Below are 115,343 nucleotides of genomic sequence, written 5' to 3'. Positions count from 1 at the left end.
TTTCTAAGAAAGAGATAGAGGTGTTAAAAATGAAAATTTCAACAAAAGGACGTTATGGTCTGACAATTATGATTGAGCTTGCACGAAAGCACGGGGAAGGTCCCACATCACTAAAAGCGATTGCGCGGGAAAAAGAGCTATCTGAGCATTATTTGGAGCAATTGGCATCACCACTTAGAAACGCTGGATTAATCAAAAGTATCCGCGGAGCATATGGTGGATATATTTTGGCGAAGGAACCTAGTGAAATAAAGGCTGGTGACATAATTCGTGTACTGGAAGGACCAATATCTCCAGTAGAAGGAATAGAAGATGAAGAGCCAGCAAAACAGGCTCTGTGGATTCGAATCCGAGATGCAGTCAAAGACGTATTGGACACTACAACATTAGAAGATTTAAAACATCATCAGGATGATCATCAACAGGATGCATATATGTTTTATATCTAATGAAAACAGATAGTTTAAGATAGAAAGGGTTTGTGCAATATGGAAGGTATTTACATGGATCATGCTGCTACAACACCGATGGACAAACAAGTTGCAAGCGCGATGAATCCTGTATTTGAAGATGTTTTTGGTAATCCATCAAGTGTCCACTCGTTTGGCAGGAAAGCAAGAAAGTATCTTGATGAAGCAAGACGGACAATGGCCAAAAGCATTCATGCAAATGAAAAAGAAATCATTATAACCAGCGGAGGAACAGAAGCAGATAACCTGGCTTTGATTGGCAGTGCAATGGCTAATAAAGATAAAGGAAGTCATATCATAACAACTGTTCAGGAACATCATGCAACACTTCATACCGCAGAGCACCTTGAAAAACAAGGGTTTCATGTAACTTATTTACCGGTCTGTGAAAATGGATTAGTATCAGTAGATGACTTAAAAAATGCTCTAACTGATGAAACAATTTTGGTTTCTATTATGTATGTGAATAATGAAACTGGTATGATTCAGCCTATTCAGGAAATCGGTAATGTTTTAAAAGATTATCAGGAGGTTTTTTTTCATACGGATGCAGTACAGGCTTATGGGTTATTGGATATTGATGTAAAAGAATACGGCATTGATATGCTGACAGTTTCATCCCATAAAATAAACGGACCAAAAGGTATTGGCTTTTTATATGCCGCAAATGATGTGAAAATAGACGCCCTTCAGTTTGGGGGCGAACAAGAACGAAAACGCCGGCCCGGAACAGAGAATGTTGCTGGTGCAGTAGGTTTTCAAAAAGCAGTAGAATTGGCGCTCAAAAATAAAACGGAAAGAAATATATCCTATCAGGGTTTTAAGGATCAATTTATTTCACATTTATCGAACAACGGGATCAACTTTACGATAAATGGTGACGAGAAAAAAGCTATTGCATCGATTGTAAATATCAGTTTCCCAGGTACGAATGTGGAGTCGCTCCTTACTAATTTTGATTTAGATGGTATTGCTGCTTCAAGCGGGAGTGCATGTACCGCAGGATCAGTAGAGCCATCGCATGTCCTGGCAGCAATGTATGGCGAGAATGATGAACGAACAACCAATTCAATACGCTTTAGTTTTGGTATATTTAATACAACCGAGAATATAGAGGAAGCTGCAAATAGAGTAGTGAAAATCGTTAAACGGTTAACAGCATAAAGGGTGGTGAAAGTAATGAATAGCAATAAAGATATAAGGGTAGTTGTTGGAATGAGTGGAGGAGTTGATTCTTCCGTAGCCGCATTACTGCTGAAGGAACAAGGTTATGATGTTGTTGGTATCTTTATGAAAAATTGGGATGATACTGATGAAAATGGTGTTTGTACTGCAACAGACGATTATGATGATGTGGTAAGGGTTTGTAATCAACTGGATATTCCTTACTTTGCCGTGAATTTTGAAAAACAATATTGGGATAAAGTATTCACTTACTTTTTAGACGAATATAAAGCAGGAAGAACTCCAAATCCTGACGTAATGTGTAATAAAGAGATAAAGTTTAAAGCATTCCTTGAACATGCTACATCCTTGGGTGCAGACTATCTGGCAACAGGTCATTATGCACAAGTTAGAAAAACAGATGGTGAATACGAGATGTTGCGTGGTGTCGATGATAATAAGGACCAGACATACTTTCTAAATCAATTGACTGAGGATGTACTGGCAAAAGTTATGTTTCCTTTAGGGCATATGAATAAAAAAGAGGTACGTGAGATTGCTTTGGAGCATAATCTTGTTACAGCAACCAAGAAAGACAGTACTGGTATTTGCTTCATTGGCGAACGAAACTTCAAAGAGTTCTTAAGTGAGTATTTACCTGCACAACCTGGTCTGATGAAGACGTTAACAGGTATTGAAAAGGGAAAGCATGATGGTCTTATGTATTATACAATAGGTCAGCGCCAAGGCTTAGGTATAGGTGGTTCAGGTGATCCGTGGTTTGTCGTTGGGAAAAACCTGGAAGAAAATGTTTTATATGTAGAACAAGGCTTTGATAATGAGAAATTATATTCGGACGGATTAATAGCGTCTGATGTAAACTGGATTAAAGTCCCTGGTGAAGGATCAGTTACATGTACAGCCAAGTTCCGGTATCGTCAAAAGGATAGTGCGGTTACTGTTCATAAACTGGAAGATAACAAGGTACATGTTGAATTCCATGAAAAACAACGTGCCATTACCCCTGGACAAGCAGTTGTATTTTATGATGGAGAAGTATGCCTAGGTGGAGGCACAATTGATGAAATTATTAAAGATGAAACTTACCTGGATTACGTAGGATAATGTAGAGGGATCATCTAAGTGGTCCCCTCTATTTTATTTAATCCAAATGAAAGCTTTCGTCATTATAGATAGACCAAGTTTCTAATTATTGGAGGATTTACAAAAGATGGATAGAAATCAGGAAGCAATAAATCTAATGAAGGAACAGAAATACGAAGAAGCTGCAGAAATCTTTAATAAGGTAATCGAGGAAAACCCGGAAGACCCCCTTGGCTATATTAATTTTGGAAATTTACTCCTTCATGTCAATGACCTTGAACGTGCACAGCGCTTCTTTGAGAAGGCAATTGAATTGGATGAGCACGCAGCTACTGCATATTATGGACTGGGTAATGTTTATTATGAAGAGTCTGTTTATCCAAAAGCACAGGAAAATTTTCAAAAGGCTATAGATATCGGTCTGGTCGAAGCAGATGTTTACTTTATGCTAGGTATGACCTTTTATCATGAGGAGCATTTTAAGCTTGCATTACCATATTTATTACGGGCAACCGAGCTCGATCCGGATGATGCGGAAGTTCTATTCCAGTACGGACTGACGTTGGCGCAGAGTGACCATATTAAAGACGCAAGAACGGTTTTTGAAAATGTTTTGAAACTAAAAGAACAACATAGTGACGCACATTATAATTTGGGTGTAATTGCGATATATGATGAAAATCTATCAGATGCATTGGGCCATTTTGAGAAAGCCCTGGAAATACAGCCTGAACACACACTGGCCGCAAATGGAAAAAGTCAGATTGAAGAGTTGCTGAATAACACGGATATGTAAGATTGTGAGGTTGTTTAAATGATACTGGATGAGCAATCTAATACAGATCAAGGCTATATAAAAGGTGAACTTTTATATATGATTTTTCAAAATAAGAGCGAACATTTCTCGATTGCAAAAATAAAAGTTCATGATACAAATGAGAATACCAAAGACAAAGAAATTGTTGTGAAAGGTTATTTCTCCGACCTGCAGGATGCAACGGTTTATTGTTTTTATGGTGATTTTGAAAAACATGTTAAGTTTGGTATGCAATATCAGGTTAAATCGTTTGAGACATATATTCCAGATACAAAAGACGGATTGATTGCTTATTTATCCAGTGATTTATTTTATGGTATAGGTGAAAAAACAGCTACAAAGGTAGTTGAAGTGCTAGGTGAGAATGCAATATCCAAGATTTTAAATAATGATGAAGTATTAAATGACATCCCTGGGTTAAAAAAAGAAAAAGCTGAATTACTAAGTAAAACGTTACAGGAAAATCAGGGTTTTGAACACATCGTTGTATATTTATCCAAATATGGTATTGGATTAAAAATGGCTCAAAAGATATACCAGGAATATAAAGATGAGGCAATTGATGTGTTGCAAAATGATCCTTATCAATACGTATTTGATATTGAAGGCTTTGGTTTTCGTACAGCGGATCAGATCGCCCAGCAAAATGGTTTATCACTGACCCACCCAAACAGAATCGGGGCTGGGTGTATTTATGTTTTACAAAAAAATATTCAAGATGGGCATGTTTATTTACCGATCGATTATTGTGTTAACCAGGTGCTGGACCTGCTTTTAAATCCTGAACAGTCGTTAACAGTGGATATGGTTTCTAACCGTCTGGAAGATTTAAATAAGGAAAAGGCAGTCATTATGAAGGATGGAAACGTTTATCTGCCTTCACTTTATTATGCAGAAGATGGGTTTGCTTCTAATATCAATCGTCTGATGAAAAAACCGATTGAACAGGACACAACGATGGCTGAACTTATGAAAATTATTGGCGATATTGAGGAAGCAGAGGTATTAAGTTACGGAAAAGAGCAATTTAACGCGATAAATCATGCTTTAAAGTCAAAATTAATGATCGTTACGGGTGGACCTGGAACAGGGAAAACTACTGTAATCAAAGGGATTTTGAAATCATATGCAGCAATACACAACGTCTCGACTGATCCTGGTGAGTATGATTCAGAGACAGATTTTCCGTTTATTTTAACAGCACCCACTGGTAGAGCTTCCAAGCGCTTAACAGAATCTACTGGTCTACCGGCAGTGACGATTCATCGGTTGCTGGGCTGGGACGGAAGAGATGGTTTTGAAAAAAATGAAAATGAGCAGTTGTCTGGAAAGTTTTTAATCATAGATGAATTTTCCATGGTTGATATTTGGCTGGCAAATAGTCTGTTTAAGGCAATTCCGGATGATATGCAAGTATTGCTTGTTGGTGATGAAGACCAGCTTCCATCGGTTGGACCCGGGCAAGTATTAGCTGATTTGTTAGGCAGCGATTTAATTCCTGTCGTAAGTCTTAATGAAGTTTATAGGCAAAAAGAAGGTTCAAAAATAATTCAACTGGCACATTTGATTAAACATGATACGTGTACAGCGGACTCTTTATTTAATGATAAGGACTTCAGTTTTATCCCTTGCTTGGAGCATCAAATGATTGATGTAATTACAAAGGTGTTTCACAAAGCGAAAGATAAAGGTGTTGAGTTAAGAGATATTCAAGTTTTGGCACCAATGTATCGATCACAAGCTGGAATAACAATCATTAATCAGCACTTACAAACTTTAGTAAATCCTAAATCATCAACAAAGCGTGAAGTTAAATCGAATGATATTGTGTATCGAACAGGGGATAAAGTACTACAGCTTGTCAATAAGCCGGAAGACGGTGTATTTAACGGTGATATTGGAGAAGTAGTAGCTATATTCGAAGAAGATGAAAATGTAGACCATGTAGAACAGTTAGTAATTGATTTTGAAGGCAAAGAAGTAGTTTATGAGCGGAAAGATTATGTGAATATCATGCATGCTTATTGTATTTCAATTCATAAATCGCAAGGGAGCGAATTTCCAATTGTGGTTATGCCTGTCGTTTCTTCATATAATAGGATGCTGCGTAAAAATCTGCTGTACACAGCCATAACCAGGAGTAAAAAGTCATTAATTATTTGCGGACAGCAGAATGCATTTTTACGTGGCGTAAGTACACTGGATACAAATAGGCGTTATACCACATTGCCAGAACAATTGAATGATAGGTTGCAGGATATTCCAACAACAGATATGTATGAAGGTGAGGACGAAAAGGAAATATCACCTTATGATTTCATGTAATTCATTAGTATATTTTTTAATATTCGGGCAAGCATAAGAATAAAGACTAAAGGAGCTTTGATTATGTTCGTGTGCCCGAATTGTAATGGTAAAGATATAGGGAAAATAGGATCTCAGCAATATTACTGCTGGACTTGTTTTATCGAGCTATCAGTGTTTGGAAATGAATTAACAATCCATCAGGTAGAAGCGGATGGATCTTTAAGTTCACTCGATGACCTGTTTTCTGAAGATGAGCGGAAAATCCAATGGTAACCCTTAGTAGTATATGAAAACTATATTTCTGCTAGGGAGTGTAACATATGTTTAAAGATAAAAAACCGTTAGATTTGCTGTATTGGGCCATTACCGGAATTGCTTTCTTTCTGTTTATATTTCTATTCGTAAAACTTTCCCCGATTTTTGGAGAATTCTTTTCATTTCTTTGGTATTTGCTTTCTCCTTTTCTAATTGCTCTTCTTATTGCTTATCTCGTTTATCCCATCATCAAAAAGATGCATCATTATAATATTCCTAAGAGTATTGCGATATTAATAATCTATCTCTTATTTTTTGGTGGTACCGCTTATTTAATTTACAGGGTTTATCCCGCTGTTATTCACCAGCTCAGTGATTTAAATAAGCAGCTGCCTCACTTTATTGAAATGTACCGTAATTTTGTGTACAGTTTATACGAGTACACTGCCTTTTTGCCGGAAACAGTGCATGATAAGATGGATGAGCTAATTTACGATATAGAATCCTTTATTGAAAATCTACTGACAAACCTTGTAAGAGGATTTACAAAAGTACTTGATTTGATCGTGTTCCTTACTGTAATCCCTGTGTTGGTTTTTTATTTTCTGAAGGATTTTGTCAAAATAACAAACTATTTTAAAAAATGGATTCCATCGAAGTATCAAGTACGAATAAGTGAGTTGGCTCATGCAGTAGATAAAAGCTTGGGAAATTATATTCGTGGGCAATTACTTGTTTGTCTATTTGTATTTTTAACAACATTTCTGGCTTTTTATATCTTAAATGTTAAATATGCCTTGTTATTAGCACTAATTATCGGACTAACAAATATCATACCATATTTCGGACCGATTATCGGTGCAATTCCTGCTGTTGCAATAACAGCTGCGACTTCCGGTAAAATGGTATTAATGGTATTACTCAGTATCTTCATCATCCAGTTAATTGAAGGTAACTTATTATCTCCATATATCGTAGGAAAAAGTATAAACATTCATCCAGTTGCCATTATCTTTGCTTTACTCCTGGGTGGTCAACTAAGTGGTGTGCTTGGAATGATTTTAGCAGTACCGGTACTAACTATATTGAATGTAATCACAACACATCTATTTGCAGCCAGACGATATAATTGACATTTCTGCTTTTGTTTTCTATAATATCGCATAACTAGTAAATTAATATCTAAATACGTTGAAAGTTCTAAGTACATGATACTCTAATTTAAGAGAGGGGTTTCCTTTGGGCTGTAAGAAATCCTAATGAAGAGACATGGAAAGCTAAACTGGAGTACGGTTAATACCCGTCGGTCTCATACCGTTATAATGTCAAAGTGATGGATAATAATGTTGTCCATAATTAGGGTGGTACCGCGAATATCTCGTCCCTGCATGAATGCAGAGAGGGGATTTTTTTATTGTTATAGAATAATTTTAAATAATGGAGGCGGAATTATGAAGCAGTTAACTTCAGCACAGGTACGACAAATGTTTTTAGATTTTTTCAAAGAAAAAGGACACCGTGTTGAACCAAGTGAATCTTTGGTACCTAAAGAGGATCCAACACTGTTATGGATTAACAGTGGTGTCGCAACATTAAAAAAATATTTTGATGGACGGGTTATTCCGGATAATCCGCGACTGGTTAATGCACAAAAATCAATTCGGACAAATGATATTGAAAATGTTGGGTTTACTGCAAGACATCATACGTTTTTTGAAATGCTTGGCAATTTCTCAATAGGTGATTATTTTAAAAAAGAAGCGATTGAATGGGGATGGGAGTTTTTAACCAGTGACAAGTGGATTGGTTTTGACCCTGAACGATTAGCTGTAACTGTCCATCCTGAAGATGACGAAGCATACGATATTTGGCAACACGATGTAAAGATTCCAAAAGAACGCATCATTCGTCTTGAAGAGAATTTTTGGGATATTGGTGAGGGGCCGAGCGGTCCAAATACTGAAATATTCTACGACCGTGGTGAACAATATGGAAACGATCCAAATGATCCTGAACTTTATCCTGGCGGTGAAAATGAGCGTTATCTGGAAATATGGAATTTAGTCTTTTCCCAATTTAATCATAATCCGGACGATACTTATTCGCCATTACCTAAGAAAAACATTGATACTGGTATGGGACTTGAACGGATGGTGTCGGTTATTCAGGACGTTCCAACTAATTTTGAGACAGATCTGTTTATGCCAATCATTAAGAAAACTGAAGAATTGTCCGGGAGAGACTATGGTAAAGATACTGCAGATGATACAGCATTTAAAGTTATTGCGGATCATGTCAGAACAGTAACATTTGCAATAGGAGATAATGCACTACCATCAAACGAAGGCAGAGGATATGTGTTAAGAAGGTTGTTGCGACGCGCGGTGCGCTTTGCTAAGCAACTTGGTATAGATAAGCCATTTATGTATCAATTGGTCCCTGTTGTTGGAGAAATTATGAAAGACTTTTACCCTGAGGTCGTCAAACAACAAAAGAATATTGAAAGCATTGTTGAAATTGAAGAACAACGCTTCCATGAAACGTTAAATGATGGCTTGGATATTCTGACATCAATTATGGCAAAAGAAAAAAGTAAAGGAAGCGATGTTTTTCCAGGCAATGAAGTGTTCAAACTATATGATACGTACGGTTTTCCTAAGGAACTAACAGAAGAATATGTAGCAGAACAGGGATTTACTATTGATGAAGAAGGTTTCCAAGAAGAGATGGAAAAGCAGCGTGAACGAGCTAGAAATGCACGTCAAAAGGTAGACTCTATGCAAGTACAAGATGGTATATTAAGTGAAATAGAAGCAGATAGTACGTTTATTGGCTATAATCAATTAGAAACAGATACAACAATTACAGCAATTGTAAGTGGAAGTAATGTAGCTGATAAAGCCGAAGCTGGAGAGGAAGTAATGCTGTTCTTGCAAGAAACTCCTTTCTATGCTGAGAGTGGAGGCCAGATTGCAGATAATGGCTGGATTTATACGGATACTGCTTTAGCATATGTTGAAGATGTTCAAAAAGCTCCAAAAGGTCAACACATTCACCGGGTACGTGTGAAAGATGGGGAGCTGTATACTAATAGCAGTGTAAAAGCAATCGTTGATAAAGGATTCCGGACAGCTATTATTAAGAATCATACCGCAACACATTTGTTACACCAAGCTTTAAAAGATGTGCTAGGAAACCATGTCAATCAGGCTGGTTCTATGGTGACACCAGACCGGTTGCGATTTGATTTTTCACATTTCGGTTCTGTGAAGCAAGAAGAGTTACAGCAGATTGAACAAATTGTTAATGAAAAAATATGGGCTTCATTACCGCTAGGAATTGATAACAAGAAAATAGATGATGCTAAAAAAATGGGAGCTATGGCTTTATTTGGTGAAAAATATGGGAACATTGTTCGTGTTGTCCAAATAGGTGATTATAGTATTGAATTATGCGGTGGCTGCCATGTTAAAAATACAGCTGAAATTGGTTTATTTAAACTTGTATCCGAAACAGGTATCGGTGCTGGGACACGGAGAATTGAAGCGATTTCGAGTAAACAGGCGTATGAGTATGTAAATAAGAAGCTTGACGTGTTACAATCAACAGCACAGCTCCTAAAAACAACTGAAGAAAAGACTCCAGAGAGAGTGGAAGGATTGTTTCAGGAAATTAAGTCACTGCAAAAAGCAAATGAATCACTGAGTGCCAAACTTTCAAATGCTGAAGCATCATCTATAATGGAACAAGTAAAAACGATAAACGGTGTTAACGTACTTGCACAACAGGTGAATGTTAAGGACATGAATCAGCTTCGGAATATGGTTGATGACTTAAAACAAAAATTAGATTCAGGAGTCATACTGTTGGCAGCAGAGAATAACCAGAAAGTACAGCTTGCAGCCGGTGTATCAAAAGATTTAATTGAAGAAGGGTTACATGCTGGCAATTTAATTAAAGAAGCTGCTGAACTATGTGGCGGCGGTGGTGGCGGTCGTCCGGATATGGCTCAGGCCGGCGGTAAAGATCCCAATAAGATTAATGATGCATTAAAGCTTGCAACTAAATATGTAGAAGATAAAAAGAGTTAAAAATAGCTTGTATTCTATCTGACAAAAAAAGATATAATAATGACAATAAACATGTTAGAATATGAATAAGGCAAAACATGGAATGAGGTGTCACTATGAGCTCTATTGATAAAACAATGAAATTTAATTTTTCGGAGGAACCTTTTGATCAGGACATAAAGGAAATTCTATTTACTGTCCATGGTGCACTTAAGGAAAAAGGTTATAATCCGATCAATCAAATTGTGGGTTATTTATTATCTGGTGACCCTGCATATATACCGAGGTATAATGATGCAAGGAACTTAATACGTAAAGTTGAGCGTGACGAGGTAATTGAAGAATTGGTAAAATTTTATCTAGAAGAACAAAAGGATAGATAAATGAAAATAATAGGATTAGACGTTGGCTCCAAAACAATCGGTATCGCGGTGAGCGACGCATTTGGTTGGACCGCACAAGGTCTGACCACAATAAAGTGGGATGAACAGGAAATACATTCTGCCGATGAACAGCTTGAAAAAATTTTAAAAGAGCATGAAATTGAAAAAGCTGTGATAGGATTGCCCAAAAATATGAATAATACGATTGGTGAACGCGGAAAGGCATCCGAAAGATACGCAAAACATATTGAAGAATCATACAACATCCCAACAATTTTATGGGATGAAAGACTTACAACTATTGCAGCAGAACGAGTCCTGTTGCAAGCTGATGTTAGCAGAAAGAAGAGAAAGAAAGTAATAGACAAGATGGCAGCCGTAATGATTTTACAGGGTTATCTTGATCAACAGAATTAAAGGAGTGTAGTAATGGCGCTTGAGGAGAAGGAACGTATTATTATACCAGATGAAAATGGTGAAGAACATCTATTTGAAGTATTATTTACCTTTGACATAGATGAAACAGAACAATCGTATATCGCAGTTGTACCAGTTGAGCAAAATGATGATGAAGAAGTTGAAGTTTATGCATTTCGTTATGAAGAAAAGGAAAAAGACGATAATGACCTTTCGTTGTTTCCAATTGAATCAGAACAGGAATGGCAAATTGTTGAGGAAATGCTGAATACTCTAGCTAATGAAGAAGAGGACGAACAATAGTTAAAGGAACAAATAATAGATTATTTAGCTGATGTCAAATAATGATATCAGCTTTTCTTTTATCATAGCTAAATTTTATTTTTTTTAGTATAATGTACCGGGTGAGGGGGATAAACAAATGTTTAAAAAGAATAAGTCTGGTAAGTATAAGGACAACCTAATAAAGCGCAGCGAGGATGCGAGAACCGTGAGAAAAATAGTTGCCATTATAATTTTCTCATTAGTCCTTATACTTGTAATAGGTGGGATATCAGGGTACACATATGTCAAATCCGCCTTACAGCCAGTTAATCCCGATAGTGAAAAAGAAGTAAAAGTTGAAATCCCAATGGGTTCTTCAACATCCAGTATTGCAAGTATTCTTGAAGATAATGGGATTATTAAAGACAGCCGTGTTTTTAGGTTCTACATAAAATTTAAGAATGAATCTAATTTCCAGGCGGGAGAATACACACTTACACCTTCGATGACAATCGATGAAATAATTACCGCCTTAAAAAATGGTAAAGTTTTGGAAGAGCCAGTATATACAATTACAATCCCTGAGGGAAAAACCATTGATGAAATAGCTGGAATATACGCTGGAAAACTTCCCTTCAGTAAAGATGATTTTCTGAATGCGGTAAATGACTCCGAGTATATTGAAATTCTAATAAATACATACCCTGATATATTAACGAATGATATATTGAATCCCGATATTAGAACACCATTAGAAGGGTATTTATTTGCAGCGACATATAATTTTTATCAAAAAGAACCAAGCATACAATCAGTAGTTGAAAAAATGCTCGATAAAACTGAAGAAGTTGTTACACCTTATTTAGATGAAATATCTGCACAGGATTTAACTGTACATGAAGCTTTAACGATGGCATCCTTAGTTGAAAAAGAGTCAAGCTCTGTGGATCAGCGAAAGAAGATTGCAAGTGTGTTTTATAATCGCCTTGATGAAGGTATGCCCCTGCAAACAGATCCAACTGTATTATATGCACTTGGCAAGCATAAAGAAAAAGTATTATCAAAAGACTTAAAAGTTAATTCGCCATATAATACGTATCAAATTAACGCTTTACCGGTAGGCCCTATATCGAATTTCGCTAAGACTTCCTTAGAGGCAACTCTTAATCCAGCGGAAACAAAATATAAGTACTTTTTGCATGACGGTGAAGGCAACGTATATTTTTCCAAAACACATGATCAACATCTGGAATATAAAGCGCAGTATATAAAATAAAGTGGGGAGGAAGTGTGGATGAAGAAATTCACATTTCCTATTTTTGGACAGTTAAGTTTAAATTTTTTTACTTCATAAGTACAACAAAGGCTAGCACCCCACAGTATAAGAGGTCTGAGAAAGTAAAATAAGCTTTCATAAGAATCCCTTTAACGATAATAAAAGAGGTTGTTGTAATGGATGAAAAGTTAAGAAACTATTTATCACGATCTTTACCTTCTGCAGACAACTGGGTAGCCGAACTTGAGCATATTGCAAAAAACGAAAGTGTGCCAATTATGGATCCAATAGCTATTAATTTTGTGATGCAATTAATACGCTTAAATAAGCCCAGTAGAATATTGGAGATAGGTACTGCTATTGGATATTCAGCGCTAAGAATGTTAGAGGCAAATCCGAATGCTACAATTGTGACAATTGAGCGGGATGAACAAAGGTATAATCAAGCAATTCAAAACGTACGGAAATTAGGTTTTCAGGATAATATACAAATCATTTTCGGAGATGCTATAGAGATACTAAACGAATTAAAGGTAGATAACCCATTTGATTTGGTATTTATTGATGCATCAAAAGGAAAGTATAAGCGCTTTTTTGAGCTTTCCAGTCCACTTTTATCTGAGAATGGTTTTGTCCTTTCTGATAATGTATTATTCAAAGGTTATGTAGCTGATCCAGAGAAACAACATCCTAGATTTCAAAAATTAGCCAAAAAGATAAGAGAGTACAACGAATGGCTGATTGAGCATCCCGATTATGTAACAACCATTGTTCCAATCGGAGATGGAATAGCTATAAGTAATAAAAAGTAGAAGAAGGGGGAACCTATTTTTATGCCTGAAAAACCAGTTGTTATAGGGGTTGCTGGAGGAAGCGGGAGCGGTAAAACGACTGTAACCCGTTCAATCTGTCAACGTTTCCAAGATAAAACTATTCTTGTAATAGAACAAGATTATTATTATAAAGACCAGACTCATTTACCTTTTGAAGAAAGGTTAAATACAAATTACGATCATCCTTTAGCTTTTGATAATGATTTATTGATAGAACATCTGCATGACCTTATGAATGGTAAAACAATTGAGAAGCCAGTTTACGATTACAAGGTTCATACACGCTCAAACGAAGTGATTCCAGTTGAGCCTAAAGAAGTTATCATTCTGGAGGGAATTCTAATTCTCGAAGATCCTCGATTGGTCGATTTAATGGATATAAAGGTGTTTGTAGATACAGACTCAGATGTAAGAATTATTCGCAGGCTGTTAAGAGATATTAAGGAGCGCGGAAGAACGTTGGATTCTGTTATTGATCAATATACAAATAATGTCCGACCGATGCATCTGCAATTTGTGGAACCGACTAAAAGATATGCAGATATCATAATTCCAGAAGGCGGTCAAAATCATGTGGCTATTGATATTATGGCCACTAAAATAGAAAAAATATTATCTAAAAATCAACAAAACAAATACTGAAAAAGTATTGAAAATTTAATTTAAATCTGCCATAGTAGTGTTTAGTATAACTTTTTTCAGAATATTAAAGGCACATATGCAGTATTATTATAATGTTTAGGATTTCATTTTGATTGTAAGATAAAAGGAGTGTATTTATAATGGCAATAGAGAAAAGCTTTTATATGACCCAAGAGGGGAAAGAGAAATTAGAAAATGAACTGCATTACTTGAAAACAGAAAGAAGACAAGAGGTTGTTGAACGGATAAAAGAAGCCCGCGGTTTTGGTGATTTATCTGAGAACTCTGAATATGACGCAGCTAAAGATGAACAAGCATTTGTTGAATCACGTATTAGTCATGTAGAAACAATGATTCGTAATGCAGTGATAATTGAAAATGATAATGATAACCCAGATATAGTATCGTTAGGAAAGACTGTAACGTTCAAGGAGTTTCCTGATGGAGAAGAAGAATCCTACACCATTGTAGGCAGCGCTGAAGCTGATCCATTCGAGGGAAAGATTTCGAATGACTCCCCAATGGCCAAAAGTTTACTTGGTCATGAAATTGGCACAGAAGTATCAGTGTCCACACCTGGTGGAGATATCCAGGTGCAAATCGTAAAAATTGACTAATAGCTTAAAAAAGCGGATGATTATTCATTCCGCTTTTTTTACTGTATAAAAAATTATAAAATTTAAGTGATGTGGATACTGCACATCAGAATCAGTGACGTTCAGCTCCGACGTACAGGACGTACTAGTGCCAGTGATGCCACAGGACGTGGCGTTCTAACCGGCCAGCTCCTAGCGCCTAGTGGACTGCCCTCCCCGTGCCTACGATAAGAAATAAAGGATGTTCGACTAAAAACACCACATCCTGTGGCAACGTCGACCTACCCGCAGCACTGAGCACAGTCCATACGGCGCTGAACAGGCCCCTTGAGCTTTTGTACTAGTCCCACGAAGTCTGTCTTAATCCTGTTTCAATGAGTCTCAATCTATCTCGAGTACTTTAAGTTTTATTGCCTGTAAAAATGCAGTATTCTTTTAACAACAAGCTTTCATACTAAATAGTCTAAAATATCTATTCTAATTATGACATATATCTTCACTAGCAAAATATGATATTATAGTAGAGTATAGTATGGGAGGGTATAGGCAATGTCTGATTTTAACGATTATTCACGTGTGGATAAATTTGAAAAGAGAAGAAAAAATACTAAATCATTATCAGTATTTCTAGTATTAGGGAGTTTACTTCTTATTGTTTTAATTGGAGTAATTATTTTTGGTGGGGATGATGAAGGTAATAAGACTGCTGAAAACCAATCAAATAATGCCCCGGAGGAGTCAGAACAAGCTGGAGAAAATCCGGAAGAGTCAACATCTAATGAGGAAGAGCAATCGGCTACAGAAGAAAATGGATCTGAAAATAACAGCGATTCGTCAGATAGTACAAATGAGACTGATACAGAAGAGAAAAATAATAATAGTGAAGTAGAAACTGAACAAGCTGAGCCTTCGGATGGTAACGTGACAGAGGCATATACCGGTAACTGGAAACCTGTAGGTACAGAGCAGACTGGCCAGCATACAATCAATTTCAAAGATGGATCACAAGATAGAAAAGAGATGAGAAAAGCTGCTGCAGTAGCTACTGGACTGGATGAAGAATCGCTTATAATGTGGTGGGTTTCACGAGATGGTAATCAAAAAGTTCTTGCAACAGTATCTAATAGTGAAAATACAGAAGTCTACAGGGCTTATCTTACATGGGTAGAAGATCAAGGCTGGAAACCAACTAAAGTTGAAAAACTGAAAGAAAATGATCAGGAATATCGATTTGAGTAGGTTTATTTCATAATGGAGGCACTACTATGACAATTGGAATAATTGGGGCAATGGATGAAGAAATCGCTCTGCTAATGGAAAAGATGATAATCAAAAAAAAAGCTACTATCGCTAATTGTTTATTTGTACAAGGTGAGTTACTTGGACAGGATGTAGTCTTGCTTAAATCAGGTATTGGTAAAGTAAACGCTGCAATGGCAACAACTATCATGCACGAAAGATATGCACCATCGAAGGTAATTAATACTGGATCCGCTGGTGGTTTTTCAAAGGATCTAGAGGTGGGGGACATTGTTATTTCCACACAGGTTGTCCATCATGATGTAGATGTAACTGCTTTTGACTATGCTTATGGTCAGGTTCCTGATATGCCAGCAATGTATGCTGCGGATACAGAATTAATTGCAGAAACTACGCAAGCTATAAAAGAATTGGATATAAACTTTAACGAGGGGATTATTGCAACAGGCGATTCTTTTATGGAAGACCCTGAACGAGTAGCGTTTATACACAAAAAATTTCCCACAATGATTGCAGCGGAAATGGAAGCGGCAGCAGTTGCACAAGTTTGCTACCAATATGATACACCCTTTGTCATAATCCGAGCGTTATCTGATATTGCGGGGAAAAAGTCGTCTGTTTCATTTGATGCGTTCCTCGAAGATGCAGCTGAGAATGCTGCCAACCTAATTATGAATATGATTAAAACGATATAATGTATCCAACATTTACCTTCCTATAGTTATAGTTTCATATGTTATGATTCATATAGGAGGGAGGTACTATGAAGTTAAATATCGAACAATTAGAGTTAAAATTAAAGGACTATCGACGCTTTACAGCAACATTGTTAATATTGGCTTCATATCTGTATATGGGCGCAATTATTAATACGTATATTCGTCAGTCCCCAGACGGTAGTTCACTAACACTACTTTCGTTTGCAACAACAGTCGTGGCGGGATGGCTAATCTATCAATCTCATAGGATGAAAATTAAAATACAGGAAAATGAGCGCGTATGATCATTTGATCAACGCGCTTTATTTGTTACTTAAGCTCTTTTTTCTTTCCGGTAATATTCATGAAAGACTTTCATTAAGGCTCTTTTCTCAATACGGGATACATAACTTCTGGAAATATTGAGTTTTTCTGCAATTTCCCGTTGGGTCATTTCCTTTTGCTTTCCTAACCCGTAACGATAAATGATGACTTCTCTTTCCCTTCTGTCAAGGATAGACAGGTAATGCTTTAATTTATCAATTTCCATGTTTAACTGAATATATTCAATAATGTTCTCATTTTCGGCTTCTAAAATATCAATCAGACTAATTTCATTTCCTTCTTTATCCTGGCCGATCGGATCGTGGAGGGAGACATCTTTTTTAACCTTCTTTAATGCACGTAAATGCATAAGTATTTCATTTTCTATACACCGGGCAGCATATGTGGCTAGTTTCGTCCCTTTGTCTGTCGAGTAACTCTCAATCCCTTTAATTAACCCAATCGTACCAATCGAAATTAAGTCCTCCATATCCTCACCGGTATTTTCAAACTTCTTGACTATATGTGCAACCAGCCGTAAGTTGTGTTCAATTAATTTATTCCGTGCGGTTTCATCACCATTTTGCATTGCTTGAATATACTTTGCTTCATCTTCTGGTGGTAAAGGTTGTGGGAACGCGTGGTTTTTTACGTAGGAGACAAAAAAGATCGCTTCTTTAATCAGTAATGCAAGAACACTTAATATTCCAGACAAACACAAGCACCTCCTTTAATTACTGGCTGGGCTATTGCCTATATAACATCTTTATGAGGGAAAAGGTGGTTTTGTGTCTGTCCAGAAAAAGTTGAGCCTGGTTTATTTAATTGAATAAGTTGCATGTGCTATGCCTTTTGATTTCCACTGCAGGAGAACACTTTCACCCTCCGAGTACAGTCACCATCTATCATGAAAATAAATTTGTAATTTAATTTAGAGAGGTATTTGTATACAAAAGTATAAACACTTTCTTTCTGCATATGTGCAGCTAATGCCTGGCGAAAGCTGCGTTTTCTAATATTGGGTATGCTTTTGAATAGCCTCTTCATATTCGTCTGTTCTATTTTTGGTAACGGGTTTTACTCCGTTCCGATGGGCTGCCCTTGAAATCATATGACCTGACACAGGGGCGGTTAACAGTGTAAATACAATAGCTAATAGTAACTTTCCGCTAACGATATTATCTGATACGTATAAAAAAAGAAATGCGCCAATTAATATGCCTGCAATACCTAGTGTTGAAGCTTTGGTAGCTGCATGTAATCTTGTATAAACATCCGGAAAACGAACAATTCCAATGGAACTTGATAGAATAAAGAATGTTCCTGACAGTAAAAAGAAGGCGATTAGTAAATTTAAAACGATGTCAATCCAAGTTTCTATCAATTATAACACCCTTTTCCAAGTATTTTGCAATTGCTATTGTCCCAATGAATAACAGGATTCCAATTAGCAGAATAACATCATTCAACATGGTTGTTGAGATATTAATTGCAACCAATGCTGCCATGCCCATTAGATTGATACCTATAGCATCAAGTGCTACAGCTCGGTCGGCGTTTGTTGGTCCATCAATGATTCGATATAATAGCAACAGTAGTGATATGGAAATAGCGACTACACATATTATTGTAACAATCTCAAGAATTGTTACAGTTAATGATAGTAATTCTGTCATTGTGTCACCTCAGAAATAGCTTTTTCAAATGTGTTTTTAATAGAGTGAATTTCATCTTCAATATCATCAATATGCATGGCATGGATATAAATGTGGGTGTTGTCACTGGATATTGCCACGGAAAGCGTACCAGGTGTTAAAGAAATTAGGTTTGCAAGTAAAGTGATCTCCCAGTTACTTTTTAATTCAGTAGGCATTGCAAAGATTCCTGGTTCAAATTCAAGCTTAGGTTTATAAACAAGTTTCACGATATCGAAGTTTGATGATATCAACTCTTTTATAAATAAAAACATTAAATAGATAATTTTATATACACGTCTCAAATAAAAAGCATCTGGAATAAATCGGTTAAATACAAGTAATAAAAGTATTCCGAGCATATACCCGGCAATAAAACTTGCAGCAGTGTAGGTTTCACTTAAAAACATCCACATTATCGCGATTATTAAATTAATAACAATCTGAAAGGCCATCTTACATCACTCCTTTAACACAGAATCAATATAAACTTCTGGATTTAATAAATATGCAGAAATAGATTCAATAGTAGGATAAACAAACTCAGCCCCTATTCCCAGCATAACAGATAAAGTTAATAGACATACGATTGGCGCGATTAATCCTTTTGTGGATTTACGAACAATCGATTCATCTTTTTCACCCCAGAATCCTTTAACAAATATTTTCATAATGGAATAAAGAATTAGTAGGCTTGACAGCAATCCAATAATAACGATCGCTATTTCAGCATTTGATAAGGCTCCTTTTAGCAATAGCAACTTACCTACAAATCCACTGAAAGGAGGAATACCGGCTAGAACGAATCCAGCAACAAATAATAGCCAGCCTAAAAATGGATAATAGTGAATCAGTCCACTGAATTTACGTAAATCAGATGTGCCTGCAACATAAGTTATCGTTCCTACTAGTAAGAATAGGGTAGTTTTAATCAGCATATCGTGAACTAAATAATAGATGGATCCACTCATGGAATCTTCATTAAAGACACCAAGACCCATTAGAATAAAGCCAATTGCAGGTATAATGTTGTATGCGATAATCAATTTTATATTATTGGTTGATAATGCCCCGATAATACCAAAAATCATTGACAATCCGGCAATCCATATAAACATTTCATGTGTTAAGTTAATTTTATATACAAAAATTAATGAGAATACACGAATTATCGAATAAATGCCGACTTTAGTAAGTAATGCCCCAAATAGCGCGGATATAACGGGGTTTGGTACAATATATGATTTAGGCATCCAGTAATATAAAGGAAATAGTGCTGCCTTTGTTGCAAATACAAAGAATAAAAGTATGCCAACTGTTGTTAGGATGCCTTGCTGTTCAACATCCTGCACGCGTTGGGCAATCTGTGCCATATTTACGGTTCCAACGACAGAATACAAGAACGCAATAGCAGTTACAAACAGGATGGAAGAAAAAAGGTTAATTAATACATATTTAATTGATTCCCGGAGCTGTACTTTTTCGCCTCCCAAGACAATGAGTGCATAAGAAGCCATTAGTAAGACTTCAAAGAATACAAACAAGTTAAATAAATCGCCAGTAAGAAAAGCGCCAGAAACCCCCGTAATTAAGAAGAAAAAGAACGAATAAAAATAATATTGTTCTTTTCGATCAGATAATGAATAGGGGGCATAAAAAGCACATGCTACTGCAAGAATGTTTGTTGTTAAAACAAGTAGTATTGCCAGTGAATCTGCAACAAGAACAATTCCATATGGAGCAGCCCATCCTCCGGTTTCCAATATGATAGCCTCATTATTAAATACTGACCATGCTATATAGCAAACTGCAGCTAAGCTTATAATAGAAAAAACTTTTGCTAGAGATCTGACTAGAATTAATTTTTTAGGAAAAAAAGCAAGTATTATACCTGCAATCAACGGAATAATGATCGGTAAAACTGCTAAGTTACTCATGTTCGTTACCCCTTAACTGTTCCATATTATCTGTATTATTTTCGTTTGCAGTACGATAAGCAAGCACTAGCAGTAAGCTAGTTATGCCAAAACTGATAACAATAGAAGTTAGTATCAGCGCCTGTGGTAATGGGTCAGTGTATTCCTTAACACCTTCTATTAGAATTGGTGGGGCACCTGTTTTTAATTTCCCCATTGTTAATATAAATAAGTGTGCACCATGTGAAAGTAGTACCGTGCCAATAATAATCCGCAATAATTGCTTTTGTAATAGATTATAAACACCCGTGGCAAATAGTGTACCTGCTAGGATTGAGATAATAATTTCCATTATTTCTCCTCCTTATTGTTTCTTAGATTAATCATGCTATAGATGGCGAGTGCAGCAATACCCAAAACAGCAATTTCAAATAATGTATCCAAGCCACGCATATCTACCAAAATAACGTTTACCACATTATCACCACCACCAAGTGAATGGGAGGTTTCAATAAAATAATCTGAAATTTTATTGAAACCGTTGGTGCTATGGGATGCAATTCCAATCAATGTTAACAATGTACCAAAGCCAACCGAAATTAATATATTTATTGTTTTGATACTTAAAGATTCATTATTTTTTTCAAGTTTAGGCAAGTGATAGAAACAAAGCAAAAATAATGCTACAGAAACGGTTTCTATTACTAACTGTGTTAACGCCAAATCCGGGGCACGGTAAATAACAAACAGGATTGCTACACCATAGCCAACAACTCCCACAGTTAAAATAGCTGCTACATTATGTTTGGTAAAGATTGTACCAATTGCAGCAGCAATCATAAGCAGAACAACAGCTATTTCAATAATTGTAACCTTGGCCAAATTATTAAATTGTATCGTGAAGCCATCGGTCACAAACATAAATGTGAACGTTACTACTAATGTTGTAGCAAGAATTGCAGCGATGTAGAACCTTATGGATCCCGTCATATAAGAACGTGTAATACGATTTGAATACACATCCAATATGCTGATTAACCAATCATAAGCTTTATTCAAACTCAATTTTCCTGGGAGTATATTGTAAATTCCATTCCATTTTTTTCGTGTTGAAACAAGAATTGCACCAATCCCTACTACAACGAGTGACATTTGGAATGCAGGTGTTTCAATGCCGTGCCAGAATTTCAGCTTTTTAGCAACTTCACTTCCATATACCGCTTCTGCGGCATGAGCGATAAATGTTCCATTAACTAAATTAGGAAATAGTCCAATTAAGATAACACCTAAGACAAGCACAATTGGAGATAGCAGCATACCAAACGGTGCTTCATGTGGTTTTTTGGGTAATTGGCTTAGTTTCTTTTTTCCTCCAAAGACACCAAAGAAGAAATACAGCGAGTAGACAAAAGTGAAAATACTGCCTAATACTGCCAGATAAGGGACCACCTGTACCAGAAAACTTGCTATATCACTTACTCCCTCTGTTAAATGAATAGCGGAATCAAAAAACAGTTCTTTACTGTAAAATCCATTTAGAAATGGCAACGGAACACCTGCCATAGAAAACGTGCCGAATAACGCTAGCGTGGCTGTCATTGGCATGAAGGTTAATAGGCCACCAAGTTTTCGTATGTCACGTGTGCCTGTTTCATGGTCTACAATACCTGCGACCATAAATAAACTTCCTTTGAATGTAGCATGATTTAAAATGTGAAATACTGCAGCAAAAATAGCAATTTTTGTCCCAAATCCAAGCATTGCCATAATCATACCCAACTGACTGATAGTTGAGAACGCAAGAATTGCCTTTAAATCTGTTTGGCGGACGGCCATATATGACCCCCAGCATAACGTAACAATTCCGGCTATACTTACGACAATAAAGAACCACTCATAGCCAGAAAAAATAGGAGAAAATCGAGCAACCAGGAAGAGGCCAGCCTTAACCATTGTCGCAGAATGGAGGTAGGCACTTACTGGTGTAGGTGCTTCCATTGCATCCGGTAGCCAGATATGGAAAGGGAACTGTGCTGATTTGGTAAATGCCCCTAAAAGTATAAATCCTAAAATAAGCGGTAAGTATTCACTAGCTAAAATAATATCAGTTTGTGCAATCATTGCTTGTATGCTGGTCGTTCCTGTAATAACAGATAACAGTATAAAGCCGCCAAACATACTTAATCCACCGAAAATAGTAATTAACATTGATTTCATTGCACCATATCTGGACCGTTCGTTGAAATGCCAATATCCAATTAGTAAAAACGATGAAATTGATGTTAACTCCCAAAATGTGTAAAGAACAAAGATATTATCCGATAAGACTACACCGAGCATTGCTGCCATGAACATCAGTAAATAAACGTAGAAATGACCTAATCGCTCTGAATTATCAAGGTAATAAATTGAATAAAGAACAACAAGTGCACCAATTCCACTAATCAGTAATGCAAAGAGGAGGCTGAGACCATCCAAGTAAAAATTGAAATTAATATCCAGTGATGGAATCCATCTATATGTTTGAAAAATTGGTGAGAATCCGTTCCCTATAAAACCGATAAAGTATAGAAAAATCGTAAAGGGAATAATGAATACAAAAATACCAGTATGTATCTTATCTTTAAACTTACTTATAAATGGAATAAAACAAGCAAGCAAAAGTGGGATTAAAACTATGTAAATCATGTTATTAGTAGTCCTCCTTAATGATCGTAGGTAGGTATGTATGAATGAAACGAGGAATCCATTTAGTTAACTGCGTGAACAATTATCCTTTTATTATTATACCAAAATAGCTTATCATAATATGGTTACAGATAAAATAAAAAACCCCTATCAATTAAATGATAGGGGTGAGTACTACTGCTATTATTTATTGGTAAACTGACTGGTTCAACTTGAACATTTGATTTTGTGTGTTAAAGATCGTTTCCTAATTTCTTTTTCAATCAGATATACAAAGTCCGGGCTCAAATTTAATTCATTTGCTTTTTGATAGGATTCTAATAGTAGTTCATCTGACAAATGTTCCATAAATCCAGCCCTCCTTAACTTTTTAAAGCAGGTAAGAAAGTATAAAACTTTTCTTACTGCATAAGTGCATCTAAGGCTTGGTGATAAGCCAAGTTTTCTAATATCTAGGTCATTCTGTTGTTATTTAATAATTTACCATGAATTTATAGGTAGGACAAGGCAATAGTTATCTACAACCGCTTGTAGATAACTTGTGTATAAAAGGTAAAAATACGTCGAAAATGCTGTTTTTTCACTGTGGATTTTGTGAACAGAGTTATCCACAACTCGAATTTTGAAAGAAATTGTCGAACGGTTTTTTGCATAAATAGCATGATTAATAATAAAAATGACACTTTTGGGCTTGATTATTTCTTTATTAATGTAGAAAGTTATTATAGGATTAAGTTATAATAATTATTTGCACCTGTATTGATGGAAATAATATCTTAAACACGAAATACTACTTAGAAAACAATGCTTGCAGTATATATGAAGAGGTGTAACTATTGTTAAAAAAATTTTTGCCTAATGAACACGTAAAAACCATATTTGATATACACCCAGCCTTGCTACGGAAGAAAGGTATTAAAGGAATTATTACTGATTTAGATAATACACTTGTGGCTTGGGATGTTAAGGATGCCACTCCGGAAGTTATCCGATGGTTTGAACAGATGAAAGAACAAGACATTAAAGTAACCATTATTTCGAACAATAAACAGGAGCGCGTTAAACTATTTTCGGAGCCGCTTGATACACCATTTGTATTTAGTGCCAGAAAGCCATTAAGCCAGGCTTTTAAGAGTGCGGCGAAAGAAATGAAGCTGAATAAGGAAGAAATAGTAGTTATTGGTGATCAGCTTTTAACGGATGTGCTTGGTGGCAACTTTGCAGGATTTCACACGATACTCGTTGTCCCAATTGTTCAAACTGATGGAAAAATCACCCGTATTAATCGGAAAATTGAAAGGCGATTATTAAGCTACATGAATAAAAAAGGTAAGATAAGCTGGGAGGAATGAGAGTGGAGAAAATTTACTGCCAAGGATGCGGAGCTCTAATACAATCAACCAACCCTGACGAGGTCGGATATACACCAAAGTCGACACTTGATAGGGAAACTGTTTTATGTAAACGTTGTTTTCGCTTGAAGCATTATAACGAAATACAGGATGTTTCCATGACAGATGATGACTTCTTGACAATGGTAAGCCAGATTCAGGATACTGATGGGCTTGTTGTTCACGTAATAGATATATTTGATGTTAATGGAAGTATGATAAAAAGTCTTCCCCGTATTATAGGCAACAAATCTGTTCTATTGGTTGGCAATAAGATTGATTTGTTACCAAAATCGACAAATAAGCGCAAATTAACACAATGGCTCCAAGCCACTGCTAATGAAGCTGGGATTAAAGTGGAAGGAATATACCTTATATCATCAGTAAGAGGGTATGGTTTAGCAGAGTTGACTGAAGCTATTGAAAAGTATCGAAACAAAAAAGATGTTTATATAGTTGGTACAACAAACGTGGGGAAATCCACTTTTATAAACCGGCTGATACAGGAATCAAATGGTGTAAATGATGTGATAACTACTTCCTATTTTCCTGGTACAACTTTAGGGTTTATAGAGATACCTTTGGATAGCGATACTTCAATAATTGATACACCTGGTATCGTAAATAAACAGCAAATAGCACATTATATATCAGAGAATGATCTCAAGCTAATAACACCAAACAAAGAAATCAAGCCTAGGGTATATCAATTGAATGATCAGCAAACGCTCTATTTTGGCGGTTTAGCACGTTTGGACTTCGTTAAAGGAGATAGGCAGTCGTTTGTCTGTTATTTTTCCAATGACCTAACGATTCACAGGACAAAATTAGAAAAGGCTGACCAGCTTTTAAGTGAACACAGAGGAGGACTTTTATCACCTCCAGATGAAAAATCTCTAGAAATTCTACCTAGGTTGACTGAGAGTACGTACCGAATAACAGATAAACAAACAGACATTGTTTTTCCGGGACTGGGATGGGTAACAATTCCAACAGGTAATGTTACGGTTGCTGCCCACAGTCCTAAAGATGTTAATGTATCAATAAGAAGGTCATTTTTGTAGGAGGACTAGTATGCAAATGAAGCTTGGGCTTGTTGGTTTTCCCATAAAACATTCCCTGTCACCCTGGATCCATAATCAATTTCTGCAGAAAGCTGGAATAGAAGGTACCTATTCCATTATGGAAATTAATCCTGATAATTCGTTTGAGCTTGGACTGAAACGAATAAAAGAGAGTCAGGTTGATGGTTATAATGTCACCGTTCCATATAAAAAGCAAATAATAAATTATCTGGATGATTTGGATAAAAATGCTGAACTAATCGGTGCAGTTAACACAGTAGTTTGTAAAAATGGCAAATGGGTAGGCTATAACACTGATGGAATAGGGTATGTTATCGCCCTAAGAAATAAATTTCCTGAAATCTTTCGCGATAAGACAAATAGAATTCTTATTATCGGTGCGGGTGGTGCTGCTTACGGAATTTATTACGGGTTGAAATCAGAAGGGTTTACAAGGATTGACATAGCAAACCGTACACGTTCAAGTGCGAAAGCAATCGCAATTATTGGAGATAATGATGTTGAGACATCACTTTTGACATTGGGTGAAGCGCAAGAGTTCATTAATAGCTATAATTTAATTATTCAAACGACTTCAGTTGGCATGAAACCAAATACTGAAGAAACGATAATACCAGTCGAATTACTTAAGCGAAATAGTATTGTCAGTGATATTATTTATCAGCCGTTGAACACCAGATTTTTAAGGGATGCAAGAGAGGCAGGTGCATCTATACATTATGGTCATACGATGTTGTTGTATCAAGCACAATATGCATTCCAACTTTGGACGAATAAAAAAATACCTATTGATGAGATGGACCAGCAACTAAAAACTATTTTGGAAGGAAGATAAAGTATGCTAACAGGAAAACAGAAACGTTTTTTGCGTTCAAAAGCAAACCAGTTAAAGCCTATATTTCAAGTGGGTAAAACAGGTGTCAATGACAATATGATCGAGCAGATTAGTGAAGCACTGGAAAAGAGAGAACTAATTAAGGTTAGTATCCTGCAGAACTGTTTGGAAGACAAAAATACAGTTGCTGAACAATTATCAGCTGGCACAGGAGCAGAAATAGCACAGATTATCGGAAATAATATTGTACTTTATAAAGAGTCTTTAGAAAATAAAAACATTCAATTACCTTAAAGGAGTACGGAATGAAATCTATCGGTATATTGGGCGGTACATTCGATCCGCCGCATCTTGGTCATTTGATTATAGCTGAAGAAGTACGTATGGCACTAAAGCTTGATGAAGTTTGGTTTATTCCTTCACAAGAGCCGCCACACAAAGAAAAGGCATATATTGGGGCGCCACATCGGGTTGAAATGGTAAATAGAGCAATCGATAGTAACCCCAGTTTTAAATTAAACACGATTGAAGTTAGTCGTTCTGGTAAGTCTTTTACGTTTGATACAATGAAATTATTGACGAATGAAAATCCTGATGTCAAGTTTTATTTTATTATTGGTGCGGACATGGTTGAATATTTACCAAAATGGAACCATATAAATGATCTGGTTGATATGGTTAAATTTGTTGGTGTTAAACGGCAGGGATATAAATTAAACAGCAAATTTCCAATTATAGAAGTGGATATTCCGCTGATAGAAATATCTTCAACTAATATAAAAGAACGATTAAATAATAATATGACGATTAAATATATGGTCCCTGAGGCTGTTGAAAACTATATAAAGGGGAAGCAGTTGTATGAAAAAAGATGAAGCGATAAGTCTCGTAAAACCTCAACTGAAAACGGAGAGATTTGAACACACGTTACGTGTTACTGAAACTGCGGTGAAATTGGCGAAATTGTACAACGAACCTGCCGATAAAGTGGAGCTGGCCGCAATTTTTCATGATTATGCGAAGTATTTCTCATTAGAATATATGAAGCAGATAATTAAGGAAGGACAGTTACCACAGGATTTACTCGAACACCATCATGAATTATGGCATGGACCGGTAGCTTCGATAATAGTAGAGCGCGAATTTGGTATTTCCGATACTGGTATACATAGTGCGATTCACTACCATACAACAGGTAAAGCGGATATGAGTAAGTTGGATATGATTATCTTTACAGCTGATTATATTGAGCCAGGACGATCGTTCAAAGGCGTAGAAGAGGTAAGGGATACTGCTGAAGAAGATCTGCATCGAGCCACATGGATGGCGCTACGGAATACAATTCAATTCCTGGTCAGTAAACATGCTACTGTTTATCCGGACACCTTTTATGCATATAATGATTTAACAAGACGTTTAAACGGAGGTAATTAACTTAATGGAAAACAAAGAAATTATTCAACAAATTGCAAATGCATGTGATGATAAACGAGCTGAAGATATTGTTGCATTAGATATGCGTGATGTATCGTTAATGACGGACTACTTTCTAATTTGTCATGGGAGTAATGAACGTCAGGTTCAGGCTATTGCAAGATCAATCAAAGATACTATGGAAGAAAAGGATATTCTAATTCAGCGCCTGGAAGGTTATGAACAGGCTCGTTGGATTTTAGTCGATTTAGGTAATATAGTATGTCATGTTTTCCATAAAGAAGAACGGTCCTATTATAATCTTGAACGATTATGGGGCGATGCATCAAAAGTTGAAATAAGTGTTGGAAATAATGGATAGTTCTAAGTCGTACCATCAAATGGCAACCATATATGACCGGTTAATGAATGATGCCCCGTATGACCAGTGGCAATCTTTTACAAATAATATTATAAGTCAATTAGAGAAGTCCGTTAAGACAATAGTTGATTTAGGATGTGGCACTGGCCAGATAACCACGAGATTGGCTCGCGAAGGTTATCATATGACTGGAGTTGACTACTCTAGCGATATGCTAAGTTATGCTGAACAACGTGCAAGTATGGAGAGACTTCCTGTACAGTGGATTAATCAGGATTTAACTAATTTAAGCGGAATTATAAATCAGGATGCTGCAGTAAGCTATTGTGATGTTATGAATTATATAACGGAAGAGGATGACCTTCGAACTGTTTTTCAAAATATAGCAGATTTATTGAAAGTAGGCGGACTGTTTATTTTTGATGTTCACTCTTTGTCTCATGTTGAGCAGAACCTGGTAAATCAGACGTTTGGAGAAGTTAATGATGATGTTTCTTATATTTGGTTTTGCTCGGAAGGGGAAATTCAAGGAGAAATGTATCACGACTTAACATTCTTTGTGTCTGATCAGGAGAAATATTCACGATTTGATGAAGTACACCATCAACGCACATATTCAATTGATTTTTATGCATGGTTATTAAACGATGCAGGGTTTGAAATAAAGCATTTATCAGGTGACTTTTCGTTAAAAAATGAAAATTTTAATGAAGATTCAGAACGAATTTTTATAGTTGCTGAAAAACGATCGGAAAAATAAAATTTTCCGATCGTTAATTTTTAAAGAGGATTTTTGAAAACAATGTCGAATAGATAATTATAGCTTCTCCAAAGCCTTTAAAATCCCCCCTCAAAGGATGTGACTTCAAATTGCTTGAACTCCTCAGAAAAAACATATTTCTGATTGTCATTGTTATAGCCATTAGTATTTTTTTATTTTTTGATAATGATGAAATTGAAGACAAAGCCTCCCAATCAAATTCTGCATCTACCTCTTCTACTACCGATATTCCGAAAGAAAAAATTCCAGTTCAGCCTTCTACTGTTATTATTGATGTCAAAGGCGAAATTTTAAAGCCGGGTGTTTATGAAATAGATTCACAATCTCGTGTTAATGACGTAATTCAATTGGCGGGCGGCTTTACCGAAAGTGCGGATCAGACAATGGTCAATCTTGCTCAAAAAGTTCAAGATGAAATGATCATCGTTATTCCTAAAATAGGGGAGACTTTAGCGGTTAACGAACAGAATGGGAGCGGAAACAGTAAGGTAAAGATAAATTACGCTACTCAAGCAGAAATTGAGGGTTTAAATGGAATAGGGCCATCGAAGGCACAAGCCATTATACAGTATCGCGAAGAAAATGGATTTTTTAAATCGACGGACGACCTGCTGATGGTTCCCGGCATAGGTGAGAAAACACTTGAGAATTTCAAAGATGATGTACAAATTCCTTAGGATTATTGACCTAAGTAATCGAGTAATTGTAAACTGAAAAAATAATATACATAAGGTGGTTTTTATGATGGATAGGATTACGTGGGATCAATATTACATGGCGCAAAGTCATTTATTGGCACTTAGAAGTACATGTACAAGGCTTATGGTCGGTGCAACAATTGTTAGAGAAAAGCGAATCATAGCAGGAGGGTACAATGGAAGTGTCTCTGGAAGTGTTCATTGTATTGATGAAGGCTGTTATGTTATAGATGGCCATTGTGTGCGTACAGTACATGCTGAAGCGAATGCGTTATTACAGTGTGCTAAATTTGGGGTTCCAACAGAAGGTGCTGAGATGTACGTGACACATTTTCCGTGCTTGCAGTGCTGCAAACAGATTATTCAAAGTGGGATTAAAACTGTATATTATGCGGAAGATTATAAAAATCATTCGTATGCTGTAGAGCTATTTGAAGATGCTGGGGTGCAAACTAAAAAAGTTAAACTGACTTATTTAGCTGTGGATACGCAATATCGGGAAAAAGAAGCATATATAAATAATCTGCTCCAGGAACTTAAATTACAAACAAACAACAAAGAAAAATATGATACGTTAAAAATAGAAGCTCAGAATTTATTTGATCTATAAGGAGCTGACATGAAGGGATATTGGTATGTTCCGGCAATAGGAGTTGTCAGCAGTGCGTTATCCATTATCTACCATAGCAACTGGTTTATAGTGATATATTTTATATGGTTGCTTGTTTTATACTATAATCACCGGCTGGGGAAGTTAATTACTTTAACTTCTATAGCCCTCTCCATCTTTTTCTACTTTTACATCCCCAATTTAGATACAATCCTTCTTAAAGAAGCAACCAGTTCATCACAGGAAACGGACTTATTGGGGCATATAGCCAGCCCCATTAATGAGTCGTCTTCCAAACTTGATTTCGTATTAAAAGAGTATACTTCCAACAAGAAAATCCTTATTGTTTACTATAAAAATAAGCAGGAGATAAAACATAATTTAAAGTTTGGAGCCACTTGTAATATTAAAGGTACTCCGGAATTGCCTAGTCGAAGCAGAAATCCTGGACAATTTGATTATCAGTATTTCTTATTGTCAGAAGGGATTACACATGAAGTAGTCGTCAATTCTCTGGAGAATCTTGATTGCAGTGGTTCATCAACGTTGAATAAAGTTCATGTTATCCGAACAAACTTAATAAATTATACTGCAGATAAGCTTAGTCCTCAGACATCAAAGTGGTTAAATGCCCTCGTATTAGGGGATGATTCTCAACTTCCTAAAGAGACTGTTGAACTATTTCAGCGCTGGAATTTGTCGCATTTGTTAGCTATTTCCGGGCTTCATGTTGGGTTGATAGTTGGATTACTATATTTCCTGCTTATTAAGCTTAATATCCTGACTAGGGAAAAAGCACAGTGGGTGATAATCTTCTTTTTACCATTGTACGCTTTAATCGCTGGAGGAGAGCCGTCGGTTTGGCGGGCAAGTTCAATGGTATTACTATTTCTGTTAATAAATAAAGTGAAGTATAAATTCAGCGTAACTGATGTACTCAGTATTGTGTTTATTCTGCTGATTTTAATGGATAAATACATTATCTACAGCATTGGATTTCAATTATCTTTTAGTGTCACTATGGGACTGCTTTTGTCAAAAAGGTGGTTAGCACAAACAAATATATCTGTCTTTTCAATTCTTAAAATCAGTTTTCTCTCTCAGATGGTAATATTGCCACTTCAGTTACAATATTTTTCCACTTTTCAGCCACTTTCCATTTTATTGAATGTCATCGTTGTCCCTTATTTCTCACTCTTTGTAATTCCGCTTATGTTCCTGATGCTACCGTTTTCTCTAATTGCTGGAGCTCTTTTACCTTACATTGAAATACTTTTTTACCGCATACACGAACATTTCATAACCTTTATTTATTTTATTGATCAATATGCATACTATCCATGGGTTATAGGATCGTTTTCACTGGGTGGTACAATAGTGTATTATTCGGTATTGCTTATATTTTTGAAAAAGCTGGAACTTGCAAAGTTAAAACAGTCTTTTTTCTATGGATGTTTACTGACTCTTGTGGTCATGGCTATTGCTCTAAGGCCGTACTTTTCACCGATTGGATCTGTAACGATGCTTGACATTGGCCAGGGAGATGCAATGGTTGTTGAACTTCCCTATCGAAAAGGCGTTATTTTAATCGATGCAGGAGCAAAAATGTCTTTTGAAGATAGTCAGTCAACCCCAGGTGTTTATAAGCAAATTATAAGGCCATATTTATTTTCCAGGGGCATTCAAAAGATAGATGCACTGTTTATTTCACATGAAGATAGTGACCATATGGGGAGCTTGCCGTTTATGTTAGATAATATTGATGTGAATAAGATTATTGTTAGTGAGTATTATAAATTCGACAATGAACTAACCCGTCTATTGAATAAAGCAGAAACTAAAGTTGAACGAATTGATTTAAATAGTGAAATAGTTGTTGGGGAACAGGTTTTTTACGTAATTTCACCAAATCAGGATAAACAAAACACAAACGAAAATTCACTTGTCTTATATACAACTTTTGGAGGAAAGTCCTGGCTTTTTACGGGGGACATTGGAATGGAAACAGAGAAAGAAATTTTAGCTTTATATCCTAATTTGAAAGTTGATGTATTAAAGGTCGCGCATCATGGCAGTAATTCCTCAACAGGTAAGGATTTTCTGGAACAAATTATGCCGACGTATGCGCTAATATCTGTTGGTTTACATAACAGTTATGGTCATCCGCACGACGAAGTAATTACAACACTTGAAGAGCAAAGCGTGGTATTATTCAGAACCGATAAGCACGGTGCAATACAATATTATTTTAAAGAAGATGATGGAACGTTTTTTACGTATTTACCATAGGCTGTAAATGTACACAAAAAGAGACTGCATAATGTCAGTCTCTTTCTTAAAGCAGTTAAAGTATAACTGCATAAGTGCAACTAAGGCTTTTGCCGTTACGGATTGGCGAAAAGCTGCGTTTTCTAAGTATTCATTTAATTACTGATTTAAGAACCAGCTACACTAATTACCGCACCTATGGTAAAAATTAGGACAAAGAAAAGAAATGAGAATCCAAAACCTTTAATTGAATCTACAACATCATTATTTTTTGATTGTACGTCCCTTTCAAATTCGTTCATATCTACCCCTCCTATACAGACTTAAGTATAAAATAAATACATAAAAAAATCTACTTATGTCCTAAAAATTTCACACAAAATTAAAAGTCCCCATATTTAGTAAGAGTTAACATCTATACTTTTGATTTTACAGGTAAATCTATAACTAAACAAACATCGTTTAAAATACAGTTTCTAGAGCTGAATTTTAAGCGTTTATATAGATTGCGGAGGGGAATTATTAATTTAATTCTCCTCTTTCCATTTTACCCTGAACCGTTTGGTAAGAAACTATGTTACTTTTTGCTTCACTAAATAGTGTGTCCTGAAGGTGGAATAAGCTATGCCGAGCAACCAGCAAACCTCCTCATTACAATAAGACTATATCGGCTCTGTTAGTAGAAGGCCGACTAATGGCGCCAACGTCTGCATATCCCTATGAAGGGCCATGTTACTCTTATCTCATTGAGAAAATAAGAAGCCCGATTAACTCCGCCACTTGCCCCCCACCCGCGTTGCTCGTGCGCAGCTTGTACGTTGCCAATCGGGTGCTTGAGCTTTACTAATTACTAATTGCAATCATTAGAATCAGTCTTCTAAAAAAACCCCTTGCTATTCCGCTGGATACGATTTACGATTGTTTATATCGTATTGGAGTGAATAGTATGGCATACTCAGAGGTATTACAGCAAGTAAAAAAGAAGCAAATAAAACCAGTATATTTATTATATGGAACAGAAACTTATTTCATACAAAATATTACAAAGTACATAACAAAAGCAGTATTATCAGATGAGGACAATGAAAATTTATCTACGTATGATCTGGAAGAGACACCCATTCAAGAGGTGATTGCTGACGCTGAAACCTACCCGTTTTTTGGAGAAAAAAAATTAATTATCGCCAGTAACGCTTCGTTTTTAAAGGCTAAGCCTGATAAATTGTCCTTTGAACATGATTTGGAAGTGTTAAGCCATTACCTAACTGAACCTGTCGATTATTCAGTGATCGTACTAATAGCGCCATATGAAAAAATTGACGAACGAAAAAAACTAAGCAAGGCGCTTAAAAAAAATGGCGTTGTTGCAGCCTGTAACCCAATAAAGGACTATGAACTGAGGAGCTGGATAACGAATCTTGCCGGAAGTTTGAAAATAACTATTGAAGAAGATGCTTATGAAATGCTTGAGACAGAGCTTTCTACTGACCTGCATCTGTTGCGAAGTGAACTTTCCAAACTCTCATTGTATGTCGGTGAAGGTGGACTTGTTACGAAAGAAATTGCTGAAGATCTAATATCACATACCGCAAGTAACTCTTCCTTACGTCTGGTAGACGCCGTAATTGAACGAAATTTATTTAAAGCTGTTTCCATTTACAAAGATCTGGAAAAAATGAAAGAGGAGCCTATTGGGTTAATTGCTTTGTTGGCATTTCAATTTCGAACCATATTACGAGTCAAACTTTTAAAGCAAAAAGGATACAGTCAGGCTCAGATGCAAAAACAACTTTCGACACACCCCTATGTAATAAAAATTGCTATGAGCAGGGAAAGCAAGTTTACAGTTAGCAGATTGCAGGATATCATCGTAAAATTAACCGAGGCCGATGCAAATATAAAACAGGGGAAAATGGAGAAGGAACTTGCCTTTGAACTATTGTTACATGATTTGGTACAGCCATGAATGTAAAACAGCTTAAAATAAAACTTGGGGTTATCGAACGGTTACAGGAGACGTTATTTTAATTAGAAAACTTGGCTTATCACCAACCAGAAATGTAGATAAGCCCTAGTTGCACTTATGCAGTGAGAAAGTCTTGATTGCTATAAAGGTGACCTTTTCGACTCGGACACACTCGGACACAGTTGCCCTATTTTACCTATATCATGGTTAATAGAGGGAATTTCTTCCATAAGAGGCACCTGGTGTTCGAAAACACCACTATTTTCGTGGGCTTTCCACCGAATAAGGTCTCCAGTGTCCGCCAAACCTCAAATATTCTATATGAAATCATTAATTTGATTACAAATTCATTTTCATGATAGATGGTGCTGCGCTTTAGGCAGCCGTGTAAATAAAAAACGATCCTTTAACAGGGATCGTTTTGTTTGTTTGCGCCTTTGTTTTTATGCACTTAGTTCATTCACTTTTTTATTTAAGCGAGATTTTTGGCGATCACCTTTATTTTGGTGAATTACACCTTTTTGTACAGCTTTATCAATTTTCTTAACAGTTGTTTGTAAAGCAGATTTTGCACCTTCTACATCTTTTGCTTCAACCAACTTCTCTACGCGTTTGATTTGTGAACGCATATCTGATTTATATTGCAGGTTTTGATCATGTTTTGATTTGTTTGTTTCTACACGTTTGATTGCAGATTTAATATTAGCCATTGTTTCACCTCCTAAACAAACACCTTATCGTTACATTATTAGAAAACTTGGCATACGCCAAGCCTTACAATAGATAAGCCTTTATTGCACTTATGCAGTAAGAAAGGATTTGTACTCTCTTAACTGCTAACAAATGACATTTTACCAAACGAGTGCAACCTTTTCAATAGGTTTATTTCGCTCTCGTATGTTTTTTATTGAAATAGTTAAGCCTATAGATAGAAATAGCCTATAAAAGTAAAAAGGAGCTTCGGTAATGAAAGAAAATGAGAAACAATATCAGGTTCGAACAGATCTTGCTGTAGAAGCTAAGGATATGTATGTAGAGAAAGAAAATGAAAAGCAGCAATTAGAAGGCGTCTCGGTTACAGAAAGACAAGAAGACAATATAACAGTATCATACGTTGAAGTAGATGCTAAAGGCGAGGAACTAATAGGTAAAAAACCGGGAACATATATCACTATCTATGCTGATGGGGTTAAAAAGCAGGATACAAAGCGTCAGGAAACAGCAGCAAAGATATTTGCAGGAGAACTGGAACACTTACTCGAGAAAAATAAAGTCCCATTGGATGGACATGGTTTAATCGTTGGACTTGGAAACTGGAATGTAACACCAGATGCATTGGGTCCAATGACAATAGATAAAGTTATGGTAACCAGCCATTTGTTTCAGATGGAGCATGAATCAGTGTCGGAAGGCTATCGTCCCGTCGCAGCGGTAACTCCTGGTGTAATGGGAGTAACTGGAATGGAAACAAGTGATATTATTTTTGGCATTGTAGAGAAATTTAATCCTGACTTTGTTATTGCAGTTGATGCACTTGCATCAAGGTCGATTGAACGTGTGAATGAGACTATCCAGATATCTGACACGGGGATACATCCTGGTTCTGGTGTTGGCAACAAACGTAAGGAGTTAAGTGAGGAAACACTGGGAATACCTGTATTTGCTATCGGTGTACCAACAGTGGTTGATGCAGTAACAATAACAAGTGATACGATTGATTTTATATTAAAGCATTTTGGAAGGGAATGGAACGAAAAAGACAACCCTAAGAAGTCGTTAGCACCTGCGAGTATGTCTTTTGGTAATAAAGAATTTACAGAAGAAGACTTACCAGATGAAGAAAAACGTGACACTTTTCTTGGAGTAGTTGGTAATTTAACAGAAGAAGAAAAGAGAGCGTTAATAAAAGAAGTGCTGACACCAATAGGACATAATTTAATGGTCACTCCAAAAGAAGTAGATGGTTTTATGAAGGATATGGCTACTTTAATTGCGACTGGCTTAAATGCAGCGCTTCACGAAAAAGTAACGGTAGAAAACTTCGCATCTTATACAAGGTAATCACTCTTGTATATCTCTATCATTTTTGAAGTTTTAAAAGAATTTGTTCTAGCTTCTGAAGTTTTTTCATAGATTTTACCATTGAGGATTACTTCAGAAGGGGTGGAACCATGTATCTCGGGAATGAACAAAATAATGGGAAGAAAAAGGTATTGAAGCACTTCTATAAAAAAAGTGGCATTTACTTTATATGTGTAATTATCTTATTCGTTGTTATAGGGTTTTTAACTACAGTTGCACCAGCATATCGATTCTCTTCCCATACGATAACAACCTGGACTAGTGACCTTGATAGTTCCACCTTTCTCTATCTGATGGGAATGGAGAATAGAGCATTTAAGGAAGCATATCCAAAAGACAAGGATTTACCAAACTTGTCAAGTGTTGCATTTCAAATGGCGACAAGTATCAAACCTAATGACACACGAAGTTTACTGGGGCGAGAGTTACCTGGACTCTCTACTTATGAAAATGAAATAATAATTGCTGGTGAAGGAACCGATTATACCAACTTGCCAGTTGAGTCGGCACCCCCTCTTGATGAAATTTTGAAAGATAGAGAAGCAGTCGTCGATGAATCAAACGAACCTGAAGATCCAAAAGAGGAACCAGAAACAGAAAATGAAAATGAAGACGACCAATTAAATACCGGCGATAAAGACGTTGTATTTATTTACAACACACATAATAGAGAATCTTTTTTACCGCATTTACCAGATGTTACTGACCCTGATTTGGCACAACATGGTGAAGTGAATATTACGAAAGTTAGTGAGAGGCTCTCTAAATCATTAGAATCAAATGGAATCGGGACAAGTGTTGACGATACAGATATTATGAAAATATTAAACAATAACGGATGGGAATACGGCCAATCTTACACAGCTTCAAGGAAAGTCGTAAAAGAAGCTTTTGCATCCAATGATGAGATACAGTATGTGTTTGATTTACATCGTGATTCACAACGACGGGATAAAACGACGATTGAAATTAATGGGAAATCATATGCACGAATAGCTTTTGTAGTAGGAGCGGAATACCCAAGTTATGAGAAAAATCTATCATTAGCTAACGATCTGCATAATCTGATTGAAAAAAAGTACCCTGGTTTAAGTAGAGCTGTTATTACAAAAAAAGGACCTAGAAGTAATGGTGTATATAATCAGGACTTATCTCAAAACTCACTTGTGATTGAATTCGGAGGAGTCGACAATAATCTGAAGGAGTTATATCGGACTGCAGATGCGGTTGCTGATGTATTTAGTGAACTGTATTGGGATGCTGAAAAAGTAAATAAAAACCAGTAGGAGGAATTTTATATGCGATCTCTAGTTGTTCTATTGTTACTTGCACTGTTCTTTCTTGTTGGTATAGTAGTGGGATTAGATCGAGGAGAAAATGAAAACAACCCAATTCAAAATACTGAAAATACAATAACCCAAGAAAAAGCAGATGAGAAACAAGTTGTGGCAGTGGAAAAAACAACTAGTGAAGATATAATGAAAGCAGAAGCTCCAGAACATTTTACTCAGAAAACGGCCACATTCCTAGAAGCTAGTGTACAAGGTTTTTATGAAATTGTCGTAGAAGTTATTTATCAGATTGTTCAAGTCTTTTTTTAAGTGTGTATAAAAAAGGAGATAAAAAAGGACCAAGTTGGCTAAGTTCGCAACATCCTCGAAAATATAGGACGATTTTCTTCGTGCGATGTTTACTCTGGAAGTTTCCTGCAGCGTAGCTTTAGTAGCGGACTTGTACAGGAATTACTGACTTCTTCATTGACGATTAACGTGGGTGATTTTAATAGAAGGTCCTTAATCCCTAATAGTGAGCACAAGGATAGCTACCCTGAATACGCATCGCGCGCAGGAAAAGAGCTTTTCTTTTACAAGCAACGGAAACGGAAAATCAATCTAACGAAAAATTCTATGTGTCATGTTTACCGGATTTTTAAACAACCTCTTTAAAGGGAATTCTATTACTCACTCCTTTAGTCCTTGATTGTATGTGATGCAGTTGCTATAATCAATGCTAGTTATTGACGTCTTAAATTTGCACTTTTATTGGTGAAACGGTAAAAGACAAGTAGGAGTGAGCATCACTTATGGTGAAGAAACAAAATAATGTACGCAATTTTTCGATTATAGCGCATATTGATCACGGAAAATCAACCTTGGCTGATCGAATTCTCGAAAATACAAAAGCATTGACGCAGCGGGAAATGAAAGAACAGTTTCTTGATGCGATGGACTTAGAACGGGAACGTGGTATAACAATAAAATTGAATGCTGTGCAGCTTCATTATGAAAACAAAACTGGTGAAGATTATACATTTCATTTAATAGATACGCCTGGACATGTCGATTTTACATATGAAGTATCGAGAAGTCTAGCAGCATGTGAAGGTGCAATACTGGTTGTTGATGCGGCTCAGGGAATTGAAGCTCAGACTTTAGCGAATGTTTACCTTGCGTTGGATAATGAATTGGAAATCATTCCTGTTATTAATAAAATAGATCTTCCAAATGCTGATCCTGAACGGGTAGCCCAGGAGCTTGAAGATGTCATCGGTATTGATAAAGATGATGTTATTTTAGCTTCTGCCAAAGATAATATTGGGGTTGATGAAATACTGAATCGGATTGTTACAGATATACCTGCACCATCCGGTGATCCAGACTCCCCTTTAAAGGCTCTTATCTTTGACTCGCTGTATGATCCTTATCGCGGTGTTATTGCTTATGTTTGTATTAAAGATGGTTCCGTAAAGGTTGGCGACAAAATTAAAATGATGGCAACTGGAAAGGAATTTGAAGTTAACGAAATCGGTGTCTTTACACCAAAACCTGTAGCAAAAGATGAATTAACTGTTGGTGATGTTGGGTTCCTTACAGCATCGATTAAAAATGTGGGTGATACGCAGGTTGGTGATACTGTTACACATACCAATAACCAGGCTGAAACACCATTACCTGGTTACCGCAGATTAAATCCTATGGTTTTTTGCGGACTATTCCCGATTGATTCAAATAAATATAATGATTTACGTGAAGCATTAGAACGATTGGAGTTAAACGACTCATCATTGCAATACGAAGCAGAGACTTCGCAGGCACTAGGCTTTGGATTCCGCTGTGGTTTTCTGGGTTTATTACATATGGAAATTATTCAGGAAAGAATCGAACGTGAGTTTAATATCGACTTAATTACAACAGCACCAAGTGTAATTTATGAGGTAGAGCAGACTGATGATACAACGATTGAAGTGGATAATCCATCCGTTATGCCAGACCCGCAAATTATTAAAGAAATTCATGAACCATTCGTAAAGGCGACCATCATGGTGCCAAATGATTTTGTTGGACCTGTTATGGAAATCGCTCAAAAAAAGCGTGGGCAATTTATCGACATGGAATATTTGGATGATGTACGTGTAAACGTCGTTTATCAAATTCCGCTTTCAGAAATTGTGTACGACTTCTTTGATCAATTAAAATCACACACAAAAGGCTATGCCTCCTTTGATTATGATTTAATTGGCTATCATCCATCAAACCTTGTGAAGATGGATATATGGCTGAATGGTGAAACAATTGACGCATTATCGTTTATTGTGCACCGTGATTTTGCCTATGAGCGAGGAAAGCTGATTGTTGACAAATTGAAGGATCTCATTCCAAGACAGCAATTTGAAGTACCTGTACAGGCGGCAATCGGAAATAAAATTGTCGCACGATCCACAATTAAAGCAATGCGTAAGAATGTTTTATCTAAATGTTACGGTGGAGACATAACACGTAAACGTAAATTATTGGAAAAACAAAAAGAAGGTAAAAAGCGTATGAAAATGGTAGGATCGGTTGAAGTGCCACAAGAAGCGTTTATGGCTGTTTTACAAATGGATGATGATTAATTTATTAAGGGAGAACTTATGGCATTCCTGCTTTAAGTTCATCCCTTTTCTTAGCGGTAAGAAAGTATAAATACTTACTGCATAAGTGAAACTCAGGCTTAACTGTATTATAGCTTGCACTCCAAGTATATGGTGTTCTAAGAAAGCAAATACGCTTTCGTAAGAATCCAAGATAAGCCGAGTTTTCTAAGCATTGGAGAGGATAATTGTGATTAAATCCGTTTATATTCATATACCATTTTGTCAGCAAATCTGTCATTATTGTGATTTTACTAAGTTTTTTTATAATGAGAAATTAGCTACAGAATATATAGAGGCACTTGCAAATGAAATAAACACAAATGTTACTGGTACGAAGAACAATGTAAATACTATATTTATCGGTGGAGGCACGCCTACCTCATTAAATATGGATCAATTACGTTCTTTAATGAAAATAATTGACCAAAAGTTTGATATTGAGAATTGTCAGGAATTCACAATTGAATCGAATCCTGGTGATTTTGACGAAGAGAAAATTAAATTGTTACGTAGTTATGGTGTCAACAGGGTTTCTTTGGGTGTACAAGTGTTTGATGACAAAATGCTGGAAGAATTAGGACGATTGCATAAGGTGAAAGACGTATATACTACCATTAATCAATTACGGCAGCATGGTTTTTATAACATCAGTATTGATCTTATTTATGCCCTGCCGAACCAGACAGTTGAACAGTTTAAGAAATCGTTGGACGAAGCCGTATCGTTCGGACTTCCTCATTATTCGACATATGCATTGCAAATTGAACCTAAAACGGTCTTTTACCAACGTCATAAAAAGGGAAAACTGCACCGTCCTCCAGAGGAGTCAGAAGTGCAAATGTATGAGGTGTTAAAAGAAACAATGCGGGCAGAAGGTGTCGACCACTATGAAATAAGTAATTTTGCCAAACCAGGTTACGAAAGTCAGCATAACCTGACCTATTGGAATAATGAACATTATTACGGGTTTGGGGCTGGAGCTCACGGATATCTCCCTGGTAAACGGACAGGAAATATTAGACCATTACCTGCCTATGTAAAAAAAGCTATGGAAACAGGGAAGCCGGTATTAAATACAGAAGAAATCAGTACCAAAGAAATGATTGAAGAAGAAATGTTTCTTGGGTTACGTAAAACGGAAGGAATAAACAAGAATCGTTTTCACGAAAGATTCGGCTTTTCCTATGAAAGTCTCTATAGAAATGCTGTGTCTTCATTAAAACGAAAAGGATGGCTGGCTGAGAATGAAACTAACCTTCATTTGACCGACCAAGGTATGTTATTTGGTAATGAGGTTTTTGCACAATTTTTATTAGAAGAAAAAGATTTAATGCTTGTGCGTTGACAAAAAAATAAGGATTTGATAATTTATTAATAGCATTAGCACTCGAGTGGATGGAGTGCTAACAGAGGTGATCATCATGTTAACAGAAAGACAATTACTGATATTACAAGTCATAATTGATGATTTCATAGAGTCAGCACAACCAGTAGGCTCACGTGCTATATCTAAAAAAGGAGACATAGCTTTTAGTTCAGCCACTATACGAAATGTGATGGCTGACCTGGAAGAGATGGGGTTTCTTGAAAAAACACATTTATCATCTGGCCGTATTCCTTCTGAAAAGGGCTACCGCTATTATGTCGATCACCTAGTCTCACCACAAGTAACAGAAGGTGATAAAAAGCTTATTAATAACGTTATACAAGATGGTTTTTTTGAATTTGAACAGGTTGTACAAAAATCTGCCCAAATACTTTCCGATATTACTAATTACACTTCAATTATATTAGGGCCGGAAGTATTTGAGACAAAATTGAAACAACTGCAGATTGTCACATTGTCATCACAAACTGCTGTTGCAATATTAGTAACCAATACGGGGCATGTGGAACATCGTTCATTTTCAATTCCGGAAGAAATAAGTGCATCGGATCTTGAAAAAATGGTAAACATTTTGAATGATCGGTTGCATGGTGTACCTATTGTAAGGTTACCTGAAAAGTTAAATACGGAAATTGTCGATGTCATGAATAAGTACATTACGGATTTTGAAAAATCGTATGATTATTTGAAAGCCGCCTTTTTTAATGACAATCCTGTAAAATTATATTTTGGCGGCAAAACAAATATTTTAATGCAGCCTGAGTTCAAAGATATTGACAAAATACGTTCATTTTATTCCATGATGGAGAAGGAAGATGAAATAGCCAACCTTCTTAAGGATACTACCAATGGCATTAAAGTAAGGATAGGACATGAGAACAAAGTAGATGCTATCAAAGATTTGAGTCTAATCACGGCTACGTATCAATTAAATGATGAACAAATGGGTACAATAGCACTGCTAGGTCCTACCCGTATGGAGTATAAGAGGGTTGTTAATTTACTAAACACATTATCACTTGAAATGTCAGATGCACTGTATTTGTGGTATAAAAATAATGAGTGAAACAAGTCTCAAGAAGGTACATCGAATTGATGGGAGGCTAATCCCATCACTTCTTCATGTATATATGTTTATTTATAAAGCTATTCGTGATATATTCTAACGTGGCAATTTTATACGAGGAGGTGGCAGTAAATGGAAGAACAGAATAGGGATACAACGCAAACAACTGAGAAAAATGAGGAAAATATTACTGAAGTAATCGACAATACTGATCAAGACGGAGTGCAGCAAATGGGCTCTGATGAAAGTAAGATGGAAAGCCTAAAAGCAGAAGTAGACCAACTCAAGCAGGAGAAAGAAGAACTTCATCAGCGAGTACTTCGAACACAAGCAGAATTTGATAACTTCAAAAAACGTTCGCAAAAGGAAAAAGAGGCGGAACGTAAATATAAAGCAGAAGACCTTGTGAATGAATTACTTCCTGCAATTGACAATTTTGAGCGAGCATTACAAGTAGAAGTAAACGATGCTGGTGAAGGATTTGTAGATGGCATATCGATGGTATACAGACAATTAAAAGACGCATTAAAAGCACAAGGTGTTGAAGAAATAGAATGTGTAGGCGAAACATTTGACCCAACTGTACATCATGCTGTTATGCAAGTAGAAGAAGAAGATACGGAATCTAATACAGTAACGGAAGAATTGCAAAAAGGGTACATGCTAAAAGATAAAGTTATTCGACCAGCAATGGTTAAAGTAAATAAGTAAATGGATAAGTAGTGAAGGAGGAAGTTTATCATGAGTAAAATAATTGGAATTGATCTAGGAACAACAAATTCATGTGTATCAGTAATGGAAGGTGGAGAAGCGGTAGTTATTCCGAATCCGGAAGGCAACCGTACTACACCATCAGTAGTTGCATTTAAAAATGGCGAACGACAAGTTGGGGAAGTAGCAAAACGTCAAGCAATTACAAACCCTAACACAATTCAGTCAATCAAACGTCATATGGGTACAGACTATAAAGTTAAAATTGAAGATAAAGAGTATACACCACAGGAAGTCTCGGCAATTATCTTGCAGCACATCAAATCCTACGCTGAAGATTACTTAGGTGAAGATGTAGAAAAAGCTGTTATTACTGTTCCTGCATACTTTAATGATGCAGAACGCCAAGCAACAAAAGATGCTGGTAAAATAGCTGGTTTGGAAGTTGAACGTATTATCAATGAACCTACAGCTGCAGCATTAGCATATGGAATTGACAAAGAAGATCAGGATCAAACAATTCTTGTATATGACTTAGGTGGAGGAACATTCGACGTGTCCATCCTGGATATTGGTGATGGTACATTTGAAGTTGTTTCAACAGCTGGCGATAACCGCTTAGGTGGGGATGACTTTGACGAAGTTATCATTGATCACATGGTTAAAGAATTTAAAAAAGAGAATGGTATTGACCTTTCACAGGATAAAATGGCTAAGCAACGCTTGAAAGATGCAGCAGAAAAAGCCAAGAAAGACTTATCAGGCGTATCACAAACTCAAATTTCACTTCCATTTATCACTGCAGGTGATGCTGGTCCATTGCATTTGGAAATGAACTTGACTCGCGCTAAATTCGATGAACTATCTTCTGATTTGGTTGAACGTACAATGAAACCAACTCGAAAAGCACTAAAAGACGCTGATTTATCAGCTGATAAGATTAATAAAGTAATTCTTGTTGGTGGATCAACACGGATTCCAGCAGTTCAGGATGCAATTAAACGTGAAATTGGCAGTGAACCATCTAAAGGTGTAAATCCTGATGAAGTTGTTGCTCTAGGTGCTGCAATCCAAGGTGGCGTACTTCAGGGTGATGTAAAAGATGTTGTGTTATTGGACGTTACACCTCTTTCATTAGGTATTGAAACAATGGGTTCAGTGACTACTAAGCTAATTGAGCGGAATACTACAATTCCAACAAGTGAGTCACAAGTATTCTCGACTGCTGCAGATAATCAAACAGCTGTAGATATTCATGTGCTTCAGGGTGAACGTGAAATGGCCGCAGATAATAAAACATTAGGTCGTTTCCAATTAACAGATATTCCACCAGCACCAAGAGGTGTTCCTCAAATCGAAGTATCATTCGATATTGATGCTAATGGTATCGTAAATGTTCGCGCTAAAGATAAGGGAACAAATAAAGAGCAGTCCATCACAATCAAATCTTCTTCAGGTTTATCTGATGAAGAGGTTGAACAAATGGTCAAAGATGCAGAAGAGAATGCAGAGGAAGATAAGAAACGCCGTGAAGAAATTGAGTTGCGTAATGAAGCAGAACAGCTTATCTTCACTACTGATAAGACAATTAAGGATCTTGGTGAAAAGGTATCTGACGAAGAAAAACAAAGTGCTGAAGATGCTAAAGATGAACTTCAAAAAGCAATTGATGCAGATGATATTGAACAAATTAAAGAAAAGAAAGAAGCTTTACAAGAACAGGTACAACAGCTTTCTGTTAAACTATATGAACAAATGCAACAAGATGCAGAAGCAGAACAGGGTCAAGAAGAAGGACAAGGTTCTGAAGATGTAGAAGACGCAGATTACAAAGAAGTTGACGATGAAGAGAATAATAAATAATTAAGCTGAATCAATTGATTAAAGTCAAAGTCAGGAGTCTCTTGGCTTTGACTTTTTACTCTTTTAATGTTTATTTGCTATAAAGGAGCAATTGATGATAAGATAAAATTTATGCAATAGTGTCCGGGAGAGTGATTTACAAGTGAGTAAGCGCGATTATTATGAAGTACTTGGAATTGATAAAAGTGCTTCCAAAGATGAAATAAAAAAAGCATACCGTAAATTGGCAAGAAAGTATCACCCAGATGTAAACAGTGAAGAAGATTCAGCGGAGAAGTTTAAAGAGGCAAAGGAAGCATATGAAGTACTGAGCAATGAGCAAAAACGTCAGCAATATGATCAGTTTGGTCATGCTGGTGCACAAGGTCAAGGCTTCGGTGGCTTTGGAGGCGGTGCACAGGACTTCGGAGGTTTTGGAGATATTTTCGATATGTTCTTTGGTGGAGGAGGTCGCAGACGTGATCCAAATGCCCCTCAACAAGGTGCTGATTTACAGTATTCTATGATTTTAGAATTTGAAGAAGCTATCTTTGGTAAAGAAACAGATGTTAGTATACCAAAAGAAGAAGAATGTGACACGTGTGATGGGTCTGGTGCTAAACCTGGTACAAAGACAAAAACATGTTCACATTGCGAAGGTTCAGGCCAATTAAATACGGAACAAAACACACCATTTGGCCGTGTTGTTAATCGTCGTGTTTGTCATCATTGTAATGGTACAGGTAAAATTATTCCTGAAAAATGTAATACGTGTGGAGGAACTGGTAAAGTAAGAAAGCAAAACAAAATCCACATTTCTATCCCTGCAGGTATCGATGAAGGACAGCAAATCCGTGTCTCTGGAAAGGGCGAAGCTGGTGTTAATGGCGGGCCACCAGGTGACTTGTATGTTGTAATTCAAGTAAAATCACACGAATTCTTTGAGCGTGAAGGGGATCATATATTCTGTGAATTACCTGTAACCTTTGTTCAGGCAGCACTTGGTGATGAAATAGAAGTACCAACCGTGCACGGTAATGTTATGCTGAAAATAACTGCCGGAACACAAACAGGCAAAGTCTTTCGACTGAAGGGCAAAGGTGCGCCAAATGTTAGAGGAACTGGTCACGGTGATCAACATGTACAAGTACGTGTGATTACACCAAATAAATTAACTGATCGTCAAAAAGAATTGTTGCGTGAATTTAATGATATTAGTGGAAACGAAGCAACAGATGAACAAGAAAGTTCCTTTTTCCAACGGTTTAAGAACGCATTTAAAAGCTAAATGATTGTTACACTTTTGATATATACTGCGAACTAAACGGAAAAATGGTTGAGTGCTATGACACCGCTTCTGAAATACACTTCACCTAGGGCGGCTGATGAGCCTCCTTGCTCCTACGTCGCTGCGTAGTCTCATCTAGGCGCAAGCTCCCACAGGAGTCTACGTGTATTTCCTTCGCTGTTGACTCGAGTAGGAATCGCTATAGAATAATTATGTGACAACACTACACTAGTCCGGGTGAGCGGAGGGCGGTGACTCCTGCGGGAAAAGCAACTGCTGAAGATCCCGCAGGAAGCGGTTTTGGCTTCCGAGGAAGCTGAAGCGTTGCCCTAAGGTGCGCATCCGCCCGGAGCGATCCCGGATGGCGCGTGAGAGTTTATAGAAATTATTCTAGCAGTTAGTTCGCATTTTATATCAACGGTGAAGATTTTATAGGAACAAAAAATACAAGTATTAAGAGCGGTGTTACTGCAACACCGCGTACATAAATGATTTTACTCCTCTAAAGAAATGAGTGGATTGATTTGAAATGGTCAGAAATATGCATTCATACGACTAATGAGGCTATTGAACCAATTTCTAATATTCTACATGAAACCGGGTCAAGCGGTGTTGTTATAGAAGATCCGCTTGATTTAACAACTGAACGTGATGATTTTTTTGGTGAGATTTACGAATTAAATGTGGATGAATACCCAGAAGAGGGTGTTTACATAAAGGCATACTTACCAGTAAATAGTTTTTTAGGTGAAACAGTTAATGAAATTAAGCAAGCTATTAACAATTTAATGCTATACGATATTAATTTAGGAAGAAACCAAATAACCTTAAGCGAAATACATGAAGAAGAATGGGCAACAGCATGGAAAAAATTCTATAAACCAGTTAAGATATCAAAAAAGATTACAATTATTCCAACCTGGGAGGACTATGAAACTGTATCAAGTGATGAGGTGATTATCGAACTTGATCCAGGTATGGCATTTGGTACTGGAACACACCCGACAACCGTTTTAAGTATTCAGGGTATAGAACGATATATAGAGGAAAATGATAATGTTATAGATGTGGGCTGTGGTTCTGGAGTATTAAGCATTGCTTCAGGGTTATTGGGCGCCAAGGAAGTTTATGCATTTGATTTGGATGATGTAGCAGTGAAGAGCACCAAATTAAATGCAAAGCTGAATAAGGTAAATAATAAAGTTATTACCAAACAGAATAACCTGCTTGATCGTGTTAATATGAAGGCAGATATGATCGTTTCCAATATTTTAGCTGAGATAATCGTCAGGTTTGTGGAGGATGCATGGAATAATCTCAAACCGAACGGTATATTTATTACATCCGGCATTATCCAAGCAAAGAAACAAACGGTGGTTGATAAACTAAACCAACAGGGTTTTCGTATTCTGGAAATAAATGAAATGGAAGATTGGGTTTCCATAATAGCTAGGAAGAAGAATCAATAGAAAAGTGGTGCTTAGCTTTGCAACGCTATTTTGTTCCCGAAACTAATTGGGGAAAAGATGAGGTTATTATTAAGGCAGATGACGCACATCATATAAATCGAGTGATGAGATTACAGGCCGGAGATAATATCATATGTAATCACCCGAATGGTATAGCAGCAATATGTGAAATTACATCATTAAATAATGATAGTGTCCAGTTAGTTATTACGGAATGGTTAGACGAGTCGTCTGAACTACCAATTGAAGTTACAATTGCGCAAGGGTTGCCTAAAAGTGATAAGTTTGAATTGGTATTGCAAAAAGGTACAGAACTTGGTGCAACTGCATTCACACCAATTCAAGCAGAACGTTCTGTAGTCGTTTGGGATGCAAAAAAAGCCGAAAAGAAACTCAAACGCTATTCTAAAATTGTTAAAGAAGCAAGCGAGCAAAGTCACCGAACTAAAATACCACAAATTAATGGCGTCACAACAATAGATAAGTTAATTGATGAAAGTTCTGTGTATGATATAAAATTGTTTGCATATGAGGAAGAAGCAAAAACATCAGAGTTTCAATCATTTGGAACAATTATTAGTAAAATGAAAATTGGGGATAAAGTGTTAGTTTGTATTGGCCCAGAGGGTGGGTTTTCCGAAAAAGAAGCAGATCAATTAAAGCAGCATGGTTTTAATTCTGTTCGGTTAGGACCACGTATATTACGAACTGAAACAGCTTCTTTATATGTGTTAGCGAGTATTTCTTACCAATTTGAAGAATTGAGGTGCAGATAATGCCGACAGTAGCATTCCATACTTTAGGATGCAAAGTTAATCATTATGAGACTGAAGGAATTTGGAACATGTTTAAAGATAACGGTTATGAACGTGTTGATTTTGATCATCAGTCTGATGTATATGTAATTAATACATGTACAGTAACAAACACAGGGGATAAAAAAAGCAGACAAGTAATCAGAAGGGCCGTCCGCAAAAATCCTGAAGCGGTTATTTGTGTAACAGGCTGCTATGCTCAAACTTCTCCAGGTGAGATAATGGAGATACCAGGTGTCGACGTAATTGTCGGAACACAAAATAGAAAACAAATGATTAGTTACATTGAAGAACACCAAAAAACACGTGAACCAATTAATGGTGTAACGAACATAATGAAAAACCGTGTGTTTGAGGAAATGGATGTACCAGAATTCACCGATAGAACACGCGCATCGCTGAAAATTCAAGAGGGATGTAACAACTTCTGTACATTCTGTATTATTCCTTGGTCAAGGGGATTGTTGCGATCGAGAGACCCTGAGAATGTAGTATCACAAGCTCAGAATTTAGTTGACGCAGGGTATAAGGAAATCGTTTTAACCGGTATTCACACTGCTGGATATGGGGAAGATATGAATGATTATAACTTTGCAAAACTACTTCATGAATTAGAAACGAATGTTGATGGGCTGAAACGGATTCGTATTTCATCTATCGAGGCAAGTCAAATTACAGATGAAGTAATCGATGTACTTGATAAATCAACTAAAATCGTCCGTCACTTGCACATTCCTCTGCAATCAGGTTCTGACTCAGTATTAAATCGTATGCGGAGAAAGTATTCCAGCGCATTTTATAAACAAAAGGTAGACAAAATCCGTAAAGCTCTACCCGGCTTGGCAATCACATCAGATGTAATTGTTGGCTTCCCAGGAGAAACGGATGAGGAGTTTATGGAAACCTTCAACTTTATTAAAGATGTTGGCTATTCAGAACTGCACGTCTTTCCATTTTCGAGACGAACGGGGACACCTGCGGCACGAATGAAAGATCAAGTTGATGAGGACGTAAAAAATGATCGCGTACATCAAATGATTGAGCTTTCAAACCAATTAGCAAAAGAATATGCTTCTGACTATGAAAATGAAGTGCTGGAAGTTATTCCGGAAGAACGTGTATCTGAAGAAGATACAGAGTATTTGGTTGGCTATACAGATAACTATTTAAAAGTGCGTTTTAAAGGGAGTCAAGATCTAATTGGAAAAATCGTTCGAATAAAGATAAGAAAATCTGGCTATCCGTATAACGAAGGCACATTTGTCCGTGTTATGGACGATGCCACAAACTCAAATATAAAAGCAACTTCTTAATACCGAACATTACTTGTGTATTATAATTTATTATGCAACATAAATAAGATTTGATGCAAAATGCATTACCATACATGAAAGGAAGATATACATGAATATGGATTTAGCTAAATATATTGATCATACCCAATTAAAACCAGATACAAAAAAAGAGAAAATTGCCCAGATTGTAAAAGAAGCAAGTGAAAACGGTTTTGCTTCAGTTTGTGTAAATCCGTATTGGGTACCTTTTTGTTATGATAATTTAAAGAATACTGAAGTTAAAGTGTGTACTGTTATTGGTTTCCCATTAGGAGCTACATCTACAGAAACTAAAGTGTTTGAAACAAAGCAAGCTATTAAAGATGGGGCTACAGAAGTGGATATGGTTATTAATGTTGGGGAACTAAAGTCAAACAATGATGAAGCAGTTAAAAATGATATTCAAGCTGTAGTTAACGCTGCAGAAGGTAATGCACTAATAAAGGTCATTATTGAGACTTCATTGTTGACCGATGACGAAAAAGTACGGGCATGTAAACTAGCTAAACAGGCTCGAGCAGATTTTGTGAAAACTTCCACAGGATTTTCCGGTGGTGGTGCATCTGTTCATGATATTAAGCTTATGCGTGAAACAGTAGGAAGTGAAATGGGTGTTAAAGCATCAGGTGGTGTTCGTGACCTTGAATCCACAAAAGCCATGATCGATGCTGGTGCCACTAGGATTGGTGCTAGTGCAGGTGTTGATATAATTGCTGGAAATAAAGGGACAGATACCTATTAACATTAAAGGCTATTTTTAAAGGTTTGTTTTAATGTGTATGAATTGGCAGCATAATTTGGGTTGGACGTTAAACAACCTTAAAAAAAGTCCCTAAGAAAAGTGCCTGATTGAAACAGGATTACAAGTGATAAAGAATATTTTTAAGTTGACCTGTAAGTAGGGTTATATTATAATTGTCAGAGACATGGGATATTATTCATGTCTGTACATTTTTGTTTTTTGCTTCGGAGGGAGGGAAATTAGCATGTCAAATACAACTCGCATTCGTAAAAACGAGTCTCTTGAGGATGCTCTTCGTCGCTTTAAGCGTAGTGTGTCAAAAAGTGGTACACTACAAGAATATCGTAAGCGTGAACACTATGAAAAGCCTAGTGTTAAACGTAAGAAGAAGTCTGAAGCTGCTAGAAAGCGCAAATTCTAAAGAGGGTGCAAGAGCATGACAATATTAGAACAGCTGAACCAAGATATGAAGCAAGCCATGAAAAACAAAGATAAAGATACACTTGGTGTTGTTAGAATGGTGAAAGCTTCAATTCAAAATGAATCGATTAAACTTGGTAACAAAGAACTTTCTGAGGACGAAGAGTTAACTGTCCTTTCCAGAGAGTTAAAGCAAAGGAAAGATTCCCTCCAAGAATTTAAATCAGCTGGACGCGATGATCTTGTTAAAAAACTTGAAATTGAAATCAATATTTTACAAGAATATATGCCAGAACAGATATCAGAAGCTGAGTTAGAGGCATTAGTTCAGTCTACGATTCAGGAAGTAAATGCAACTTCCAAAAAAGATATGGGAAAAGTTATGAGTGCAATTATGCCTAAAGTTAAGGGTCAGGCTGATGGAGCACAAATTAACAGGCTAGTTCAAAAAAATTTAAATTAACTAATGATTCAAAAGGCCTTGTCAGATTTGACGAGGCTTTTTCATTGTATAGGAAATTATAAAATTTAAGTGCTGTGGATAATTGGACATCAGAATCTGCGACGTCCAGCTCCGACGTACAGGACGTACTAGTGCCGGTGACGCCACAGGACGTGGCGTTCTCACCGGCCAGCGCCTAGCGCCTAGTGGACTTCCCTCCCCGTGTCTACGATAAGAAATATTTACCTGTTTATGATACTATTTAACTAATAGGAAAAATGAAACCATTTACATATATAAATCGTATGTATAACTGGTGGGATAATAGAAAGGGGGGATGCTGTATGCCTGGTAGCAGATATAGATCATACATAATTTCAGCACTTGTACTAGTAATATCAGTATTACTGTTCACTACTATTCCAATGGTTAAAGCACAGGACAGTGGTGATGGTAAACTTGTTTATATCATTCCAATAGAAAATGAAGTTGAAGCTGGACTGGAAGCTTTCCTTTCGCGAACGACAAAAGAGGCAGAGGCAAAGGGTGCCGATCATATTATATTTGAAATCGATACACCAGGTGGGAGAGTTGATTCTGCCAGACAAATTGCGGAATTACTACAAGATCTTGAACTTACAACTACTTCTTTTATCGTTAATCAGGCATTGTCAGCAGGGTCTTATATAGCATTAAACACAGATAATATCTATATGAAACCACAGGCCAACATGGGAGCTAGTGGTGTCATAAATCAGGATGGAACCGCAGCTAATAAGAAGGCACAGTCTGCATGGCTAAGTGCGATGAAAAGTGCAGCTGAATCTAAGGGCAGAGATAAATTGTATGCTGCTGCAATGGCAGATCCAAGTATAGATCTTCCGGAATACGGTGCTGAGGAAGGAAAGTATCTCACATTGGATCCAGACTCAGCCGTTGAGGTCGGATATTCAAAAGCCACTGTTCAAGACAGAACGGAACTGTTAAACGAACTGGGATTAAACAATGCGACTATTGTTGAGAAAGAACCAACAATATCTGAAAATATAGCTCGGTTTATAACCAACCCAGTTGTTGTTCCGATATTATTGTCAGTAGCAAGTCTTGGGTTGATTGTTGAGTTGTATTCACCTGGTTTTGGAATTCCGGGTATAATGGGATTGCTATCGCTAATTCTGTTCTTCTATGGACATGTCGTTGCTGGCCTTGCTGGTATGGAAGCCATTATTCTATTAATTTTAGGTCTGGTACTAATAATTGCAGAGTTTTTTGTCCCTGGAGGAATAGTTGGTTTGCTTGGAGTTGGTTCTGTGGTTGGGTCACTGATTATATCAGGTCAGGATATCGGCCACATGTCAATGAGTATAGGTATAGCTTTCATAGTAGCCATAATAGCTTCTATTATATTGTTTAAGTCAATAGGGATGGAAAAAGGATTTTTTCGTCATATAATATTAAAAGATCAGACATCAACTGAACTTGGATATGTTTCTTCAGTAAATCGATTGGAATTAATAGGGTTGGAAGGCGTAACAGTAACTCAGTTACGTCCATCAGGTACAGCGGTATTCGATGGCGAGCGGTTAGATGTTGTATCAGAAGGAGGGTTTATTCAAAGTAATAAACTTGTCAAGGTAGTTAAGGTAGAAGGAGTTCGTGTGGTAGTAAGAGAAGTATAATACTGAGATGAATATATAGGAGGAATTTACATGGATTTAGAACAACTTATGCCGATAATAATAATTGCGGTAATCTTAATTGTTGTAGCAGTATTATTTACATTTATTCCAGTAATGTTATGGATTAGCGCTTTAGCAGCAGGTGTTAAAGTAGGTATCTTCACACTTGTTGGGATGCGATTACGAAGGGTTGTACCTTCAAGAGTAATCAATCCATTAATTAAAGCGCATAAAGCAGGATTAGAATTAAGCACAAATCAGCTGGAGAGTCATTACTTAGCAGGTGGTAATGTTGATAGAGTCGTGAACGCACTTATTGCTGCACATAGAGCTAATATTGAGTTATCCTTTGAACGTGGTGCAGCGATTGATTTAGCCGGGCGTGATGTATTAGAAGCTGTTCAAATGAGTGTTAATCCAAAGGTTATTGAAACTCCATTTATTGCAGGTATTGCGATGGATGGTATCGAAGTGAAAGCAAAAGCTCGTATTACTGTACGTGCTAACATTGATCGTCTCGTCGGTGGTGCTGGAGAAGAAACAGTAATTGCCCGTGTTGGTGAAGGCGTTGTAAGTACGATTGGTAGTTCAGAAGCACATACAAAAGTACTGGAAAACCCTGATTCAATATCTCAAAATGTTTTAAGCAAAGGTTTGGATGCTGGTACAGCATTCGAAATTCTATCAATTGATATTGCTGATGTGGATATCGGTAAAAATATTGGAGCAATCCTTCAAACTGACCAAGCTGAGGCAGATAAAAATATTGCTCAAGCTAAAGCGGAAGAAAGAAGAGCAATGGCTGTGGCACAAGAACAGGAAATGGTCGCACGAGTTGAAGAAATGCGTGCAAAAGTTGTCGAGGCAGAGGCAGATGTTCCGCTTGCACTTGCTGAAGCACTGCGGTCAGGCAATCTGGGTGTAATGGATTATATGAATTATAAAAATATAGACGCTGATACAGATATGCGCGGTACTATTGGGAAGTTGTCTGATAATGATAAAGAAGACAATGACAATAAATAATGTATTAGCCTGTACAGGAGGGTTATTATGGATGTCATTCTCATAATCCTTGCAATTATTGGAGGACTTGCAGGTTTTTTAAAAGATAAGTCTGAAAATGATACTAATAAACAAAAACGAACAGTGAATTCACCTAAACCCTCACCAACTCCTTCTGGGGGCGCTGGTGGAATGACAAGAAATGATTACCAACAGCAAAGTTCAGAAGAAAAAACGTCAATTGAAGAACAACAGCAGGAACAACGCGAACGACTTGCCGATCGTATGAATACAGCTACACAAAAGGCAATCGATGAACGTAAGCACGATGCAATTATTAACGAAAATGATAACTTCAACCAAACTGATAAAGAGTTATCAGTTGAACAAAAACGATTTAAGAGAAGGATTAAAAATAATTTAAATCGAAAAGGTTTGGTAAACGGTGTTATCATGGCAGAAGTATTAGGTTCACCCAGAGCTAAGAAACCATATCAAAGTATTGTGAAACAACGAAGAAACTAACTAACTCAAATAAAGAACCACTACTTGGTAAGCGATAGATGCTTAACTCGGTAGTGGTTCTTTTTTCTTGTTCTTATCCTGTCGTTAATTTCATAAATATGAATGTGAGAGGGGGCCACATCAGTGAAGAAATGGCAACAACGAATCGGTCCATGGTTTATGAAACATCTTGCACTTCCAACTGATGTCATGTTGGAGCTGCCGAGAATAACAATGATTGGCCAAATACATGTTTACATTGAGAATCATAAAGGACTGATTGTTTATTCAGATACCGAATTAAAGCTCAAAACCACTAAGGGGTATGTACAGATCTTGGGATCATCATTTGTGCTGAAAATGATGGTGCCTGAAGAAATATTACTGGAAGGTTTGATAACTGAAGTTAAATTTATTCCAGATTAAGTAAGATAATTAAAGGAGGAGGACATGAAACATATACAAGGTTCATTTTTTACTGGATACGTGAGAATATCAATAAAGGGTAAAAATCCTGAACTTTTCTTTCAATACTGTATTAATCAAGGTATTACAGTTTGGGATGTTAAAAAGGAATCTGAATTTACTTGTAATGGTAAAGTTAAATTAAGTGATATTGGTACATTAAAGGATATTAAACGTCGGACAAGTTATAAGGTGACCTTTTTAAATAAAAAAGGATTGCCATTTTTATTCAAACAATTCACCCGTAAAAAAGAAGTTGTGCTTGGCTTATTGTTAAGTGTTATGCTTATTTTTTTTCTGTCGAATATCATTTGGGAAGTCAGAATAATAGGTGTACCAAAAGATATAGAGGAAAAAATAAACAAACAGTTGACTGAATACGGGATTCATCAGGGGGCATGGACTTTTACACTTGATGCACCAAGTGAAGTACAGCAACAATTAGTAAATGATGTACCTGAATTACTGTGGGTTGGCGTGCATCAAAAAGGGACATCCTATGTTCTTGAAGGAGTAGAAAAAACGATAGTAAAAGAAGAGGAGGTACAGGGTCCCAGAAATTTAGTAGCTACAAAAAAAGGCGTCATTCAGAAAATGTATGTATCGAAAGGTCTTCCAAAGGTTAATGTTAATGACTATGTTGAGCCCGGACAAGTACTTGTTTCAGGAAAGCTTAATTTTGATGATAGCGAAGAGGACAAGAAATATGAATTAGTAGCAGCCGAGGGAGAAATAATTGCGAAAACATGGTATGAAACAGAAGTGACCATTCCGTTAAAAGCTAGTCATGAACTATTGACTGGAAATCGTGAAAGTAAATATCATTTAAGTATCAATGATTTCGAACTGCCTGTATGGGGATTCAATTCACCCGAATTTAATGAAATTCATCGGGAAAGAATTGAAAAAGACCTGTATTTTTTGAAGTGGAAAATTCCAGTAAAAATAATTGAAACTATTTTAAGTGAAAAAAGGTATAATAAAGTAGAGAGAAGTAAGGAAGAAGCAATTAATATTGGGATTGAACAGGCAAAAAACGAATTAATGCTAAGACTGGGACCTGATGCGAAAATTGTTTCCGAAAAAGTTTTGCATGAAACAATTGAGAATGGTAAAGTTAAACTAATCTTATATATGGCTGTGGAAGAAAATATTGTTAAAGAAGAATCAATAGATCAAGGAGATTGATTATGTCAGAAAACTTGAAAACAATTGAGTTACAATTAACTAATCCTAATGAAGCATTAGCTTTGTTTGGTACAAATGACAAATATTTGAAGCAGATAGAACAACAATTAAATGTATCGATTGTTACAAGAGGAGAGCAAGTAGGTGTTTCTGGCACAAATGAAGAGATTGAACTTGTAGAAGAGATTTTATCTACTCTTCTTACAATAGTAAGAAAAGGTTTGGATATAACGGAGCGAGATGTAGTATATTCAGTCGATCTCGCAAAAAAAGGTAAAATTAATCAATTTGAGACACTTTTTGAGGATGAAATAACCAAAAACGTTAAGGGAAAATCAATCCGAGTAAAAACATTAGGCCAAAAGAATTATGTATCAGCAATTAAGTCTCATGACCTTGTATTTGGTATCGGTCCCGCTGGTACAGGGAAAACATATCTGGCTGTCGTAATGGCTGTTCATGCTTTAAAAAATGGTGAAGTCAAAAGGATAGTTTTAACACGCCCAGCAGTGGAAGCTGGTGAAAGCCTTGGATTTTTACCTGGTGATTTAAAAGAAAAGGTTGATCCGTATTTAAGGCCATTATATGATGCATTGCATGATGTTCTTGGAGCGGAGCATACAATGCGTTTAATCGAAAGGGATACAATTGAGATTGCCCCATTAGCCTATATGCGTGGTAGGACACTTGATGATGCATTTGTTATACTGGATGAGGCACAGAATACGACACCAGAACAAATGAAGATGTTTCTGACACGCTTAGGTTTTGGCTCCAAAATGATAATAACTGGTGACATCACCCAAATTGACTTACCTAAGGGAGTTAAATCAGGTTTGCAGGTAGCAAATCAGCTACTGTCACCTGTGAATGGAATATCAATTATTCACTTAAATCAAACGGATGTTGTAAGGCATCCATTGGTACAAAAAATAATCGACGCATATGAAAAAACCAACTGATTAAAGAAATAGTGTAAGACCCCCATTTGCGGGTCTTATTTCTATATTTACATAGCTTCTTATTGATCAGTTATGAGGTGAGTATTATGGCTAAGTTGTTGCAAAATTTTGTAAAGACACTTCTTAAGATCCGGACAAAATGGGTAACGGTTGTTTTGCCGGTTGTTATTTTGGGTGTCTTTTTTTTCCTTGTAACGGTTAATAACGTGTATACAGAAACATATGATATTGAACGGTTTACTAGTGCTAAGGAAACGATTCGTTCACCAATTACAATTGAAAATGAACAGGAAACGCAACGAAAAACCCGGGAAACGGTTCAATCAGTTGAAGATAGATTTGACATATCAACTGAAACTACTGCAGAACAAATAGCATATGTGGAAGAAATATTTGATGCAATTGAAAAAATGGAGGTAGAGGAGGCAGAAAATTCACCAAAATCTCCTAGCGAGAATAACGCAGGCGTAATGCCAAGCCAAGTAAAAGTACAGAAATTAAAGCAGATATTGTCGCCAGAAATAACCGAACAAGTCGATGATGGAATATTATATGAACTTGTTGAGGTAAGTCCACAAGTACGTATAGAAGCCAAAGAGATGTTCATTGCTTCTCTGACAGAGGTGTTAAGAAATGGTGTCCGTGTTGAAAATATCCAAAGCGGTATTGCCAAAATGGAACAAGATATAAGGTATTCCAATCTATCAGATAGTTTAAAAGCAGCACTTGTAAATTTAAGTGAATTTGCTGTTGTGGAAAACTCTTTTTTTGATGTTGAAAAAACAATGGATGCACGAAAGGACGCAGCCAGCAGCGTTGAACCTGTTGTGATTCGAGCCGGTGAGATTATCGTTAGAGAAGGCCAAGTAATCACAAATGAACATTATCAGGACTTAAAGTTAGCTGGTTTATTGGATAAAGAGCGAAACATTTACCCAGTAATTGGATTGGCTTTATTACTATTTTTAATAATCTTAGTTATTGGATATGAAATGAACCTCCTTTCAAAAGTTAATCACTTAGATAAAGGTAAAATTGCTTCCATTATATTAATAAGTTTTATAGTTGTATCACTAATGAAAGTGGTAAGTATGATAACGGTTCCAGTAAGCCAGTTATTTTTTGCAGTTCCGGTTGCAATTGGAGCCTTGCTTGTAAAACAATTACTCAATGAACGGTTTGCAATCGTACTCTCTATATTATATGCCATTTTGGGAAGCATAATTTTTAACGAACAAATCCCTGGTGCATTAAATATAGAGGCCGGCATTTACTTCTTCTTTTCGCAAATGGCTGGTATTATTTTCCTGTCAAATGTTAAGGATCGTTTGGCTATTCTAAAAGCAGGCGCAGGTGTTACTGCAATTAACATTATGATTGTAACATTGTTTCTTTTCCTCTCATTTGAAAAGTATTCGTTAGAAGAGTTATTAATCCATTCTGGTTTTGGAGTTGCTTCCGCATTCCTTTCAGCAGTTTTAGCTATTGGTTTATTGCCAATCTTCGAGACCGGATTAGGTATTTTATCAGATATAAAGTTACTTTCATTAGCAAGTCCTAATCATCCTTTACTTCGAAAAATTCTAACTGAGTCACCAGGTACGTATCATCATTCCGTCATGGTGGCCAATCTTAGTGAATCGGCCTGTGAGGTAATTGGAGCAAATGGTCTTTTGGCAAGGGTTGGTGCGTATTATCATGATATTGGTAAGACAGTAAGGCCGCATTATTTTATTGAGAATCAGTTATCGATCTCTAATCCTCATGATATAATTGAGCCTAGACAAAGTGCAGAAATTATTATTAACCATCCGTATGATGGAGCAGCAATGCTAAAAAAACATAAACTTCCAAAGGAAATTATTAATATTGCGATGCAGCATCACGGAACCACTTTATTAAAATATTTTTATTTTAAAGAAAAAGAAAGTAACCGCTATGTGAAAGAAATTAATTTCAGATACCCTGGTCCAAAGCCGCAAACGAAAGAAGCTGCAATAATATGTATATGTGACTCTGTGGAGGCCGCAGTAAGGTCTTTGAATGAGCCTACAGAGGAAAAGATTGAAGAAATTGTATCATCTATTATAAATGATCGTCTTATGGATGGACAATTAAATGAATGTCCACTTACATTAATGGAATTGGATAAAGTTCACCAAACAATCTGTAAATCATTAAAAGGAATTTTTCACTCAAGAATTCAATACCCTATGAAGGAGGCAAAATAAGATGTATATCGATTTTCATGACCAAACTAATTCTGTACCTACCGATTATATTGATATGCTGCAACGATTACTTATTTTCACTGCAAAAAAAGAAGCAATTTCCTTGGAAGCTGAAGTATCGATAAATTTTGTCAATAACGTTGAAATTCAGGAAATTAACCGGAATTACCGACAGCTTAACAAACCGACAGATGTATTATCGTTTGCAATGCAGGAACAAACAGATGATGAATTGGACATTGTTGGCGAAGATATTCCGTTAGTTCTTGGTGATATTGTGATATCTGTTGAAAAAGCGGAAGAGCAGGCGAAAGATTATGACCATTCACTTGAGAGGGAGCTGGGGTTTCTAACGGTTCACGGCTTCTTGCATTTACTTGGTTATGACCACATGGACAAAGAGGATGAACGGAAAATGTTTAAAAGGCAAGAAGAAATTCTGGGTGAATTCGGCATTGAACGATAATAAAAGTAAAAGGTCAATTGGTTTCTTACATGCGTGGAATGGTCTTAAAGAAGTCACCAAAACAGAACGAAATTTTAGGATACATTTAATTGCAACTATAACCGTTATTATTACAGGTACGATAATACACTTAACTTTAATAGAGTGGGCAATCCTTATGCTCACAATTGGATTAGTGTTAGTTGCTGAAGCTACTAATGCAGCGATTGAAAAGCTGATTGACTATGTAAAACCTGAAACGAACCCATTAGCTAAGACAATTAAGGATGTTGCCGCGGGGGCAGTTCTGCTAGCTGCCGTAATTTCATTTGTCGTAGGATTATTAATATTTTTACCGAAAATATATGGCTTGTTTTAGTAAAACCTTCAATTAAAGAAGGTTTTTTTAGCAGTTAAAAATGTTTAAATCCTTTCTTATTACATAAGTGCAACTAAGGCTAGGATTTGCTCATTATATAAGTAATGCATAAAGAGTAAAAATTTTTAAACGATTAAACCAACAGCTTGAATATGCGAGCTGCGTCGTTTGAGAAACTTACAAATTTCACTACTTCGCTGTTTATATCAAATGCGTACCGTTGATCCAAAGTTAACTCAACATCTTCAGCCTTTCTTATTCCTTCAAGTTTTATGCGTTCATTTTTACGTTGCGAAAGTTGAAATACTGCTTATGTCATTTTATGAGGATTTATAGAAACTTATTAAAGGTTTTGTCGGATGCATGAAACTAGCTGCATTTTGTAGTATGATGATTATATCAAATAGAAATAACTGCTTCGGAGGACATAACATGGATACAAAATTTAAATCAGGGTTCCTAGCAATTATTGGTAGACCTAACGTAGGAAAGTCAACATTTATGAACAATGTAATAGGGCAAAAAATAGCAATAATGAGTGATAAGGCTCAAACAACACGAAATAAAATTCAAGGCGTTCTAACTGAAGAGGATGCACAGCTAGTTTTCATTGATACACCGGGTATCCATAAACCCAAGCATCGTTTGGGTGATTTTATGGTGAAAATAGCAGAAGATACTTTGAATGAAGTGGATGCAATTCTTTTTATGATTAATGCTGATGAAGGTTACGGAAAAGGTGATCAATATATAATTGAACGGCTGCAGCAAGTAAAACGTCCGGTTTTTCTGATCATCAATAAAGTCGACTTAATTCATCCAGATGAATTGTTTCCTTTGATAGAACGTTATAGGAATAAGTACAATTTTGAAGAAATTATTCCAATTTCAGCACTTCATGGAAATAATGTTACACATTTGCTTGATATATTAAAAACACATTTACCTGAGGGACCACAATATTATCCTGAAGATCAAATAACAGACCATCCTGAGCGGTTCATTATTGGCGAATTAATACGGGAAAAAGTATTGCAGTTAACCAGAGAAGAGGTACCACATTCAATAGCAGTTGTGATCGAGAATATTGAAACAAGAGACTCAAATGCAGTTTTTATTCAGGCAGCAATTGTTACAGAACGGAAAACCCAAAAAGGAATTATTATTGGTAAGCAAGGAAGTATGTTAAAAGATATCGGTAAAAAAGCCCGAAAGGATATTGAATCATTATTAGGGTCAAAAGTTTACTTGGAGCTTTGGGTGAAAGTTCAAAAAGACTGGCGCAACAAGCAATCACAGTTGCGTGAATTTGGTTTCCGCGATGATGAATATTAAACATGGTAAAATTTAAAACTCATTGAATGAACATGTATGGTAATTCTAAGTAGTAAGTACTTTTCAATTTCAATATGCTATAAAGGAAGGTGGGGTTTCTTGTGATCGACTTAACCTGGAGATTATTTAGTCAGACAGGAAACATTGAAACCTATTTATTATTGAAAGAGTTAGAAGAAAGAGAACACGGTACAGGTGACTTGATTCAACAGGAAGATGAAGAGGTATCATCGATTGAACCTAAATTATAGTACATGGAGATTTTCAATGGTTTAACCTAAGAAGGTGATACTATTTGCTTGAAAAAATGAGAGGTATTGTCATTAAAACGCAAGATTACAGTGAATCACATAAAATAGTTACGATTTACAGTAACAAACTAGGTAAAATCTCTGCTATTGCCAGGGGAGCTAAAAAACCAAAAAGCAGGATGGCTGCAGTTACGCAGCCATTCATACTTGGTGAATTTTTTATCTATGTCAATTCCGGTTTAAGTACAATTCAACAGGGAGATGTTGTTGATTCGCTCCGTTTTATCCGAGAAGATATAATTAAGACAGCATATGCCGCATATATAGTTGAACTAACCGATAAATTAGTTGATTCAAATCTACCGGATAACTATTTATTTGAACAGCTATACCAGACATTGTCCTGGATCGCTGAACATGATGATGCAGATGCAGAAATTCCAATGATGATGTATGAATTAAAATTATTTGCAAAAGGCGGATTTGCACCGACAGTAAGTAATTGCGTGAGCTGTGGCAGGAAAGATACGCCGTTATATTTTTCGATAGCTGAAGGTGGTTTGCTTTGTTCGCGATGTAATCATATTGACTCTGAAGCAATTATGCTGCCAGATAATGTAGCCAAGCTGTTGCATATCTTTATGAGTGTAGAACTGGAAAGAGTCGGTACAATTTCAGTGAAATCAGCAAATAAAAATTTATTGCGTCGCCTTATTGATGCCTATTATGAACAATATGGTGGCTATTATTTGAAATCAAAGCGATTTTTAAATCAATTGGATAAATTAAAATAGTCTATTTGTTGACAATTCAGGTGGTAATACAGTATTATTTGTACATATTTTAAATAGAACATTTAATTGCATTGATGGAGAATAGTACTTATTGGTTACTATTTTGAGCGAGTCCAGAATAGTGAAAGCTGGATAATAGGACAATAAGGAACGGCGCTCCTGAGCAGTTGGTATAAAGTGGCTCTTTTTAACAGGGCAAGTAGGGTGGAACCGCGGTATTAAATCCGTCCCTATGTCATTTTAAGTGACATAGGGATGGATTTTTTTAGTGTTAGGCTTTTGACTTTGACTGCAGGCGGATCCTTTGCACGGCAGACCCAACCGGGATGAACTGTGAACAGGCGCATGCCCTTTCGTATTATTCAATAAATAAATTAAATATGGAGGTTGTATAGATGACTATACAGGAAATGATTTTAACTTTACAAAAACATTGGTCAGATCAAAATTGTATTTTAATGCAAGCATATGACGTTGAAAAGGGTGCGGGAACAATGTCTCCAATGACCCTGTTAAGAAGTCTTGGACCAGAACCGTGGAATGTAGCTTATGTTGAACCTTCAAGAAGACCGGCGGATGGGCGATATGGGCAAAACCCTAATCGACTTTATCAGCACCACCAATTTCAGGTAATTATGAAGCCATCTCCAGATAATATTCAGGAATTATATTTAGATTCTTTAAAAGCGCTTGGTATTAATCCGTTGGAACATGATATACGTTTTGTAGAGGACAATTGGGAAAATCCGACTTTGGGTGCTGCAGGACTTGGATGGGAAGTGTGGCTGGATGGAATGGAAATAACTCAATTTACATATTTTCAGCAAATTGGCGGACTTGAGGCAAATCCAGTAACAGTTGAACTCACGTATGGGATTGAACGTTTGGCGTCGTATATTCAGGATAAAGAAAACGTGTTTGATTTAGAGTGGACACAAGGTGTAACGGTTAAGGATATCTTTTTCCAGCCTGAATACGAACATTCTAAATATACGTTTGAAGAATCTAATACAGACATGTTATTTGAGTTATTCTCCATGTATGAAAAAGAGGCTGAAGTTACAATGGAAAAGGGGTTGGTTTTTCCATCCTATGATTACGTATTAAAGTGCTCACATACATTTAATTTACTCGATGCTAAGGGTGTCATTTCAGTTACAGAACGTACAGGATATATTTCCAGGATACGAAACCTTGCCAGGAGTATTGCTAAAGCTTATGTAGCAGAACGTGAACGGTTAGGATTTCCTATGCTAACAGAGGAGGCAGAATAATGGCTAAAGATGTATTATTTGAAATAGGACTGGAAGAATTGCCAGCGCGGTTTATAGATAAAGCAGAAAGTCAACTTATTAGTAAAACAAAAGATTGGCTTGATGACTTACGTATTTCATATGATTCGATTACATCATTTTCAACACCAAGAAGACTTGCCGTTTTAATTAAAGATGTTGCCGAAACACAAACCTCACTTGAAGAAGAAGTAAAAGGGCCAGCTGTTAAAATAGCAAAGGATGATAATGGTAGTTGGACAAAAGCAGCAATCGGTTTTACAAAAGGTCAAGGGAAGACGGTTGAAGACATTTATACAAAGGATGTAAAAGGGACAACCTATATTTTCGTAAAAAAACAGATTATCGGTAAAGATACGTTTGAATTGCTTCCTTCGTTCAAAGAAATTATTGAATCTATTCAGTTTCCTAAAAATATGCGCTGGGCAGAACAAAGCCTTCGATATGCACGCCCAATACGTTGGATTGCTGCATTGTATGAAGATCAAGTTATACCTTTTGAAATTGCTGATGTTACAACCAGTAATTTTACGTTCGGTCATCGGTTCCTAGGGAGCAGGATTACTTTAACATCACCATCAGACTACCAATTTGAACTGAAGGATAATTACGTTATAGCAGATCCGAATGAACGTGAACATTTAATAACCAATGGGATTAAAAAAATAGAAACAGAATACGGATTTCAAGTACCAATTGATAATAGTTTGCTGAATGAGGTTCGTAATCTTGTTGAGTACCCAACGGTATTTATCGGATCATACGAAGAGTCCTTTTTAAAATTACCATCAGATGTGTTAATAATATCTATGAAAGAACACCAGCGGTATTTCCCTGTAAAATCAAAGGATGGAGAATTGCTGTCTTACTTTGTCGGTGTACGGAACGGTGATGACAAAGCGATAAATACAGTAGTGAAGGGCAACGAAAAAGTGTTGCACGCGAGACTATCTGACGCCCAATTCTTTTTTGAAGAAGATCAAAAACATTCGATAGATTATTATTTGGAAAAGTTGGAACGAGTTGTTTTTCAGGAAAAATTAGGAACAATAAGTGATAAAGTGTCACGTGTTGTCAGTATTACAGATCAATTGGCACAACAACTTAATCTTGATGATGAAACGAAAGAAAAGGCAATCAGGACTGCTGAAATTTGCAAGTTTGATTTACCTACAAATATGGTGGATGAGTTCACAGAGCTCCAAGGAATTATCGGACAGACATATGCATTAAATTTTGGCGAGAAGAAAGAAGTTGCAAGAGGGGTTGCAGATCATTATTTACCAGTTCATGCTGATGATCGCCTACCAGAAACGATAGAAGGTGCAATTGTAAGTGTTGCCGATAAACTGGACACAATTGTTGGTTGTATTTCAGTGGGATTAATACCGACTGGTTCACAGGATCCGTATGGTCTTAGACGTCAATCAGTGGGTATCTTGAAAATATTAAAAGAATATAAATGGAATATCACGGTTGAATCTTTATTGGATTTAACACATCAGTTTTATCACAACCTGGCAATTAACGACGCGAGCGAAGTCAGAAGTGAATTAGAACATTTCTTTGGCTTGCGTGCCACATATATATTTAGAGAAGTGAAGCTTGAGCAAGATGTTATTCAATCAGTATTGCATAAAGAAATAGGTGTTATTGCTTATACGATAGCAAAAGCGATTACATTATCCCGTAAACGAAATGATCAGGATTTTAAATCTGTTCAGGAGGCTCTTGTCAGAGTAATTAACTTGTCTTGGAAAACGGATTTGGCAACTATTAATCAAGACCTTTTTGAAACACCATCTGAAAAGGAACTGTATCAAGTTTATTTAGAAGTAAGGGATTTATATAATGATGCGAATAGCAACCAGCAAGCAGAGGATGCTTTGCTATACTTAGGAAAATTGGCAGAACCTATTCATAACTTTTTCGATCATAATATGGTTATGGCAAAGGATGAAAAAATCCGTAATAATCGACTGTCACTTTTGAACTTAATAGCAGCATTGACTTATGACTATGCCGATCTATCTAAAATTGAATGGAAGCAGCAATTCTGATCCGGACAAATGAGTAGCATTTATCCAGACCCATTAAATCACTATTTTAAGGTAACGTTATTTCTTTTTCACTCTATATAGTCTATAATATTGGATAAATAGTATGTCACATTGTGCCGTTAGGTGGTGAAAAAGTGGAGTTATCAAATAGACAAGAGCAAATTATTGTAATTGTTAAAGAAAATGGTCCAATTACCGGCGAAAATATAGCTGAACACCTAGGTTTAACAAGAGCCACATTACGACCGGATTTAGCTATTTTGACCATGGCTGGTTTCCTTGATGCAAGACCAAGAGTTGGATATTTTTATACAGGTAAAACCGGAACTGAACTACTAACCGAAAAAATAAAACAATTTAAAGTACAGGAATATCAGTCAGTCCCTATAGTTGTTAAAGAAGATGCTTCTGTTTATGACGCTATTTCAACAATGTTTTTAGAAGATGTCGGGACCCTATTTGTAGTAGATGGGAACGCATGTCTAATAGGTGTTTTATCTAGAAAGGATTTATTGAGGGCTAGTATTGGAAATCAGGACTTAAACGCTGTACCAGTACATATTATTATGACGAGAATGCCCAATATTACGGTATGTTACCGAGAGGATTTAATGATAGACGCTGCAAAGAAGCTGATTGATAAACAAATTGACGGACTGCCTGTCATCAAAGATACTGAAAACGGCTTGGAAATTGTAGGACGAATCACGAAAACCACGATAACGAAGGCGTTTGTGGAATTAATAATGGATGAGCATTTATAAGAGAGGAGCCGAACCATGGGTGTTAAACCACTAGTTTATGTTTTGTCGGATTCCGTTGGAGAAACTGCTGAATTAGTAATAAAAGCGGGGTTGAGTCAATTTAATAATGGTGAATATAATATACAACGTGTGCCATATGTGGAAGATAAGAAAACGATTGATGAAACCATACAGATTGCACAGGAAAAGCAGGGGATTATCGGTTTTACACTCGTAGATCCTACTTTACGAAAATATTTAAATTCAAGAGCAAAAGAAAAAGACATTGAGGCCATTGATATAATGGGGCCAATGATGGATGCAATGGAGAAATTCTTTGATCATAACCCGCGTCTTGAACCAGGATTAGTCCATAAGTTAGATGAAGACTATTTTAAACGTGTAGAAGCTATTGAGTTTGCAGTTAAATACGACGATGGCAGGGATCCACGCGGAATTGCACGAGCTGATATAATATTAATCGGTGTTTCACGAACATCTAAGACTCCTTTATCACAATACCTAGCACATAAAAGATTAAAGGTTGCCAACGTACCTATTGTACCTGAAGTTGATCCGCCAGAAGAGTTATATGAAGTAGATCCTAAAAAATGTATTGGATTGCAGATAAGCCCTGAAAAACTCAACGAAATAAGAAGAGAAAGATTAAAGGCATTAGGACTTGGAGACCAAGCAACATATGCAAATATGGAAAGAATTCACCAGGAGCTTGAATGTTTTCATGATTTAGTTAATAAAATTGGATGCAGGGTTGTGGATGTATCCAATAAAGCAGTGGAAGAAACAGCAAATATTATTTCTCATATGGTTAAAAAATAAGTTAATTCATTCATAAAACATTCTGCATAACAGTAGAATGTTTTTTGATGGTAATCTGAACGTTTTTGTATTATAATTATTTTTTGTGTCAAAATAAAATAATAAGCATGCATTGTAACCGATTGACGTATTCAGAAAAATAAAACATTAAGATATAGGAAGGAATACTACTCAATAATGTAGAAATACAGTGTATGGGCATTTCAAAAGTTCGACTAAAGGTTTACAGAAGCCTGTCTAGAGGTACAATAATACAACAAGTTAAACAAATCCTTCTAAGTCTTATACTTCATGGAAGGAAATTTTTTCGACTTTCTAAAAAAATATTGTCGAATCATGAAGGATTTTCTTAACAAATATCGAATTATATTAAAGCATGGTGGTAAATTTGCCAAATCAAGTACCAGAAGAGGTAATAGAAGAAGTACGAAAATCTAATGATATTGTTGATGTCATTGGTGAATATGTTCAATTAAAAAAACAAGGAAGAAACTTCTTCGGGCTATGTCCATTTCATGGTGAAAACACTCCGTCATTTTCGGTAACCCAGGAGAAGCAGATCTTTCACTGTTTTGGTTGTGGTAAAGGTGGAAATGTACTGACGTTTTTGATGGAGATGGAGGACTACTCTTTTTATGAGGCACTAAAGTTTCTTGCCGATAGAAGTGGAGTAGACTTACCTGATACAGGGATGAATAATGAAACGTCCATGTCGGAAGAAAATCAGAATATACTATCTGCTTATGAATGGATAACGAAACTTTACCATCACTTATTACGATATACGAAAGATGGGAAAGAAGGATATCAATACTTTAAAGATCGCGGTATCACTGATGAAACGATTGATGTTTTCCAACTAGGTTTTGCACCAAATGTAAAAGATTTTACAGCTGAGTTTCTTCAGAAAAAAGGTTTTCATCAACAGATACTTGTTAAAGCTGGTTTACTTTCTCTAAATGATGACCATAGTGTAACAGACCGGTTTCGAGGCAGAGTTATCTTTCCAATTCGGAACCACTTAGGAAAAGCTATCGGTTTTGGTGGTCGAACAATTGGTGATCAGGAGCCAAAATATTTGAATAGCTCCGAAAGCGAATTGTTTCAAAAAGGACGCATCTTATACAATTTTGACTTAGCAAAAAAAAACATTCGTAAACAAAATGAAGCTGTTTTGTTTGAAGGATACATGGATGTTATCTCTGCATATCAGGCGGGGGTAAAAAATGCTGTCGCTACATTAGGAACTTCGCTTACAGAGTCACAAGCAAAACTTTTAAGGCGCTATGTTGATACAGTGATTATCTGTTATGACGCTGATAATGCGGGTACTGAAGCAACATACAAAGCTGCTGTTTTGTTACAGAAGGTAGGATGTCATGTAAAAATAGCAAATTTAAGAGAAAACATGGATCCAGATAGTTTTATTTACGAATTTGGTGCTGCTGCTTTTAAGGATGAAGTAATTAAAGCAAGTTATACGTTTACGAGTTTTTATATGCGTTATCTGAAAAAGGACTTTAACCTTAGTCTGGAAGGAGATCGCATTCAATATATAGAAAGTGTTCTTAAACAGATTGCAATGATTGACAGTTCTGTTGAACGGGAATATTACCTAAAGGAAATCAGTAATGAATATAATGTAACAATGGAATCCTTAACACAAGAAATCCAGAGTCATCGGCAAAAGATGGGTAATGGTAAGGATAAGAGAGAAAAGAAAAGATATACTAATAGGGCATCACAATTTCAACAAACAAAAAAATTACTACCGGCTTTTCATAATGCCGAAAGACAGCTTATTGCATATATGTTGCAAGACACTTCTATTACTGATAAAGTGCAGGAGGAAATAGGTGCATCCTTTAATATTGATGAGCATAAAATAATTGCTACACATTTATATGCATTTTATGAGGAAGGTCATCAAGCCGATGTCAGCATGTTTATTGAAATGTTGAATGATGACAAATTAAAACGATTGGTTACAGAGTATGCAATGATTCCTGTACTTGAAGATATAAGTGACAAGGAAATCAATGATTATATTCGGATAATTCGTGCTGAAAATAGCAGTAAAGATAGTATTCATACACTAAAAGAAGAGCAAAAATTAGCCGAACAGCAAAATGATCCAATCAAAGCTGCAAAAATTGCAATGGAAATCATTGAATTGCAGAGGCAGCTGAAGAAGTCAAATTGAAATTGAATGTAGTTGGAAGGAGGGGGACTCATGGCCGAAAATAAGCCTTCACAAACAAAAGAAAATGAAAATGAACTAACACTGGATCAAGCGAAAGATCAATTGCTTGAAATAGGGAAAAAGCGCGGAGCACTGGCTTATGAAGAAGTTGCTGATCGTTTATCTAACTTCGAGATTGAATCAGAGCAGATGGATGAATTTTATGGGTACCTAGCAGAGCAAGGTGTAGAGGTTATTGGTGATTCTGAAGAAGATCCTAAAATGCAGCAAATTGCAAAAGAAGAAGAATTTGATTTAAATGATTTAAGTGTTCCACTCGGTATAAAGATAAATGACCCTGTTAGAATGTATTTAAAAGAAATAGGGAGAGTGGATTTGCTATCAGCTGCTGAAGAAATTGATCTAGCTCATCGAATCGAAAATAGTGAAGAAGAGGCAAAAAGGCGTCTGGCTGAGGCTAACTTGCGACTGGTTGTTAGTATAGCAAAACGGTATGTTGGCCGAGGTATGCTGTTTCTTGATTTAATTCAGGAAGGTAATATGGGTCTTATCAAAGCTGTTGAGAAGTTCGATTATCGTAAAGGGTTTAAGTTTAGTACCTATGCGACGTGGTGGATTCGCCAAGCAATTACAAGAGCGATTGCTGACCAAGCGAGAACTATTCGGATTCCAGTCCATATGGTGGAAACAATTAACAAACTAATTCGCGTACAGCGCCAGTTGTTACAGGACCTTGGCAGAGAACCAACACCAGAAGAAATAGGGAAAGAAATGGAACTTTCTCCTGACAAAGTTCGTGATATTCTAAAGATAGCACAGGAACCTGTTTCACTTGAAACACCAATCGGGGAAGAAGATGATTCCCATTTAGGTGATTTTATTGAAGATCAAGAGGCGGTTTCTCCGTCAGATCATGCTGCATATGAATTATTAAAGGAACAACTGGAAGATGTTCTGGATACACTCACTGACCGGGAAGAGAACGTTTTACGTTTACGTTTTGGTTTAGATGATGGACGAACCAGGACACTGGAGGAAGTTGGAAAAGTGTTTGGTGTGACAAGAGAACGAATTCGTCAAATTGAAGCTAAAGCCCTGCGGAAGCTAAGACACCCTAGTCGCAGTAAACGATTAAAAGATTTTTTGGAATAAGGCATTTCAGTCATTGAGCACAAGTCACTGGCAGTAAAGAATGTCTCACTGCATAATTGCAACTAAGGCCATCGCCATGAAAGCTTGGCAATATGCCGAGTTTTCTAATGTGCAATGACTGTCCCGCATTATTATTAAACATGAATTAAGTTTCAGGTAATAGCTGCACCGGGGTGATTCTTATGTCCGAAAGACGAATCGCAACAGTTATTGAAGAAATCCATTATTGGAAAGAACATAATTTGCTACCTGATGTGTATTGTGATTTTCTTTTGGCTTTATATACTAATGGTGAGGGTACTGGTGAAGAAGAAATAATCCGGGAAAATAAAATAAATATCGTAAGTGCAATTCAAGTGACTCTGCTAAGCTTATTGTTGCCATTTGCTTTCTTAGTTATTTATTTTATCGAATTTCCTGTTTTACTACAAGTAAGTATTTTACTTTTGTTTGTAGCATTTTCCTATCGGATGACTAGAGTCTATAGCCGAAAGTTTTCTATCTACTATCATCTTTCTATAGTTACATTTCTGTTGCTGCTGCTTTTAATGACAGTATATATAAGTACATTATTTACTGATAATCAATGGCTACTTCAATTTGTGATAATTTTAAACGTGCTTTCATGGTACTTTTTCAGACGGCAACACAACATAAAGTATCTGAAAATTGTTAGCATATTAGGTATAATATTTGTCATTTTATATATTGTTTTACAAAACTTTCACATCTTATCCCTTTAAACAAATTTGTTTTTCGAGTAAAATATATATAGCTTTTGAAACAAAATAGAGATTAAGGGGATTACATAAGGAGGAACTACGATGAAGAAGAACCCAGTCATCCCTTATGCAACTATTGCTGTAATAGGGATACTCTTAGTAGTTGTTATATCGTTTGTTGGCCTGGATCAACGTCAGACTATCGAAGAAAAAGAGAAAAATGGTGGCGAAAGTACGGAACAGTCACAAGAGGGAGAAACTACTAGTGACCCTTCTAAAATTTTTGAAAACACTTGTGCCAGCTGTCATGGTGCAGACCTTTCCGGAGGTGCAGGACCTGCACTAAATAAAGTGGGAAGTAAGTATTCCCAAAAAGAAATTAGAGAAATCATCAAAACAGGATTTCCTGAGTCTGGAATGCCCGGTGGTTTATTACAAGGTAAAAAAGCCGATGCAGTTGCAAAGTGGCTTTCAGAACAAAAGTAGAATTTAGGATACTTATAGTTTATCATGCTAAAAGAGTAAGCTGACTGATATCATGCAGAAGGCTTGCTCTTTTATGCTATTGGCCGTGTGTCAATAATAAATAAAGGAGAAAATAATGAACAACACAATTAAACTTTCTGAACGATTGAGCACCGTTGCAGCTTATGTTACGGAGGGTGCCTTTTTTGCCGATATCGGATCCGATCATGCGTATTTACCATGTTACGTTTGTTTATATGACAGTAAAGCACATGCGATTGCAGGAGAAGTAAAAGAAGGACCTTTTAAAAGTGCTCTTGAGACAGTCAATAAATATGATTTATCATCCAGAGTACAAGTTCGGTTAGGTGATGGGTTACAGGTTTTAAGGCAAGGGGAAGTAAATGTTCTTGTTATTGCGGGTATGGGTGGTTCGCTTATAACATCCATTCTCGAAGAAGGAAAAGATAGATTACAAAGTGTGCAACGAATTATCGTACAGCCCAATGTAAATGAACGAAATGTACGTGAATGGTTTTATAAAAACAATTACACCATTACATCTGAGGAAATACTAGAGGAAAATGGGCATATTTACGAAATAATTATAGCGGACAGAGAGGCCGCTAAAAGTCCGTATAAAACGGATCTATTGCAAGAACAGCTATTATTCGGGCCATTGTTAATAGAACATAAAACAGAAATATTTATTAAAAAATGGAAAAATGAGCTTTCGAAGCGAATCAGAGTTATCGATGAAATGAAGAAGGCAAAAGAACAAAATCAGGATAAAATTAGCGAATTTGAAAAAGAATTGTCTTGGGTACAGGAGGTTTTAAAAGATGGAAACGTCAACTCGAAACAGTGATATTTTTCAGATCATGGAGAAATGGGCACCAACGAATTTGGCATACGATTGGGATAATGTTGGATTGCAGGTTGGATCGTTCAATAATCAAGTAACCAAGATTATGGTTACATTGGATGTCCTGGAATCTGTAGTGGATGAAGCAATAGAAAAAGATGTTGACTTAATAATTGCACATCATCCACTATTGTTTAAATCGGTAAAACAAGTTAATGTAGACACATCTCAAGGCCGAATTATTCAGAAGTTAATACAGCATAATATTTCTGTCTATGCTTCTCACACAAACCTTGATATTGCTGTAGGTGGCGTAAATGATATGCTTTGTGAATTGCTTAATATAAACCGAACAGAAGTATTACAACAGACCTATCAAGAGGAGCTTGTGAAAATTGCTGTATTTGTACCAAAGACACATTTAAACGAAGTGCGAGATGCTATGAGTGAAAATGGAGCCGGGCATATTGGGGATTATAGTCATTGTACATTTCAAACAGAGGGTAAAGGAACATTTATGCCACAGGAAGGAACAAACCCGTATATCGGTTCAGCTAACCATTTAGCATATGTGGATGAAGTTAAGGTTGAGTCAATTATACCACAGCCTAAATTAGCACGTGTGATTGAAGCAATGATAAATGCACATCCATACGAAGAAGCTGCCTATGATTTAATGCCACTTCGTAACACAGGACAAACTAATGGTATTGGACGTATTGGAACATTAGATAAAGGATTAACTTTACGAGATTTTTCGGAGCAAGTAAAACATGCACTTAAAGTTCCATCGCTGCGTGTAACCGGTGATTTAACTAAGAAGGTAAGGAAAGTAGCTGTTTTAGGTGGCAGTGGTGAAAAATTTATTGCTACAGCTAAGGAGATGGGAGCAGATGTATATATAACAGGTGATATGACATTTCACACAGCCCAGGATGCTTGGCAAATGGGATTATCTGTTATTGATCCTGGACATCATGTAGAAAAAGTAATGAAAGAAGGAACTAAGAGATATCTGGAAAATCGTCTTGATAATAAGAACATAGAAGTTATTCTGTCCAACTCAAATACTGAACCATTTCAGTTTATCTAATGCATAAAAGTGCAGACTGCATTATAATTAGGTACTAGTCATATTTTTGGCAGTTAAAAATTACTGATTATAATTTTGGCCATCTAATCAACAATCGCTTTTATCAAACGACTGTAAGGGTAAAAGTGGTTTTCTAAGCTATTGGATGATTGTTTCTTATCAAAAAGGAGTATTATTATATGGAAAATAATTTTAAACAGTTTGCATTTCAACCCGTATTGTCAGATATAATTGACCATTTGGGATTTAAACAACCAACTGAAATACAGCAGAAGGTGATACCAGCAATACTTAAAGGTACTAGTGTTGTAGGACAATCCCATACAGGATCTGGAAAAACACATGCCTATTTATTACCTTTATTTAATCAGATAGATGCCAGTAAACGCGAAGTACAGTTTGTTATTACTGCTCCGACCCGAGAACTTGCAATGCAGTTAAATGAAGAAGTTAAAAAGATTATTCATTATGCAGGAAAGAAAGAGATATGGAATGCCAAGTTACTTGTTGGTGGAACAGACAAGCAAAAAATGATGGAGAAACTAAAGGAACCGCCACACATTGTCATTGGTACGCCAGGCAGAATATTGGATTTAGCCAAAGAAGACGCCCTTTCTTTATATTCTGCAAAGTCGTTTGTTATCGATGAAGCAGATCTTATGCTTGATTTAGGTTTTATTAATGATGTTGATCAATTACTGATTCGAGCAAAAAAAGACGTTCAATTACTTGTGTTTTCAGCAACTATTCCGCAGCGATTAGAACATTTCTTCAGAAAGTACCTGGAGAATCCTTTACATGTAAAGATTGATGATCAACTTTCGCCTGAAACGATGGATCATCGATTAATTGCTTTAAAACACAGGGATGAAACCGATGTTATTATAGAAATTTCCAAAACGATACAGCCCTATCTGGCGATTATTTTTACAAATGGTAAAGATATTGCTAATGAACTTGCATCTTCTTTGCAGCAAAAAGGACTTGATGTAGGGCTTATACATGGCGGTTTAAAGCCCAGGGAACGTAAACGAGTACTAAAGGACATCCAAAGTCTTCGATATCAATATATTGTTGCAACAGATCTTGCTTCACGTGGAATTGATATAAAAGGCGTAAGTCATGTTATAAACGCTCAATTACCCAAGGAAGAGGATTTTTATGTTCATCGTGTAGGACGAACAGCTCGTGCGGGGATGGAAGGTACAGCAATCAGTTTATATGCTGAACACGATCTAAAGATAATTCAAAAACTGGAGCAAAAAGGCCTGTCGTTCACATTTTTCGACATAAAGAATGGGGAATGGAAAGAAGCGAAATCCTGGAATGAACGAGAACTACGCACCAAGACAAATACTGATATTGATTCACAAGCCTGGAAACAGGTTAAAAAGACTAAAAAAGTTAAGCCGGGCTATAAGAAGAAGATGAAGAGACAACAGGAAAATATAAAAAAACAGATGGTAAAAAAAACTAATAAAAAGAAAAAATAAATTGAGGTGGAGTAATTGCTAAAAATTGGATCACACGTTTCGATGAGTGGGAAGAAAATGTTATTAGGCTCAAGTGAACAAGCAGTATCATATGGTTCTAATACTTTTATGATTTATACTGGTGCACCACAAAATACTAGAAGAAAAGCTATTGAAGAGCTTAATATTACAGCTGGAAGAGAACACATGAAGGAAAATGGAATAGAGGACATCGTTGTTCACGCTCCATATATAATCAACATAGGTAATACAGTTAAAAAGGAGACATTTGACCTAGGTGTAACGTTTTTGCGAAATGAAATCGATCGTACCGCAGCAATTGGAGCCAAACAAATTGTCCTTCACCCAGGATCACATGTTGGTGAAGGAGCAGATAAAGGTATAAGAAGAATAATCGAAGGTTTAAATGAAGTTCTTGAAAAAGATAAAGATGTGCAAATTGCATTAGAAACAATGGCCGGTAAAGGATCAGAGGTTGGTAGTACCTTTGAAGAATTAGCTCAAATTTTCGATGGTGTTACACATAATGAAAAGCTATCTGTCTGTATGGATACATGTCACATACATGACGCTGGATACAATGTTGTGAATGATTTTGATGGTGTTTTAAATGAATTTGATAAGATAATAGGTATTGATCGGTTAAAGGTTATCCATGTTAATGACAGTAAGAATGAACAAGGGGCACATAAAGATCGTCATGAAAATATAGGTTTTGGCCATATAGGATTTGAAGCATTGCAACATGTTATTCATCATCCGCAATTGAAGCAGTTACCCAAGATATTGGAAACACCTTTTGTCGGTGAGGATAAGAAGAATAAAAAGCCTCCATATAAGTTTGAAATTGACATGATAAAGAAAGGCAGTTTTATTTCCGACTTAAAAGAAAAAATAGTTAATCAGTAAACTCGAAAGGGAATGACAACTTAAACGTCATTCCCTTTTTTAATTTAAACTGCTTCAGTAAAGACTGGTGTAGCTAACATAGAATCCAACTGGGAAGGTTGATAAATATAAATTTACGAAATGAGCCTTGGTTTAGAAAACTAAAAATTAGGGAATTAATTGAATAAGTGGTCAAGCCCATAAGTTCTTATAAGTTGCTGAAATAGTTTTTCTGACTTTTTTGCAGTTTCCTGATCAGTGATTCGCGACAATTCCTGTAACATTCTATGCCTTCCTGATTCATTAAATGGATCTACGGAATGATTTTGGAGATAGGATATAATCTGTTTAGCTTGTATACGCGTGATATAAATCCCATTTTGATCACTGTAATGGAGCAGTTCTTCTGGTGAGAGCTGTTTCATTTTTTTGATGGCTAAATCTTTAATTAACTTTGACATTTGCATACTCCTTAAAAAGAATACTGGTTTACTATATGCAAACGCATTAAAAAAATTTACTTTATCCATAAAATATAGGAGGCAGTAATGGACCAACATCATTCACAATTATTCAAACAATTTATAGTATTCGTATGTATTAGCATTATTTTTACTGTTATATCTTATTCATACCTGCAAGAAAATAAACAATTAGTTTCTAGTAATAACCATTTGGAAGCCAAGAATCAAAAATTAAGTATCGAAAATGATTACTTAAATTCAGAAAAGTTACTTGATGCTAAAAAAAATAGTTATTATGCATGGACTAATGTAAATAAAAAAGCTAATAAATTGGTTGAGGACAGTGACGGCAAGTTTAAAAAGTCCTGGGCTATTTATTTAGTTCAAGAGGCGAAATCATTTGATATAAGTCCATATATAGCTTATGAATTACTAAAAGTTGAAACAGGAAATACGTTTGATCCTAATCTTGTGGGGCCTGAAACTAATTATGGTAAAGCATATGGAATGGGGCAATTTATGAAGAATACTGCACCTTGGATTGCTGAGATGTCAGGGATACCATACAATGAAAAACTACTATTCAATCCGTATTATTCCATCCATTTAACTTTTGTATATCTGGATTTTTTAAATAAGCAATATGGTGATTGGGATAAAGCACTAACTGCGTATCATCGAGGAATAGGCGGACTTAAAGAATATATGGATAAAAACGGAAATGCAAGAAGCTGGTATGCCCGTGAAATTAAGAATAATGCTGAAGAGTATAAGCAATTTACAAGAGCAAAATAATTGTTACCAGTAACTACCATCACTATATTGCTCAAGTTATCCATAAACTATGAACGCACCTCATTTACAGGAAAGAGAGGTCTAAAATATGGATGAATTTACCCGTAAGAACAATGTGGAAGATGACCTAAACAAGGAAGAACAACCAGAAACACGTAATATGGATATGGTAGGAACAAATTTAAGCGGTCAGCCTCCGCATACAACAGATGAACCAGAAGCATCAGCTGCAGACAGTAAAAGATATGATGAAGAATTTGCTGCTGAAATGACAGCAGATGATATAGGTGATACAGTTAGAAATGATGAAACCAAAGAAGGCGCTCAAGCTAACAGTGCTTTTGGATGGGTAGCATTAGCACTATCCATTATCTCATTCTTTATCATGCCAATAATCCTTGGCGGAGCCGGGATTATAGTAGGCTTTATATCAAGAAATCGTGATGCAGAAACACTTGGTAATACTGCAATAATTGCAGGTGCTGCTTCCATTCTCATTACACTTTTTGTTCTTCCATATGTTTAAAAAAAGAGAGGCTGACATTTAGTCAGCCTCTCTTTTATATATAGGGAAAGAATAAAATTCACCTATTTGTAACTCTACAGGGTCTGCTGTAGGATTTAAGGCTTTAAAGTCTTCTACAATCTTATTGACATTTAAATTATTAGACAACTGCGGATTTATTTCCTCAGCAATTGTAAGAAGTGTATCTCCTTGAAGAACTTTCACTTTCATTGCTGTAATATTTTCGGTTTTAGATATTTTTTCCTCTTGCGATTGTTTATTATTAATTCCGGGTGTTAAAGTGGTTCCAACACTTAAATCCTTATACATACTTATAAATAATAATGCAATTAAAATATATGTTAATGTTTTTAATATATTATTCATACTTTTTGCTCCTCTTTTGAAACAATTCATACCATTAAATCGTACAATAACTGACGGGGAAAAGGAGGATTCCACATGGATATATTTGCATTAGATTGGATAGGCTTCGTTATCACCGGATTCGGGACTTTATTCCTTATCGGTGAAATGTTAGTCAATATGCGTGGTTTTTTCGGACTGATTGGATTAGGATTTATTACTGTTTATTTTGCAGTTTATCTGGAAACAGGCTCGTTTATTATTATGCTTATTGTTTATTTAATTGGATTATTACTTATTATTATTGATGGTAAAATAATAAATGATGGAACACTTGCAACAATCGGTTTAGCTTGTATGCTGACAGCTGTAGCATTAACTGCACCAAACCTTTATGCAGGCATGTATGCGGTTATTGGTGTTCTTTTAGGTGGGTTTTCATCATTATTCTTTTTGAAAGTATTTAAACGACGGGATATGTGGTCGAAACTGACGTTGGTAGATCAATTAACCAAAGAAGCTGGGTATAACTCGATGAATGAGGAATATGAACAGTTATTAAATGAAGAAGGTAAAACAGTAAGCAATTTACGCCCGGTTGGAACGGTGCAAATCAAAAATAAAAACTATAGTGCCATCTCAAATGGTCAATGGATTCCAAAAAACACCTATATAAAGGTTGTTGATGTTGATGGTACGAGAATTCTTGTAGAAAAAATAAATCGTGCATAAACGTAATACTCATCGAATTTACATTATTCATGGGTATTATTTTTTGATGATAAATAATAATAAATTATTGAAACTCATTTTGTCGTTCTTAAAGGCTTCACAAGACAAATGTTAGAACTCAATTATCGACTAACGATTCTACTGCTATAAAGAATGAAAGTCCTTTTGTTAGGGTAATTATAAGTATAGCATTATTTTTAATGTAAATATTAATGTAAATTTTATGTTAAGTTTTAAATAATTACTTTACAAACGGTTAATTTATCTTTAATAATGGACTAGGTATATGACAGATTTCAACATGATTTGAAGGGTGGAATTATTTTTGGATATCGATGTGCAGCAACTGATATTTGAGTTTGTCGGTGGACTAGGTATTTTCCTGTTAGGTATTAAGTTTATGGGGGAAGGCTTGCAAAAATCTGCTGGTGACAGGCTTCGAAATATACTTGACAAAACAACCAGCAATCCTTTCCTAGGTGTATTGGCTGGGATAGTGGTAACGATTCTAATTCAAAGCAGTTCTGGTACAACCGTATTAACTGTCGGGTTGGTTAATGCCGGATTTATGACATTAAGGCAGGCTATTGGCGTAATTATGGGTGCTAACATAGGTACGACTGCAACTGCCTTTATTATAGGTATCGACCTAGAGGCCTATGCATTGCCAATTATAGCCGTTGGTTGTTTTCTGCTATTTTTCTTTAAAAATCAAAAGGTTCAAAATGTGGGTCAAGCCATTTTTGGTTTTGGAGCGTTATTTTTAGGTTTGAGGTTCATGGGTGATGCGATGTCGCCGTTGGAAGGCGTCCAGGCATTTCATGAATTAACCTTAAGTATGAGTGAAAACCCTATTTTAGGTGTTGTCATTGGTACGGTATTTACTGTCGTTGTACAAAGTTCGAGTGCTACAATCGGTATCCTGCAAGGGTTATTTTCTGAAGGTGCAATAGAGTTAAAAGCAGCAGTACCAGTCTTATTTGGTGATAACATTGGAACTACCATTACGGCTGTTATTGCTTCAATTGGAACTAGTATCGCTGCTAAACGTGCAGCATTTGTACATGTTATATTTAACTTGGTAGGTACAACAGTATTTCTAATTCTATTGGGAGCATTTACGCAATATGTCTTGTATTTACAGTCAAGTCTTAATTTAAATCCAGAAATGACTATCGCCTTCGCACATGGTAGCTTTAACCTGGTAAATACGTTAGTACAATTTCCATTTATTGCTGGTTTAGCATGGCTTGTAACTAAAATTATTCCAGGGGAAGATACCATTGTTGAGTACAAGCCAAAACATTTAGACCCTATATTTATCCAACAGTCATCTTCATTAGCACTGGATCAGGCAAAAGCAGAAGTCATCCACATGGGTGAATATGCTTATAAGGGTCTTGAGGAAACGCATTTATATCTAACAACACAAAACCAGAAACATTCAGAAATGGCAATGCAGTTAGAAGGAGCACTAAATAATTTGGATCGTAAAATTACCGATTATTTAGTTGAATTATCCGGAGAGTCTATGTCTGAATTGGAAAGCGCGACGCACACAGCATTAATTGATTCTGTTCGTGATATTGAACGGGTTGGTGATCATTTTGAAAATATTTTAGAATTAATTGACTATAAAATTTCAAATAAAGTTTACCTAACAGAGCAAGCGGAAGAGGATTTAAATAATATGTTTGATTTAACCATTTTAACAATTAAACAAGCAGTGGAAGCACTTGATAAAATGGATCGTGAAGAAGCACTAGCGGTAGTCCAAAAAGAGGATCAGATTGACAAAATGGAAAGAACTTATCGCAAAAAGCATATTATTCGTATGAATGAGGGTTTATGCAGTGGCTCAGCAGGCATCGTATTTGTTGATATCATTAGTAACCTAGAGCGAATCGGTGACCATGCAGTAAACATTGCTGAAGAGGTATTAGGTGAATAGTAGTAATTTAAAGAGGTGCTGAGGCATCTCTTTAAATTTTTATTGAAAACCTCCACAAAAAATGCTATAGTATTTATTGGTGCTTCAATCAGATGATTATACATAAATAAAAATTATGGGAAAAGTTATTGACAGATTCTGTCGTACATGGTAAATTATATTTCGTCGCTTATAAATTTCAAATCACTCTCAAAACCATTAGCACAATAGGTGAGACTGAATACTTAAGATTATTCCACAGTAGCTCAGCGGTAGAGCAATCGGCTGTTAACCGATCGGTCGTAGGTTCGATTCCTACCTGTGGAGCCATATGGCGGTGTAGCTCAGCTGGCGAGAGCGTACGGTTCATACCCGTGAGGTCGGGGGTTCGATCCCCTCCGCCGCTACCATAAACTAAATATTGATGGCGGTCGTGGCGAAGTGGTTAACGCACCGGATTGTGGCTCCGGCATTCGTGGGTTCGATCCCCACCGGTCGCCCCATAAAGATACTTAGAAAGGACCCTTAGCTCAGCTGGTTAGAGCTATCGGCTCATAACCGATCGGTCGCAGGTTCGAGTCCTGCAGGGTCCACCATTTAAACTCGGAGGAATACCCAAGTCTGGCTGAAGGGATCGGTCTTGAAAACCGACAGGGGTGTCAAAGCCCGCGGGGGTTCGAATCCCTCTTCCTCCTCCATACATACTTACAAATGATTTAAAAGTTTAGCTATGAGGTGAAACATTACAGGTCTCTGAGAAAATGCAACATCACCGATAAAACGTATAATACTCATTTATAATTGATTAACTCTACAACCTCATTACGGCTCTGTAGCTCAGTCGGTAGAGCAAAGGACTGAAAATCCTTGTGTCGGCGGTTCGATTCCGTCCGGAGCCATCACTAAACAAGCAAATTGCTTGTTTTTTTGTTTCTGAAAATATGTTTTACATATAAAATTCCGGGAATACAGTAAGTAAGTGTAGATGATTTTCACTATCCGCACTGTAAAAATATGCATATAATTTGCATGTGTGTGATAGCTTTGATAACCTTGGATTTAAAGGGTGAATATTCAAACCTTTTAATAACATATATTATTAAGGGAGGAAATTAATAATGGCAAAATTTGAACTACCTGAACTACCTTATGCATACGATGCTTTAGAACCTACAATCGATAAAGAAACGATGAACATTCACCACACGAAGCATCACAATACTTATGTTACAAAATTAAATGGTGCTTTAGATGGACACGCAGACCTTCAGGATAAATCAATTGAAGACCTAGTGAGTAATCTTGATGCAGTACCTGAAAATATCCGCACCGCTGTTCGAAACAATGGTGGCGGTCATGCAAACCATAGCCTATTCTGGAAAGTTATGTCACCTAACGGTGGTGGCGAGCCTTCTGGTGAATTAGCTGATAAAATAAATGCTAAATTTGGCAGCTTTGATAAGTTTAAAGAAGAATTTGAAACAGCTGCAAAAGGCCGTTTCGGTTCAGGCTGGGCATGGTTAGTAGTAAACAATGGTGAGCTTGAAGTAACTAGCACTCCAAACCAGGATAATCCATTATCGGAAGGCAAAACACCAATTTTGGGTCTTGATGTTTGGGAGCATGCATATTACCTTAAATATCAAAACAAACGCCCAGATTATGCTGCAGCTTTCTGGAATGTAGTTAACTGGGATGAAGTAGCTAAAAATTATAACAACGCTAAGTAATCAGTTAGTTTAAAGGCATGGGAAAATAGTTCCCGTGTCTTTTTTAAGTATAAAAAATTATAAAATTTAAGTGCTGTGGATAATTGGACTTCCTAATTAGCAACGTCCAGCTCCGACGTACAGGACGTCCTAGTGCCTAGTGAACGTCCCTCCCTGTGTCTAAGATAAGGAAATAAAGAATGTTCGACTAAAACCACCACAACCTGTGGCAACGTCGACCTACCCGTGATGCACGAGCACAGCCCATACGGCGATGAACAGGCGCTTGCGATTTTTGTTATGTAATTAAATTGCATATCTAATCCCTATTTGCTCAAACTATTAACGATAAAAAGGAGCAAAAGATATGCATAAAATCTTTCAGAATATAGCAGGAAAAGTAGATATAAATAAGGATCTCATTTTTTTGCTGGTTATAGGGGGACTTTATTCGCTGGGAATATTTCTCTCTAATACATTCGTAAACATATATTTATGGAAGCAATCCGGTGATTACATTACAATTGCAATGTACAACTTAGGGATTTATTTATTTCAGCCAATTACATTTATATTGGCAGGGAAAATAGCTAAAAAGGTTGACCGGATTATTGTGCTGCGATTAGGGGTAATATTTTTATCTCTATTTTTTTTGAGTGTATTAATTATAGCTGAAAAGGCTGCAACCTTTAACTTTTTGTTAGGTGGTTTGTTAGGAATTGGTTTTGGGTTTTACTGGTTAGCGTTTAATGTACTTACATTTGAAATTACGGAACCTGAATCCAGGGATTTTTTCAATGGATTTCTTGGTATTCTTCAATCTTTTAGTGGTATGATTGGACCGTTATTAGCTGGTACGATAATAGCAAACATGGAAGCGAATATTGGGTATACTACAATTTTCACAATTTCCTTCTGTTTGTTTATAGGTGCCGTTGGATGCAGTTTTATTTTGAATCGCCGTCAGGCTGAAGGTGCTTTTCATTTTAGACGGGTATTAGCTGAAAGAAAACATAATAAAAATTGGAGAAGAATTCTTTATGCTCATGTGTTTCAGGGATTACGGGAAGGGATTTTTCTTTTTGTTATTGCAATCTGGGTATTCATTACAACCCAGAGTGAATTTTCTCTAGGTATGTTTAATTTATTCTTATCCGGACTCTCTTTTATTTTCTACTTTATTGTAACAAAGTGGATCAAACAATCTATGCGTAAAAAGGCAATACTTATTGGCGGGTTAATTCTTTATTTTTCTATCTACATTATACTGTTCAGCATTAGCTATACCCAACTTATCATTTACGCAGTAATCATAGGTATTGCATATCCAATTATTAATGTACCTTATGTTTCCATGACATACGATGTTATTGGTAAAGCATGGAAGGCAAAGGAATTTCGGGTTGAATATATTGTCGTACGAGAACTGTTTGTCAATACCGGGAGAGTAACAGCTATCGTTACCTTCATATTAGCAATTACATTATTTGAAGCAGAAACCGTAATACCCTTCCTATTAGCAGCTTTTGGTTTGGGACATCTGCTGATTTATGTATTTGTAAAAGATATTTTCTTAGGCAGTCCGCGTAAGAAGGAAGTAATGATTAAAGAACAATTAACAGATGAAAAAAATCGTTAAAACCTGTTAGAATTTAAAGAGATAAATGCTATAATAGGTTAAAATAACTTCCTATATGAGGGGGAGAAACATGGTACAAAAAAAGAAGAAAAAGAGAAAGTCTCAGCTTCCCTTTCGTTTAAATATACTATTTTTTATTGTATTTTTATTGTTCTCGGTTTTAATATTGCAGCTGGGTGTTGTGCAGATATTGAATGGGGAAGAATTCCAGGCGGAAATCGATGAAACAGAAAATGAATATACACTAAAACCAGTACCACGGGGGAAAATGTATGATCGTAATCATAATCTGATTCTTGATAACAACCCTTTATATTCGATTACTTACACACCGGCAAAAGGAATTCAAGCGAAAGATAGGCTGGAAGTGGCCGAGAAGTTGGCTACATATATATCAATGGATCCTGAGAAAAATGATAAAGGTATCGCAACTTACGGTGTTACAACGCGAAATAAAAAAGAATATTGGTACTTGAAAAATACAGAAGAGGCCAGATCTCGACTTACAGATAAAGAAATTGAGGAAATGGATAATGGTGAAGAGTATGACACGATGCTTGACCGGATATCGGAAGAAGAGATTAATGGTTATTCTAAACAGCAGCTTGAAGTAATGGCCATCAAAAAAGAGATGGATAAGGCGATGACATTAACGCCACAAGTTGTTAAGAACGAAAACGTAACACCTAAAGAATTTGCTCGTGTAGCTGAGCATTTGGATGTATTACCTGGAGTTAATGCTACCACCGATTGGAATCGCGAAAAACCATACGGGGAAACTTTTAGCACCTTCATTGGTGACATAACATCTCAGTCACAAGGTATTTTAGCTGAAAAAGAAGAGTATTATCTTACAAGAGGGTACAGCAGGAATGACCGAGTAGGCAGAAGTGGATTGGAACAACAGTATGAAGACATTCTAAGAGGTCGTAAGGAAAAAATTCAGTATACAACTAATAGCAACGGAAAAGTAATTGATTCGGAGGTTGTAGTCGAAGGTCAGCGTGGTAAGGACTTAGTACTGACCATTGACATGGAACTACAAAAAGAGGTAAATAAGATATTGCGTAAAGAACTGAAGACGGCTATTCAAAAAGCTCCTGCTAGAAATCGGTTTATGGAGGATGCTCTCGCCGTTGTCATGGACCCCCAAACAGGGGAATTACTGGCTGTTGCCGGTCAACACTATAATAGGAAAAATAATGAATACGAAAATGCGGGATGGAAAGCATTATATGCCGGACATGAAGCCGGGTCTGCTGTTAAGGGCGCCACAGTCCTGTCCGGATATCAATCAGGCGTTATAAAGCCGGGGCAGACATTTTATGATTCACCAATCAAAATTGCAGGGACGCCTGAAAAAAGTTCGTACCGAAACCTTGGTTCAGTTAATGACCTTGATGCATTGCGACTGTCTTCCAACGTATATATGTTTTATATTGCAATGCGAATGGGTGGGGATTTTAATTATCAGCGAAATGATAAGCTGAACTATGACCCAGCCGCATTTCAGGAAATGCGCAACTACTTTAGCCAGTTTGGACTCGGAGTGAAAACAGGTGTTGACTTTCCGAATGAGTCAGATGGCTATGAGGGCCCAGACCCACAGGCAGGTAATCTATTGGACTTTGCAATCGGTCAGTACGATACGTATACAGCATTGCAGTTAGCACAATATGTTTCCACAATTGCTAATGATGGTTATCGTGTACGGCCGCATTTTATGAAGGAAATCAGGATGCCTGTTCCTCACGAAGATAAGTTAGGACCGGTCTACCGAAGTAACAATACAGATGTTTTAAATAAAATTGTAATGGATGACAATTATATTGAGCGTGTACAAAAAGGATTTTATCAGGTATACCAGCAATCTGGTGGAACAGCAGCAAGTTACTTTGCGGATAAAGAATATACTGCTGCTGGTAAAACTGGGACAGCTGAAAAAGATCAATATGATGATGGTGAAAAAATAGCGGAAGGAGAAAATCATACACTTGTTGGATATGCACCTTATGATAATCCAGAGGTTGCATTTGCCGTTATTGTTCCAGAAGCTGGGGTACCGAACGTACACCCGACCAGTAAATTAATCGGTGAACAGATTTTAGATACGTATTTTGGTTTGAAAGATGACGCAGAAGAAAAAGAATAATGCAGTATTCTGCTAAAAGCCTAAACCTTTAACAAAGGTTTGGGCTTTTTTAACGTTAAATAAAGCATTCCTTTCTTAATTGCATATGTGATATTAAGGCTATTGATTATTCCTTGGCGCTAAGCTATGTTCTCTCATAACTATATTCGTACGGCGAAGTAAAAAAGTGTCATTAAAAAAAATTCTTTTTGTGCCACTTTTTTCGTCCGGAATCGATAGTAATTGTGAATAGAAAAAATTATTTTAAGTTAATCTACTAACTTTACACTATTTTTACAACTAATTAATAGGGAGTTAATACTGATGATTTATGATTGCGTTGTAGGGGAGGAAATAGAAAGTTCCTTTTCTGACAAACTACCATAATTAGGGGGAGTAAAAATGAAATCAAAGTCTTTAATCTTAACATTGGGTATGTCATTGCTATTACTTTTATTAGCAGCATGCGGTAATGCGGAAGGCAGTGAGAATTCAAAAGGAAACGGTAACGGAGAAGAAACAAAAGAAATAATGGTTGATGGATCGTCTACCGTGTTCCCGATTATGGAAGCTGTTGCTGAGGAATATCAGGCAGCGAACCCGGATGCAAGAGTTAATATAGGAGTATCCGGAACCGGTGGCGGTTTTGAAAAGTTCATCGCAGGTGAGACGCATATTTCAAATGCTTCCCGTCCGATTAAAGAGGAAGAAAAAGCACTACTTGAAAAAAATGGAATTGAGTATACGGAATTTGAAGTAGCTCTTGATGGATTATCAATTGTAGTAAATAAAGAAAATGATTGGGTAGATAAGTTAACAGTCGAAGAACTGACTAAAATGTGGAGTGAAGATGGTGGAGTAGAGACCTGGGCTGACGTACGAGAGGGCTGGCCTGAAAAAGAAATTAAATTCTATAGCCCGGGAGCAGATTCTGGAACCTTTGATTATTTCAGTGAAGTAGTATTAGGAGATGCACAAATTCGCCAGGACGCATCACTATCAGAAGATGACAATGTCCTTGTTCAGGGTGTAACTGGATCACCGAACGCTATCAGTTACTTTGGCTATGCTTATTACGCGGAAAACAAAGATAATTTGAAGGTAGTACCAATTGTAAACAGTGATGGGGAAGCAGTAAAACCGAGTCAGGAAACAATTCAGTCAGGTGAATATAATCCATTCTCCAGACCATTGTTTATCTATGTGAAAAATGAAGCATTACAAAACGATTCAGTATATGATTTTACAAAATATACACTCGAAAACGCTGGTGAGATGGCAAAAGCTGTAGGTTACGTTGCTAAACCGGAAAGTAAGTATGAAGAAGCCTTACAAAAGATCGACGAACTAGCAGGAAAATAATCTATATCACACAATAAAATAATGCGGGACCAATAGGTGTGAGGGAAGTTAAATAAGAAAAGGCTTCTCCTCACTTTCCTGCATTTTAAGATAGTTTAGGGTTATTGCTATTGTCAGACAGCAACTAAACGATTTTACAGAGGAGTATTTATATGGCAGTCAACGTTAAAGACATGATGAAGGAAAAGAAATCAAATCGTTTTTTGCTTCGTTTTTCAGAAAAAGCGGCGCCAACGATTTTCTTGCTGTGTGCAATAATATCTGTACTGACTACAATTGGCATCACACTTACGTTATTAGTGGAAACTGTCACTTTCTTTAATCGTGTATCTTTTATTGATTTCATAACAGGAACGAAATGGTGGCCATTTGGAGAAAACCCAAGTTTCGGAATTCTTCCATTAATATCAGGAACGCTATTAATCACGGTTATTGCAATGGCGGTTGCGATTCCAATTGGTCTTGCCTCAGCAATTTATCTAAGCGAATTTGCTTCACCAAATATACGCAAAATCGTTAAACCTATCTTGGAAGTATTGGCAGGTATTCCCACGATTGTATATGGTTTTTTTGCCTTGACTTTTGTTACTCCGATGCTGCAAAACGTCATTTCAAGTTTGCCAATTTTTAATGCGTTGAGTCCCGGAATTGTTGTAGGGGTAATGATTATACCGATGATTGCATCATTATCTGAAGATGCAATGAGTTCTGTCCCCAATGATATGAGGGAAGGAGCTCTGGCAATGGGCTCTACCAGACTGGAAGTAGCGTTAAAGGTAGTAGTTCCAGCTGCTTTATCTGGAATCATTGCTTCATTTGTATTAGGTATTTCACGCGCTATTGGCGAGACGATGATTGTAGCAGTCGCAGCTGGAGGAACACCAAAGCTTTCATTAGATGTTACAGAGTCTATTCAGACCATGACAGGTTATATTGTTCAGGTAAGTTTAGGTGATGCGTCTTATGGATCGACCACATACTACAGTATTTATGCGGTTGGTATGACGTTGTTTGTTTTCACGTTAATAATGAATCTGTTGTCGCAATATATCTCCCGTCGTTTCAAGGAGGATTACTAATATGAATTTGGTCGATAAACAGGTTATTCAAAATAAAATGAGTAAGCGATTAGTTAAAAATCAATTTATGAATAAATTATTCTTTTCGGCTACCGCTTTTGGAATAGTGGTTTTAATAGTATTGTTATACCGGGTGCTTTCAGAAGGTATTGGTCATTTGGACTGGGGGTTTTTAACAAACTTTGCATCAAGGTTTCCTGAAGAAGCGGGCATTAAAGCAGCAATCGTCGGTTCGTTATGGTTAATGGCTGTAACGGCGCCAGTATCTCTTTTACTGGGGGTTGGAACAGCAATATATTTAGAGGAATATGCAAGTAGGAACAAATTTACACGCTTTATTCAAATAAATATTTCAAATCTAGCAGGGGTACCTTCCATTGTATTTGGTTTATTGGGTCTTACAGTTTTCGTACGATTATTGGAAATGGGAAGAAGTATTATGGCGGGTGGATTAACGATGAGCTTGTTAATACTGCCAATAATTGTTGTATCTTCCCAGGAAGCAATAAGAGCTATCCCAAAGAACCAGTATGAGGCATCGTTTGCAATGGGAGCCACGAAATGGCAGACCGTTCGTCGTGTTGTGTTACCTGCAGCAATACCAGGCATTCTTACTGGGGGTATATTAGCTCTATCACGTGCAATAGGTGAAACAGCACCACTACTAATGATTGGTGCACTCTCATTTATCGCTTATTTACCGGAAAATGTCTGGTCTGGTTTTACTGTGTTACCAATTCAAATCTTCAATTGGACCGGAAGACCACAAGAGGAATTTCATTTAGTGGCATCAACAGGAATTATTGTATTGCTAGTCATATTGTTATTTATGAACTCGATTGCCGTCATCATACGAAATAAGTTTTCGAAGCGATTTTAATTAGGAGGTTTTTAAGATGAATAGTGCAGCTGAGACCAAACATGTACCAGTTCCAAATACAACGGTTAAACCAAATAACAGGGATTCTAAATCAATTTATTCCATTCAGAACTTTAGTCTTTGGTATGGAAGTGATCAGGCACTATATGATGTTCAATTTGATATACCGGCTAATAATGTAACAGCCATAATTGGGCCGTCCGGATGTGGTAAATCGACATTCATTAAGGCACTAAACCGTATGGTGGAATTAGTCCCATCCGTAAAAATGTTGGGAAGTATTAACTATAATGGAAAAAATATTTTCAGCTCTAAGTATAAAGTTGAAGAATTAAGGACAAATGTTGGAATGGTTTTTCAGAACCCAAATCCATTTCCAAAGTCTATTTATGAAAATGTTGCATATGGACCAAAAATTCATGGTATTAAAAAGAAAAAGGTACTTGATGAGATTGTAGAAAAAAGTCTTAAAGGTGCAGCACTATGGGATGAAGTGAAAGATCGTTTGCAGGAGAATGCTTTCGGTTTATCAGGTGGTCAGCAGCAAAGACTTTGTATCGCCAGATGCTTAGCAATTGAACCGGATGTTATTTTAATGGATGAGCCAACGTCTGCACTAGACCCCATATCAACAGCGAAAATAGAGGAACTGGTACAAACGTTAAAAGAAGATTACAGTATAGTGATTGTTACGCATAATATGCAACAGGCAGCTAGAATATCGGATAAAACTGCTTTCTTCCTAAATGGGGAAGTAATAGAGTACAGAAACACTGATGAACTTTTCTCCAATCCTGAAGATAAGCGTACTGAGGACTATATCACCGGCCGTTTCGGTTAATAATTTAAAAGGAGGAGCTCTATGGTTGCCAGAGAACAATTTGAAAATGACTTAAATAACATTAAAGAGGAAATAGTGGCATTGGCAAAAAATACAGAAAATGCCTTGTGTGAAGCTGTTGACGCGTTCTATAACCAGGATATTCAATTGGCAAATCAAATTATTGACCGAGATAAAGAAATAGATGAACATGAGCATACAATTAACGATAAAACGATTTTATTGATTGCAAAACAGCAGCCAGTAGCAACTGATCTACGTCGATTGATAATTGCACTAAGGATTACTACTGATTTAGAGCGGATGGGAGATAATGCTAAAAATATTGCAAAATCAACAATCCATTTAGGAGAGAACCATCGCTTAACAATCCATCATGAGATAAAACAGATGCGTGACATGGCTGTAGAAATGATTCACACTGCCATGTATGCTTTCCAATATGAAGATATTTCTATAGCTGGCAAGTTATCTGAGATGGACGACCAAGTTGACAAATTGTACGAACGAATTATTCACGAGCTATTGACCGAAACAGCTACAAATTCAGAAAAAATTCAATTTGTTATGCAAATGGCTTTCAGTGCAAGATATATTGAGCGATTTGCAGATCACATCACCAATATTGGAGAAAGTATTTTATTCCTGGTAAAGGGTGAATCATATAAACTTAACTAGTTTGATACAAATAGAGAGGGCATAACTAAAACTTTTTCCACTTTAAAGACGAATAATAACAGGATAGGATGGTATCCTTTCTTACTGCAAAAAATCCGAACTAATTCGAATTCTGTTTCAAGAATTTGAATCATAGTTCGGATTTTACTTTGACTTAAACACTTTGTTCCAGCCTCTTAATTAGTTAGTTTTTCAGCAATCTCGTAATGGCTCATTTTACTTGTTAATTCAAAATCACCAAGTTGTACTTTTGTAGTATAACCTTCTTCTTCCATGTATTGGGTAAATTTATCCTGGTCTTTAATAATGTCATTATCAGCTAATATACCGCTAATGGTCGATGGTGCCATCCCTGATTCAACAGTTAGGGTATAAGTAACTGTACGATTATCCTTTTCAGAAGTTGAGTTGTTTTTCTCATTTTTTGTATTTTCTCCTGTCTCGGTCTCTTGACTTTCATCGGAACCCGAACCCTTCTGATCCTCTTTTGTCTTTGAAGAATCGTCAGTGGATTTTTTATTCTCGTCTGACGTTACTGAAACAGAAATATATTCAGACTCAGTTAGAACATGGTATCCTTTTGCTTCAACATTTTTAATCATGTCATCGGTTGACATATTTTCAGTTTTACTTTTGGGATCATTTGTAAAATAAAACATTACAAGTAATAGGATACCAGCTGATAAGAGACCAAGTGCGAATGATCTAATTGGTTGTTTCATAATTTTCCCCTATCTCTCTAGAAGTTTACTTTTAATTATGTACGTTATCTTTGGAAAAGTCATCGGTAAGCAATTCTTCTTCTAATATCTTTATTTTCTTTTTCATTTGGTAATTATCCTGCATAGTTGAAATTGAAAACTGTTCTAATTCACTTTCCAGTTCGTCAAATTTGTCGTTCATAAAAAAAGACAATACAAGTAATACAACAGCGATGACAATTATAGTAATTAACGCATACATCATTTTTTTCTTCCCTCCATTTCATGTACAATTATATTTATAACATATATTTTAAAAAAGAGAAATCATCAATATTTTACAGCTAGATTCTTGATTGTTTCTATAATATCTGCTATTATAATTAAGTCTGAATATAATAAAAGATGCCTATTAGAAAACTTGGCTTATCGTCAAGCATTAGTTGCACTTATGCTGTAAGAAAGTTTGTATACTTTCTTATCTGCCAAAGCAAGACTTTATAGTTTGGAGGGAAAATTTATGCGCGTAAATATTACTTTAGCATGTACTGAAACAGGCGATCGCACCTACATTTCAACTAAAAATAAGCGTACTAACCCGGAACGTTTAGAGCTTATGAAATATAGCCCACGTCTAAAAAAACACACATTGCATCGTGAAACAAAATAATTATTTATTAAAATAAAACTCTTGCCATTAAAGAAGGTAAGGGTTTTATTTTTTATCTTCAATTGTATATACTTTTGATAGGGGTGAGCGCAAATGGATAAAATAGAATTACGCAAGAATGCTATTACTATGTTAAAGAGTGTTTCTGAACAAGAGAGAAAGAATATCGAGGGGAAACTGACACAAAACATTGTTGAATCGAATATATGGGAACAGTCAGATGTTGTTGGTATAACAATTTCCAATGGGTTTGAGTGGAATACAAAGCCAATCATTGAAGCTGCATGGGATGAAGGTAAATCTATATGTGTGCCAAAGTGCCGACCGAAAGAACGAAAGCTCGATTTTTATAGAATAAATACATATGAACAATTGGAAGTGGTTTATTATAATTTATTGGAGCCAATCCCTGAAGTAACGCAAAGAGTAGACAAAGATATGATCGACTTACTCATCGTACCAGGATTGTTATTTGATAGGAGCGGCTTTCGAATAGGCTTTGGTGGAGGGTATTATGATCGGTTTTTAAGTGATTTTCCAAATAATAGAATTTCCTTGGCTTCCAATGCACAAATAGTAGAAGGGTTACCGACTGAACCGTACGATATACCAGTAGATAAAATAATTACAGAAAGTGGATTTCTGAGATAAGGAGAGATGTAATGTAATGGTAGATTCGACACGCTATTCCCGGCAAATGTTATTTGCTCCAATACGAGAAGCAGGACAGGAAAAGTTGGCAAACAGCACCGTACTCGTTGTTGGTGCTGGTGCACTGGGTACTGTTATATGTAATCATCTTGTTAGAGCGGGTATTGGTCGATTGCGTCTGATAGACCGTGACTATGTTGAACTAAGTAATTTGCAGCGCCAAATGCTTTTTGATGAAGATGATGCTAAACAGGCAATGCCTAAAGCTGTTGCTGCAAAAAATAAACTGGAAAAAATGAATAGTACTGTTTCGATTGAAGCAATTGTAGGTAATGCTACAAATGAAAATATAAACGAATTAATAAAAGGCATTGATGTAGTATTAGATGGTACAGATAATTTTTCTACACGTTATCTTTTAAACGATGCCTGTTTTAAACATAATATCCCATTCTCATATGGTGGGGTTGTCAGTTCAAGAGGTATGACTGCATTCTTCATTCCCAATGAGACTCCCTGCTTACGTTGTATTACAAACGAAGGTACCGGAAGTGGCCATACATGTGACACAGTCGGCGTGATTTCACCGGCAGTTGATATGATTTCTTCTTTACAAACTACCGAAACAATAAAGTTTTTAACTGGTAATAAAGATAATTTACGACATACGCTAAAAACAGTTGATATATGGTATAACCAGCAATATGACATGAAATTATCAAACCCTGATCCAAGCTGCCGCACATGTCAAAAGAATGAATATCCAGCGTTACAAAAAACAGCACAAAACAGTGAAGTTGTATTATGCGGACGGGATACGGTTCAAATCCACCACAAATCAAGCATGGATTTGGAATACTGGGAAAAACAATTAGCTAAAGTAGCTACAGTACAGCGAACACCATTTTTATTAAAGGCAGCTTTTCATGAAACTATTAATCTTGTCATCTTCGCAGATGGGCGTGTTCTTGTACAAGGTACTGAAGACCCTGTTCAAGCAAGAATTTGGTATGACCGTTATATTGGATCCTGATGCATAAAATCACTCCATTTTGAAAACAATTAATAACAACTTCATTAGCAGAAAAGGGTGTCAGGATGAGAATCTTTTTAGTTCTTACATTTTTATTGACCGTAGTGACAATGGTCTTTAAATGGAGATATAGAATCGTAAACACGTTGTTAGCAATTAGTTTCCTCCGTCGGATTGCAGTTATGATTACAATGAACATGCCAGCAATACGTAACAAAATATTACCCGGCCTGTTTAGTCGACAACCAAACTAAAGCATATATTTTAAAAAAGAAGCTGTTCTGCAACAGCTTCTTTTACTATATAATTAGAAAACTTGGCTTATTGCCAAGTCGAAGCAATACTTATGCAGTACTGCTAAAAGAAAAATAAGTTTATTTTTGGTAAGATGGTTTCAGGGAGGAAAGCGAATGTACTTATCTGAGCAATATACGTTTTATAAATTAGCACATAGTCTAGTTGCAAAAGACGACTTTGAAATACTGCATATAAATGAAAGTGGCCAGGAAATATGGCTCGAAAAATATGAAAATAAAACGTCATATGTGGTTCGCTTATTACATAGAGGTTTTGACTGGAAAAATCATTTAAAAAAAGATATAAGAACCGTTTTTCAAAAAGCAAAAGCTATGAAACATTTCTTTCTGGGTAAACATATTGAAATACATAATGTATATATTTCTACTCATTCACCGGTAGATGATTGGAATATACTTAAGAAACCAATGCAGCTGAATGAAAAGAATCCATTGAAAATGAAAGTATATTATTTGTCAGAGGCAGAAAAAGCTGCTGAACAATCTCGTCTGCAGGATGCAATTGGCAGTTCAAGTGTAACTATTTCAGATGATGATTCGGAACTGGATATGGAAGAACAGGTTGAATATTATAAATCGCAATTGGATACTACTCTGAAAAATAAAAAAAATGAGGCGGAAAGCTTATTCTCGAATGGGAAACCATTTTTAACCTACTTTTTACTAGGTATTAATATTTTGGTTTTTCTATTGCTTGAACTGAATGGGGGCAGTAAATCTACAGAAACTCTAATTGAGTTTGGAGCAAAATATAATCCTGCCATTATTGAAAATGGTGAGTGGTGGCGAATTATTACCTCTATGTTCCTTCATATTGGGTTTCTGCACTTAATTATGAATATGTTTGCTGTTTATTATCTTGGTGCAGCTGTTGAACGAATTTATGGTTCAACCCGATCTATTCTTGTATATTTTTTAGCAGGTATAGGCGGTGGGTTGGCCAGTTTTGCATTCACCACTAACATCTCAGCTGGTGCTTCTGGTGCATTATTCGGGCTCTTTGGTGCACTATTATTCTTTGGATTAATACATAAAAAAATATTCTTTCAAACGATGGGTAAAAGCTTGCTTATAATAATTGGAATAAACCTTGTATTTGGATTCATGGTACCTCAAGTTGATAATGGAGCACATTTGGGAGGATTAATATCTGGATTTGTCGCTTCAGCGATTCTGCATTTACCTCAGAGGAGAAAGTTGTCAATGCAGCTTTTTGCATTCATTCTCTACGCAGTTATTATCTTGGGATTGATAATATTCGGAACTCAACATAACCTGAACAGCCCTTCTTATCAGTTGTTGAAAGTGGAACAGTTAGCATCAGTTCCGGATTATGAAGAAATAGTCGAGGTTACTACAATTGGTTTAAGGAATTCTGAGGATCTTGCAGATATATTATTGTTTCAAAGGTCTTATGCTTATGTGAAGCTAAACGAGGTTGATTTGGCAATCGATGATTTGGAGTCTGCAATACAGATGAATGATGAATTTGCTGAAGCACATTTTAATTTAGCGGTTTTGTACTATAATAAAGGACAGGAAAATAAAGCACAAGAGCGCATTAGGGAGGCATATGAAATTAAACCGGACAGTGATGATATTAAAAGGCTTTATGAACAGATTATCGATCAATAAAACGAACAGAGGACAGTTTTCAAATGGTTGTATTTTCCAAAATACGCAAAAATTTATATCAATTGCATTAAAAATCTACAAAACGTACTAAAATAACTAATTAAATGAGGCTGGGGCATAACTAAAAATCTCTACTAATTCTATCTCAAGAATTTGAATCATAGTTCGGATTTTTGACTTAAATACTTTTATCACAGCTACTTTATTGAAATTCAGGATACTGCTGAATCAGTCTTTCCTTTTTACCGTTAATTTCATATAAAACGATTAAATGTTTATTCTGTTTGTCAAACAGTATTAGGGGAACATAACTTTTTAACTTATTTTTCTCTATGTTCTTAGCATTAATAATATAATTTTTATAGATACCTTCCCAAAGTTGACCAATAATTTGATTCGTTTGTTTTTGGGTTAGTGATGGAAGGGGGGTATCATTATATTGGTAAAGCTGTGTAAGTGGAACTGAAAGGTACAATTCTCCATCAATATCAAAATGTCGGATGAGCAATTTCCATGAATATAATAATTGCTGATGTGTTGTATGGTCAAGTAATGTTGCCCACTCGGTTTCATATTTGTTATTCGGTGTCTTAAAAGATTCTAGAGCAGTGTTCGGCGAATCAATTACATACAATTGATCATATGTCATTTTGTGAATGCTTTTAATCTGGTCGTCTGGATAATGAACTTCCCCATGATGATAGGATATAGCTTGAAAATAGCTGCTATCCTCACCATAAATTTTCTCTTTTGTTTCAATTCTATCGGTATCTTCCATCCATTTGCTTCGAATACCTCTTAACATGCCATTATTGAATATTAACGAAGCATCTTGCCTGAGGTAAATTTCTTTATCACTTTTTGACTCACTCTCCCATATTATCTCATAGGAGTCATTGGTTTTCTCAGTTATCATTTCAAGACGAGTATTCGCCTTATCAAAGCTTGTCTCTTCATCCATAGGAAAAAACGTAATAGTTGGAACAGTCTCTTCCTGCATGATGTATATAAATACTGGTAAAAATATTAAAAAAATTCCGATGTAAATTAAAAGCCGTTTTTTCATTTCTGTTATCACCCTTTTTGTTTCCACTTAAAATAAAATGTATGAGCTTGGACAACTGTTTATGCTTATTTGGGAATAGAATAAATGACTTGTAACAAACTATTTATAGATTCTATTTAAGGGTGATGAATTTATGGAGAGAGAAAAACAATCGTTATTTTCCTCGTTTCAAAAAAATGTTGATTATATGAAAGACAGGTTGGCTGTTGATAAAAGTTTCGATGTAATTTATTTGGATTTAGAGTATGCAGGAAGAAAAATGGCTTTATTTTTAATTGACGGATTTGCTAAAGATGAGATTATGCACTATATTATGAAGCTATTGGCACAGCTGGAACCCGAGCAGTTGGAACCTGACCCTTTAACAAAACTTTTTAAAACATACATCCCCTATATCGAAATAGGTCGGCTTAAAGATTTAAACAAGATAGCTGATCAAGTACTTGGTGGTCCAGCAGCATTAATTGTTGAAGGTATCGATGAAGTAATCATGATTGATGCAAGGACATACCCTGTAAGGGCCCCAGCCGAACCAGATTTGGAAAGGGTTGTGCGCGGTTCCCGAGATGGTTATGTTGAAACGATTGTTTTTAATACTGCTCTTACAAGGAGAAGGGTACGCGATCGATCGTTACGTATGGAATACCTGCAAATTGGCAGAAGGTCCATGACAGATGTCTGTATCTGTTACCTTGACGATATCGCAGATCAAGATCGCGTTGAGAAATTGAAAGAAGTATTAAAAATGATAGATACTGATGGTTTGCCAATGGCAGAAAAGACCATTGAGGAGTTTATCAGTGGTCGACATTGGAATCCATATCCGACTGTCAGGTATACGGAAAGACCTGACACAGCAGCAGCTCATTTGTATGAGGGTCATGTGCTCATTATTATCGATGGATCTCCCAGTGTAATGATTACACCCGCGACCTATTGGCATCATTTGCAGCATGCAGAAGACTACAGACAAAAACCAATGGTTGGTGCGTATTTACGATTTGTTCGATTTATTGCAGTTTTTGTATCAATTTTCATATTACCGCTTTATTATCTTTTTTCTGTTAGTCCAGAATTTTTACCGACAGGTTTGGAATATATTGGTCCGTCGGAACCTGGAACCATTCCCTTAATCGTACAATTTTTAGTGGCTGAGGTAGGAATTGATATGCTGCGATTGGCAGCAATTCATACACCATCGTCTTTAGCAACGGCACTTGGGCTGGTTGCTGCCATATTAATGGGGCAGGTGGCAGTAGAAGTTGGGCTATTCTCAAGTGAGGTTGTTCTTTACTTAGCAGTGGCAGCAATAGGTACTTATGCAACACCAAGTTATGAATTGAGTTTGGCAAATCGATTGATTCGAATGTTTTTACTGTTAGTAACAGCATCTTTTGGAGCAATTGGATATGCAGTTGGAATTACTCTATGGATTCTGTATTTAGTACGAATATACTCGTTCAAAACTGCTTATTTTTGGCCGTTACTGCCTTTTTCTTATCGGGCATTTCGTGATGTATTCCTGCGATCACCTATGCCATTGAAAAATAGAAGACCAGTATTTTTACATCCAAAGGACCCAGATCGTTAAATAGTTTCGATCTGGTTTTTTGTTGTTCCTTATTTCACCACACTTTGGTATAATTATAAATGGTGATTTAAATGGAAACTATTTATGATATACAACAGTTATTGAAAAGATTTGGAACGATTATATATACTGGTGATCGATTAGCAGATCTTGAACTAATGGAAGCCGAAGTCAAAGAACTATATCAGGCGCAATTTATTGAAACTAACGAATACCAGATGGCCTTACTACTCCTTAGACAAGAAGCATCACGGGTACGGGATAAAAAAGGAGAGGGTTCCTAATGGATCAAAACATTATAGGTGTAGATGTTGGTGGCACAACAATAAAAATTGGCATATTAAATGAAGCAGGGAATATCTTAGATAAGTGGGAGATTCCAACTAATGTTACTAACAACGGTACTTCAATTCTGACAGATATTTGGAACTCTGTGAGACAGAAAATTGATTCAGGCCAGTTTAACGAAAAAACCTTTTCCGGAATTGGACTGGGTGCTCCAGGCTTCATACACGAGGATTCAGGAAGTGTGTATGAAGCAGTAAACATAGGATGGAAAAACATAGAAATAGCCAGAGAACTAAAGGCAATTTCCAAATTACCTGTATATGTACAGAATGATGCAAACATTGCAGTACTTGGCGAAAATTGGCTTGGTGCAGGTGAGCAAGCAAGAAATCTTATCGCTATTACCCTTGGAACAGGGGTAGGAGGCGGAATAATTGCCAACGGTACTATTTTAAATGGTGAAAATGGAACAGCAGGCGAGATTGGTCATATTACCGTTGAAGAAAATGGCTATCTATGCAATTGTGGCCGCAGAGGTTGCTTAGAAACTATTGCATCAGCAACTGGCATGGTTCGACAAGCTAAGAATAAAATTAAAATAGATCCAACAAGCCGTTTAGCTTCCTTTTATCAGGAGAATGAAAGTATAACGACGAAAGATATTTTCGAATTAGCAAATCATGGTGATACCTTAAGCAAGGAAATTATTGACTATACTGCTGATGTTCTCGGTTTAGTAATTGCAAATCTTGCAACAATAATAAATCCCTCTAAAATTCTTGTAGGCGGCGGTGTTTCAAAAGCTGGAGAAGGGTTTATAAATAGTATAGATAAGACTTTTCGCGAATATGCATTGGACAGAGTAAGTAAAATTTGCGAATTAAAAGTTGCTCAGCTTGGGAATGACGCTGGGATTATTGGTGCGGCCTATTTAGTAAAACAAAAATTAAATAATACTGCATTTTAACCTTTACTTTTTATAAGTCTTCTATTATTATAATAATTTGTTAGTTGCTTACTGCTAATATAAAAAAGATGTAAATTCTATGAAACTTTTTGATAAAGAAAAACGTCATATAGTAGTGTAGGGCATTTGCCACGTTTCAAAAATGTGGTTACGGGTATTAGATTAAATGAATAAGTATAGATAGTGAAAGAAATAAGATGATAAATGTTTTATTGTAGGAGGAACAAAAATGAACTTTAAACGAGTCAAAATGCCTTTATTTATAATTGCAACCTTATTATTTGGGTTAAAGACTTATTTTATATATCGATTTTTATTTAGTATTGAATTGGAAAACACGATGCAGGAATTCATCCTGTTCATAAATCCATTTGTTTCTGCTTTTTTATTCTTTTCAATAAGTGTATGGTTTAAAAAGCAGTCCCGACAAATGAAGTTTTTGCGTTATACAACATTAATTGGAACACTTATTGTATATTTTAATCTTGTTTTCTACCGTTCTTTTACTGATTTTATAACAATTCCACAGTTATTCCAGGCAAGTAATATGGGTGACTTGGGTTCAAGTATTTTTACGTTGATTGAAGTTTACGATATTTTGTTTATTATCGATGTAGCAATTATTTGGTATTTAAGTAAGAAAAAGCCTGATACTATGTCTGTAAACTATCCAAAAAGTGGAAGAGTATTTGCATTAGCAATGTCATTAATGCTGCTTGCAGGGAACTTTTTCTTAGCTGAAATGGAAAGACCTCAATTATTCACTCGCGCGTTTGACCGTGAATATTTAGTGAAAAATATTGGGTTATTCAATTATCACGTTTATGATTTAGCGGTACATTCAAAAGTGAAAACGCAGCGAGTCTTTGCAGATGGCAATCAACTGCCTGAAATCAAAGAGTATGTAAATGAAAATGTTCAAAATGATAGCAAGTCACCGTTATATGGTATTGCAGAAGATAAGAATGTTATCTTCATTTCGGCAGAATCTGTGCAGAACTTTGTGATAAATAATAAAGTAAATGGTGAAGAGATAACACCGTTCTTAAACAGTTTAGTTAATGATGAAAGTACCTATTATTTTGAAAACTTTTATCATCAGACACAACAGGGAAAGACCTCTGACTCCGAATTTCTGACCGAAAATTCACTTTATCCATTATCTAGAGGTGCAGTATTCTTTACACATGGTCAGAATGAGTATAACGCGATGCCAGAAATCCTTAACGAAGAAGGATATTACACGTCAGTTTTTCACTCGAATAATAAAAGCTTTTGGAATCGGGATCAAATGTATAATAGCTTAGGATTCGATCATTTTTATGGTGAAAAAGCATATGAAGTCAATAAAGAGAATTCGATTGGATGGGGTCTGAAAGATAAACCGTTCTTTGAACAGTCCATTAAGTATTTACAGACAATGGAACAGCCGTTTTATTCTAAGTTTATTACACTAACAAATCACTTTCCATTTGAATTAAGTGAAGAAGATAGTTCAATTGATAAATATGACTCAAATTCCGCTACGCTAAATAATTATTTTCCAACAGTCCGGTATACTGATGAAGCGATTAAAAAATTCTTTAAGCAGTTAAAAGATGCTGGATTGTATAAAGATTCCGTCATTGTGATTATGGGAGATCACTATGGTATTAGTGAAAATCATAATAAAGCGATGAGTAAGTATTTAGGTAAAGATAAGATAACACCTTATGATCATGTACAACTACAGGAAGTACCAATGTTCATTCATATACCAGGACATGAAGATGGAAAAGTTATGTCTCAAGTAACTGGTCAAATAGATATAAAGCCAACATTATTACACATGCTGGGTATATCAACAAAAAATGATATATACTTCGGTAACGACATGTTCCGGAAAGATCGCAAGGGTTATATAGCATTACGAAATGGAGATTTTATTAGTCAAAAATATATCTCGACAAGCGGTATCTGCTATAATCGAAAAACTGGAGAGCCTGTTGAACCAAATGAGAATGAAACTGATGAAAGTAAAACAGAGTCCGCATGTAAGCCAATTAAGAAGAAAGTAGAAAAAGAATTAGGATACTCAGATGAAATTATTTATGGGGACCTATTCAGATTTATGGACTTTTCAAAAAGCAAATAAGTAAATAAAAAGCTGATCCATCTAATGGATCAGCTTTTTATTGCTTATAGGCTTTAAATAGGCTCTAAAATATGTGTGCTGTGGATAAATGGATTTCCGAACCTCCATACGATTATAATGTTCGAACAGACATTTGCGCTTTTTCCAAATAAAAAAACTAACTACCAGAGTTAGTTTTAATTAACAGTTAAGAAAGTATAAACATTTTTTTTACCTATTACATTAATGTAACTAAACTATTTGCATTTCTAATTAAAAGGAGTCCTTAGGAGGAGAAAGCAAAATATGCCTTCATATAACCCCTTTAACAAAAAGTCTAGTTGCCTAATTTATATACTTCCTATTTCGGAAATTATCGTCGCAACTGAGAAGAAGCCAAAAGTTAGTGCAGAAATGGCAGAGAAACCAAGTGCGAATACATTTTTGATCTTCAATTGGCGTATTACTGATACTACTGACAACAGAGTAACAAGTAAAAGTATTACTGCTAAAATCATTTTGAAAATATCCTCCTTATGAACTTTCTTTGATTGTGATAATTACTATAAGTTCTTCAATTTATTATTATGTAACAAGCTATTTCCTATTCTTATTTTATAGTATAAAATGGGTTTTGTCGAGTTATATTATAGTGAATTTCGTGAACAAATATTCAGGAGGGTAATAATGAATTTTAAAAGCATGTCCTTAGGTCCATTAGGAACGAACTGTTATATCGTACACAACGATAACGATGCAATAGTAATTGATCCCAGTGGTGATCCAGAGAAAATTATAACGTATTTAAGTGACGAGAAACTCACACCGAAAGCTATTTTGCTAACCCATGCACATTTTGATCATATTGGTGGAGTTAGTAAAGTTAGGAATTACTATGACATCGATGTATACATTCATGAAGAGGAAGCAACGTGGCTTGAGAATCCAAAGTTAAATGGATCGATGCTATTTACCGGGAGCGAGATAAAAACGAAAGGTGCAGAGCATTATTTAATTCCAGGAAATTTACAGTTAGGCGCAATAAAGTTTGAAATAATACATACACCTGGACATTCACCAGGCAGTGTTAGTTTCATATTTCATGAGCAAGGACACGTTGTTAGTGGTGACGTACTATTTAACAAAGGTATAGGCAGAACAGATTTGCCAGGTGGAGATATTAGGCAGCTTGAACAAAGTATACGTAACAATCTATATACATTGCAGGAATCTTATATTGTTTGTCCTGGTCATGGACCAGCAACAACAATTGGAGAAGAGAAGCAGAATAATCCTTTTTTCTCTAACTAATAAGTTTTTAAAACGTGTCAAATTTAAACAGTATATGCGGTCTAAGCAAAAACAAAAGCTCAAGCGCCTGTTCAGCGCCGTATGGACTGTGCTCAGCGCATCGCGGGTAGATCGACGTTGCCGTGCAAATCGGCTGACTTAGTCGGTCTTCCTTTTCCCTGAGATTAGATGAACTTGACTTATCGCCAATGATGGCGAAAGTCAAGATGAATCCTATGCTTGGAAAGCGAAAAGGAAACACGGCGACCAATGTGAGCCGATGTTGATTTATCGTACGAAGGTGAGGGAAGTTGCGCTTGTCGCTGAAGCTGGACCGTCGCTAGATAGCTTAGTGAGTTATATACAGCGCTCAAATTTTATAGTTTCTCTAGAAAGAAACAAAAAAGCCCTTCATTAGCGAAGGGCTTTAGGGGGGATGTGCTCTGCTCTTTTGTTGGTTAGGGATAAAAGTTAAGCTACTATTCTCACTATAATTGTATATAAACAACATGTCAATAGTGAAAACATAAATACAGAGAGTTTTCTTAAAACCTGTGGATATATGAATATGTTGTTGGGATAAGCTATCTTACTAAAAGAAGCCAAATAAAAAACCCTGCATTATTATATGTAAGCAGGGTTTTTCTTTTAATGCCCGAATCCAGGCACTAATATGAATTCTGAATACCAAGTAAAACCAACCATAAATACTGTACAATAAGCTCCGAATAAATACATATACATGCGTTCTGATAATTTCAGATAACTTACTGTTAGGAAAAATGCCGTTTGGACAAGAAATAGTATTGCTGTTTTTTGCATATCTCCCACATAAAACATTACTGTGAAAATACCTGTCCAAAAAGCAAGGACTCGAAACATTCGATCCATGTTTTCCCCCTCCTTTTAGGTAACCTTATCATTGTTATTATAAACGACGATTTGGATAATGTAAATAAATCTTATTAAACAATTGAAAGTTTTGCCACGTAAGTGCAATTTTCGCATCCTTTAAACATATTTTCGTTTTCAATTAAATCTACATTCGTAAATAATGCTTCAAACATACCCTTCAGAAAATTATTGTGGAGTTTACAGACCATTGTATGATTTGTAGACGCTACTTCCTTAAATGGACAATTTTTTATCTGAAAAGTTATGCTAGTACTGTCCTGGTTATATTGAAAGTCCGGATACATCCCTAGCATTGTGCCAGCATCTTCTAATATGTTAATTTTTTGTTCTTCTGTAAGTTCCTCAAACAAGGGTCCATTATGATACCGTTCAATTACCTTACTCCCATATTTATATCCAGTCTGATATAAAGCATGTATTCCAGCTTCTCCTAATTCAACAAAGGACTCTAATGCGATTGAAGACAGTAGTTTATAATCCCGATGTGGAAAGTTAAGCTCGATTACCTCATCTGAAAGCCGATAAACTCTGCTTGGCCGTCCTCCTTTGCCAGTCTTTTTCGAGTACGATTCGACAATATTTATATCTTCCAGCTTTGACAGATGGAGCCTGGCTACGTTTGGGTGGATATCGAATAATTCAGCAACCTCTGTAACACCAACTTCCTGATGGTGTTTAATTAGATACTGGTAAATATTAAATCGTGTTGGATCACTAAGCACATTCGTTACTTTAAGTGTTTGTTCCACCGATAATCACCTCACTATGTTTGTTACTTTAATTATAGTGAAAAGCAATAATGAATTGTGCGAAATAAGTTATTTGTTAAAAAATGTACACAACTTAATGGTAGTATTATGACACATTTTAAAATGATTATTCCAACCATAGTCTACTGGATATCAAAAAAGTAGCGTTGGAGTCTGTTTTAATACTAAAAAGCAGAAGATATTCTTTTTCATTGTAGACAATATACTCAACATCTACATCGCCATATGGAAATTGATAATGTATAGGGTTATCCAAATCATTTCCAAGCAATACTTCTTCCTTAAATGATGTTCGTGCCATTTGAAGTAATGTTTCTATTTTCAATTGGTTTATCTGATTATGGGTTATTTGTATTTCATTCTGGTACATATTAATACTCGCAGTAATTATAATTAACGAAATTGCGATGATAAATAGGACGTAAGGGAGGATAAATCCTTTACTACTACCGGTAAATAATAATTGTCTTTTCAAATTGCTCACCTTTTGATGATGTGATAGTGGCGTGAAAACCGTATGCAGTAGACTTAAATTTAACTGCTTGTACATCGCGTAAATAAATTTCATGCCCTTTGGAATCGACTTTCCTTCTAATCAGATTTTGATACTGTTCAATTGTAACAACTGAACCGTCGGTCTGATTGAGAATGATCCTTGTTGGTTCAATTTTTATATCGGCTGATTCAATTACTTCATCTCGTAAAAAGTAAAAAAACTGCTGAAATGAAAGTTCGTCATAATTAGATGTGAAACTAACCCCTTTTAAAAGGTACCCGGTAAAGGGGACAATTATAAACAAGATGGAAATAGTTAGAATAACTGATAAAAAGGAAAATGCTTTGTCATTTTGCAGAATATCCGTACAGGCAAATCTGATTTGTCTTATTTTTAACATTCTCCCATGTTACACATCCTTTCAGTAATTCGTTTTCAGCTGAAAAATTAAAATTGAGTGTTGTAGCATTTACTTCTTTAGAATAATTAATTGGAAGTCTATTTTGACCATCCCACAAATATGGCTGCAGTTCGTCATGTAGCTTATTGGAAAACAGCCGTTTATGATGCAGTACTTCTCTTTCGTATAGCAATAAATTTGTAATTGGAATAAGAGTTGAAATAATTACCATAAGGAGAGTTATGGCTACGAGGGATTCAATCAGAGAAAATCCTTTATTGTTTAACAATGTAGCACCTGCCTTTTCCGAGTGGACAAGTAACTTTATACTTGTTACTTTTTGTTTGTATCGTAATAGCTCCAGGTTCTATAACAGTTCCCTCGTTATTAAATGCTATTGATGACATAGTCAGGTAATTTATTTTCCACCCTTCTGGAATTTTTCGTTGAACCAGGCTTTTAATATGGTAATCTTCTGCTATGAAATAACTTTCATTTCCGGTAAAGGTTAAACGAAAGTAGCTTCTTGAGTTATATGATTTGGATTGCATGTATAGTAAATCCATTTCTAACGTCTTCATGAAATTAGCTTCTTTCTGCTTTTCAAGAATGGAGAAATGTAATGGAGCACTTAAAATCAGTATTACAGACCAAACGGAAAGAACGAAGAGAACTTCTATTAAGGTGAACCCGTTTTTATAGTTCATCATGTTCCAGTGGGGATACTGACAATTGCTTTGTCATCAGTATTGGTGGTTATCTGCAAGAAAGTATCATCAGGACATTTCTTTTGTTCTTCTGTAATATAACCTTCAGTTTCCAAAGTATCGAGGTCAACTGGATAACTGTTTGTTTCGATGTAATACGCATCAACCTGTGCCTGGACTACAGATACCAAAGCATTGCACCCTTTGTCATAGACTTCCTTGCTCTTGTCACTTAGGTTAGGGACCATTAGAATAATCAGCACGGAGATTATCATGAGGACAATCAGCATTTCTATTAAAGTGAATCCTTTTTGATTTTTGAACAAATTTTCCAACTCCTTATATTGTTTTAATTAACTGAAACATAGGCCACATCAGTGTGACGTAAATAAAAATAATGAAGCTTGCTAAAATGATGAAAAAAGCTGGTTGCAGGTAGGTAATAACTTTCATGGTCCTCCGGTGTATTTCTTCCGTTTGTAATTCTGCATAAATTGTTAAATCCTTTTCAAGTGCATTTACATCTGCATTTTTTTGAAAAATAGTTGATAGCTGATTATCAAGAAGTGGCAGGTTTGCCAATAAGCTTGTAATATAAACCCCATCTGACAACTCTTTGGTCATTAATAAGGCAAAATGTGAAAGGACAGGCTGTTTGTTTTGTTCTGACATGTTAGACAGTATTTCCCTTATTGATATCCCTGTTTTTAATAATGAACTAACATGTGTGGCAAATAAAAATGAAATTTGCATTCTTTTGTATTGATAATAAATAGGTATTACCCTGTAAAATTTTATTTGTTTTTCAACACTGACTTTGTGCTTTACGATATGCCAGATAATAAGAAACAGAACGGTCATTAATGCGAGGACAGTTATAAACCGCACTAATAAATCAATCACAGCCACAGACAACATGACAGTTGAAGTCGTTTCGGTATTGTTATTAAATAGATCCATAAAGGAAGGGAGAACGGATTGTTTAACAAAATACAGCAGTAATGAAAATATAAAAAGTAATATTAACGGATAGCGTGCTGATTCCTGAAATTTTTTAACATAAAGGACGCGTTGTTCATACATTGAAATACATTTCTCAACGTTTGCCTGCAGATTTCCATTATCCCGAACAAAGTATAAGTAGGATGTGATGATTGGGTTGAAGTTCTCTTTTTCTAATGCTCGATCAAGTGTTGTGCCAGACTTTAGGGAAGAGATGACTGAGTTGGAAATGGGTTTTAGCTGTTTATCCCAATTAATAATTTCAAGAGCAGATATCAGTGGATAGCCGTTTGCCAATAACCTTTCCATGCGTTTTAAAAATCGTAATTGAACTTCCTTTTTGGGTGATCTATTTCCCAGTTGAGGAATAAGTTTCTTCAGAGATAAATCCATAAGCAAATGCCTTCTTTCGTAAATGATGAAATGTATGAAATTGTTCCAGGGAACTAATATCAATACCATCCAGCGTCTTTTCCAGCAGACTTCCATCCAACAGCTCGATTACTGCAGCTCGTCTAGTGGTAGTTTTATTGACTTGAACTGGAAGTAACTGTAATGCTGCAACCGAAATAAGCGATTGTTTTAAATCAGAGCGTTTTAAACCCATCTCCAATAAGCGATGAATCGTTCCCAATGCATTATTGGCATGTAATGTGCTGAGAACTAAATGACCAGTTAAGGAAGCATCAAAAGCAAACTGTGCAGTAAAGCTGTCCCTTATTTCACCTACCATTATGATATCCGGATCATGTCTTAGTGCAGCTTTTAATCCAGTCTGATAGGTGATCCCCGCTTTTTCATTTACTTGGACCTGCAGAATATCATTTATATCCTTTTCAATTGGATCTTCCAAAGTAATGGTCTGATAAGATTTCTCTGTTAAAATGGTTTGAAGCAAGGCGTATAGGGTTGTTGTTTTTCCACTTCCTGTTGGACCTGTAAACAGAATGATGCCAGAACGATTTGCAATCCATTCTTTAAGTTTTTTTAATTGGTTTGGAAAAAGAAAGAGCTGTTCAAGGGTAAGGTTATCTTCCTGCGGGAGAATACGGATGGCAAGGCTTTCTATATGGTTAACGGGAAGCGTGGATAATCGTAAGGAATAACGATTAGTAATAGTATCATGTTCAATTGTTCCGTTCTGTGGTTTACGAACTTCACCTATATCCATTCCTGATGTAAACTTATAATAAGTAAGCAACAATTGGTACTGGTTGATGGGTATCGTTTTGTGCAGGATTCTTTTTCCAAATATACGGAAATAAATGTCAGTATTTTCATGGAATGGGTAGAAATGAATATCCGAAGCATTGGTAGTAATAGCAGATTGCAGAAGCTTTTCTGAAAGTTTTGAAGCTGTGCTCAATAATATCTCACCTCCTTAATTAGACTATATTCGACACAGTTTGCAAAACTCCTTCTTTTTCTTAAAAATATTTTTTAAGGCGGGTTATTAATATGAAAACACTTTACTTAATAGGGTTTATGGGTAGCGGAAAAAGCACAATTGGTGAAATGTTAAGTAATATACTAGGTCTGCCACATATTGATACTGATCATCTGGTGGAGGAAGTATACGGACAAACAATTTCTTCTATCTTTCAAAGTGATGGTGAAGGTACGTTTCGGAAGTATGAGTCTGAAGTCCTTAAGAAAACACCTTCACTAAATCACATCATATCAACAGGTGGGGGAATTGTGGAAAAGGAAGAAAATACTCTTTTTATGAAGGAAAATGGAATTGTCATTTACCTGAATACTTCTTTTGAGGAAATCGCTAAGCGGTTAGAAGATGACCAATTAAGACCATTATGGAGTCAAAATGTGAAGGAAAAGAAAATTTTATTTAATAGACGAGAGAAGTTATATGAGGAAAACGCTGACAAAATAATTCATACAGACAATAAATCAGCTAGGGAAATTGCTGGGGAAATTAAAGTGTTATTCGAATGAATTGATAAAAGGGTCAATTTCATAAATACTAATCATCATCATTTATCCGAACAGTTTTGCGAACTAATGATTTCCCGTTCGTTAATTCAACGTACCACTATCGTTGATTTTCACTGCGGGCGGCGGAATAGCACGAGCTTTAGGACCTTGGAGCACGATAGCAGGAGGAGGCTCAAGCCAGTCAGAATTGGGGCATAGAAGGTACTGTGTATGTCGCACTTGTATACAGAGGGTGAAAGTGTCCACCTGCAGTGGAAATAAACATGTCTAGTACATATACTAAAAGTTGGATTTACTTCTTTATTTTCGAATTATGAAATTATTCAAAGGAATAAATTTAGGCAGTTTGTAAAAGATAATAATAGTACCTAAATGAAGAGAGGTGGATATTATGTCTGGAAATGAATATGTAAAGTATATGACAGAACAGTTCACAGCATATATTGACACTCCACCGGAAGAAAAGAAATTGAGAAAGTCACAGCATAAAACGGAGCCACCAGTTTGTTCATCCAGGTGGCTAGGAGTTTTACCATTTGCTTTTAAGTTATTCTTAAAAAAGAACTAATAACAGGCAAATGTTACACATTTGCCTGTTATGAATTATTGTTATTTTCTGCTAAGTAAAATATTCCACCATTTATCACCTTAAAGGTGATTCGTGGATGATACCGCTTATTAATTTCTCCAATTTCTTTATTCCTTTCCTGTTGTGTATGTTCCTCATCGTCTTTTGCACTGTAAAAGTGGTTTACCAACAGAATTTCTTCCTCCATTGTTTTTAATGATTCCTCAGCCCAATCGTGTGTTTGATTATGAATATAGCTTTCAAGAACCGATTCGATTCTGATAAAACCACTTTTTAGTCTGATAATCGGCGAGATGGTATAGCAGTAATCTGAGATTGTCATTTGTAATGATTTTTCTTCTAAAAAGTCCATCATGTCTGTTTTCATGGAACCGTTTACCAGGTGCAGTCCAATTGAAAAGATTTCATCTCTTTTCTGTTTCCCTTGATAGCTAATTTTAATATTCGTAACCAGCCATGGAAATAGAGCTGTTTTCTGATTCGTGTCAATACGTTCAAATAATTTCGTATATGTTTCTTCCTGTTTTAGCTTATTGAGAATTTGCTGTAATCGCGGGCTCCCAAAATGAACCCATTCGCCTTTTTCGTCCCTTTTTTCAGGGTTTGTAATCAATGTAAGCTGCATAGGGTCTCCGGGATTACCAATCTTTTTAATGTAATGCCAATAAAACGGCCGATTCATTAAAGCACGATCCATGTCTTCAGTTAATTGTACAGTAAGGACACCTTCATTGTTATAGACAAAATTGCAGTGGTTTGCTGTGAAGTAAGACTCTAAAAAGTGGTGTAAATTTTTAATTGCCATACTGTTGCTCCTTCTGTTCCGTTTGATCATGTGTTAATTTGATGATTGAAGAAAGGTTATCCAGTTTTATTCTTGCCTCACCAGTAGAAGAGGATTCAGAAAATATGGATTGTATTTCCGATTCAATGTCATTTATATTCAGTTCTGCCAAAATACTGTCTAATTGGCCAATAACTTGTTCAAATAAATTTATTTTTTCATACAATAGTGTCATAATATGCTCCTCCACGGTGCCGCGAATTGCCAAATTGTAAATATGGACATCATTTTGCTGACCATAGCGGTGTATCCTGCCAATCCGTTGCTCTAATCGCATCGGATTCCATGGCAAATCATAATTTATTAAATGGTTGCAAAATTGCAGGTTAATCCCCTCGCCTCCAGCTTCAGTTGCAATAAGAACCTGTACGCGATTTTCAAATAATTGCTTCATCCAGTCTTTCTTCCCTTTTTTGAATCCGCCTCTAAAAGGTACTGAAGTAATATCGTTCTCTTTCAGATACCATTGCAAGTATAATTGTGTAGCACGGTACTCAGTAAAGATGATTACTTTTTCATCGCCTAATTGTTTGATGACTTCTACTACTTTTTCAGCCTTTACATGTTGGGGAAGCTGTTCAATTTTATCTGTGATTGGTTTTATTACATCTATTTTTTCATTGCTTGTCATCATTTTTTGTAATGATAAAAAGCATGCTTCTCTTGATGAACAGAGCTCTCTAAGTAATGTGATTTTTGAGAATGTAGCAAAGAACTCTGTGACATTTTGCAGGTGTGAATAGACATCTTGTTCTTCTTTTTTAAAATCAATCCATATCGTCTCAATTTTTCTTTTTACCTGATCAAATTCCGTGTTTTTTCGTGTATTTCGAATCATTACTTTTTGGACTAATTGTTTCAGGTATTTATCCTGTTTTATCTTTTTACGGTCCTTTCCATATTGTTCTAGGAAGCTGTCATAATCACCTAAATGACCTGGTTTTAAAATAGATACCAAATTGAATATTTCCACTAAACGATTTTGAACTGGTGTAGCAGTTAATAATAAACAATATTTTTTCTTTAACGATCGAACAAAGGCAAAGTTTTTTGTTTTGTGGTTCTTTAGTTTATGGGCTTCATCTATTAATATAAAGTCATAGTCAATATCAAGTATATGTTCGCGATGCGGGGAACGCTTAGCTGTGTCAATAGATGTAATCATGATTTCAGTCTGATCCCATGAATAATTCTTTCGATGTGGAATTGCTGGAATATAGAATTTTTCATTTAATTCTTTTGCCCATTGATTTACGAGGGAAGCAGGAACCAGTATAAGTACTTTTTTTACAAGTCCTCTCAGCATATATTCTTTTAAAATAAGACCCGCTTCTATTGTTTTTCCAAGACCCACTTCATCAGCTAAAATTGCTCGGCCATTCATTTCTTCGATAACTTGATTAGCACAGGAAATTTGGTGTTCAAGAAATTCCATGTGGGGCAAATATTCTAGTGATTTTAATCCTTCAAATGAAGGTGCCATAGTAGTTAACTCGGCTTGATAGGTCATCCGAAAGAGCTCCCACGAAGAGAGAGAACCCTCCTTCTCTAACGTTGTTTCGAATTCTTCTATGAAAACAGAATCTTTTTGAAGTTCAATGCGGTCCATAACATACTTCCTTTTAAAAGAGTTATCTTATCTCTACTTTTCACATTGTTCATATGCTATAATGAGACTCATAAAAAAGTAGATATTTCTTAGTTACTGATACATAGTATAACCAAAATAACTAATTTCATTATGCGAATGAGTACAAGGGGAGAGCTTACTATTAAGTAACGCCGAAGGAGCAAACATGTGTGAATCTCTCAGGCAAAAAGACTCTTGTATGACGCAACTCTGGAGAGTGTTTACGTTTACCTTAGTAAACCACCAACGAAGCAAGTGCTGGTAGGAATTTGTATTCAGTTCCTTGGCGCGCAACTTTCAGGTTAAAGGACAGAGATTTCCCTGTATTTCAGAGAAATCTCTATTTTTATGTGGGCAGTTAATAAAGTATAACTCCTTTCTTACTGCATAAGTGCAACTAAGGCTTTTCGCCATTAGGGCTTGGCGATAAGCCAAGTTTTCTAAAAAATATTTAAAGGAGTGGATGGAATGAGTGAGTTGAAAAGAACCCCATTGTTTCCCGAATATGAAAAGGCAGGAGGAAAGACAGTCGATTTTGGCGGATGGGACTTACCTGTACAATTCAAGGGAATAAAACATGAACATGAAGTTACCAGGACAAAAGCCGGATTATTTGATGTTTCGCATATGGGCGAAATTATAGTGAAGGGCCCAAATAGCAAGTCTTTTTTACAGAAGGTAACGACAAACGATGTTTCCACATTAACTCCAAAGCGTGCACAATATACATTTATGTGTTATCACGATGGTGGAACTGTTGATGATTTTATTGTTTACATGCTGGAGGAAGATCACTATTTATTAGTTGTGAATGCAGCCAATATAGAAAAAGACTTCGAATGGTTAAAAGAAAACAACGACACAGGGGTTTCTATTGAAAACGTGTCATCCAAGTATGCACAGTTGGCACTTCAAGGACCACACGCTGAAGCTATTCTTCAACGTCTGACGGATACCGATTTAAGTGAAATAAAGTTTTTCCGTTTCGAAAACCCTGTTTATTTCTCTACAATTGACTCAGGTGCAATTGTATCAAGGACCGGGTATACAGGAGAAGACGGATTCGAGATCTATATCGACGCCGAACATGGAAGGAATCTGTGGAACTTGATACTAGAAGCAGGTGGGGATAATGGTTTGGAACCAATTGGCCTTGGCGCAAGAGATACACTTCGTTTTGAGGCTAAACTAGCATTATACGGTCAAGAACTCTCAAAAGACATAAGCCCAATTGAAGCTGGTATGAAGTTTGCAGTTAAAGTCAACAAAGAAGCAGATTTTATTGGAAAAGAAGTGCTGAAGCAGCAGGCTGAACAGGGTCCTGACAGAAAGTTAGTTGGTATTGAAATGATTGATAAAGGTATTCCTCGTACAGGATATCAGGTCTACATCGAAGATTCTGAAGTAGGATTTGTTACTTCTGGAACTCAGT

120 protein-coding genes, 6 tRNA genes, 1 pseudogene, 1 riboswitch and 2 other annotated features (1 of these 130 cut by a window edge) are annotated in these 115,343 nt (G+C 36.2%); of the genes and pseudogenes, 99 read left to right on the top strand and 28 right to left on the bottom strand.

From position 1 onward, the window contains the following. The first annotated feature begins 29 nt into the window (after positions 1 to 29). From cymR to ACE1TG_RS01145, 18 genes are all read left to right on the top strand, one after another. Positions 30 to 449: a cysteine metabolism transcriptional regulator CymR gene (cymR, locus tag ACE1TG_RS01230; protein WP_092492467.1), complete on the top strand. Its 420-nt coding sequence runs from the start codon at positions 30 to 32 to the stop codon at positions 447 to 449. Between the two features lie 39 nt (positions 450 to 488). Continuing rightward, entirely contained in the window at positions 489 to 1,634 is a 1,146-nt protein-coding gene (locus ACE1TG_RS01225) for a cysteine desulfurase family protein (protein WP_375050532.1), read from the top strand. A gap of 15 nt (positions 1,635 to 1,649) precedes the next feature. Further along, on the top strand, positions 1,650 to 2,759 hold the full coding sequence (mnmA, locus tag ACE1TG_RS01220; protein WP_375050531.1) for a tRNA 2-thiouridine(34) synthase MnmA: 1,110 nt from the start codon (positions 1,650 to 1,652) through the stop codon (positions 2,757 to 2,759). A gap of 106 nt (positions 2,760 to 2,865) precedes the next feature. After that, positions 2,866 to 3,534: a tetratricopeptide repeat protein gene (locus ACE1TG_RS01215; protein ID WP_375050530.1), complete on the top strand. Its 669-nt coding sequence runs from the start codon at positions 2,866 to 2,868 to the stop codon at positions 3,532 to 3,534. Positions 3,535 to 3,552: 18 nt separating this feature from the next. Next, complete coding sequence (gene recD2, locus ACE1TG_RS01210; RefSeq protein ID WP_375050529.1) at positions 3,553 to 5,880, top strand: SF1B family DNA helicase RecD2; 2,328 nt, start codon at positions 3,553 to 3,555, stop codon at positions 5,878 to 5,880. Positions 5,881 to 5,943: 63 nt separating this feature from the next. Then, positions 5,944 to 6,135, top strand: coding sequence for a hypothetical protein (locus ACE1TG_RS01205; RefSeq protein WP_092492472.1), 192 nt, complete (start codon positions 5,944 to 5,946; stop codon positions 6,133 to 6,135). Between the two features lie 47 nt (positions 6,136 to 6,182). Beyond that, complete coding sequence (locus ACE1TG_RS01200) at positions 6,183 to 7,250, top strand: AI-2E family transporter (protein WP_375050528.1); 1,068 nt, start codon at positions 6,183 to 6,185, stop codon at positions 7,248 to 7,250. A gap of 49 nt (positions 7,251 to 7,299) precedes the next feature. Beyond that, positions 7,300 to 7,506: a binding site (T-box leader), on the top strand. A gap of 62 nt (positions 7,507 to 7,568) precedes the next feature. Then, positions 7,569 to 10,208: an alanine--tRNA ligase gene (gene alaS, locus ACE1TG_RS01195; protein ID WP_375050527.1), complete on the top strand. Its 2,640-nt coding sequence runs from the start codon at positions 7,569 to 7,571 to the stop codon at positions 10,206 to 10,208. 95 nt (positions 10,209 to 10,303) lie between these two features. Beyond that, positions 10,304 to 10,570: an IreB family regulatory phosphoprotein gene (locus ACE1TG_RS01190; RefSeq protein WP_375050526.1), complete on the top strand. Its 267-nt coding sequence runs from the start codon at positions 10,304 to 10,306 to the stop codon at positions 10,568 to 10,570. After that, complete coding sequence (ruvX, locus tag ACE1TG_RS01185) at positions 10,571 to 10,987, top strand: Holliday junction resolvase RuvX (RefSeq protein ID WP_375050525.1); 417 nt, start codon at positions 10,571 to 10,573, stop codon at positions 10,985 to 10,987. It abuts the gene before it with no gap. A 12-nt stretch (positions 10,988 to 10,999) separates the two neighbouring features. After that, complete coding sequence (locus ACE1TG_RS01180) at positions 11,000 to 11,290, top strand: DUF1292 domain-containing protein (protein ID WP_375050524.1); 291 nt, start codon at positions 11,000 to 11,002, stop codon at positions 11,288 to 11,290. 118 nt (positions 11,291 to 11,408) lie between these two features. Further along, positions 11,409 to 12,527 carry an endolytic transglycosylase MltG gene (gene mltG, locus ACE1TG_RS01175; RefSeq protein ID WP_375050523.1) on the top strand — a complete coding sequence of 373 codons (1,119 nt, stop codon included), beginning with the start codon at positions 11,409 to 11,411 and terminating at the stop codon, positions 12,525 to 12,527. Between the two features lie 176 nt (positions 12,528 to 12,703). After that, positions 12,704 to 13,339 (top strand): O-methyltransferase, encoded by a 636-nt coding sequence (locus tag ACE1TG_RS01170; RefSeq protein ID WP_375050522.1) that lies wholly within the window; start codon positions 12,704 to 12,706, stop codon positions 13,337 to 13,339. A 21-nt stretch (positions 13,340 to 13,360) separates the two neighbouring features. Further along, the gene (udk, locus tag ACE1TG_RS01165) at positions 13,361 to 14,002 is read left to right on the top strand and encodes a uridine kinase (RefSeq protein ID WP_375050521.1); all 642 of its coding nucleotides are present in this window, start codon (positions 13,361 to 13,363) and stop codon (positions 14,000 to 14,002) included. A 140-nt stretch (positions 14,003 to 14,142) separates the two neighbouring features. Next, on the top strand, positions 14,143 to 14,619 hold the full coding sequence (greA, locus tag ACE1TG_RS01160; RefSeq protein WP_375050520.1) for a transcription elongation factor GreA: 477 nt from the start codon (positions 14,143 to 14,145) through the stop codon (positions 14,617 to 14,619). Between the two features lie 528 nt (positions 14,620 to 15,147). Then, complete coding sequence (locus ACE1TG_RS01155) at positions 15,148 to 15,837, top strand: YrrS family protein (RefSeq protein WP_375050519.1); 690 nt, start codon at positions 15,148 to 15,150, stop codon at positions 15,835 to 15,837. A gap of 26 nt (positions 15,838 to 15,863) precedes the next feature. Beyond that, the gene (gene mtnN, locus ACE1TG_RS01150) at positions 15,864 to 16,553 is read left to right on the top strand and encodes a 5'-methylthioadenosine/S-adenosylhomocysteine nucleosidase (protein WP_375050518.1); all 690 of its coding nucleotides are present in this window, start codon (positions 15,864 to 15,866) and stop codon (positions 16,551 to 16,553) included. 68 nt (positions 16,554 to 16,621) lie between these two features. Beyond that, positions 16,622 to 16,861, top strand: coding sequence for a YrhC family protein (locus ACE1TG_RS01145; RefSeq protein WP_375050517.1), 240 nt, complete (start codon positions 16,622 to 16,624; stop codon positions 16,859 to 16,861). A gap of 29 nt (positions 16,862 to 16,890) precedes the next feature. Here ACE1TG_RS01145 and sigK read toward each other — a convergent pair whose 3' ends face one another. From sigK to sda, 8 genes are all read right to left on the bottom strand, one after another. Then, complete coding sequence (gene sigK, locus ACE1TG_RS01140; RefSeq protein ID WP_375050516.1) at positions 16,891 to 17,595, bottom strand: RNA polymerase sporulation sigma factor SigK; 705 nt, start codon at positions 17,593 to 17,595, stop codon at positions 16,891 to 16,893. A gap of 297 nt (positions 17,596 to 17,892) precedes the next feature. Further along, positions 17,893 to 18,264 carry a monovalent cation/H(+) antiporter subunit G gene (mnhG, locus tag ACE1TG_RS01135; RefSeq protein ID WP_375050515.1) on the bottom strand — a complete coding sequence of 124 codons (372 nt, stop codon included), beginning with the start codon at positions 18,262 to 18,264 and terminating at the stop codon, positions 17,893 to 17,895. Next, positions 18,245 to 18,556, bottom strand: coding sequence for a Na(+)/H(+) antiporter subunit F1 (locus ACE1TG_RS01130; protein ID WP_375050514.1), 312 nt, complete (start codon positions 18,554 to 18,556; stop codon positions 18,245 to 18,247). The genes mnhG and ACE1TG_RS01130 overlap by 20 nt, the downstream gene beginning before the upstream one ends. Continuing rightward, the gene (locus tag ACE1TG_RS01125; protein ID WP_375050513.1) at positions 18,553 to 19,029 is read right to left on the bottom strand and encodes a Na+/H+ antiporter subunit E; all 477 of its coding nucleotides are present in this window, start codon (positions 19,027 to 19,029) and stop codon (positions 18,553 to 18,555) included. Before ACE1TG_RS01125 ends, ACE1TG_RS01130 begins: the two co-directional genes overlap by 4 nt. Before the next feature lie 6 nt (positions 19,030 to 19,035). Next, positions 19,036 to 20,511: a Na+/H+ antiporter subunit D gene (locus ACE1TG_RS01120; RefSeq protein ID WP_375050512.1), complete on the bottom strand. Its 1,476-nt coding sequence runs from the start codon at positions 20,509 to 20,511 to the stop codon at positions 19,036 to 19,038. Continuing rightward, positions 20,504 to 20,842 (bottom strand): Na(+)/H(+) antiporter subunit C, encoded by a 339-nt coding sequence (locus tag ACE1TG_RS01115; protein ID WP_375050511.1) that lies wholly within the window; start codon positions 20,840 to 20,842, stop codon positions 20,504 to 20,506. The genes ACE1TG_RS01120 and ACE1TG_RS01115 overlap by 8 nt, the downstream gene beginning before the upstream one ends. Further along, complete coding sequence (locus ACE1TG_RS01110) at positions 20,842 to 23,178, bottom strand: Na+/H+ antiporter subunit A (RefSeq protein WP_375050510.1); 2,337 nt, start codon at positions 23,176 to 23,178, stop codon at positions 20,842 to 20,844. Before ACE1TG_RS01110 ends, ACE1TG_RS01115 begins: the two co-directional genes overlap by 1 nt. 207 nt (positions 23,179 to 23,385) lie before the next feature. Next, positions 23,386 to 23,526: a sporulation histidine kinase inhibitor Sda gene (gene sda / locus ACE1TG_RS01105; RefSeq protein WP_375050509.1), complete on the bottom strand. Its 141-nt coding sequence runs from the start codon at positions 23,524 to 23,526 to the stop codon at positions 23,386 to 23,388. Between the two features lie 488 nt (positions 23,527 to 24,014). On the opposite strand from sda, the gene ACE1TG_RS01100 reads away from it, so the two are divergent. The 11 genes from ACE1TG_RS01100 (at position 24,015) to ACE1TG_RS01050 (ending at position 32,662) form a co-directional block, all read left to right on the top strand. Continuing rightward, positions 24,015 to 24,530 carry a YqeG family HAD IIIA-type phosphatase gene (locus tag ACE1TG_RS01100; RefSeq protein WP_375050508.1) on the top strand — a complete coding sequence of 172 codons (516 nt, stop codon included), beginning with the start codon at positions 24,015 to 24,017 and terminating at the stop codon, positions 24,528 to 24,530. Between the two features lie 2 nt (positions 24,531 to 24,532). Then, the gene (gene yqeH / locus ACE1TG_RS01095; protein WP_375050507.1) at positions 24,533 to 25,633 is read left to right on the top strand and encodes a ribosome biogenesis GTPase YqeH; all 1,101 of its coding nucleotides are present in this window, start codon (positions 24,533 to 24,535) and stop codon (positions 25,631 to 25,633) included. A gap of 10 nt (positions 25,634 to 25,643) precedes the next feature. Further along, the gene (aroE, locus tag ACE1TG_RS01090) at positions 25,644 to 26,489 is read left to right on the top strand and encodes a shikimate dehydrogenase (RefSeq protein WP_375050506.1); all 846 of its coding nucleotides are present in this window, start codon (positions 25,644 to 25,646) and stop codon (positions 26,487 to 26,489) included. Positions 26,490 to 26,492: 3 nt separating this feature from the next. Further along, a complete protein-coding gene (gene yhbY / locus ACE1TG_RS01085; RefSeq protein ID WP_375050505.1) occupies positions 26,493 to 26,783 on the top strand; it encodes a ribosome assembly RNA-binding protein YhbY in 291 nt (96 codons plus the stop codon). A gap of 11 nt (positions 26,784 to 26,794) precedes the next feature. After that, on the top strand, positions 26,795 to 27,364 hold the full coding sequence (locus tag ACE1TG_RS01080) for a nicotinate-nucleotide adenylyltransferase (RefSeq protein ID WP_375050504.1): 570 nt from the start codon (positions 26,795 to 26,797) through the stop codon (positions 27,362 to 27,364). Next, positions 27,351 to 27,923 carry a bis(5'-nucleosyl)-tetraphosphatase (symmetrical) YqeK gene (gene yqeK / locus ACE1TG_RS01075; protein ID WP_375050503.1) on the top strand — a complete coding sequence of 191 codons (573 nt, stop codon included), beginning with the start codon at positions 27,351 to 27,353 and terminating at the stop codon, positions 27,921 to 27,923. Before ACE1TG_RS01080 ends, yqeK begins: the two co-directional genes overlap by 14 nt. Positions 27,924 to 27,927: 4 nt before the next feature. Beyond that, a complete protein-coding gene (rsfS, locus tag ACE1TG_RS01070; protein WP_375050502.1) occupies positions 27,928 to 28,284 on the top strand; it encodes a ribosome silencing factor in 357 nt (118 codons plus the stop codon). Further along, positions 28,277 to 29,044: a class I SAM-dependent DNA methyltransferase gene (locus tag ACE1TG_RS01065; RefSeq protein ID WP_375050501.1), complete on the top strand. Its 768-nt coding sequence runs from the start codon at positions 28,277 to 28,279 to the stop codon at positions 29,042 to 29,044. Before rsfS ends, ACE1TG_RS01065 begins: the two co-directional genes overlap by 8 nt. A gap of 110 nt (positions 29,045 to 29,154) precedes the next feature. Next, positions 29,155 to 29,742, top strand: a complete 588-nt coding sequence (locus tag ACE1TG_RS01060) for a helix-hairpin-helix domain-containing protein (RefSeq protein ID WP_375050500.1) — start codon at positions 29,155 to 29,157, stop codon at positions 29,740 to 29,742. Between the two features lie 67 nt (positions 29,743 to 29,809). Continuing rightward, entirely contained in the window at positions 29,810 to 30,373 is a 564-nt protein-coding gene (locus ACE1TG_RS01055; RefSeq protein ID WP_375050732.1) for a ComE operon protein 2, read from the top strand. A gap of 9 nt (positions 30,374 to 30,382) precedes the next feature. Further along, the gene (locus ACE1TG_RS01050; protein ID WP_375050499.1) at positions 30,383 to 32,662 is read left to right on the top strand and encodes a DNA internalization-related competence protein ComEC/Rec2; all 2,280 of its coding nucleotides are present in this window, start codon (positions 30,383 to 30,385) and stop codon (positions 32,660 to 32,662) included. A 146-nt stretch (positions 32,663 to 32,808) separates the two neighbouring features. On the opposite strand, the gene ACE1TG_RS01045 is transcribed toward ACE1TG_RS01050, so the two are convergent. Further along, complete coding sequence (locus ACE1TG_RS01045; RefSeq protein ID WP_375050498.1) at positions 32,809 to 32,943, bottom strand: YqzM family protein; 135 nt, start codon at positions 32,941 to 32,943, stop codon at positions 32,809 to 32,811. Between the two features lie 644 nt (positions 32,944 to 33,587). Between ACE1TG_RS01045 and holA the strand changes: the two genes are divergently transcribed. After that, a complete protein-coding gene (gene holA / locus ACE1TG_RS01040) occupies positions 33,588 to 34,607 on the top strand; it encodes a DNA polymerase III subunit delta (RefSeq protein ID WP_375050497.1) in 1,020 nt (339 codons plus the stop codon). A 443-nt stretch (positions 34,608 to 35,050) separates the two neighbouring features. Here holA and rpsT read toward each other — a convergent pair whose 3' ends face one another. Beyond that, complete coding sequence (gene rpsT, locus ACE1TG_RS01035) at positions 35,051 to 35,317, bottom strand: 30S ribosomal protein S20 (RefSeq protein WP_375050496.1); 267 nt, start codon at positions 35,315 to 35,317, stop codon at positions 35,051 to 35,053. A 256-nt stretch (positions 35,318 to 35,573) separates the two neighbouring features. On the opposite strand from rpsT, the gene gpr reads away from it, so the two are divergent. From gpr to ACE1TG_RS00840, 39 genes are all read left to right on the top strand, one after another. Beyond that, entirely contained in the window at positions 35,574 to 36,668 is a 1,095-nt protein-coding gene (gpr, locus tag ACE1TG_RS01030; protein ID WP_375050495.1) for a GPR endopeptidase, read from the top strand. A gap of 110 nt (positions 36,669 to 36,778) precedes the next feature. Beyond that, complete coding sequence (gene spoIIP / locus ACE1TG_RS01025) at positions 36,779 to 37,975, top strand: stage II sporulation protein P (protein ID WP_375050494.1); 1,197 nt, start codon at positions 36,779 to 36,781, stop codon at positions 37,973 to 37,975. A 12-nt stretch (positions 37,976 to 37,987) separates the two neighbouring features. Beyond that, positions 37,988 to 38,290, top strand: a complete 303-nt coding sequence (locus ACE1TG_RS01020) for a hypothetical protein (protein ID WP_375050493.1) — start codon at positions 37,988 to 37,990, stop codon at positions 38,288 to 38,290. Positions 38,291 to 38,772: 482 nt separating this feature from the next. Next, positions 38,773 to 40,581 carry a translation elongation factor 4 gene (lepA, locus tag ACE1TG_RS01015; protein WP_375050492.1) on the top strand — a complete coding sequence of 603 codons (1,809 nt, stop codon included), beginning with the start codon at positions 38,773 to 38,775 and terminating at the stop codon, positions 40,579 to 40,581. A gap of 205 nt (positions 40,582 to 40,786) precedes the next feature. Next, on the top strand, positions 40,787 to 41,947 hold the full coding sequence (gene hemW / locus ACE1TG_RS01010; protein WP_375050731.1) for a radical SAM family heme chaperone HemW: 1,161 nt from the start codon (positions 40,787 to 40,789) through the stop codon (positions 41,945 to 41,947). Positions 41,948 to 42,023: 76 nt separating this feature from the next. Then, positions 42,024 to 43,055: a heat-inducible transcriptional repressor HrcA gene (hrcA, locus tag ACE1TG_RS01005; RefSeq protein WP_375050491.1), complete on the top strand. Its 1,032-nt coding sequence runs from the start codon at positions 42,024 to 42,026 to the stop codon at positions 43,053 to 43,055. A 132-nt stretch (positions 43,056 to 43,187) separates the two neighbouring features. After that, complete coding sequence (grpE, locus tag ACE1TG_RS01000) at positions 43,188 to 43,766, top strand: nucleotide exchange factor GrpE (RefSeq protein ID WP_375050490.1); 579 nt, start codon at positions 43,188 to 43,190, stop codon at positions 43,764 to 43,766. A 30-nt stretch (positions 43,767 to 43,796) separates the two neighbouring features. After that, positions 43,797 to 45,629: a molecular chaperone DnaK gene (dnaK, locus tag ACE1TG_RS00995; RefSeq protein ID WP_375050489.1), complete on the top strand. Its 1,833-nt coding sequence runs from the start codon at positions 43,797 to 43,799 to the stop codon at positions 45,627 to 45,629. 142 nt (positions 45,630 to 45,771) lie between these two features. Continuing rightward, the gene (dnaJ, locus tag ACE1TG_RS00990; protein WP_375050488.1) at positions 45,772 to 46,896 is read left to right on the top strand and encodes a molecular chaperone DnaJ; all 1,125 of its coding nucleotides are present in this window, start codon (positions 45,772 to 45,774) and stop codon (positions 46,894 to 46,896) included. 524 nt (positions 46,897 to 47,420) lie between these two features. Continuing rightward, positions 47,421 to 48,365 carry a 50S ribosomal protein L11 methyltransferase gene (gene prmA / locus ACE1TG_RS00985; protein WP_375050487.1) on the top strand — a complete coding sequence of 315 codons (945 nt, stop codon included), beginning with the start codon at positions 47,421 to 47,423 and terminating at the stop codon, positions 48,363 to 48,365. Positions 48,366 to 48,382: 17 nt separating this feature from the next. After that, positions 48,383 to 49,141 carry a 16S rRNA (uracil(1498)-N(3))-methyltransferase gene (locus tag ACE1TG_RS00980; protein WP_375050486.1) on the top strand — a complete coding sequence of 253 codons (759 nt, stop codon included), beginning with the start codon at positions 48,383 to 48,385 and terminating at the stop codon, positions 49,139 to 49,141. Further along, positions 49,141 to 50,493: a tRNA (N(6)-L-threonylcarbamoyladenosine(37)-C(2))-methylthiotransferase MtaB gene (gene mtaB, locus ACE1TG_RS00975; RefSeq protein WP_375050485.1), complete on the top strand. Its 1,353-nt coding sequence runs from the start codon at positions 49,141 to 49,143 to the stop codon at positions 50,491 to 50,493. Before ACE1TG_RS00980 ends, mtaB begins: the two co-directional genes overlap by 1 nt. Positions 50,494 to 50,584: 91 nt before the next feature. Next, positions 50,585 to 51,256: a deoxyribose-phosphate aldolase gene (deoC, locus tag ACE1TG_RS00970; RefSeq protein WP_375050484.1), complete on the top strand. Its 672-nt coding sequence runs from the start codon at positions 50,585 to 50,587 to the stop codon at positions 51,254 to 51,256. 244 nt (positions 51,257 to 51,500) lie between these two features. After that, positions 51,501 to 51,677, top strand: coding sequence for a 30S ribosomal protein S21 (gene rpsU, locus ACE1TG_RS00965; protein ID WP_375050483.1), 177 nt, complete (start codon positions 51,501 to 51,503; stop codon positions 51,675 to 51,677). Positions 51,678 to 51,692: 15 nt separating this feature from the next. After that, positions 51,693 to 52,139 carry a GatB/YqeY domain-containing protein gene (locus tag ACE1TG_RS00960; protein WP_375050482.1) on the top strand — a complete coding sequence of 149 codons (447 nt, stop codon included), beginning with the start codon at positions 51,693 to 51,695 and terminating at the stop codon, positions 52,137 to 52,139. Between the two features lie 323 nt (positions 52,140 to 52,462). Next, positions 52,463 to 53,797 carry an NfeD family protein gene (locus ACE1TG_RS00955; RefSeq protein WP_375050481.1) on the top strand — a complete coding sequence of 445 codons (1,335 nt, stop codon included), beginning with the start codon at positions 52,463 to 52,465 and terminating at the stop codon, positions 53,795 to 53,797. Between the two features lie 30 nt (positions 53,798 to 53,827). Next, positions 53,828 to 54,823 (top strand): flotillin-like protein FloA, encoded by a 996-nt coding sequence (floA, locus tag ACE1TG_RS00950; protein ID WP_375050480.1) that lies wholly within the window; start codon positions 53,828 to 53,830, stop codon positions 54,821 to 54,823. 27 nt (positions 54,824 to 54,850) lie between these two features. After that, positions 54,851 to 55,327, top strand: coding sequence for a hypothetical protein (locus ACE1TG_RS00945; RefSeq protein WP_375050479.1), 477 nt, complete (start codon positions 54,851 to 54,853; stop codon positions 55,325 to 55,327). Positions 55,328 to 55,450: 123 nt separating this feature from the next. After that, on the top strand, positions 55,451 to 55,732 hold the full coding sequence (gene yqfC, locus ACE1TG_RS00940; protein ID WP_375050478.1) for a sporulation protein YqfC: 282 nt from the start codon (positions 55,451 to 55,453) through the stop codon (positions 55,730 to 55,732). Between the two features lie 24 nt (positions 55,733 to 55,756). Beyond that, the gene (gene yqfD, locus ACE1TG_RS00935) at positions 55,757 to 56,959 is read left to right on the top strand and encodes a sporulation protein YqfD (protein WP_375050477.1); all 1,203 of its coding nucleotides are present in this window, start codon (positions 55,757 to 55,759) and stop codon (positions 56,957 to 56,959) included. 2 nt (positions 56,960 to 56,961) lie between these two features. Continuing rightward, the gene (locus tag ACE1TG_RS00930) at positions 56,962 to 57,921 is read left to right on the top strand and encodes a PhoH family protein (protein ID WP_375050476.1); all 960 of its coding nucleotides are present in this window, start codon (positions 56,962 to 56,964) and stop codon (positions 57,919 to 57,921) included. 86 nt (positions 57,922 to 58,007) lie between these two features. Next, on the top strand, positions 58,008 to 60,152 hold the full coding sequence (locus tag ACE1TG_RS00925) for an HD family phosphohydrolase (RefSeq protein WP_375050475.1): 2,145 nt from the start codon (positions 58,008 to 58,010) through the stop codon (positions 60,150 to 60,152). A gap of 1 nt (position 60,153) precedes the next feature. Then, positions 60,154 to 60,618, top strand: coding sequence for an rRNA maturation RNase YbeY (gene ybeY / locus ACE1TG_RS00920; RefSeq protein WP_375050474.1), 465 nt, complete (start codon positions 60,154 to 60,156; stop codon positions 60,616 to 60,618). After that, positions 60,608 to 60,976: a diacylglycerol kinase gene (locus tag ACE1TG_RS00915; protein ID WP_375050473.1), complete on the top strand. Its 369-nt coding sequence runs from the start codon at positions 60,608 to 60,610 to the stop codon at positions 60,974 to 60,976. Before ybeY ends, ACE1TG_RS00915 begins: the two co-directional genes overlap by 11 nt. 432 nt (positions 60,977 to 61,408) lie before the next feature. Beyond that, entirely contained in the window at positions 61,409 to 62,311 is a 903-nt protein-coding gene (gene era / locus ACE1TG_RS00910) for a GTPase Era (RefSeq protein ID WP_375050472.1), read from the top strand. 101 nt (positions 62,312 to 62,412) lie between these two features. Then, positions 62,413 to 62,562: a YqzL family protein gene (locus tag ACE1TG_RS00905; protein ID WP_375050471.1), complete on the top strand. Its 150-nt coding sequence runs from the start codon at positions 62,413 to 62,415 to the stop codon at positions 62,560 to 62,562. A gap of 44 nt (positions 62,563 to 62,606) precedes the next feature. After that, entirely contained in the window at positions 62,607 to 63,356 is a 750-nt protein-coding gene (gene recO, locus ACE1TG_RS00900) for a DNA repair protein RecO (protein ID WP_375050470.1), read from the top strand. A 62-nt stretch (positions 63,357 to 63,418) separates the two neighbouring features. Next, positions 63,419 to 63,591, top strand: a binding site (T-box leader). A gap of 160 nt (positions 63,592 to 63,751) precedes the next feature. Then, on the top strand, positions 63,752 to 64,630 hold the full coding sequence (gene glyQ / locus ACE1TG_RS00895; protein WP_375050469.1) for a glycine--tRNA ligase subunit alpha: 879 nt from the start codon (positions 63,752 to 63,754) through the stop codon (positions 64,628 to 64,630). After that, positions 64,630 to 66,708 carry a glycine--tRNA ligase subunit beta gene (gene glyS, locus ACE1TG_RS00890; protein WP_375050468.1) on the top strand — a complete coding sequence of 693 codons (2,079 nt, stop codon included), beginning with the start codon at positions 64,630 to 64,632 and terminating at the stop codon, positions 66,706 to 66,708. The genes glyQ and glyS overlap by 1 nt, the downstream gene beginning before the upstream one ends. Before the next feature lie 134 nt (positions 66,709 to 66,842). Then, positions 66,843 to 67,472 (top strand): transcriptional regulator CcpN, encoded by a 630-nt coding sequence (gene ccpN / locus ACE1TG_RS00885; protein WP_375050467.1) that lies wholly within the window; start codon positions 66,843 to 66,845, stop codon positions 67,470 to 67,472. A gap of 15 nt (positions 67,473 to 67,487) precedes the next feature. Further along, positions 67,488 to 68,291, top strand: a complete 804-nt coding sequence (locus ACE1TG_RS00880) for a pyruvate, water dikinase regulatory protein (RefSeq protein WP_375050466.1) — start codon at positions 67,488 to 67,490, stop codon at positions 68,289 to 68,291. A 388-nt stretch (positions 68,292 to 68,679) separates the two neighbouring features. Further along, entirely contained in the window at positions 68,680 to 70,494 is a 1,815-nt protein-coding gene (gene dnaG, locus ACE1TG_RS00875) for a DNA primase (protein ID WP_483887888.1), read from the top strand. A gap of 30 nt (positions 70,495 to 70,524) precedes the next feature. Next, positions 70,525 to 71,646 carry an RNA polymerase sigma factor RpoD gene (gene rpoD / locus ACE1TG_RS00870; protein ID WP_375050464.1) on the top strand — a complete coding sequence of 374 codons (1,122 nt, stop codon included), beginning with the start codon at positions 70,525 to 70,527 and terminating at the stop codon, positions 71,644 to 71,646. A 182-nt stretch (positions 71,647 to 71,828) separates the two neighbouring features. After that, positions 71,829 to 72,389 (top strand): hypothetical protein, encoded by a 561-nt coding sequence (locus ACE1TG_RS00865; RefSeq protein WP_375050463.1) that lies wholly within the window; start codon positions 71,829 to 71,831, stop codon positions 72,387 to 72,389. An 81-nt stretch (positions 72,390 to 72,470) separates the two neighbouring features. Continuing rightward, positions 72,471 to 72,854, top strand: a complete 384-nt coding sequence (gene cccA / locus ACE1TG_RS00860) for a cytochrome c550 (RefSeq protein ID WP_375050462.1) — start codon at positions 72,471 to 72,473, stop codon at positions 72,852 to 72,854. A gap of 115 nt (positions 72,855 to 72,969) precedes the next feature. Then, entirely contained in the window at positions 72,970 to 73,701 is a 732-nt protein-coding gene (locus tag ACE1TG_RS00855; protein WP_375050461.1) for a tRNA (adenine(22)-N(1))-methyltransferase, read from the top strand. After that, a complete protein-coding gene (locus ACE1TG_RS00850; RefSeq protein WP_375050460.1) occupies positions 73,676 to 74,791 on the top strand; it encodes a Nif3-like dinuclear metal center hexameric protein in 1,116 nt (371 codons plus the stop codon). Before ACE1TG_RS00855 ends, ACE1TG_RS00850 begins: the two co-directional genes overlap by 26 nt. A gap of 179 nt (positions 74,792 to 74,970) precedes the next feature. Continuing rightward, positions 74,971 to 76,284: a DEAD/DEAH box helicase gene (locus tag ACE1TG_RS00845; protein WP_375050459.1), complete on the top strand. Its 1,314-nt coding sequence runs from the start codon at positions 74,971 to 74,973 to the stop codon at positions 76,282 to 76,284. A gap of 15 nt (positions 76,285 to 76,299) precedes the next feature. Next, a complete protein-coding gene (locus ACE1TG_RS00840; protein WP_375050458.1) occupies positions 76,300 to 77,193 on the top strand; it encodes a deoxyribonuclease IV in 894 nt (297 codons plus the stop codon). A 155-nt stretch (positions 77,194 to 77,348) separates the two neighbouring features. On the opposite strand, the gene ACE1TG_RS00835 is transcribed toward ACE1TG_RS00840, so the two are convergent. Beyond that, positions 77,349 to 77,633, bottom strand: a complete 285-nt coding sequence (locus tag ACE1TG_RS00835; RefSeq protein WP_375050457.1) for a DUF2624 domain-containing protein — start codon at positions 77,631 to 77,633, stop codon at positions 77,349 to 77,351. Between the two features lie 87 nt (positions 77,634 to 77,720). Between ACE1TG_RS00835 and ACE1TG_RS00830 the strand changes: the two genes are divergently transcribed. Continuing rightward, positions 77,721 to 78,431, top strand: coding sequence for a lytic transglycosylase domain-containing protein (locus ACE1TG_RS00830; RefSeq protein ID WP_375050456.1), 711 nt, complete (start codon positions 77,721 to 77,723; stop codon positions 78,429 to 78,431). Positions 78,432 to 78,519: 88 nt separating this feature from the next. Beyond that, positions 78,520 to 78,957, top strand: coding sequence for a hypothetical protein (locus ACE1TG_RS00825; protein ID WP_375050455.1), 438 nt, complete (start codon positions 78,520 to 78,522; stop codon positions 78,955 to 78,957). Between the two features lie 18 nt (positions 78,958 to 78,975). On the opposite strand, the gene ACE1TG_RS00820 is transcribed toward ACE1TG_RS00825, so the two are convergent. After that, positions 78,976 to 79,323, bottom strand: a complete 348-nt coding sequence (locus ACE1TG_RS00820; RefSeq protein ID WP_375050454.1) for a hypothetical protein — start codon at positions 79,321 to 79,323, stop codon at positions 78,976 to 78,978. Between the two features lie 75 nt (positions 79,324 to 79,398). On the opposite strand from ACE1TG_RS00820, the gene ACE1TG_RS00815 reads away from it, so the two are divergent. The 16 genes from ACE1TG_RS00815 to phoU all read left to right on the top strand — a co-directional run bounded on the left by ACE1TG_RS00815 (position 79,399) and on the right by phoU (position 92,283). Then, entirely contained in the window at positions 79,399 to 80,034 is a 636-nt protein-coding gene (locus ACE1TG_RS00815) for an NfeD family protein (protein WP_375050453.1), read from the top strand. Positions 80,035 to 80,359: 325 nt separating this feature from the next. Beyond that, positions 80,360 to 81,985: a Na/Pi cotransporter family protein gene (locus ACE1TG_RS00810; protein WP_375050452.1), complete on the top strand. Its 1,626-nt coding sequence runs from the start codon at positions 80,360 to 80,362 to the stop codon at positions 81,983 to 81,985. Between the two features lie 234 nt (positions 81,986 to 82,219). Then, positions 82,220 to 82,294 (top strand) — tRNA-Asn (locus tag ACE1TG_RS00805). A 3-nt stretch (positions 82,295 to 82,297) separates the two neighbouring features. Beyond that, positions 82,298 to 82,374: transfer RNA gene (locus tag ACE1TG_RS00800), tRNA-Met, on the top strand. Positions 82,375 to 82,391: 17 nt separating this feature from the next. Then, positions 82,392 to 82,467, top strand: a tRNA-His gene (locus ACE1TG_RS00795). A 16-nt stretch (positions 82,468 to 82,483) separates the two neighbouring features. After that, a tRNA-Ile gene (locus ACE1TG_RS00790) sits at positions 82,484 to 82,560 on the top strand. Between the two features lie 9 nt (positions 82,561 to 82,569). Further along, positions 82,570 to 82,662: transfer RNA gene (locus tag ACE1TG_RS00785), tRNA-Ser, on the top strand. Between the two features lie 128 nt (positions 82,663 to 82,790). Beyond that, positions 82,791 to 82,863: transfer RNA gene (locus ACE1TG_RS00780), tRNA-Phe, on the top strand. Between the two features lie 219 nt (positions 82,864 to 83,082). Then, complete coding sequence (locus ACE1TG_RS00775) at positions 83,083 to 83,694, top strand: superoxide dismutase (RefSeq protein WP_375050451.1); 612 nt, start codon at positions 83,083 to 83,085, stop codon at positions 83,692 to 83,694. Positions 83,695 to 84,040: 346 nt separating this feature from the next. Continuing rightward, on the top strand, positions 84,041 to 85,312 hold the full coding sequence (locus tag ACE1TG_RS00770) for an MFS transporter (RefSeq protein WP_375050450.1): 1,272 nt from the start codon (positions 84,041 to 84,043) through the stop codon (positions 85,310 to 85,312). Positions 85,313 to 85,382: 70 nt separating this feature from the next. After that, a complete protein-coding gene (locus tag ACE1TG_RS00765; RefSeq protein WP_375050449.1) occupies positions 85,383 to 87,464 on the top strand; it encodes a peptidoglycan D,D-transpeptidase FtsI family protein in 2,082 nt (693 codons plus the stop codon). A 381-nt stretch (positions 87,465 to 87,845) separates the two neighbouring features. Next, positions 87,846 to 88,805 (top strand): PstS family phosphate ABC transporter substrate-binding protein, encoded by a 960-nt coding sequence (locus ACE1TG_RS00760; RefSeq protein ID WP_375050448.1) that lies wholly within the window; start codon positions 87,846 to 87,848, stop codon positions 88,803 to 88,805. 152 nt (positions 88,806 to 88,957) lie between these two features. Next, entirely contained in the window at positions 88,958 to 89,884 is a 927-nt protein-coding gene (gene pstC / locus ACE1TG_RS00755) for a phosphate ABC transporter permease subunit PstC (protein ID WP_375050447.1), read from the top strand. A 1-nt stretch (position 89,885) separates the two neighbouring features. Beyond that, positions 89,886 to 90,764 carry a phosphate ABC transporter permease PstA gene (pstA, locus tag ACE1TG_RS00750; protein WP_375050446.1) on the top strand — a complete coding sequence of 293 codons (879 nt, stop codon included), beginning with the start codon at positions 89,886 to 89,888 and terminating at the stop codon, positions 90,762 to 90,764. A 16-nt stretch (positions 90,765 to 90,780) separates the two neighbouring features. After that, positions 90,781 to 91,605 (top strand): phosphate ABC transporter ATP-binding protein PstB, encoded by an 825-nt coding sequence (gene pstB / locus ACE1TG_RS00745; RefSeq protein WP_375050445.1) that lies wholly within the window; start codon positions 90,781 to 90,783, stop codon positions 91,603 to 91,605. A gap of 21 nt (positions 91,606 to 91,626) precedes the next feature. Beyond that, entirely contained in the window at positions 91,627 to 92,283 is a 657-nt protein-coding gene (gene phoU, locus ACE1TG_RS00740; RefSeq protein WP_375050444.1) for a phosphate signaling complex protein PhoU, read from the top strand. A 176-nt stretch (positions 92,284 to 92,459) separates the two neighbouring features. On the opposite strand, the gene ACE1TG_RS00735 is transcribed toward phoU, so the two are convergent. Continuing rightward, positions 92,460 to 93,005 (bottom strand): hypothetical protein, encoded by a 546-nt coding sequence (locus tag ACE1TG_RS00735; protein ID WP_375050443.1) that lies wholly within the window; start codon positions 93,003 to 93,005, stop codon positions 92,460 to 92,462. Positions 93,006 to 93,036: 31 nt separating this feature from the next. Continuing rightward, positions 93,037 to 93,249 carry a hypothetical protein gene (locus tag ACE1TG_RS00730; protein WP_375050442.1) on the bottom strand — a complete coding sequence of 71 codons (213 nt, stop codon included), beginning with the start codon at positions 93,247 to 93,249 and terminating at the stop codon, positions 93,037 to 93,039. A gap of 255 nt (positions 93,250 to 93,504) precedes the next feature. Here ACE1TG_RS00730 and rpmG point away from each other — a divergent pair, with 255 nt between their 5' ends. The 4 genes from rpmG (at position 93,505) to ACE1TG_RS00710 (ending at position 97,290) form a co-directional block, all read left to right on the top strand. Beyond that, positions 93,505 to 93,654: a 50S ribosomal protein L33 gene (rpmG, locus tag ACE1TG_RS00725; protein WP_209482345.1), complete on the top strand. Its 150-nt coding sequence runs from the start codon at positions 93,505 to 93,507 to the stop codon at positions 93,652 to 93,654. A 93-nt stretch (positions 93,655 to 93,747) separates the two neighbouring features. Beyond that, positions 93,748 to 94,305: a 5-formyltetrahydrofolate cyclo-ligase gene (locus ACE1TG_RS00720; protein WP_375050441.1), complete on the top strand. Its 558-nt coding sequence runs from the start codon at positions 93,748 to 93,750 to the stop codon at positions 94,303 to 94,305. 16 nt (positions 94,306 to 94,321) lie between these two features. After that, a complete protein-coding gene (locus ACE1TG_RS00715) occupies positions 94,322 to 95,338 on the top strand; it encodes a ThiF family adenylyltransferase (RefSeq protein ID WP_375050440.1) in 1,017 nt (338 codons plus the stop codon). A gap of 410 nt (positions 95,339 to 95,748) precedes the next feature. Beyond that, complete coding sequence (locus ACE1TG_RS00710) at positions 95,749 to 97,290, top strand: rhomboid family intramembrane serine protease (RefSeq protein ID WP_375050439.1); 1,542 nt, start codon at positions 95,749 to 95,751, stop codon at positions 97,288 to 97,290. Between the two features lie 202 nt (positions 97,291 to 97,492). Here ACE1TG_RS00710 and ACE1TG_RS00705 read toward each other — a convergent pair whose 3' ends face one another. Next, entirely contained in the window at positions 97,493 to 98,356 is an 864-nt protein-coding gene (locus ACE1TG_RS00705) for a hypothetical protein (protein ID WP_375050438.1), read from the bottom strand. A gap of 133 nt (positions 98,357 to 98,489) precedes the next feature. Here ACE1TG_RS00705 and ACE1TG_RS00700 point away from each other — a divergent pair, with 133 nt between their 5' ends. The 4 genes from ACE1TG_RS00700 (at position 98,490) to ACE1TG_RS00685 (ending at position 103,336) form a co-directional block, all read left to right on the top strand. Then, positions 98,490 to 99,947 (top strand): spore germination protein, encoded by a 1,458-nt coding sequence (locus tag ACE1TG_RS00700; RefSeq protein WP_375050437.1) that lies wholly within the window; start codon positions 98,490 to 98,492, stop codon positions 99,945 to 99,947. 71 nt (positions 99,948 to 100,018) lie between these two features. Then, positions 100,019 to 100,231, top strand: a complete 213-nt coding sequence (locus ACE1TG_RS00695) for a YqgQ family protein (protein WP_375050436.1) — start codon at positions 100,019 to 100,021, stop codon at positions 100,229 to 100,231. Next, the gene (locus ACE1TG_RS00690) at positions 100,231 to 101,202 is read left to right on the top strand and encodes an ROK family glucokinase (protein ID WP_375050435.1); all 972 of its coding nucleotides are present in this window, start codon (positions 100,231 to 100,233) and stop codon (positions 101,200 to 101,202) included. The genes ACE1TG_RS00695 and ACE1TG_RS00690 overlap by 1 nt, the downstream gene beginning before the upstream one ends. Positions 101,203 to 101,431: 229 nt before the next feature. Beyond that, positions 101,432 to 103,336 (top strand): LTA synthase family protein, encoded by a 1,905-nt coding sequence (locus ACE1TG_RS00685; protein ID WP_375050434.1) that lies wholly within the window; start codon positions 101,432 to 101,434, stop codon positions 103,334 to 103,336. A 329-nt stretch (positions 103,337 to 103,665) separates the two neighbouring features. Here ACE1TG_RS00685 and ACE1TG_RS00680 read toward each other — a convergent pair whose 3' ends face one another. Next, the gene (locus tag ACE1TG_RS00680) at positions 103,666 to 103,833 is read right to left on the bottom strand and encodes a DUF2759 family protein (protein WP_375050433.1); all 168 of its coding nucleotides are present in this window, start codon (positions 103,831 to 103,833) and stop codon (positions 103,666 to 103,668) included. Between the two features lie 169 nt (positions 103,834 to 104,002). Here ACE1TG_RS00680 and ACE1TG_RS00675 point away from each other — a divergent pair, with 169 nt between their 5' ends. Next, positions 104,003 to 104,626 carry an MBL fold metallo-hydrolase gene (locus ACE1TG_RS00675; protein WP_375050432.1) on the top strand — a complete coding sequence of 208 codons (624 nt, stop codon included), beginning with the start codon at positions 104,003 to 104,005 and terminating at the stop codon, positions 104,624 to 104,626. 627 nt (positions 104,627 to 105,253) lie between these two features. Here ACE1TG_RS00675 and ACE1TG_RS00670 read toward each other — a convergent pair. The 10 genes and pseudogenes from ACE1TG_RS00670 to comGA all read right to left on the bottom strand — a co-directional run bounded on the left by ACE1TG_RS00670 (position 105,254) and on the right by comGA (position 110,261). After that, on the bottom strand, positions 105,254 to 105,496 hold the full coding sequence (locus ACE1TG_RS00670; protein ID WP_375050431.1) for a DUF2626 domain-containing protein: 243 nt from the start codon (positions 105,494 to 105,496) through the stop codon (positions 105,254 to 105,256). Positions 105,497 to 105,570: 74 nt separating this feature from the next. Next, on the bottom strand, positions 105,571 to 106,269 hold the full coding sequence (locus ACE1TG_RS00665; RefSeq protein WP_375050430.1) for a helix-turn-helix transcriptional regulator: 699 nt from the start codon (positions 106,267 to 106,269) through the stop codon (positions 105,571 to 105,573). A 127-nt stretch (positions 106,270 to 106,396) separates the two neighbouring features. Continuing rightward, the gene (locus tag ACE1TG_RS00660) at positions 106,397 to 106,765 is read right to left on the bottom strand and encodes a hypothetical protein (protein ID WP_375050429.1); all 369 of its coding nucleotides are present in this window, start codon (positions 106,763 to 106,765) and stop codon (positions 106,397 to 106,399) included. Next, positions 106,737 to 107,186 carry a competence type IV pilus minor pilin ComGF gene (locus ACE1TG_RS00655; RefSeq protein ID WP_375050428.1) on the bottom strand — a complete coding sequence of 150 codons (450 nt, stop codon included), beginning with the start codon at positions 107,184 to 107,186 and terminating at the stop codon, positions 106,737 to 106,739. The genes ACE1TG_RS00660 and ACE1TG_RS00655 overlap by 29 nt, the downstream gene beginning before the upstream one ends. Beyond that, positions 107,134 to 107,418: a hypothetical protein gene (locus ACE1TG_RS00650; protein WP_375050740.1), complete on the bottom strand. Its 285-nt coding sequence runs from the start codon at positions 107,416 to 107,418 to the stop codon at positions 107,134 to 107,136. The genes ACE1TG_RS00655 and ACE1TG_RS00650 overlap by 53 nt, the downstream gene beginning before the upstream one ends. Before the next feature lie 12 nt (positions 107,419 to 107,430). Next, a pseudogene (locus tag ACE1TG_RS00645) lies at positions 107,431 to 107,475 on the bottom strand (prepilin-type N-terminal cleavage/methylation domain-containing protein); the annotation flags it as partial. Then, the gene (gene comGD / locus ACE1TG_RS00640; RefSeq protein WP_375050427.1) at positions 107,462 to 107,896 is read right to left on the bottom strand and encodes a competence type IV pilus minor pilin ComGD; all 435 of its coding nucleotides are present in this window, start codon (positions 107,894 to 107,896) and stop codon (positions 107,462 to 107,464) included. The pseudogene ACE1TG_RS00645 and the gene comGD, both read right to left, overlap by 14 nt. Next, positions 107,893 to 108,219 carry a competence type IV pilus major pilin ComGC gene (gene comGC / locus ACE1TG_RS00635; protein WP_375050426.1) on the bottom strand — a complete coding sequence of 109 codons (327 nt, stop codon included), beginning with the start codon at positions 108,217 to 108,219 and terminating at the stop codon, positions 107,893 to 107,895. The genes comGD and comGC overlap by 4 nt, the downstream gene beginning before the upstream one ends. A gap of 13 nt (positions 108,220 to 108,232) precedes the next feature. Then, a complete protein-coding gene (locus ACE1TG_RS00630) occupies positions 108,233 to 109,288 on the bottom strand; it encodes a type II secretion system F family protein (protein WP_375050425.1) in 1,056 nt (351 codons plus the stop codon). Next, positions 109,245 to 110,261 carry a competence type IV pilus ATPase ComGA gene (gene comGA, locus ACE1TG_RS00625; protein WP_375050424.1) on the bottom strand — a complete coding sequence of 339 codons (1,017 nt, stop codon included), beginning with the start codon at positions 110,259 to 110,261 and terminating at the stop codon, positions 109,245 to 109,247. Before comGA ends, ACE1TG_RS00630 begins: the two co-directional genes overlap by 44 nt. Before the next feature lie 92 nt (positions 110,262 to 110,353). On the opposite strand from comGA, the gene ACE1TG_RS00620 reads away from it, so the two are divergent. After that, positions 110,354 to 110,848: a shikimate kinase gene (locus tag ACE1TG_RS00620; RefSeq protein ID WP_375050423.1), complete on the top strand. Its 495-nt coding sequence runs from the start codon at positions 110,354 to 110,356 to the stop codon at positions 110,846 to 110,848. A gap of 391 nt (positions 110,849 to 111,239) precedes the next feature. Then, a complete protein-coding gene (locus ACE1TG_RS00615; RefSeq protein WP_375050422.1) occupies positions 111,240 to 111,416 on the top strand; it encodes a YqzE family protein in 177 nt (58 codons plus the stop codon). A 28-nt stretch (positions 111,417 to 111,444) separates the two neighbouring features. On the opposite strand, the gene ACE1TG_RS00610 is transcribed toward ACE1TG_RS00615, so the two are convergent. Both ACE1TG_RS00610 and ACE1TG_RS00605 read right to left on the bottom strand, forming a co-directional pair. Further along, entirely contained in the window at positions 111,445 to 112,242 is a 798-nt protein-coding gene (locus ACE1TG_RS00610) for a YqhG family protein (RefSeq protein WP_375050421.1), read from the bottom strand. Continuing rightward, on the bottom strand, positions 112,232 to 113,890 hold the full coding sequence (locus ACE1TG_RS00605) for a DEAD/DEAH box helicase (protein WP_375050420.1): 1,659 nt from the start codon (positions 113,888 to 113,890) through the stop codon (positions 112,232 to 112,234). The genes ACE1TG_RS00610 and ACE1TG_RS00605 overlap by 11 nt, the downstream gene beginning before the upstream one ends. Before the next feature lie 138 nt (positions 113,891 to 114,028). Beyond that, a riboswitch (glycine riboswitch) is annotated at positions 114,029 to 114,116 on the top strand. A gap of 263 nt (positions 114,117 to 114,379) precedes the next feature. On the opposite strand from ACE1TG_RS00605, the gene gcvT reads away from it, so the two are divergent. Then, positions 114,380 to 115,343 carry the 5' portion of a glycine cleavage system aminomethyltransferase GcvT gene (gene gcvT / locus ACE1TG_RS00600; protein WP_375050419.1) on the top strand. The gene runs 143 nt beyond the window's last position, so only the first 964 of its 1,107 coding nucleotides appear in the window; it begins with the start codon at positions 114,380 to 114,382; the stop codon falls past the right edge of the window.

Source organism: Virgibacillus sp. JSM 102003 (assembly GCF_041949995.1).
GTDB lineage: Bacteria > Bacillota > Bacilli > Bacillales > Amphibacillaceae > Lentibacillus.
This window is presented reverse-complemented; position numbering and strand designations above follow the sequence as displayed.

Excerpts from the sequence above, each read along its gene's own strand:
- ACE1TG_RS01125 (WP_375050513.1), bottom strand. The coding sequence starts at position 19,029 with ATGGCCTTTCAGATTGTTATTAATTTAATAATCGCGATAATGTGGATG.
- ACE1TG_RS01180 (WP_375050524.1), top strand. The coding sequence starts at position 11,000 with ATGGCGCTTGAGGAGAAGGAACGTATTATTATACCAGATGAAAATGGT.
- ACE1TG_RS00695 (WP_375050436.1), top strand. The coding sequence starts at position 100,019 with ATGGAAACTATTTATGATATACAACAGTTATTGAAAAGATTTGGAACG.
- ACE1TG_RS01155 (WP_375050519.1), top strand. The coding sequence starts at position 15,148 with ATGTCTGATTTTAACGATTATTCACGTGTGGATAAATTTGAAAAGAGA.
- gpr (WP_375050495.1), top strand. The coding sequence starts at position 35,574 with ATGAAAGAAAATGAGAAACAATATCAGGTTCGAACAGATCTTGCTGTA.
- mtaB (WP_375050485.1), top strand. The coding sequence starts at position 49,141 with ATGCCGACAGTAGCATTCCATACTTTAGGATGCAAAGTTAATCATTAT.
- ACE1TG_RS00615 (WP_375050422.1), top strand. The coding sequence starts at position 111,240 with ATGTCTGGAAATGAATATGTAAAGTATATGACAGAACAGTTCACAGCA.
- ACE1TG_RS01205 (WP_092492472.1), top strand. The coding sequence starts at position 5,944 with ATGTTCGTGTGCCCGAATTGTAATGGTAAAGATATAGGGAAAATAGGA.
- ACE1TG_RS00845 (WP_375050459.1), top strand. The coding sequence starts at position 74,971 with ATGGAAAATAATTTTAAACAGTTTGCATTTCAACCCGTATTGTCAGAT.
- rpsT (WP_375050496.1), bottom strand. The coding sequence starts at position 35,317 with ATGGCTAATATTAAATCTGCAATCAAACGTGTAGAAACAAACAAATCA.
- ACE1TG_RS00730 (WP_375050442.1), bottom strand. The coding sequence starts at position 93,249 with ATGATGTATGCGTTAATTACTATAATTGTCATCGCTGTTGTATTACTT.
- rpsU (WP_375050483.1), top strand. The coding sequence starts at position 51,501 with ATGTCAAATACAACTCGCATTCGTAAAAACGAGTCTCTTGAGGATGCT.
- ACE1TG_RS01055 (WP_375050732.1), top strand. The coding sequence starts at position 29,810 with ATGGATAGGATTACGTGGGATCAATATTACATGGCGCAAAGTCATTTA.
- ACE1TG_RS00825 (WP_375050455.1), top strand. The coding sequence starts at position 78,520 with ATGGATGAATTTACCCGTAAGAACAATGTGGAAGATGACCTAAACAAG.
- pstB (WP_375050445.1), top strand. The coding sequence starts at position 90,781 with ATGAATAGTGCAGCTGAGACCAAACATGTACCAGTTCCAAATACAACG.
- hrcA (WP_375050491.1), top strand. The coding sequence starts at position 42,024 with ATGTTAACAGAAAGACAATTACTGATATTACAAGTCATAATTGATGAT.
- ACE1TG_RS00960 (WP_375050482.1), top strand. The coding sequence starts at position 51,693 with ATGACAATATTAGAACAGCTGAACCAAGATATGAAGCAAGCCATGAAA.
- ACE1TG_RS01190 (WP_375050526.1), top strand. The coding sequence starts at position 10,304 with ATGAGCTCTATTGATAAAACAATGAAATTTAATTTTTCGGAGGAACCT.
- ACE1TG_RS00850 (WP_375050460.1), top strand. The coding sequence starts at position 73,676 with ATGGAAACGTCAACTCGAAACAGTGATATTTTTCAGATCATGGAGAAA.
- ACE1TG_RS00650 (WP_375050740.1), bottom strand. The coding sequence starts at position 107,418 with ATGGTAATTATTTCAACTCTTATTCCAATTACAAATTTATTGCTATAC.
- ACE1TG_RS00705 (WP_375050438.1), bottom strand. The coding sequence starts at position 98,356 with ATGAAAAAACGGCTTTTAATTTACATCGGAATTTTTTTAATATTTTTA.
- ACE1TG_RS00765 (WP_375050449.1), top strand. The coding sequence starts at position 85,383 with ATGGTACAAAAAAAGAAGAAAAAGAGAAAGTCTCAGCTTCCCTTTCGT.
- ACE1TG_RS01215 (WP_375050530.1), top strand. The coding sequence starts at position 2,866 with ATGGATAGAAATCAGGAAGCAATAAATCTAATGAAGGAACAGAAATAC.
- era (WP_375050472.1), top strand. The coding sequence starts at position 61,409 with ATGGATACAAAATTTAAATCAGGGTTCCTAGCAATTATTGGTAGACCT.
- mltG (WP_375050523.1), top strand. The coding sequence starts at position 11,409 with ATGTTTAAAAAGAATAAGTCTGGTAAGTATAAGGACAACCTAATAAAG.
- comGD (WP_375050427.1), bottom strand. The coding sequence starts at position 107,896 with ATGATGAACTATAAAAACGGGTTCACCTTAATAGAAGTTCTCTTCGTT.
- ACE1TG_RS00945 (WP_375050479.1), top strand. The coding sequence starts at position 54,851 with ATGGATGTCATTCTCATAATCCTTGCAATTATTGGAGGACTTGCAGGT.
- ACE1TG_RS01225 (WP_375050532.1), top strand. The coding sequence starts at position 489 with ATGGAAGGTATTTACATGGATCATGCTGCTACAACACCGATGGACAAA.
- ACE1TG_RS00610 (WP_375050421.1), bottom strand. The coding sequence starts at position 112,242 with ATGGCAATTAAAAATTTACACCACTTTTTAGAGTCTTACTTCACAGCA.
- rpoD (WP_375050464.1), top strand. The coding sequence starts at position 70,525 with ATGGCCGAAAATAAGCCTTCACAAACAAAAGAAAATGAAAATGAACTA.
- ACE1TG_RS00630 (WP_375050425.1), bottom strand. The coding sequence starts at position 109,288 with ATGGATTTATCTCTGAAGAAACTTATTCCTCAACTGGGAAATAGATCA.
- ACE1TG_RS00605 (WP_375050420.1), bottom strand. The coding sequence starts at position 113,890 with ATGGACCGCATTGAACTTCAAAAAGATTCTGTTTTCATAGAAGAATTC.
- ACE1TG_RS00690 (WP_375050435.1), top strand. The coding sequence starts at position 100,231 with ATGGATCAAAACATTATAGGTGTAGATGTTGGTGGCACAACAATAAAA.
- dnaK (WP_375050489.1), top strand. The coding sequence starts at position 43,797 with ATGAGTAAAATAATTGGAATTGATCTAGGAACAACAAATTCATGTGTA.
- ACE1TG_RS01130 (WP_375050514.1), bottom strand. The coding sequence starts at position 18,556 with ATGACAGAATTACTATCATTAACTGTAACAATTCTTGAGATTGTTACA.
- pstA (WP_375050446.1), top strand. The coding sequence starts at position 89,886 with ATGAATTTGGTCGATAAACAGGTTATTCAAAATAAAATGAGTAAGCGA.
- deoC (WP_375050484.1), top strand. The coding sequence starts at position 50,585 with ATGAATATGGATTTAGCTAAATATATTGATCATACCCAATTAAAACCA.
- ACE1TG_RS00720 (WP_375050441.1), top strand. The coding sequence starts at position 93,748 with ATGGATAAAATAGAATTACGCAAGAATGCTATTACTATGTTAAAGAGT.
- yqfD (WP_375050477.1), top strand. The coding sequence starts at position 55,757 with ATGAAACATATACAAGGTTCATTTTTTACTGGATACGTGAGAATATCA.
- ruvX (WP_375050525.1), top strand. The coding sequence starts at position 10,571 with ATGAAAATAATAGGATTAGACGTTGGCTCCAAAACAATCGGTATCGCG.
- yqeK (WP_375050503.1), top strand. The coding sequence starts at position 27,351 with ATGAAAAAAGATGAAGCGATAAGTCTCGTAAAACCTCAACTGAAAACG.
- ACE1TG_RS00735 (WP_375050443.1), bottom strand. The coding sequence starts at position 93,005 with ATGAAACAACCAATTAGATCATTCGCACTTGGTCTCTTATCAGCTGGT.
- ACE1TG_RS01120 (WP_375050512.1), bottom strand. The coding sequence starts at position 20,511 with ATGAGTAACTTAGCAGTTTTACCGATCATTATTCCGTTGATTGCAGGT.
- spoIIP (WP_375050494.1), top strand. The coding sequence starts at position 36,779 with ATGTATCTCGGGAATGAACAAAATAATGGGAAGAAAAAGGTATTGAAG.
- ACE1TG_RS00815 (WP_375050453.1), top strand. The coding sequence starts at position 79,399 with ATGGATATATTTGCATTAGATTGGATAGGCTTCGTTATCACCGGATTC.
- ACE1TG_RS00775 (WP_375050451.1), top strand. The coding sequence starts at position 83,083 with ATGGCAAAATTTGAACTACCTGAACTACCTTATGCATACGATGCTTTA.
- cymR (WP_092492467.1), top strand. The coding sequence starts at position 30 with ATGAAAATTTCAACAAAAGGACGTTATGGTCTGACAATTATGATTGAG.
- ACE1TG_RS00760 (WP_375050448.1), top strand. The coding sequence starts at position 87,846 with ATGAAATCAAAGTCTTTAATCTTAACATTGGGTATGTCATTGCTATTA.
- mnmA (WP_375050531.1), top strand. The coding sequence starts at position 1,650 with ATGAATAGCAATAAAGATATAAGGGTAGTTGTTGGAATGAGTGGAGGA.
- greA (WP_375050520.1), top strand. The coding sequence starts at position 14,143 with ATGGCAATAGAGAAAAGCTTTTATATGACCCAAGAGGGGAAAGAGAAA.
- ACE1TG_RS00855 (WP_375050461.1), top strand. The coding sequence starts at position 72,970 with ATGAACAACACAATTAAACTTTCTGAACGATTGAGCACCGTTGCAGCT.
- grpE (WP_375050490.1), top strand. The coding sequence starts at position 43,188 with ATGGAAGAACAGAATAGGGATACAACGCAAACAACTGAGAAAAATGAG.
- ACE1TG_RS00865 (WP_375050463.1), top strand. The coding sequence starts at position 71,829 with ATGTCCGAAAGACGAATCGCAACAGTTATTGAAGAAATCCATTATTGG.
- ACE1TG_RS00710 (WP_375050439.1), top strand. The coding sequence starts at position 95,749 with ATGTACTTATCTGAGCAATATACGTTTTATAAATTAGCACATAGTCTA.
- holA (WP_375050497.1), top strand. The coding sequence starts at position 33,588 with ATGGCATACTCAGAGGTATTACAGCAAGTAAAAAAGAAGCAAATAAAA.
- aroE (WP_375050506.1), top strand. The coding sequence starts at position 25,644 with ATGCAAATGAAGCTTGGGCTTGTTGGTTTTCCCATAAAACATTCCCTG.
- udk (WP_375050521.1), top strand. The coding sequence starts at position 13,361 with ATGCCTGAAAAACCAGTTGTTATAGGGGTTGCTGGAGGAAGCGGGAGC.
- ACE1TG_RS01080 (WP_375050504.1), top strand. The coding sequence starts at position 26,795 with ATGAAATCTATCGGTATATTGGGCGGTACATTCGATCCGCCGCATCTT.
- ACE1TG_RS00820 (WP_375050454.1), bottom strand. The coding sequence starts at position 79,323 with ATGAATAATATATTAAAAACATTAACATATATTTTAATTGCATTATTA.
- lepA (WP_375050492.1), top strand. The coding sequence starts at position 38,773 with ATGGTGAAGAAACAAAATAATGTACGCAATTTTTCGATTATAGCGCAT.
- ACE1TG_RS00930 (WP_375050476.1), top strand. The coding sequence starts at position 56,962 with ATGTCAGAAAACTTGAAAACAATTGAGTTACAATTAACTAATCCTAAT.
- phoU (WP_375050444.1), top strand. The coding sequence starts at position 91,627 with ATGGTTGCCAGAGAACAATTTGAAAATGACTTAAATAACATTAAAGAG.
- ACE1TG_RS00955 (WP_375050481.1), top strand. The coding sequence starts at position 52,463 with ATGCCTGGTAGCAGATATAGATCATACATAATTTCAGCACTTGTACTA.
- glyQ (WP_375050469.1), top strand. The coding sequence starts at position 63,752 with ATGACTATACAGGAAATGATTTTAACTTTACAAAAACATTGGTCAGAT.
- cccA (WP_375050462.1), top strand. The coding sequence starts at position 72,471 with ATGAAGAAGAACCCAGTCATCCCTTATGCAACTATTGCTGTAATAGGG.
- floA (WP_375050480.1), top strand. The coding sequence starts at position 53,828 with ATGGATTTAGAACAACTTATGCCGATAATAATAATTGCGGTAATCTTA.
- recD2 (WP_375050529.1), top strand. The coding sequence starts at position 3,553 with ATGATACTGGATGAGCAATCTAATACAGATCAAGGCTATATAAAAGGT.
- ACE1TG_RS01200 (WP_375050528.1), top strand. The coding sequence starts at position 6,183 with ATGTTTAAAGATAAAAAACCGTTAGATTTGCTGTATTGGGCCATTACC.
- ACE1TG_RS00685 (WP_375050434.1), top strand. The coding sequence starts at position 101,432 with ATGAACTTTAAACGAGTCAAAATGCCTTTATTTATAATTGCAACCTTA.
- ACE1TG_RS01065 (WP_375050501.1), top strand. The coding sequence starts at position 28,277 with ATGGATAGTTCTAAGTCGTACCATCAAATGGCAACCATATATGACCGG.
- alaS (WP_375050527.1), top strand. The coding sequence starts at position 7,569 with ATGAAGCAGTTAACTTCAGCACAGGTACGACAAATGTTTTTAGATTTT.
- yhbY (WP_375050505.1), top strand. The coding sequence starts at position 26,493 with ATGCTAACAGGAAAACAGAAACGTTTTTTGCGTTCAAAAGCAAACCAG.
- ACE1TG_RS01115 (WP_375050511.1), bottom strand. The coding sequence starts at position 20,842 with ATGGAAATTATTATCTCAATCCTAGCAGGTACACTATTTGCCACGGGT.
- ACE1TG_RS00620 (WP_375050423.1), top strand. The coding sequence starts at position 110,354 with ATGAAAACACTTTACTTAATAGGGTTTATGGGTAGCGGAAAAAGCACA.
- ACE1TG_RS00670 (WP_375050431.1), bottom strand. The coding sequence starts at position 105,496 with ATGGATCGAATGTTTCGAGTCCTTGCTTTTTGGACAGGTATTTTCACA.
- ACE1TG_RS00655 (WP_375050428.1), bottom strand. The coding sequence starts at position 107,186 with ATGTTAAAAATAAGACAAATCAGATTTGCCTGTACGGATATTCTGCAA.
- mtnN (WP_375050518.1), top strand. The coding sequence starts at position 15,864 with ATGACAATTGGAATAATTGGGGCAATGGATGAAGAAATCGCTCTGCTA.
- ACE1TG_RS01145 (WP_375050517.1), top strand. The coding sequence starts at position 16,622 with ATGAAGTTAAATATCGAACAATTAGAGTTAAAATTAAAGGACTATCGA.
- ACE1TG_RS01050 (WP_375050499.1), top strand. The coding sequence starts at position 30,383 with ATGAAGGGATATTGGTATGTTCCGGCAATAGGAGTTGTCAGCAGTGCG.
- ACE1TG_RS00835 (WP_375050457.1), bottom strand. The coding sequence starts at position 77,633 with ATGTCAAAGTTAATTAAAGATTTAGCCATCAAAAAAATGAAACAGCTC.
- ACE1TG_RS00675 (WP_375050432.1), top strand. The coding sequence starts at position 104,003 with ATGAATTTTAAAAGCATGTCCTTAGGTCCATTAGGAACGAACTGTTAT.
- ACE1TG_RS00715 (WP_375050440.1), top strand. The coding sequence starts at position 94,322 with ATGGTAGATTCGACACGCTATTCCCGGCAAATGTTATTTGCTCCAATA.
- ACE1TG_RS00680 (WP_375050433.1), bottom strand. The coding sequence starts at position 103,833 with ATGATTTTAGCAGTAATACTTTTACTTGTTACTCTGTTGTCAGTAGTA.
- ybeY (WP_375050474.1), top strand. The coding sequence starts at position 60,154 with ATGTATATCGATTTTCATGACCAAACTAATTCTGTACCTACCGATTAT.
- pstC (WP_375050447.1), top strand. The coding sequence starts at position 88,958 with ATGGCAGTCAACGTTAAAGACATGATGAAGGAAAAGAAATCAAATCGT.
- ACE1TG_RS00925 (WP_375050475.1), top strand. The coding sequence starts at position 58,008 with ATGGCTAAGTTGTTGCAAAATTTTGTAAAGACACTTCTTAAGATCCGG.
- glyS (WP_375050468.1), top strand. The coding sequence starts at position 64,630 with ATGGCTAAAGATGTATTATTTGAAATAGGACTGGAAGAATTGCCAGCG.
- ACE1TG_RS01110 (WP_375050510.1), bottom strand. The coding sequence starts at position 23,178 with ATGATTTACATAGTTTTAATCCCACTTTTGCTTGCTTGTTTTATTCCA.
- sda (WP_375050509.1), bottom strand. The coding sequence starts at position 23,526 with ATGGAACATTTGTCAGATGAACTACTATTAGAATCCTATCAAAAAGCA.
- ACE1TG_RS00700 (WP_375050437.1), top strand. The coding sequence starts at position 98,490 with ATGGAGAGAGAAAAACAATCGTTATTTTCCTCGTTTCAAAAAAATGTT.
- ACE1TG_RS01170 (WP_375050522.1), top strand. The coding sequence starts at position 12,704 with ATGGATGAAAAGTTAAGAAACTATTTATCACGATCTTTACCTTCTGCA.
- ACE1TG_RS00880 (WP_375050466.1), top strand. The coding sequence starts at position 67,488 with ATGGGTGTTAAACCACTAGTTTATGTTTTGTCGGATTCCGTTGGAGAA.
- ACE1TG_RS00830 (WP_375050456.1), top strand. The coding sequence starts at position 77,721 with ATGGACCAACATCATTCACAATTATTCAAACAATTTATAGTATTCGTA.
- ACE1TG_RS00770 (WP_375050450.1), top strand. The coding sequence starts at position 84,041 with ATGCATAAAATCTTTCAGAATATAGCAGGAAAAGTAGATATAAATAAG.
- ACE1TG_RS01020 (WP_375050493.1), top strand. The coding sequence starts at position 37,988 with ATGCGATCTCTAGTTGTTCTATTGTTACTTGCACTGTTCTTTCTTGTT.
- ACE1TG_RS01045 (WP_375050498.1), bottom strand. The coding sequence starts at position 32,943 with ATGAACGAATTTGAAAGGGACGTACAATCAAAAAATAATGATGTTGTA.
- rsfS (WP_375050502.1), top strand. The coding sequence starts at position 27,928 with ATGGAAAACAAAGAAATTATTCAACAAATTGCAAATGCATGTGATGAT.
- rpmG (WP_209482345.1), top strand. The coding sequence starts at position 93,505 with ATGCGCGTAAATATTACTTTAGCATGTACTGAAACAGGCGATCGCACC.